The 115,343-nt window shown below is 54.1% G+C and carries 111 protein-coding genes, 2 tRNA genes, 2 rRNA genes and 2 pseudogenes (2 of these 117 running past the window's edge); 48 read left to right on the plus strand and 69 right to left on the minus strand.

Translation table 11 applies throughout. The features are described 5' to 3' along the window. From JMG82_RS03290 to JMG82_RS03355, 14 genes are all read right to left on the minus strand, one after another. Positions 1–450: ribosomal RNA gene (locus JMG82_RS03290) — 23S ribosomal RNA — on the minus strand (it extends 2,714 nt beyond the left edge of the window). A gap of 350 nt (positions 451–800) precedes the next feature. After that, positions 801–876: transfer RNA gene (locus JMG82_RS03295), tRNA-Ala, on the minus strand. A 102-nt stretch (positions 877–978) separates the two neighbouring features. Then, positions 979–1,055: transfer RNA gene (locus JMG82_RS03300), tRNA-Ile, on the minus strand. Between the two features lie 194 nt (positions 1,056–1,249). Continuing rightward, positions 1,250–2,777, minus strand: a 16S ribosomal RNA gene (locus JMG82_RS03305). Together the 16S and 23S rRNA genes with 2 tRNA genes alongside form the textbook arrangement of a ribosomal RNA operon. A gap of 251 nt (positions 2,778–3,028) precedes the next feature. Further along, the gene (locus JMG82_RS03310) at positions 3,029–3,694 is read right to left on the minus strand and encodes a pilus assembly FimT family protein (protein ID WP_201353514.1); all 666 of its coding nucleotides are present in this window, start codon (positions 3,692–3,694) and stop codon (positions 3,029–3,031) included. A 65-nt stretch (positions 3,695–3,759) separates the two neighbouring features. Then, the gene (locus tag JMG82_RS03315; RefSeq protein WP_201353515.1) at positions 3,760–5,580 is read right to left on the minus strand and encodes a citrate/2-methylcitrate synthase; all 1,821 of its coding nucleotides are present in this window, start codon (positions 5,578–5,580) and stop codon (positions 3,760–3,762) included. Positions 5,581–5,592: 12 nt separating this feature from the next. Then, the gene (locus tag JMG82_RS03320) at positions 5,593–6,900 is read right to left on the minus strand and encodes an ATP citrate lyase citrate-binding domain-containing protein (RefSeq protein ID WP_201353516.1); all 1,308 of its coding nucleotides are present in this window, start codon (positions 6,898–6,900) and stop codon (positions 5,593–5,595) included. 88 nt (positions 6,901–6,988) lie between these two features. Then, complete coding sequence (locus tag JMG82_RS03325) at positions 6,989–8,182, minus strand: hypothetical protein (RefSeq protein ID WP_201353517.1); 1,194 nt, start codon at positions 8,180–8,182, stop codon at positions 6,989–6,991. Beyond that, the gene (locus JMG82_RS03330) at positions 8,182–8,751 is read right to left on the minus strand and encodes an anthranilate synthase component II (protein ID WP_201353518.1); all 570 of its coding nucleotides are present in this window, start codon (positions 8,749–8,751) and stop codon (positions 8,182–8,184) included. Before JMG82_RS03330 ends, JMG82_RS03325 begins: the two co-directional genes overlap by 1 nt. A gap of 55 nt (positions 8,752–8,806) precedes the next feature. Continuing rightward, on the minus strand, positions 8,807–10,054 hold the full coding sequence (locus JMG82_RS03335) for an amidohydrolase family protein (RefSeq protein WP_201353519.1): 1,248 nt from the start codon (positions 10,052–10,054) through the stop codon (positions 8,807–8,809). A 264-nt stretch (positions 10,055–10,318) separates the two neighbouring features. Next, entirely contained in the window at positions 10,319–12,085 is a 1,767-nt protein-coding gene (dsbD, locus tag JMG82_RS03340; protein ID WP_201353520.1) for a protein-disulfide reductase DsbD, read from the minus strand. Between the two features lie 62 nt (positions 12,086–12,147). After that, positions 12,148–12,486, minus strand: a complete 339-nt coding sequence (locus tag JMG82_RS03345; protein WP_201353521.1) for a hypothetical protein — start codon at positions 12,484–12,486, stop codon at positions 12,148–12,150. 3 nt (positions 12,487–12,489) lie between these two features. Next, positions 12,490–13,026, minus strand: a complete 537-nt coding sequence (locus JMG82_RS03350; RefSeq protein WP_201353522.1) for a carboxymuconolactone decarboxylase family protein — start codon at positions 13,024–13,026, stop codon at positions 12,490–12,492. A 57-nt stretch (positions 13,027–13,083) separates the two neighbouring features. Continuing rightward, positions 13,084–13,680 carry a TetR/AcrR family transcriptional regulator gene (locus JMG82_RS03355; protein ID WP_236579208.1) on the minus strand — a complete coding sequence of 199 codons (597 nt, stop codon included), beginning with the start codon at positions 13,678–13,680 and terminating at the stop codon, positions 13,084–13,086. A gap of 412 nt (positions 13,681–14,092) precedes the next feature. On the opposite strand from JMG82_RS03355, the gene JMG82_RS03360 reads away from it, so the two are divergent. The 8 genes from JMG82_RS03360 (at position 14,093) to JMG82_RS03395 (ending at position 22,727) form a co-directional block, all read left to right on the plus strand. Then, positions 14,093–16,021 carry a thioredoxin domain-containing protein gene (locus tag JMG82_RS03360; RefSeq protein WP_201353524.1) on the plus strand — a complete coding sequence of 643 codons (1,929 nt, stop codon included), beginning with the start codon at positions 14,093–14,095 and terminating at the stop codon, positions 16,019–16,021. 241 nt (positions 16,022–16,262) lie between these two features. Then, a complete protein-coding gene (locus JMG82_RS03365) occupies positions 16,263–17,054 on the plus strand; it encodes a TOBE domain-containing protein (RefSeq protein ID WP_201353525.1) in 792 nt (263 codons plus the stop codon). A gap of 23 nt (positions 17,055–17,077) precedes the next feature. Further along, positions 17,078–18,640 carry an OprD family outer membrane porin gene (locus tag JMG82_RS03370; RefSeq protein WP_201353526.1) on the plus strand — a complete coding sequence of 521 codons (1,563 nt, stop codon included), beginning with the start codon at positions 17,078–17,080 and terminating at the stop codon, positions 18,638–18,640. A gap of 23 nt (positions 18,641–18,663) precedes the next feature. Further along, a complete protein-coding gene (gene modA, locus JMG82_RS03375) occupies positions 18,664–19,407 on the plus strand; it encodes a molybdate ABC transporter substrate-binding protein (protein ID WP_201353527.1) in 744 nt (247 codons plus the stop codon). Next, a complete protein-coding gene (locus tag JMG82_RS03380) occupies positions 19,404–19,799 on the plus strand; it encodes a TOBE domain-containing protein (protein ID WP_201353528.1) in 396 nt (131 codons plus the stop codon). Before modA ends, JMG82_RS03380 begins: the two co-directional genes overlap by 4 nt. After that, positions 19,799–20,482, plus strand: coding sequence for a molybdate ABC transporter permease subunit (gene modB, locus JMG82_RS03385; protein ID WP_201353530.1), 684 nt, complete (start codon positions 19,799–19,801; stop codon positions 20,480–20,482). Before JMG82_RS03380 ends, modB begins: the two co-directional genes overlap by 1 nt. Continuing rightward, entirely contained in the window at positions 20,482–21,333 is an 852-nt protein-coding gene (locus JMG82_RS03390; protein WP_201353531.1) for an ABC transporter ATP-binding protein, read from the plus strand. Before modB ends, JMG82_RS03390 begins: the two co-directional genes overlap by 1 nt. A gap of 143 nt (positions 21,334–21,476) precedes the next feature. Then, positions 21,477–22,727 (plus strand): OprD family outer membrane porin, encoded by a 1,251-nt coding sequence (locus JMG82_RS03395; RefSeq protein WP_201353532.1) that lies wholly within the window; start codon positions 21,477–21,479, stop codon positions 22,725–22,727. Between the two features lie 98 nt (positions 22,728–22,825). Here the strand turns inward: JMG82_RS03395 and JMG82_RS03400 are convergent, their stop codons facing one another. From JMG82_RS03400 to rpsO, 5 genes are all read right to left on the minus strand, one after another. After that, positions 22,826–23,359: a DNA-deoxyinosine glycosylase gene (locus JMG82_RS03400; protein ID WP_201353533.1), complete on the minus strand. Its 534-nt coding sequence runs from the start codon at positions 23,357–23,359 to the stop codon at positions 22,826–22,828. Beyond that, the gene (dnaK, locus tag JMG82_RS03405) at positions 23,343–25,241 is read right to left on the minus strand and encodes a molecular chaperone DnaK (RefSeq protein WP_201353534.1); all 1,899 of its coding nucleotides are present in this window, start codon (positions 25,239–25,241) and stop codon (positions 23,343–23,345) included. The genes JMG82_RS03400 and dnaK overlap by 17 nt, the downstream gene beginning before the upstream one ends. Positions 25,242–25,329: 88 nt before the next feature. Further along, a complete protein-coding gene (gene grpE / locus JMG82_RS03410) occupies positions 25,330–25,908 on the minus strand; it encodes a nucleotide exchange factor GrpE (RefSeq protein WP_201353535.1) in 579 nt (192 codons plus the stop codon). Next, complete coding sequence (locus JMG82_RS03415; protein WP_201353536.1) at positions 25,909–26,694, minus strand: hypothetical protein; 786 nt, start codon at positions 26,692–26,694, stop codon at positions 25,909–25,911. Positions 26,695–26,986: 292 nt separating this feature from the next. Then, positions 26,987–27,259 (minus strand): 30S ribosomal protein S15, encoded by a 273-nt coding sequence (gene rpsO, locus JMG82_RS03420; RefSeq protein ID WP_201353537.1) that lies wholly within the window; start codon positions 27,257–27,259, stop codon positions 26,987–26,989. Positions 27,260–27,407: 148 nt separating this feature from the next. Between rpsO and JMG82_RS03425 the strand changes: the two genes are divergently transcribed. The 6 genes and pseudogenes from JMG82_RS03425 (at position 27,408) to JMG82_RS11850 (ending at position 33,154) form a co-directional block, all read left to right on the plus strand. Continuing rightward, complete coding sequence (locus JMG82_RS03425) at positions 27,408–27,812, plus strand: RrF2 family transcriptional regulator (protein ID WP_201353538.1); 405 nt, start codon at positions 27,408–27,410, stop codon at positions 27,810–27,812. Positions 27,813–27,821: 9 nt separating this feature from the next. Further along, positions 27,822–29,978: a flagellar biosynthesis protein FlhA gene (gene flhA, locus JMG82_RS03430; protein ID WP_201353539.1), complete on the plus strand. Its 2,157-nt coding sequence runs from the start codon at positions 27,822–27,824 to the stop codon at positions 29,976–29,978. A 143-nt stretch (positions 29,979–30,121) separates the two neighbouring features. Continuing rightward, entirely contained in the window at positions 30,122–31,186 is a 1,065-nt protein-coding gene (locus JMG82_RS03435; RefSeq protein WP_201353540.1) for a DHH family phosphoesterase, read from the plus strand. Beyond that, positions 31,186–31,695, plus strand: a complete 510-nt coding sequence (locus JMG82_RS03440) for a PAS domain-containing protein (protein ID WP_201353541.1) — start codon at positions 31,186–31,188, stop codon at positions 31,693–31,695. Before JMG82_RS03435 ends, JMG82_RS03440 begins: the two co-directional genes overlap by 1 nt. Before the next feature lie 706 nt (positions 31,696–32,401). Beyond that, a pseudogene (locus tag JMG82_RS11845) lies at positions 32,402–32,686 on the plus strand (methyl-accepting chemotaxis protein); the annotation flags it as partial. Between the two features lie 96 nt (positions 32,687–32,782). Beyond that, the gene (locus JMG82_RS11850) at positions 32,783–33,154 is read left to right on the plus strand and encodes a CZB domain-containing protein (protein WP_269089368.1); all 372 of its coding nucleotides are present in this window, start codon (positions 32,783–32,785) and stop codon (positions 33,152–33,154) included. Positions 33,155–33,159: 5 nt separating this feature from the next. Here the strand turns inward: JMG82_RS11850 and cmoA are convergent, their stop codons facing one another. From cmoA to JMG82_RS03495, 10 genes are all read right to left on the minus strand, one after another. After that, positions 33,160–33,876, minus strand: a complete 717-nt coding sequence (gene cmoA, locus JMG82_RS03450; RefSeq protein ID WP_201353543.1) for a carboxy-S-adenosyl-L-methionine synthase CmoA — start codon at positions 33,874–33,876, stop codon at positions 33,160–33,162. Next, the gene (locus JMG82_RS03455; protein ID WP_236579177.1) at positions 33,866–34,690 is read right to left on the minus strand and encodes a bifunctional riboflavin kinase/FAD synthetase; all 825 of its coding nucleotides are present in this window, start codon (positions 34,688–34,690) and stop codon (positions 33,866–33,868) included. Before JMG82_RS03455 ends, cmoA begins: the two co-directional genes overlap by 11 nt. Further along, a complete protein-coding gene (gene tlyA, locus JMG82_RS03460; RefSeq protein WP_236579178.1) occupies positions 34,659–35,414 on the minus strand; it encodes a 23S rRNA (cytidine-2'-O)-methyltransferase TlyA in 756 nt (251 codons plus the stop codon). The genes JMG82_RS03455 and tlyA overlap by 32 nt, the downstream gene beginning before the upstream one ends. Before the next feature lie 62 nt (positions 35,415–35,476). After that, positions 35,477–37,459 carry an NAD-dependent DNA ligase LigA gene (ligA, locus tag JMG82_RS03465; RefSeq protein WP_201353544.1) on the minus strand — a complete coding sequence of 661 codons (1,983 nt, stop codon included), beginning with the start codon at positions 37,457–37,459 and terminating at the stop codon, positions 35,477–35,479. Beyond that, a complete protein-coding gene (locus tag JMG82_RS03470; protein ID WP_201353545.1) occupies positions 37,456–38,094 on the minus strand; it encodes a hypothetical protein in 639 nt (212 codons plus the stop codon). The genes ligA and JMG82_RS03470 overlap by 4 nt, the downstream gene beginning before the upstream one ends. Beyond that, the gene (folP, locus tag JMG82_RS03475; RefSeq protein WP_201353546.1) at positions 38,091–39,245 is read right to left on the minus strand and encodes a dihydropteroate synthase; all 1,155 of its coding nucleotides are present in this window, start codon (positions 39,243–39,245) and stop codon (positions 38,091–38,093) included. The genes JMG82_RS03470 and folP overlap by 4 nt, the downstream gene beginning before the upstream one ends. Then, positions 39,242–39,853, minus strand: coding sequence for a DNA polymerase III subunit delta' (locus JMG82_RS03480; protein WP_201353547.1), 612 nt, complete (start codon positions 39,851–39,853; stop codon positions 39,242–39,244). Before JMG82_RS03480 ends, folP begins: the two co-directional genes overlap by 4 nt. A gap of 1 nt (position 39,854) precedes the next feature. Continuing rightward, positions 39,855–40,403, minus strand: coding sequence for a HobA family DNA replication regulator (locus tag JMG82_RS03485; RefSeq protein ID WP_236579179.1), 549 nt, complete (start codon positions 40,401–40,403; stop codon positions 39,855–39,857). Positions 40,404–40,517: 114 nt separating this feature from the next. Continuing rightward, positions 40,518–41,723 carry an aspartate kinase gene (locus JMG82_RS03490; protein ID WP_201353549.1) on the minus strand — a complete coding sequence of 402 codons (1,206 nt, stop codon included), beginning with the start codon at positions 41,721–41,723 and terminating at the stop codon, positions 40,518–40,520. 19 nt (positions 41,724–41,742) lie between these two features. Beyond that, positions 41,743–42,228 carry an RNA pyrophosphohydrolase gene (locus tag JMG82_RS03495; RefSeq protein ID WP_201353550.1) on the minus strand — a complete coding sequence of 162 codons (486 nt, stop codon included), beginning with the start codon at positions 42,226–42,228 and terminating at the stop codon, positions 41,743–41,745. Positions 42,229–42,423: 195 nt separating this feature from the next. On the opposite strand from JMG82_RS03495, the gene hemW reads away from it, so the two are divergent. Genes hemW through JMG82_RS03530 form a run of 7 tightly spaced genes read left to right on the plus strand, consistent with a single transcriptional unit; the run spans position 42,424 to position 48,613 of the window. Continuing rightward, a complete protein-coding gene (gene hemW / locus JMG82_RS03500; protein ID WP_201353551.1) occupies positions 42,424–43,491 on the plus strand; it encodes a radical SAM family heme chaperone HemW in 1,068 nt (355 codons plus the stop codon). A 60-nt stretch (positions 43,492–43,551) separates the two neighbouring features. Then, positions 43,552–44,001, plus strand: coding sequence for a Sec-independent protein translocase protein TatB (tatB, locus tag JMG82_RS03505; RefSeq protein WP_201353552.1), 450 nt, complete (start codon positions 43,552–43,554; stop codon positions 43,999–44,001). Then, positions 43,994–44,740: a twin-arginine translocase subunit TatC gene (gene tatC / locus JMG82_RS03510; protein WP_201353553.1), complete on the plus strand. Its 747-nt coding sequence runs from the start codon at positions 43,994–43,996 to the stop codon at positions 44,738–44,740. Before tatB ends, tatC begins: the two co-directional genes overlap by 8 nt. Next, entirely contained in the window at positions 44,733–45,782 is a 1,050-nt protein-coding gene (gene queA / locus JMG82_RS03515; protein WP_201353554.1) for a tRNA preQ1(34) S-adenosylmethionine ribosyltransferase-isomerase QueA, read from the plus strand. Before tatC ends, queA begins: the two co-directional genes overlap by 8 nt. 19 nt (positions 45,783–45,801) lie before the next feature. Beyond that, on the plus strand, positions 45,802–45,951 hold the full coding sequence (locus tag JMG82_RS03520; RefSeq protein WP_201353555.1) for a hypothetical protein: 150 nt from the start codon (positions 45,802–45,804) through the stop codon (positions 45,949–45,951). 1 nt (position 45,952) lies between these two features. Then, a complete protein-coding gene (locus tag JMG82_RS03525) occupies positions 45,953–46,741 on the plus strand; it encodes an exodeoxyribonuclease III (protein WP_201353556.1) in 789 nt (262 codons plus the stop codon). Between the two features lie 9 nt (positions 46,742–46,750). Beyond that, positions 46,751–48,613, plus strand: a complete 1,863-nt coding sequence (locus tag JMG82_RS03530) for a GGDEF domain-containing protein (RefSeq protein ID WP_201353557.1) — start codon at positions 46,751–46,753, stop codon at positions 48,611–48,613. Positions 48,614–48,686: 73 nt separating this feature from the next. Here the strand turns inward: JMG82_RS03530 and ruvX are convergent, their stop codons facing one another. Genes ruvX through JMG82_RS03545 form a run of 3 tightly spaced genes read right to left on the minus strand, consistent with a single transcriptional unit; the run spans position 48,687 to position 49,956 of the window. Further along, positions 48,687–49,088 carry a Holliday junction resolvase RuvX gene (ruvX, locus tag JMG82_RS03535; protein ID WP_201353558.1) on the minus strand — a complete coding sequence of 134 codons (402 nt, stop codon included), beginning with the start codon at positions 49,086–49,088 and terminating at the stop codon, positions 48,687–48,689. A gap of 1 nt (position 49,089) precedes the next feature. Beyond that, the gene (locus JMG82_RS03540) at positions 49,090–49,407 is read right to left on the minus strand and encodes a hypothetical protein (protein ID WP_201353559.1); all 318 of its coding nucleotides are present in this window, start codon (positions 49,405–49,407) and stop codon (positions 49,090–49,092) included. Positions 49,408–49,410: 3 nt separating this feature from the next. Continuing rightward, a complete protein-coding gene (locus JMG82_RS03545; RefSeq protein WP_236579180.1) occupies positions 49,411–49,956 on the minus strand; it encodes a YbhB/YbcL family Raf kinase inhibitor-like protein in 546 nt (181 codons plus the stop codon). Positions 49,957–50,007: 51 nt separating this feature from the next. Between JMG82_RS03545 and JMG82_RS03550 the strand changes: the two genes are divergently transcribed. Continuing rightward, positions 50,008–50,400, plus strand: a complete 393-nt coding sequence (locus JMG82_RS03550) for a hypothetical protein (RefSeq protein WP_201353560.1) — start codon at positions 50,008–50,010, stop codon at positions 50,398–50,400. Here JMG82_RS03550 and JMG82_RS03555 read toward each other — a convergent pair. The 4 genes from JMG82_RS03555 to ilvC all read right to left on the minus strand — a co-directional run bounded on the left by JMG82_RS03555 (position 50,387) and on the right by ilvC (position 54,710). Then, positions 50,387–51,160 carry a DNA-processing protein DprA gene (locus JMG82_RS03555; RefSeq protein WP_201353561.1) on the minus strand — a complete coding sequence of 258 codons (774 nt, stop codon included), beginning with the start codon at positions 51,158–51,160 and terminating at the stop codon, positions 50,387–50,389. The two genes, JMG82_RS03550 and JMG82_RS03555, sit on opposite strands and share 14 nt — an antisense overlap. Before the next feature lies 1 nt (position 51,161). Beyond that, entirely contained in the window at positions 51,162–52,496 is a 1,335-nt protein-coding gene (locus tag JMG82_RS03560; RefSeq protein WP_201353562.1) for an SLC13 family permease, read from the minus strand. Between the two features lie 89 nt (positions 52,497–52,585). After that, a complete protein-coding gene (locus JMG82_RS03565; RefSeq protein ID WP_201353563.1) occupies positions 52,586–53,650 on the minus strand; it encodes a divergent polysaccharide deacetylase family protein in 1,065 nt (354 codons plus the stop codon). A 37-nt stretch (positions 53,651–53,687) separates the two neighbouring features. After that, positions 53,688–54,710 carry a ketol-acid reductoisomerase gene (gene ilvC, locus JMG82_RS03570; RefSeq protein WP_201353564.1) on the minus strand — a complete coding sequence of 341 codons (1,023 nt, stop codon included), beginning with the start codon at positions 54,708–54,710 and terminating at the stop codon, positions 53,688–53,690. A gap of 250 nt (positions 54,711–54,960) precedes the next feature. Between ilvC and JMG82_RS03575 the strand changes: the two genes are divergently transcribed. The 7 genes and pseudogenes from JMG82_RS03575 to JMG82_RS11855 all read left to right on the plus strand — a co-directional run. Then, positions 54,961–55,773 (plus strand): HDOD domain-containing protein, encoded by an 813-nt coding sequence (locus JMG82_RS03575; protein WP_201353565.1) that lies wholly within the window; start codon positions 54,961–54,963, stop codon positions 55,771–55,773. Further along, the gene (locus JMG82_RS03580; RefSeq protein ID WP_201353566.1) at positions 55,770–57,728 is read left to right on the plus strand and encodes a ribonuclease R family protein; all 1,959 of its coding nucleotides are present in this window, start codon (positions 55,770–55,772) and stop codon (positions 57,726–57,728) included. The genes JMG82_RS03575 and JMG82_RS03580 overlap by 4 nt, the downstream gene beginning before the upstream one ends. Before the next feature lie 8 nt (positions 57,729–57,736). Beyond that, complete coding sequence (gene holA / locus JMG82_RS03585) at positions 57,737–58,717, plus strand: DNA polymerase III subunit delta (protein ID WP_201353567.1); 981 nt, start codon at positions 57,737–57,739, stop codon at positions 58,715–58,717. 79 nt (positions 58,718–58,796) lie between these two features. After that, positions 58,797–59,192: a 30S ribosomal protein S6 gene (gene rpsF / locus JMG82_RS03590; protein ID WP_201353568.1), complete on the plus strand. Its 396-nt coding sequence runs from the start codon at positions 58,797–58,799 to the stop codon at positions 59,190–59,192. Positions 59,193–59,212: 20 nt separating this feature from the next. Then, entirely contained in the window at positions 59,213–59,713 is a 501-nt protein-coding gene (locus JMG82_RS03595; RefSeq protein WP_201353569.1) for a single-stranded DNA-binding protein, read from the plus strand. Between the two features lie 26 nt (positions 59,714–59,739). Then, a complete protein-coding gene (gene rpsR / locus JMG82_RS03600) occupies positions 59,740–60,003 on the plus strand; it encodes a 30S ribosomal protein S18 (protein ID WP_201353570.1) in 264 nt (87 codons plus the stop codon). Between the two features lie 1,618 nt (positions 60,004–61,621). Beyond that, positions 61,622–62,368, plus strand: a pseudogene (locus JMG82_RS11855) (methyl-accepting chemotaxis protein); the annotation flags it as partial. Here JMG82_RS11855 and JMG82_RS03610 read toward each other — a convergent pair. Genes JMG82_RS03610 through JMG82_RS03640 form a run of 7 tightly spaced genes read right to left on the minus strand, consistent with a single transcriptional unit; the run spans position 62,363 to position 66,957 of the window. Continuing rightward, on the minus strand, positions 62,363–62,872 hold the full coding sequence (locus tag JMG82_RS03610) for an endonuclease V (protein WP_201353572.1): 510 nt from the start codon (positions 62,870–62,872) through the stop codon (positions 62,363–62,365). The pseudogene JMG82_RS11855 and the gene JMG82_RS03610 sit on opposite strands and share 6 nt — an antisense overlap. Beyond that, the gene (locus JMG82_RS03615) at positions 62,869–63,561 is read right to left on the minus strand and encodes a class I SAM-dependent methyltransferase (protein ID WP_201353573.1); all 693 of its coding nucleotides are present in this window, start codon (positions 63,559–63,561) and stop codon (positions 62,869–62,871) included. The genes JMG82_RS03610 and JMG82_RS03615 overlap by 4 nt, the downstream gene beginning before the upstream one ends. Beyond that, positions 63,551–64,168: an ATP phosphoribosyltransferase gene (hisG, locus tag JMG82_RS03620; protein WP_201353574.1), complete on the minus strand. Its 618-nt coding sequence runs from the start codon at positions 64,166–64,168 to the stop codon at positions 63,551–63,553. The genes JMG82_RS03615 and hisG overlap by 11 nt, the downstream gene beginning before the upstream one ends. Next, positions 64,162–64,803: a type III pantothenate kinase gene (locus tag JMG82_RS03625; RefSeq protein ID WP_201353575.1), complete on the minus strand. Its 642-nt coding sequence runs from the start codon at positions 64,801–64,803 to the stop codon at positions 64,162–64,164. The genes hisG and JMG82_RS03625 overlap by 7 nt, the downstream gene beginning before the upstream one ends. Then, the gene (locus JMG82_RS03630; protein ID WP_201353576.1) at positions 64,782–65,096 is read right to left on the minus strand and encodes a hypothetical protein; all 315 of its coding nucleotides are present in this window, start codon (positions 65,094–65,096) and stop codon (positions 64,782–64,784) included. The genes JMG82_RS03625 and JMG82_RS03630 overlap by 22 nt, the downstream gene beginning before the upstream one ends. A gap of 11 nt (positions 65,097–65,107) precedes the next feature. Further along, the gene (locus JMG82_RS03635) at positions 65,108–66,346 is read right to left on the minus strand and encodes a hypothetical protein (RefSeq protein ID WP_201353577.1); all 1,239 of its coding nucleotides are present in this window, start codon (positions 66,344–66,346) and stop codon (positions 65,108–65,110) included. Beyond that, on the minus strand, positions 66,343–66,957 hold the full coding sequence (locus JMG82_RS03640) for a hypothetical protein (protein WP_201353578.1): 615 nt from the start codon (positions 66,955–66,957) through the stop codon (positions 66,343–66,345). The genes JMG82_RS03635 and JMG82_RS03640 overlap by 4 nt, the downstream gene beginning before the upstream one ends. An 80-nt stretch (positions 66,958–67,037) precedes the next feature. Between JMG82_RS03640 and gatC the strand changes: the two genes are divergently transcribed. The 13 genes from gatC to JMG82_RS03705 all read left to right on the plus strand — a co-directional run bounded on the left by gatC (position 67,038) and on the right by JMG82_RS03705 (position 78,723). Continuing rightward, entirely contained in the window at positions 67,038–67,328 is a 291-nt protein-coding gene (gatC, locus tag JMG82_RS03645) for an Asp-tRNA(Asn)/Glu-tRNA(Gln) amidotransferase subunit GatC (RefSeq protein WP_201353579.1), read from the plus strand. 3 nt (positions 67,329–67,331) lie between these two features. Beyond that, entirely contained in the window at positions 67,332–67,676 is a 345-nt protein-coding gene (locus JMG82_RS03650) for an arsenate reductase family protein (RefSeq protein WP_201353580.1), read from the plus strand. Then, a complete protein-coding gene (locus tag JMG82_RS03655) occupies positions 67,673–68,746 on the plus strand; it encodes a type IV pilus twitching motility protein PilT (RefSeq protein WP_201353581.1) in 1,074 nt (357 codons plus the stop codon). Before JMG82_RS03650 ends, JMG82_RS03655 begins: the two co-directional genes overlap by 4 nt. A 142-nt stretch (positions 68,747–68,888) precedes the next feature. Continuing rightward, positions 68,889–70,241 carry a class II 3-deoxy-7-phosphoheptulonate synthase gene (locus JMG82_RS03660; RefSeq protein ID WP_201353582.1) on the plus strand — a complete coding sequence of 451 codons (1,353 nt, stop codon included), beginning with the start codon at positions 68,889–68,891 and terminating at the stop codon, positions 70,239–70,241. Positions 70,242–70,369: 128 nt separating this feature from the next. Further along, positions 70,370–71,305, plus strand: coding sequence for a GGDEF domain-containing protein (locus JMG82_RS03665; protein WP_201353583.1), 936 nt, complete (start codon positions 70,370–70,372; stop codon positions 71,303–71,305). 7 nt (positions 71,306–71,312) lie between these two features. Continuing rightward, positions 71,313–71,903, plus strand: a complete 591-nt coding sequence (locus JMG82_RS03670; RefSeq protein WP_201353584.1) for a CvpA family protein — start codon at positions 71,313–71,315, stop codon at positions 71,901–71,903. After that, on the plus strand, positions 71,900–72,385 hold the full coding sequence (locus JMG82_RS03675; RefSeq protein ID WP_201353585.1) for a Fur family transcriptional regulator: 486 nt from the start codon (positions 71,900–71,902) through the stop codon (positions 72,383–72,385). The genes JMG82_RS03670 and JMG82_RS03675 overlap by 4 nt, the downstream gene beginning before the upstream one ends. 23 nt (positions 72,386–72,408) lie before the next feature. Continuing rightward, positions 72,409–73,938, plus strand: a complete 1,530-nt coding sequence (gene lysS / locus JMG82_RS03680) for a lysine--tRNA ligase (protein WP_201353586.1) — start codon at positions 72,409–72,411, stop codon at positions 73,936–73,938. Next, positions 73,935–75,182: a serine hydroxymethyltransferase gene (locus JMG82_RS03685; RefSeq protein ID WP_201353587.1), complete on the plus strand. Its 1,248-nt coding sequence runs from the start codon at positions 73,935–73,937 to the stop codon at positions 75,180–75,182. Before lysS ends, JMG82_RS03685 begins: the two co-directional genes overlap by 4 nt. Before the next feature lie 8 nt (positions 75,183–75,190). Next, positions 75,191–75,733: a DUF1882 domain-containing protein gene (locus tag JMG82_RS03690; RefSeq protein WP_201353588.1), complete on the plus strand. Its 543-nt coding sequence runs from the start codon at positions 75,191–75,193 to the stop codon at positions 75,731–75,733. Positions 75,734–75,755: 22 nt separating this feature from the next. Then, a complete protein-coding gene (locus tag JMG82_RS03695) occupies positions 75,756–76,448 on the plus strand; it encodes an SPOR domain-containing protein (RefSeq protein WP_201353589.1) in 693 nt (230 codons plus the stop codon). A gap of 4 nt (positions 76,449–76,452) precedes the next feature. Further along, a complete protein-coding gene (locus JMG82_RS03700; RefSeq protein WP_201353590.1) occupies positions 76,453–77,874 on the plus strand; it encodes an anthranilate synthase component I family protein in 1,422 nt (473 codons plus the stop codon). Between the two features lie 54 nt (positions 77,875–77,928). Then, complete coding sequence (locus JMG82_RS03705) at positions 77,929–78,723, plus strand: shikimate dehydrogenase (RefSeq protein WP_201353591.1); 795 nt, start codon at positions 77,929–77,931, stop codon at positions 78,721–78,723. A gap of 9 nt (positions 78,724–78,732) precedes the next feature. On the opposite strand, the gene recR is transcribed toward JMG82_RS03705, so the two are convergent. Continuing rightward, the gene (recR, locus tag JMG82_RS03710; RefSeq protein ID WP_201353592.1) at positions 78,733–79,302 is read right to left on the minus strand and encodes a recombination mediator RecR; all 570 of its coding nucleotides are present in this window, start codon (positions 79,300–79,302) and stop codon (positions 78,733–78,735) included. Continuing rightward, complete coding sequence (locus JMG82_RS03715; RefSeq protein WP_201353593.1) at positions 79,299–81,011, minus strand: nitrite/sulfite reductase; 1,713 nt, start codon at positions 81,009–81,011, stop codon at positions 79,299–79,301. The genes recR and JMG82_RS03715 overlap by 4 nt, the downstream gene beginning before the upstream one ends. Before the next feature lie 130 nt (positions 81,012–81,141). Between JMG82_RS03715 and dnaJ the strand changes: the two genes are divergently transcribed. Then, complete coding sequence (gene dnaJ, locus JMG82_RS03720; RefSeq protein WP_201353594.1) at positions 81,142–82,272, plus strand: molecular chaperone DnaJ; 1,131 nt, start codon at positions 81,142–81,144, stop codon at positions 82,270–82,272. Positions 82,273–82,325: 53 nt separating this feature from the next. On the opposite strand, the gene JMG82_RS03725 is transcribed toward dnaJ, so the two are convergent. The 8 genes from JMG82_RS03725 to JMG82_RS03760 all read right to left on the minus strand — a co-directional run bounded on the left by JMG82_RS03725 (position 82,326) and on the right by JMG82_RS03760 (position 95,270). Further along, positions 82,326–83,036 (minus strand): SIMPL domain-containing protein, encoded by a 711-nt coding sequence (locus JMG82_RS03725; RefSeq protein ID WP_201353595.1) that lies wholly within the window; start codon positions 83,034–83,036, stop codon positions 82,326–82,328. A 9-nt stretch (positions 83,037–83,045) separates the two neighbouring features. Then, entirely contained in the window at positions 83,046–84,125 is a 1,080-nt protein-coding gene (locus JMG82_RS03730) for a hypothetical protein (protein ID WP_201353596.1), read from the minus strand. Between the two features lie 145 nt (positions 84,126–84,270). Further along, positions 84,271–87,414 carry a cytochrome c biogenesis protein gene (locus JMG82_RS03735; RefSeq protein ID WP_201353597.1) on the minus strand — a complete coding sequence of 1,048 codons (3,144 nt, stop codon included), beginning with the start codon at positions 87,412–87,414 and terminating at the stop codon, positions 84,271–84,273. A gap of 136 nt (positions 87,415–87,550) precedes the next feature. Then, positions 87,551–90,244 carry a DNA polymerase I gene (gene polA / locus JMG82_RS03740; protein ID WP_201353598.1) on the minus strand — a complete coding sequence of 898 codons (2,694 nt, stop codon included), beginning with the start codon at positions 90,242–90,244 and terminating at the stop codon, positions 87,551–87,553. A gap of 34 nt (positions 90,245–90,278) precedes the next feature. After that, positions 90,279–91,097 (minus strand): HDOD domain-containing protein, encoded by an 819-nt coding sequence (locus tag JMG82_RS03745; RefSeq protein WP_201353599.1) that lies wholly within the window; start codon positions 91,095–91,097, stop codon positions 90,279–90,281. 23 nt (positions 91,098–91,120) lie between these two features. Then, entirely contained in the window at positions 91,121–91,531 is a 411-nt protein-coding gene (locus tag JMG82_RS03750; RefSeq protein WP_201353600.1) for a hypothetical protein, read from the minus strand. Between the two features lie 98 nt (positions 91,532–91,629). Further along, positions 91,630–94,467: an excinuclease ABC subunit UvrA gene (gene uvrA, locus JMG82_RS03755; RefSeq protein WP_430408181.1), complete on the minus strand. Its 2,838-nt coding sequence runs from the start codon at positions 94,465–94,467 to the stop codon at positions 91,630–91,632. Positions 94,468–94,526: 59 nt separating this feature from the next. Continuing rightward, a complete protein-coding gene (locus JMG82_RS03760; protein ID WP_201353601.1) occupies positions 94,527–95,270 on the minus strand; it encodes a sulfite exporter TauE/SafE family protein in 744 nt (247 codons plus the stop codon). 121 nt (positions 95,271–95,391) lie between these two features. Between JMG82_RS03760 and JMG82_RS03765 the strand changes: the two genes are divergently transcribed. From JMG82_RS03765 to JMG82_RS03780, 4 genes are read left to right on the plus strand one after another with little or no spacing between them, the layout of a single operon-like run. After that, positions 95,392–95,811, plus strand: coding sequence for a hypothetical protein (locus JMG82_RS03765; RefSeq protein ID WP_201353602.1), 420 nt, complete (start codon positions 95,392–95,394; stop codon positions 95,809–95,811). Further along, positions 95,804–96,115: a flagellar motor switch protein FliN gene (fliN, locus tag JMG82_RS03770; protein WP_201353603.1), complete on the plus strand. Its 312-nt coding sequence runs from the start codon at positions 95,804–95,806 to the stop codon at positions 96,113–96,115. Before JMG82_RS03765 ends, fliN begins: the two co-directional genes overlap by 8 nt. A gap of 2 nt (positions 96,116–96,117) precedes the next feature. Beyond that, positions 96,118–97,017, plus strand: a complete 900-nt coding sequence (locus JMG82_RS03775) for a hypothetical protein (protein WP_201353604.1) — start codon at positions 96,118–96,120, stop codon at positions 97,015–97,017. A 36-nt stretch (positions 97,018–97,053) separates the two neighbouring features. Further along, positions 97,054–98,268, plus strand: coding sequence for a cation:proton antiporter (locus tag JMG82_RS03780; RefSeq protein ID WP_201353605.1), 1,215 nt, complete (start codon positions 97,054–97,056; stop codon positions 98,266–98,268). Positions 98,269–98,296: 28 nt separating this feature from the next. Here the strand turns inward: JMG82_RS03780 and dusB are convergent, their stop codons facing one another. From dusB to gltB, 9 genes are all read right to left on the minus strand, one after another. Beyond that, complete coding sequence (dusB, locus tag JMG82_RS03785) at positions 98,297–99,256, minus strand: tRNA dihydrouridine synthase DusB (RefSeq protein ID WP_201353606.1); 960 nt, start codon at positions 99,254–99,256, stop codon at positions 98,297–98,299. A gap of 7 nt (positions 99,257–99,263) precedes the next feature. Further along, positions 99,264–100,280 (minus strand): hypothetical protein, encoded by a 1,017-nt coding sequence (locus JMG82_RS03790; RefSeq protein WP_201353607.1) that lies wholly within the window; start codon positions 100,278–100,280, stop codon positions 99,264–99,266. A 68-nt stretch (positions 100,281–100,348) separates the two neighbouring features. After that, positions 100,349–100,705 carry an RNA polymerase-binding protein DksA gene (gene dksA / locus JMG82_RS03795; RefSeq protein WP_201353608.1) on the minus strand — a complete coding sequence of 119 codons (357 nt, stop codon included), beginning with the start codon at positions 100,703–100,705 and terminating at the stop codon, positions 100,349–100,351. A 195-nt stretch (positions 100,706–100,900) separates the two neighbouring features. Beyond that, complete coding sequence (locus JMG82_RS03800) at positions 100,901–101,359, minus strand: 23S rRNA (pseudouridine(1915)-N(3))-methyltransferase RlmH (protein ID WP_201353609.1); 459 nt, start codon at positions 101,357–101,359, stop codon at positions 100,901–100,903. Then, on the minus strand, positions 101,349–101,915 hold the full coding sequence (locus JMG82_RS03805; RefSeq protein ID WP_201353610.1) for a thiamine phosphate synthase: 567 nt from the start codon (positions 101,913–101,915) through the stop codon (positions 101,349–101,351). The genes JMG82_RS03800 and JMG82_RS03805 overlap by 11 nt, the downstream gene beginning before the upstream one ends. Then, positions 101,912–102,760 carry an acetyl-CoA carboxylase, carboxyltransferase subunit beta gene (gene accD, locus JMG82_RS03810; protein ID WP_201353611.1) on the minus strand — a complete coding sequence of 283 codons (849 nt, stop codon included), beginning with the start codon at positions 102,758–102,760 and terminating at the stop codon, positions 101,912–101,914. Before accD ends, JMG82_RS03805 begins: the two co-directional genes overlap by 4 nt. Before the next feature lie 3 nt (positions 102,761–102,763). Next, a complete protein-coding gene (locus JMG82_RS03815; RefSeq protein ID WP_201353612.1) occupies positions 102,764–103,489 on the minus strand; it encodes an inositol monophosphatase family protein in 726 nt (241 codons plus the stop codon). A gap of 2 nt (positions 103,490–103,491) precedes the next feature. Then, positions 103,492–104,874 carry a glutamate synthase subunit beta gene (locus JMG82_RS03820; RefSeq protein WP_201353613.1) on the minus strand — a complete coding sequence of 461 codons (1,383 nt, stop codon included), beginning with the start codon at positions 104,872–104,874 and terminating at the stop codon, positions 103,492–103,494. A 1-nt stretch (position 104,875) separates the two neighbouring features. Further along, entirely contained in the window at positions 104,876–109,300 is a 4,425-nt protein-coding gene (gene gltB, locus JMG82_RS03825; protein ID WP_201353614.1) for a glutamate synthase large subunit, read from the minus strand. Between the two features lie 147 nt (positions 109,301–109,447). Between gltB and recO the strand changes: the two genes are divergently transcribed. Next, complete coding sequence (recO, locus tag JMG82_RS03830; RefSeq protein ID WP_201353615.1) at positions 109,448–110,065, plus strand: recombination protein RecO; 618 nt, start codon at positions 109,448–109,450, stop codon at positions 110,063–110,065. Between the two features lie 95 nt (positions 110,066–110,160). Here recO and JMG82_RS03835 read toward each other — a convergent pair whose 3' ends face one another. From JMG82_RS03835 to JMG82_RS03865, 7 genes are all read right to left on the minus strand, one after another. Continuing rightward, complete coding sequence (locus JMG82_RS03835; protein ID WP_201353616.1) at positions 110,161–110,898, minus strand: NYN domain-containing protein; 738 nt, start codon at positions 110,896–110,898, stop codon at positions 110,161–110,163. Between the two features lie 25 nt (positions 110,899–110,923). Next, positions 110,924–111,688 (minus strand): PP-loop family protein, encoded by a 765-nt coding sequence (locus JMG82_RS03840; protein WP_201353617.1) that lies wholly within the window; start codon positions 111,686–111,688, stop codon positions 110,924–110,926. After that, entirely contained in the window at positions 111,666–112,364 is a 699-nt protein-coding gene (locus JMG82_RS03845) for a 5'-methylthioadenosine/adenosylhomocysteine nucleosidase (RefSeq protein WP_283242321.1), read from the minus strand. The genes JMG82_RS03840 and JMG82_RS03845 overlap by 23 nt, the downstream gene beginning before the upstream one ends. Continuing rightward, positions 112,364–113,302 carry an ACP S-malonyltransferase gene (gene fabD, locus JMG82_RS03850; RefSeq protein WP_201353618.1) on the minus strand — a complete coding sequence of 313 codons (939 nt, stop codon included), beginning with the start codon at positions 113,300–113,302 and terminating at the stop codon, positions 112,364–112,366. Before fabD ends, JMG82_RS03845 begins: the two co-directional genes overlap by 1 nt. A gap of 120 nt (positions 113,303–113,422) precedes the next feature. Continuing rightward, on the minus strand, positions 113,423–114,133 hold the full coding sequence (locus JMG82_RS03855; protein ID WP_201353619.1) for a transcriptional regulator: 711 nt from the start codon (positions 114,131–114,133) through the stop codon (positions 113,423–113,425). 34 nt (positions 114,134–114,167) lie between these two features. Further along, positions 114,168–114,677, minus strand: coding sequence for an FKBP-type peptidyl-prolyl cis-trans isomerase (locus JMG82_RS03860; RefSeq protein ID WP_201353620.1), 510 nt, complete (start codon positions 114,675–114,677; stop codon positions 114,168–114,170). 137 nt (positions 114,678–114,814) lie between these two features. Continuing rightward, on the minus strand, positions 114,815–115,343 hold the 3' portion of the coding sequence (locus tag JMG82_RS03865; RefSeq protein ID WP_201353621.1) for a tetratricopeptide repeat protein. 338 nt of this gene lie beyond the right edge of the window; 529 of the gene's 867 nt are visible here — the last part of the coding sequence; its start codon lies off the right edge, out of view; it ends in the stop codon at positions 114,815–114,817.

A 115,343-nucleotide genomic window follows, 5' to 3' on the forward strand; every position in this document is an offset into this window, starting at 1 on the left:
ACTTGTGCACTATCGGTCTGATGGTAGTATTTAGCCTTGGAAGGTGGTCCTCCCATCTTCAGTCAAGGTTCCACGTGTCCCGACCTACTTGTTCGCGAGCCTAGTACCACTGCAAGGATTTCGGTTACGGGGCTATCACCCTCTCTGGCCGACTTTTCCAAGTCGTTCTCCTATCCAAACAGCTATCACTCGCCAGGCTGATCCGATTTCGCTCGCCGCTACTTTCGGAATCTCGGTTGATTTCTTTTCCTCCGGGTACTGAGATGTTTCACTTCCCCGGGTTCGCCCCTCACAAGGAGGTGACACAGATCACTCTGTGCCGGGTTGCCCCATTCGGAAATCCACGGATCAACGCCTCTTGGCGGCTCCCCGTGGCTTATCGCAGCCTAGTACGTCCTTCATCGCCTCCATCAGCCTAGGCATCCACCGTCTGCTCTGAGTAACTTACCTTTTTCTTTATGGCGCGCTACCGCCTTGTTGAACATTGCCAACAAGACTGTCGCAAAATTGTTACGCAGACTACTGAACAATATCATGTTAAACAACGCTTAGGCAAAGCCTAATTGAAACTCTCTCACTCAAGAGCTTCAATTAAACTTCCCACTCACTCATGGTGGAGAATAGCGGGATCGAACCGCTGACCTCCTTCCGGACGTCTTGCGGTACTCACTCCGTTCGCACAACGCAACCGTCGTGCGAGCCTACAAACGACAAGCAGTTGTCGTTTGCCTTACGGCTCTCCCGTGCAAAGCACGCAGGGATAAACCAATCCATCATTGGCTTAACCCTGCGTACTCGGTTGGTGGAGAATAGCGGGATCGAACCGCTGACCTCCTGCGTGCAAAGCAGGCGCTCTCCCAGCTGAGCTAATTCCCCAGACAAGTCTCTTCATAACGCTTTTGGTCAGATTGTGCAAAGGTTACAGCGTAGCGTACTTGATGTACGTGAGCTTTTAGCTTTGTGCAATCTGGCCAAAAGTGGTGGGCGTACCAGGACTTGAACCTGGGACCTCACCCTTATCAGGGGTGCACTCTAACCGGCTGAGCTATACGCCCCTTGATTCAGTGAAAAACCAACAACTAAAAACTAAATGGTTGTCTGCAAAGCAGCTCACCTGAACTTTTAGTTTTTAACTTTTCACTTTTAGTTTTCAAAGAACTCCGAGATCTCTGACAACCGAGCAAAAGACGCGTCACAACCTTCGAGCTTTTTCAGTCAAAGAAACGAATCTCTGACCTTTTTTCTCTAGAAAGGAGGTGATCCAACCGCAGGTTCTCCTACGGTTACCTTGTTACGACTTCACCCCAGTCGCTGATCCCACCGTGGCAGGTAGCCAGTTTAGCTTCCCCGCTTCGGGTGAAATCAACTCCCATGGTGTGACGGGCGGTGAGTACAAGACCCGGGAACGTATTCACCGTGACATGGCTGATTCACGATTACTAGCGATTCCAACTTCATGCAGTCGAGTTGCAGACTGCAATCCGAACTGGGACGTGTTTTATAGATTTGCTCCACCTCGCGGTATCGCCTCTCATTGTACACGCCATTGTAGCACGTGTGTCGCCCTGGACATAAGGGCCATGATGACTTGACGTCGTCCTCACCTTCCTCCTGGTTACCCAGGCAGTCTCCTTAGAGTGCCCACCCGAAGTGCTGGCAACTAAGGACGAGGGTTGCGCTCGTTGCGGGACTTAACCCAACATCTCACGACACGAGCTGACGACAGCCGTGCAGCACCTGTCACCACGCTCTACCGAAGTAGCACCCAGCCATCTCTGGCCGGTTCGTGGGATGTCAAGCCCAGGTAAGGTTCTTCGCGTATCTTCGAATTAAACCACATGCTCCACCGCTTGTGCGGGTCCCCGTCTATTCCTTTGAGTTTTAATCTTGCGACCGTACTCCCCAGGCGGGATGCTTATTGCGTTAGCTGCATCACTGCAATGACAAGCATCACAACGACTAGCATCCATCGTTTAGGGCGTGGACTACCAGGGTATCTAATCCTGTTTGCTCCCCACGCTTTCACGCCTCAGCGTCAGTACTGTTCCAGCCGATCGCCTTCGCCATCGGTATTCCTGGTGATCTCTACGGATTTTACCCCTACACCACCAATTCCATCGGCCTCTCCCAGACTCTAGCCAAACAGTTTCAAATGCAGTTCCACGGTTGAGCCGTGGGCTTTCACATCTGACTTATCCGGCCGCCTACGCGTCCTTTACGCCCAGTGATTCCGAGTAACGCTTGCACCCTCCGTATTACCGCGGCTGCTGGCACGGAGTTAGCCGGTGCTTATTCCTGTCATACCGTCATCATCTTCCGACAGAAAAGGAGTTTACACTCCGAAGAGCGTCATCCTCCACGCGGCGTTGCTGCATCAGGGTTTCCCCCATTGTGCAATATTCCCCACTGCTGCCTCCCGTAGGAGTCTGGACCGTGTCTCAGTTCCAGTGTGGCTGATCATCCTCTCAGACCAGCTACGCGTCATCGCCTTGGTAGGCCGTTACCCTACCAACTAGCTGATACGATACAGGCCAATCCCTTAGCGGAATACACCGTTTCCCTATACAACTTGTGTCATACAGGAATATGAGGTATTAGCGGCCGTTTCCAGCCGTTATCCCTCTCTAAGGGGCATGTTACCTATACATTACTCACCCGTGCGCCACTTAGCTGACATCCGAATCCCCCGAAGGTTCATCGGACCGTTCTCGTTCGACTTGCATGTGTTAAGCACGCCGCCAGCGTTCACTCTGAGCCAGGATCAAACTCTCCATAATATATGAAGTGTCAGTCCCTGTCGACTAACTGACCGTTTTTACTAAAAAACGGCCAAAAATAATCACTCAAAGGTTGTTACTTATCTCTTACTCGGTTGTCAAAGATCTCGTCGTCTTTCCGACTCCTGCAAACTCGCCTCTGAGATCACTCGACCCGTCGGCTTCCTCTGTTTGCGGACGGGAATTATAGCAGGTAGCCAACCCCTTGTCAAGTAATCCGGGGAAAAAATTCCCAATTTCCATAAAATTAATCAAAGCATATGCACATAGCCGGTTTCCGGCTCTATTGCGATAATCACTTTTTCATCATTTGCGGCGCTGCCGCATGTCGTTTCGCATAAAACAATTCGGCATTGATTCTTTATTAAGCGGGAATATGGATCTGTACTGGTACTCAAATCACCATAATATGGCCGTCCAAGATTGTCAAAAGATATTCTTTTGGCACTGTTTCCGCAATTTTGAAACACTACATCCTTGATGCCGTATGTTCTTTCTATATTCATGGATGGTGTGGATCTTGAATCGCTGTACTCTATGCCGGAACCCCCGCTTGTGTAACCACCCGTCAGTTTTTTTCCACTGTTTTCGGGATCGGAGGCGACTTCAGTCGGATCCGGCTTGCCGGTGTGGGTAAATGCGTCTGAAAAGATAGTATATGCCCAGGCATTTCCAAGCGAAGAGTCACTGCTTTTGGAAAAAAATATCTGCCAACGTTCTTTGTACCAATCCGATTTTTGAGCGTCATACTTGTTGTCTATCATCGCAAGATGTTGGGTATATCGAATGTGTGAAATGACCTGGTCGGCCACTTCTCTTAATTTATCATCACTGAATCTTGGTATCATGACAACAGAAAGGATCGCTACGATTACTATGACAGCAATCAGCTCCAACATTGTAAAAGCATGTTTCATGGGTAGAACCTCGGGTACAACTGGTTTTTCACCAATTATACCACAAGGCTTTTTAGAAGAATGGTTTAGATTTTTTCGGCAGGTTTCACATCGTATAGGATATCATCCATCGGATGGCGATACATCGGCATAGCAAGACGTTTTTCATCAAGTACATGGCCGATGAAGCCAATCGTGCGTCCGAGGATGAAGAACGAGTTGAGTGTACCACTTTCGATAAACTCGTCGATCTCTTTTTCGGTATATCCCAACGCCCGCCACATATCGACCATTAGGATGCCGATGGTTCCGTCGACATTGAGGATAAGGTTGTCTTTTTTGGAAGTTGTAAGCTGTTCCACCTCGAGTGCATACTCAAGCAGCGATGTGCTCGGGAAGAACTCATTCGCATACTTTTTCAACCCTTCGACACGTTTGTCAGGATTGCGCAGCGATTTGATTCGATGGCCGATACCCGGAATCGGAATACCCTGTTTTTTCATATAGGCCAGGAACTCCTGCGGTGTCATATTGTTGTCGTTGGCGTATTTGAAATATTTGGCTGCACCGTCGATGGCACCGCCGAAACGGGGACCGATAGTCAAAAGGCCGGTCACGAGCGATTCTACGACGGATTTGCCGGCACGTGCCGTAACTTTCGCATTGTGTGCACCGGAAACTGCCGGGCCATGGTCGGCAACCGTCTTGATGACCGTTTCGATGAAATCTGTCGCCCATTTCGGATAGACCTTTTTGAACCAAAGAAGGCTGACAACATCTCCAATGCTTTTGCCCGTATCCGGCGTTGCAACGGAGCTGATCGGATAACCCGCATAAGTGGCCTCTTCGCCCCGATCGTCACTGATTGTACAGATGAAGTTTTTCGGCTTGCGCATTGCAGGAATCGTTCTGATTTCAGGCTCTTCGATCTCCTGAATCACTCCCTCTTTCTTGAGATCCGTATAGACCTGATGAATCATCTGCGGAATATCGTTGAAGCTGTTGGGTACATGAATGCCCGCTTCACGCATCGCAGCGTTTTTGGCTTCGGCGGTTTCACGCTCGGCATTGGCGCTCGCGCCTGCGTGGCCAAACTGGACGCCGCTGCTGAAGTATTTGGCGATCGTCCCGATACACCAGGCAATGATCGGCTTTTTGATCTTGCCCGATTTCACCGCTTCGATCACTTTGTACTCTTCGGTGCCACCCACTTCACCCAGAAGTATCATATATTTGACATCCGGGTTCTCTTCCATACGCAAAAGGTGATCGATAAACACCGATCCGACAAAACGGTCGCCACCGATTGCAACACCTTCGGCAATCCCGTCGGCATTGAGAGAAATAATGTTGCAAAGTTCATTGAAAAGACCGCCCGAACGCGTTACCAAGCCGGCGCTTCCTGCACGATGCAGTTTCGAGTTGATGATATTTTCTATCGTTCCTCCGATATTCGCGATTTTGAATGCGCCCGGAGTGATCGCACCGACAGTCGCAGGCCCGATGATGAGCGTACCGTTGTCACGGGCCGCCTGATTCATCTTGCGGGCCAATCTTTCGGGAATTCCTTCCGCCGTAACCATGATGACACGGAACTGATCGCCAAGATTGATTGCCTCCATGGAGACATCGTAGGCTGTCCGGAAAGAAGCGAAGTTCAAAAGAACGTCGGCATTCTTGTGCTCCGCAACCGCTTCCGGTGTGGATTTGTACATCGGGACCATGATTTCATCCGGTCCGTAAAAGAATTTTTCAAACTTGCTGGAGCTCGTGGGTGCAACGATGGCCGCGACAGAAGGTTTTTCCCTTCCTATCACGTAATCGTAATCCAGCATACGCTGGATTGCACTTTTGTTGTTGTTCCAGAAAATCGCTTGTGTCTCTTTTGTAAAAAGTCTGTTGCTCATCTTCTCTCTCCCTTACTTCTCAAGTGCCATACGTACAATGTCGGTAACATGCGTTTCCGGACCGTAGACTTCCATGTAGAGGCCCAGTTTTTCTGCCGCTTCCTTGATGTCTTTGAGACCTTTCTTATAGTTTGGTCCACCGCGACGTACATAGATTTTGGTTTTGTGCGCTTTCAGCTTCTCGGCATACTTCTCGAGCGCCTTGATGATTCCTGTGAATGTTTTCGCGACATCGGTGAAGTTCGCGATAGCACCGCCGATGATCAAAATTTTTCCCCGAGGATCTTCATACCGTGTCATCAGGTCGAAAACGGTTTCGGCATAGAACTGCGTTTCACTCTCGGTCGGACCACCGGAATATTCTCCGTAGTTTGCCAGGTCTTTGACACCTGCGAGATCGGCAATCGTATCGGCATAAACGACCGAAGCACCGCCACCCGCGACCATCGTCCAAATACGGCCTTCGGGATTGAGGATTGTCAATTTCAGCGATGCGCCCGATTTGGCATCTGCTTCTGCGATCGCCTTCTCTTCCGGCGACAAATCTTCCATGCCAAACGGTGTCGGGAATTCGATATTCCCCCATTTGTCCTTCATCAGGAATCCGGCAGTATCGTCCAGACGGGCGACAAGGTCCAGGATATGGGCATCGTTGCCGATCATGACGATCGGGTTGATTTCGAGATAGGCAAAATTCAGGTCGCGGTAGAACTTGAAAAACTGAATCGCGAAGTTGGCGAAACGCTCTTTCGCTTCGTCGGGAATGCCTTGGGGTACATTGGCGTGTACAGCACGTTCCATCTCGTTGTCGCTCATATTGATCGGAATACGGACTTCGTTGACTTTCTCTTCCCAGCCCTCTTCGACTTCCATACCGCCTTCGGCAGACATGTAAAGAACATCGTCGTTATCGACAACCGTCGCGGAGATGTAGTACTCCTGTTCCTGTGTATGCGGAGTGAAAGGCTCAACGATAAAGTGTGTCAGCATCCCTTTTTGTCCGGAGAGCAGCGTAACCTCGTGGCTCTGTTTTTCTTCGATCCATTTCGCGGCATCCTCGAGTGTCACATCACCCGGTTTTTCCACTTTGAACAGGACCAGTCCGTTTTTACCGCGCTTGCCAAAAAGCATGTCGGGTTTGACAACCAGAGGTTCCTGTGTCAGCCACTCGAATCCATGTTCTTTTGCTTTTTCACGCAGCTCGTCTGCACTTGTAACCAGTACTGATTTGAAATCGTAGTGAAAGCCATCGAAATATTCGTTCCAATGTTTGGCGAAAATGGCTTTGCCGTCATACTCTCGTATCGCTTTTTGAGCCATCACAACTCCTTATGATTTTTATTCTATAAGTTTAGCACCATTTCTTAAAATGAAAGCTTTTTGAAGACAATCTTTCCAGCAAAAAGTTCTAATTGTTTATTTTCGAAACATAGCATTTTCCAACAACTCTGTTTTTGTATCGAATCGTTACGATTTTGCAGTTGCGGCAGGGTTTGTTTGAAAATTTGTACGGTCCCTTCTCTCCCAAACCGTAATAGCGGAATTGATACTTCAAAGCGCGTTTTTTCACCTGTATGGTATCGATTCCTTCGCGCGTAAGTGCTGTAGCGCACCAGTAAGGCATGTAAAAGGGGGCAGCGAAATGCCTATCGGGATTTTCCAGGACGAGAAAAAGAGGCTTGTGAAAAAGAAGCAGCAATGTATTCAGAAAAAGTACGGTAAGAACCGTCCCGGCTAGATAGAGATATTTTTTTCTAAATTGCGGCAAACGTACCCGAAAAGATTGAAAAAACAGCTTCACCATCAGCGGGATGGCGACAATAACATAGGGCGCGAAATCTTCGATGGGTATACGCTGTCTCAAAGAGATTGTCAAAGAGAGTATAAGCACCGTAAAACTGATGTGCCAGATGATGTTTTTGTCACCTTTGAGCAGTATCCGGTATATCGCATAGAAAAAATAGAGAAAGACAAGGGGAGAAAAGATGGCGGCGTAAAGAGCAATAGTATCGGCAAAATAGTTGACCGGCTTTCCGTGCATATCGATTCCGTATATGCTTATCGAAGCACCGAAAAGCAGAATCGTAAACACCAGCAGCCATCTCTCTTTTCTCCAGAGTGCGTAGGTAAAAAGGGCGAAATAGAAAACGACGCAGCTTTTGTCGATAAAAAGAAAGAGCGGAAGCAGCACCAACGCTTCGATTCTTCTTTTTTTGATATACAGGATAAGAAAAGCCTGATAGACCGCCAGAATAAGCCCTGTCGACGTTGCAAGAACCGCCGAACTGACGATGCCCGGCAGGAAGAGAAACACAATGAAGGATATAAGAACGGAAAGATCGTCTTTGAGCAATAGTCTCGAGAGGCTATAAAAAAGCAAAAGATTAAGAAGATGGAGCAGCAAAAAAGGAATCCTGATATTCAGAAAACCGAAATCCGGAAGCGTTTCCCGCCCCCAATGCATCAATAGGGATACAATATTTTCCTGTGTGAAGTAAAGTTTGGCTTCGTGCGGCCCGATAGGCAGTCCCCACGCCACCCACACGAGAACGGCCAGATGCAAAAGAAGCAGCAGGGAAACAAAAAACCTGAGTCGAGCCATCAGAGTTTGAGAAAATTGTCGAGCATCAGATGCCCGTGTTCACTCATGATCGATTCCGGATGGAACTGCACCCCGTACACCGGATATCCTTCGATTTCGAGCGCCATGATTTCATGGTCGTCATGGCTGTAAGCTGTCGTAATTATCTGTTCCGGAAGGCTCTCTTTTTCGACAACGAGCGAATGGTAACGTGTAGCGATAAAAGTATCGGGCATAAATTTGAAAATGGGTGACTCGATATGAATTTCCATCTGTGAAGTCTTTCCGTGCATCAGGTTTTTCGCACGGACCACTTTGCCTCCAAACGCCTGTGCAATCGTCTGATGCCCCAGGCATATCCCGAAAATCGGTGTATCCTTGTGAAACGTTTCAACCACTTCCAGGCTTACACCGGCCTCGTTGGGTGTGGCAGGACCGGGCGAAATGATGATCTTTTCGGGATTGAGCGCACGAATCTCTTCGATACTCAGTTCGTCGTTCCGTATGATTTTCAAGTCGGCACCGAGTTCCAGGCAGTACTGCACGATATTGTATGTAAAACTGTCGTAATTGTCGATCATCAATACCATCGGTTTTTTCCTCTTCTTTTCTGTGGAATATTCTATCTTCTTGAAGGATGAAAAATCATAAAAAAACGATTTTTTCAACATGTCCGAAGAGAGCCGTTCCGGCATAGGGTGACCTGCTGCCGGGGTACCGTATCTTCGTTTCGGGATCAAACCGGACAAGGTCCGCATCGTAGCCTACTTCGATTTTGCCCTTTCTGTGACCGAGCCCGGCAGATTCGGCGGGCAGGCTCGCCGTCAGTCGCACAAGATAGGGTAGATCGATTGTTCCGCTTCGAATCAGATGTGTATAAAGTAGGGGAAGAAAACAGGAGATGCCCTCTATTCCGTAGGCAGCTTCCGCGAAGACAGCATCTTTGGCCGTTTTCGAAACGGGCGAATGAAGGGATGTCAACATGGCAATTTCACCGTTTTTTAGAGCATCCAGCAGTTTTAGGCGTTCCGATTCGTCCCTGAGCGGTGGACAGACTTTGCCGGCGGTGTCGTAGTTGTCGCATGCCTCGTCGTTCAAAAGCAGATGATGAATCGAAACCTGTGCTTTCAAAAAAGGGTTTTCCCTGCAAATCTTCAGCGTTTCCGATGTGGACGCACCCATAATGATTGTTTCGACTCCATAGGCCTTCGCGAACTCCCCAATCCGGGCCACCTGGGAGGATTCACTCAGCGGAGGAATGCCCGAAAGTCCCAGATGGCTTGAAATCTCTCCCTCGTGCATCACACCGTCCCCCTGCAGCGAAGGATCGTTGGCATGGCAGAAAAGTTTTACGCCGTGCATTCTGGAATACTCCATAAGCCGGCGAATCAGGTTGCCGTCGATATGACTTTCAAATTCGATGCCCACGGCACCCTCTTTCAGAAGAATCGAACAGTCAGCCAACTTCCCCTCCAGTGTTACGCCCGAAAGAAGCGGCAGAATCTGTGCATCGGCACAGAGTTCTGCCTGGGACTTGGCAAATTCAAGGGTAATTTCATTGTCGATTCGAGGCATGCACAAGGAGGAGAGGACCACCGTGCCAAAACCGTTGACGTAAGCACTTTTTGCCAGCTTTTCCAAAGTGCCCCCGCGCAGTTTTCCATCGAAGACACGAACTCCGATATCCACCAGCGCCGGCATGATGTAACTGCCTTGGGCATCGTAGATTTTCCCGTTTTTGAGATTCTTGCCGATTTCGGTGATTTTCCCGTCTTCGATACGGATGTCGACCTCTTCCACACCGCTTTCTCTGACGACTTTCGCACCTTTGATTAGCATTGGCACCCTTTGGACGAATCGTTTCTTTTTTGCATCGACGCTGTTTTGAAGCATTTTTCGGATGATACAAATGCCCTCGATCGATTCTTTTTGCGAAGATTATAGTAAAAAGAGGGTAAAGAACGGTTGAGTCGTCTTAACGCCTCTCTTTTCACCACTTGCATCTTGGCATCTGCTAGAGCGTCAAGAGGGAGACGATGACACCTTTCGCCAAAGGAGAGTGCGAAGAAAAGACCAACGGGATGAGCCGATATCCCGGTGCCGTTGACCGGCTACACAAAAAGAGACTCTTTGCGGGAATATTTCGATGGATACGGATCAAGAAACCGATTTCAGAAACTCTTCGGGCGACTTGTAGCCGGAAATCCTTTTGGAACGCAATTCGACACCGTCTTTGAAAAAAAGGATCGCCGGAGGACCGAAAACACCGAAATGTTTCATCATTTTCTTCTCTTCCGGCGAGTTTTTCGTCACGTCGACCTGAAGAAGTTTGTAATGTTTGAGCGCTTCGACTACGGCATCGTCTTTGAATGTGCTCTCTTCAAGTTCTCTGCAGCTGACACACCAGTCGGCTCTGAAATCGACCATGACAGGTTCTCTTGCCGTTTGGATTTTTCTCAACAGTGTTTCAAGGGAATCGACCTTTTCGAAATCCAAAGAACCATGGGCCGCGTTGAGTGCTGCAGGCCTCTGTTTGAAAGCCTCAAGCGGATTGAGAGGATTCTTCGCACCGGTGAAGGCACCAAACAGTAGGAAAAGGCCATACATCAGAAAAACAAGTCCGAACCCTTTCCACAGAGCCTTCCATCCACGTTCTGCGTCCAACGGTTCCAGTGCCCCCATATAGACGGCACTGACGATAAAAAGCGATGCCCACAGTCCCATCGCAACACTTTCGGGAATGATTCGAGAGAGCATCCATATGGCCACGCCCAGCATGACGACGCCGAAGACTTTGTTGACCAATGTCATCCACCCACCGGGCTTGGGCATCAGCTTTCCGGCACCCGTGCCTATGAGAAGAAGGGGAAGACCCATCCCCATACTCATGACAAAAAGCGCCGCACCGCCAAGCAGCGCATCCCCCGTCTGGCCGATGTAGATGAGCGCACCCGCCAATGGCGGCGCCACACAGGGGCCCACGATGAGAGCCGAAAGAAATCCCATCACGGCCACCCCGGCCAAGCCGCCTTTCTTTCCCGCCTCGTCGCTGGTGCGGCTCAGTTTCGTCTGCCACGATGCCGGAAGCTGGAGTTCGTAAAATCCGAACATCGAGAGTGAAAGCGCCACAAAAAGCAGTGCGAAAGCGGAAATGATCCACGGGTTTTGCAGAGCCGCTTGAAGGTTCGCCCCGAAAAGTCCCGCCAGAATGCCTGCGGCCGTATAGGTCAACGCCATGGAAAGCACATACACAAGTGAGAGGCCAAACCCCCGTTTTGCCGTCATGCCCTCACCTTGTGCCACGATGATGGAGGAGAGTATCGGAATCATCGGAAAAACACACGGTGTCAGCGCCAGGAGCAGACCGAAACCGAAAAAGGTGAGAAGAACGAAACCGAGGCTGCCGCTTTTGAGCGTCGAGGCGATCGACTCCTCTTCCGAAAGGGTGTGGGAAACGCTTGCCTTTCCAGCCGCCTCATTTTTCTCCGAAACGACCCCTTTTTCTCCCTTTTCGGCAGCTTTGACAGAGCCCCGAAGATCGAACGGAAAACGTTCCACAACGGGCGGATAGCAGACACCTCTGTCCGAACAGCCCTGGAACTTCATGACGAACGTCACTTTCTTCGTCGCCGGGTCTTTGAGAATCAGGGGTATGTCGAGCTCAAGGAGGCCGGTATAGACCTCATCGCCGAATTCGTCTTTCTCGGCCCGAGGCAAAGCAAATTTTCCCAATCCGGCTTTGTCTGATGGTTCCACCGAAAAACTGAGCGTATTTTTCGTCAGATGGATGTGGTCGGCAATCTCTATCTTGACATGAAATCCCTCTTTCGTTTTCGAGACCGAAGGCTTGAACGCCTCATCGACACCAAGAAAACCGGCAAAAAGCCATACGGGCATTACCCATGCCAGAATCCATCGTTTCATCGTCTCATCCTGTTTCAAATTGGTGGAGCGATTATACCAGCGAAGTGTAAATTCAGGGTAAATCAACCGCAGTTCATCCCGTCGCAACTTCTGACGACACCCATATCCCTTCCGTTGTTTTGCAGGAATTTGCCCAGCGATTCGAAATGACGCTTGAAATAACCGGAGTCAAAAACTTTTTTCGCTTTCGCGTCTTTGGCGTGGACCTTCTTGAGCTGTTTCGCCGCATCAAAGAAATAGGCCTCCCACTCTTCGCTCTCGCACATGGCAGCCCCTTTGAAACCGGACCCGTGGCACTGTTTGCAGAGTTTTTTGTAGGCCACCATGCCCTTGGCCGAGTAGGCATGAAGGCCCAATGTCGCTATCATGCAGCAGAGTGTCATTTTAAACCAGTGTTTCATCGTTTATCCTTCCTGGCCCAGACCGAAAACATTGCTGAGCGTATTGATGTAGTTGAAATATCCTGTAATCGCCACTGCTTCGATTATCTGTGAATCGGTATAGCCCATCTCCTTGAGGGCATCGATATCTTCTTTCCTCATTTTGTAATTGTCCTTTTGCGCGGCACGTATGCAAAAACGCAGCAGCGTTTTCTCTTTTTCGGGTACATCCATGGCATCTACGCCCTGAAGTATCTGTTCGACAAGAGTTTCCGACAATCCCAGCATCTTCGCGATGTTTTTGTGGACATCGACACACATTTTGCAGCCATTCTCCTTGGAAATGAGCAGGGCGATCGCCTCTTTGATGCGGTAGGGAAGTTCCGTCTCTTTCAAAAGATAATTCTGCACCATCCCGTCTGTCGCGAAATAGATGTCCTTGCGCACCGCCAAAAGTTTGAATATCTCTCCCAGCGTCCCGGTTTTCTCAAGAATCGGACGGGCCCTCTCCTGAATCTCCGGATCCATCTCTTTAAATTCGGGCAGTTCGATATATGCCATGTCAGTTTCTCCTTTGCTCTATTTATTTTATGAACATTCCGTGCAACGATTGTGCAATCAACAACGGGCAACCTCTTCCTCGGCTTTTTTCGTCATATAGGGTTCGAAAAGAGAGAAAATGCGGTCGGTCACCATCCGCACTTCCTCTTCACCGATGGGATTGCCGAGACTCATGAGATAGGGTATCCAGAATTGGCTGTAGAGCATGATCGTATCGGCCAACTCTTCGATGACATCATCATGGGGCAGCAAAAGATACCCTTTCTTTTCCAGATGGGCCACCAGGGAAAGGAGCTTGCCATGCTGAAGACGATTGTCCCGTGTCACCATTTCCGCCAATTTCGCATCCCGTTGCATTAAAAAAAGCATCTCTCTTCGAAAAAAGCGATACTGCCACCAGACATCGGCTACGAATGTGCAGTAACTGCGCAATTCGCACATCGATTCCGGAAGCGCTTTCTCTTCGAAACCGATGGTTTGTGTCATCTTCTCGTAAAGCGTGCGGATGATCACCTCTTTGTTCGCAAAATGGTAATAGAGATTTCCCGGACTGATGTCTGCGGCTTCGGCGATATGGTTGGTCGTCGCCCGCTTCGTATCTCCTTCGTTGAAGAGTTTCAGGGCCGTTTCGAGGATGATTTCACGTCTGTCCACTTTTTTCAAGATGCACCTTTAGGGCACCTCTAGAAACCCTGCGCGGTATCAGCGTTACGGCAAGCGTCACAATCAAGGCGCCGCGACGCAGGACTGGCCAAAGCCAATTCAAGGAGCGGCAACGCCGAGTATGGCGCTTGCTGTAACGCCCTAAAGGAGGGCTTTGGAGGCACAATCTTTCCCCCATTTTCATCTTGACTTAGCTTTGGCTAGGCCTGCACTGAAAACAGAGAAAATCTCATGCCTCCAAAGCCCTCTGAGATCCACGCAGGGTTTTTAGAGGTGCCCTTTAGAGTAATTACTCCAGCATCATAACATCAAATTTTTTTATCTGTCAAGAGTAATTACTCTAAAATTTTCCAAAGTCTTTTTCTGTACAATACTCCAAATATATGCATTCAAAAGGCTTATCATGCCCAACCGACTCATTCACGAAGACTCCCCCTACCTCCAGCAGCACGCCGACAATCCCGTCGACTGGTGGCCGTGGTGCGACGAAGCCTTCGCAAAAGCGTTGAAAGAGAACAGGCCAATCTTTCTTTCGATCGGCTACTCCAGCTGCCACTGGTGCCACGTGATGGAGCACGAGGTCTTCGAAGATACAACCATCGCCTCCTACCTTAACGACCATTTCGTCTCCATCAAAGTGGACAGGGAGGAGCGGCCGGACATCGACAAGCATTACCAAAGCGTCCATCAGCTGCTCAACCAGCGTCCCGGGGGCTGGCCGCTGTCGATCTTCATGACACCCGATCGAAAACCCTTCTTCGCCGGCACCTACATCCCTCCATCGCGCCGATACAATATGATGGGATTTTTGGAACTGATCGAAGTGATCCACAAAAAATGGACCGAAGCGCCGCAGGACATCGTCAAAAACGCCGACGAAATCCAGCGTTTTCTAAAACCGGTCGAGGGGCCCGTCAAAGCCACGAAACTGGAGCTTTCGCTTGTCGACAAGACAATCAGGCAGGCGCAGGAGAGTTACGATGCCCAGTGGGGTGGCTTCTCCAAAGCGCCCAAATTTCCCCATGCTTCCACTCTCAATCTGCTGATCGACCTGCACCGGCTCACCGGTGACCCGGAGGCTTTGAAGATATCGACTCATACGTTGAAAATGATGGCCCGGGGCGGCATCTATGATCTTATCGACGGCGGATTCTGCCGATACAGCACCGACGACATGTGGCTGGTGCCCCATTTTGAAAAGATGACCTACGACAACGGCCTGCTGATCGAAAGCTATCTAAAAGCCTATCGACTCACAAGGGAGAGTCTCTTTCTCGACATCGCGGAAGAGACCATTACTTTCATGCAGGAAAAAATGGCCGAAAATAGCCTCTTCTACTCTGCCAGCGATGCCGATACGGAGGGAGTGGAGGGAAAATATTTCATCTACAACTACGTCGAGGTAACCCATGCGCTGCAGCGAAATGGATTTGAAGCGAACGAGGCTGCCCGCATCTGTGAAGCGCTATCCATCACACCCTCCGGCAATTTCGAGGGCAGTAACATCGTGCGTTTGCAACGTAACGATAGGCCGTCATGGTGGCCGAAAGTGCGGCAGATTCTCCGGTCTTTGCGCCAACCCCGCACCTACCCTTTCATCGACAGAAAAATCATTACCGCATGGAATGCCATGATGGTCAAATCGCTCTTCCTGGCCGCCGATATCAACGAGAGATACCTAAAAAGCGCCATAACGAGTCTGGAATCGCTTTTGGAGCTGATGCTAAAAAAAGGCAATCTCTACCACAGCGCACTCGCCGGGAAAGAGCCGGTCATCGAAGGCTTTCTGGAAGATTACGCCTATCTCTGCGACGCGCTGCTTCAGGCCTACCGCACCACCTTGGACGAGATTTGGCTCCTCAAGGCGCAGCAACTCGCCAACCGGGCCATCGAACGATTCTATGAGCGGGGAAAATGGTATTTCAGCCGCGGGGAATTCGTAACCGTCGCCGACATAGCCGATACAAGCTATCCATCGAGCGCTGCCGTCATGAATCAGGTGCTGCTGACACTCGGAGCGCTGCTAGATGACGCCTACCGGGATATCGTCTACAAGACGCTGGAGTTACATTCGTACAAAATCGCCCGCTATCCGATTTACCATCCCGCTTTCACCACGGTGGCGATCCGTTTTATCAAAGAGGACATTGTCGTCAAATCGCTTCCCAATCGGCTGAAAGAGGCCAAAAGTGTCTTGGAAGAGGCTTCCTATCCATGGACAGTAATGAAGAGTGAAGTCGATTCCGATTATATGGTGTGCAACCAGCACTCCTGTTTTGCCATAGCCAAAAATCTGGAGAGCCTTCGTGAAATTTTGAAAAATCTGCCTTGAAAAAGCGTTATATATTTGGATATACTACGCTAAGTTTGCAGCGGCCCTGCCGAACCATTACGGCAGGCGGAAAGAGGGTCGGAGTGGAAAACCGGTTTGTTCGAAATTTCCTCCGGATTGCAGAAGATGGCGTGCGGCTTTTTCAGCTCGAAAAATTTTACCCTGGCAGCCTTGAAAAAGCCGTCCGTTGCCTCCAGAAGCGGTTTAATGGCATCCGGGTCGAGATGAAAAAGGGGTGAAAGTGCGCAATGCCGTCGAAGGTCGTCTCTGGCTCGGGAAAGAAAGACGCGCTTTTCTGGGCCACGGCCGCATGGAACTATTGAAAAAAATCGACGAAACCGGTTCCATCTCCAAAGCGGCCAAAGCGATGAAGATGAGTTACAAAGCGGCATGGGATGCAGTGGATACCATGAATAACCTGGCCGAAAAACCCCTGGTAGAGCGGGTCACCGGAGGAAAAGGAGGCGGCGGCACACGCCTTACCGCCTACGGCCGGGAAGTGGTAGAGACATTCCGTGTTCTCGAAGAGGAACATGAACGGTTTCTCCGCAACCTTTCACAGCGTATCAATGCAAAGGATGGCCATTTGCGACTGCTCAAATCGATGTCGATGCGCATCAGCGCGCGCAATCAGCTCGCCGGGGAGGTGATCCGGATTAAACGGGGTGCCGTCAATGCGGAGGTAACCCTTCGGCTCAAAGGAGGCCACCCTCTAACAGCAACGATCACCAACGAATCGCTGGATGAACTCGACATCTCCACCGGTTCGAGAGTCTACGCCCTTTTCAAAGCCAACGCCCTGATTCTCTCCACGGAAACAAATGTGAAACTCGGTGTCGAAAACCGTTTCGAAGGCGTTGTCGAGCGCATCGAAAAAGGAAGCGTCAACCACGAAGTCGTTCTGGAGCTCGAGGGCGGCACCCGCCTCTGCGCGCAGCTTGGGACATCGGCACTCCGCATGCTGGGGCTGAAGGCAGGAATGAAAGTGAACGCTTTTTGCAAAGCGAATCACATCATGATTGGAATCTACTGATTTTCGTCAATAGGGATGTTCGAATGAAAAGAATCGAAGCGATGAAAAAACCTTTTCTCTTTTCCCTGGGAATGACCCTCCTGAGCGGAGCCGGTTTGGCGGCCAACACCATATCTGTGCCAAAACGGACACTCAATGCCAACCGCACGCTCGACTACAACACCGTTCCTGCGTGCGTGGAGAAACCCGAAGAGATCTTCACCCGTGGTGAGTGGTACGGGCGCCTGCGCCTGAACAGCTTCCGATGGGACTGGAAGAAGGGCGACGATGTGCGCCAAGACAACTGGGCCATCGGAATGGGTGCGAGCCTGATGCTCAAATCGGCCTGTTTTCACGGCTTTAGCGCAACCATCGATGCCTACAGCAGCCAGAATCCGTGGCATATGGATGCCGAAAAAATCCCCTATCTCAAAGCGGGAAAAGATGTTCTAAGCCGCCACGACGTACTCGAAAAAGACCGATACCATATGAATGTGATCGCCCAGCTCTATGGCGAATACAGAATCTCTGAAAGCAGCGTGCGATACGGCCGTCAAAAATTCGAGAGTTTCCTGACCAGAAGCAACGATACGAAAATGATACCCAATACATTCGAGGGACTGACACTCGTCTCGAAAGACCTTCCGGGGCATCTTTTCAAAATTGGATGGTTCACAAAGCAGAAATTGCGTGACCATACGCAATTCCACGATGTCCTCACGTATGGAAAGAACTCTTTCGAAAATCTTTCGGGAGAAGACAATCTGATCAACGCATTCGGAAACAACGACGACTCGGCGATGCATCGCGGACTCTCCTACGACAATTACAAAAAAGCGGGAAAATCGACGAAACACGATCTTCTCGTGGCGGAGGTGTGGAGTATGGCCGTTCCCCGTCTCAAAGCGATGCTCAACTTCACTGCCGTGCCCGATGTCCTCTCCTCTTTCACCGCACAAGGAGACTACACGGTGAATATGGGCAGTTTCAAACTTGTTGCGGGTATCCGATACATGCGTCAATTCGACAACGGTGGCGGCAGCATCGGTGGGGCGAATCTGATGGGACTGATCGGTCCCTACGGCAAAGCGAACGGAGAGAATGGCGGTTACGACGATCCCTACTCACTGGATGGATGGCTCATCGCCGGGCGTCTCGATATAAAGAGCGAGGCACCGTGGAAATTCCGGGTGGGTTATTCGCACATCGGAGACGAAGCCGACATCGTGGCGCCGTGGCGTGGGTTTCCCACCGGAGGATTCACCCGCGCCATGGGTCAGTACAACTGGCAGGCCAATACCGACACATGGATGATCCGGGGCGATTACGATTTCGAAAAAGCGGATCTTGTTCGAGGGCTGAGTCTCATGCTCCGGTATGCGTGGCAGGATTACGACGAGGGCAAATTTGTCGTGATCGAGGGGAACAGGGTCCCTCTGACACCGACCGATAGGCAGGTTATGCATTTGGATGCCATTTACAAAATTCCGTATCTGCCCGGCCTGGAAGCCCGGGTACGGATGGGGTTTGTGGATGCCGACAAATCGATCGCCGGTGCGGATCCGTCCTACAGCGAATACAGATTCGAGATGAACTATCTTTTTTAAAACTGATATTTAAAGGCAAAATTATGAAAATTCTCCTCGCTCTGCTCTTTGCGCTCTTCACCCTTCACGCCTCGCAGATTACCGTCGCTGTCGCAGCCAACGTCAGCTACGCGCTGGACGATCTGAAAGCGGCTTTTTCCAGAAAACATCCCGATATACGGCTTCGCACCATTCTAGGAAGCAGCGGCAAACTGACCGCCCAGATACGAAACGGCGCGCCCTTTCAGATCTTCATGTCGGCGGATATGGGTTTTCCCGAATCGCTCTATGAGCAAAAAATCGCCATCACCAAGCCGAAAGTCTACGCCCGCGGGATCCTGGCACTCTTCTCTCCCAGGCCCCACGACTTTTCGGAAGGCCTCTCGCTGCTGGAATCGCCTGCCATCAGGCGTATCGCTGTCGCCAATCCAAATACTGCCCCTTACGGCAAAGCCGCAGTCGAAGCCCTGAAAAAAAGCGCTCTTTACGAGCGCGTCAAACCCAAAATCATCTTCGCCGAAAGCATTTCGCAAACCGTCGCCTACACGATGACGGCCGCCGACATCGGCATGATCGCCAAATCCTCTCTCTTCAGCCCGAAGATGCGTCGTTTCAAAGAGGGACGTCACTGGATGACGGTCGACCCCTCCCTCTACACCCCGATCGACCAGGGTATCGTGCTGCTCAAAAATGCCAAAAAGAACAAAGCGTGCCGAATCTTCTACGATTTCATCCTCAGTCCGGAAGCCCGAGCCATTTTTAAAAAATACGGATACATACTCCCATGAACCGCATACATGCACGAGTCTTGCAGGCCCACCTGCACGAAGGGGTCTCGTGCGTCACGTTCGACGCTTCCGGTGAACGACTTACGATGATCGCTCTGGAACTTCCCGAAGGCATCGAGCCCGGCCGTGAAGTTGAGCTCGGCGTAAAAGCGACCCATGTCGCCCTCGCGAAAGAGTTGCACCCCGATGTCGCGATATCCAACCAGATTCCCGTCACGGTCGAAAAGGTGACCGAAGGGACGCTTCTCGTTTCGCTGAGAGTGCGTTTCGCGGATACGACGATCGAAAGCATCGTGCCCAAAAGCGCCCTGACCGATCCCGCTTACGCAACTGGCGACACCGCCTTCGCCCTCTTTCAGGCGAGCGAACTCTCCATTTTGAAGGTGTTGTGATGAATATGATCGACTGGAACCCTTTCATTCTCTCGTTCAAACTCGCAAGCGTGACGACGTTGATCCTCTTTTTCATCGCCCTGCCCACCGCCTGGTGGCTGAGCCGCACGCGCACCCGCTTCAAACCCGCCATCGAAGCGATTGCGTCGTTGCCGATCGTGCTGCCCCCTTCGGTGCTTGGCTTCTATATCCTCTGGGGGCTTTCGGCCAACTCCCCAATCGGCGCCTTTTTCAACAATCTTTTCGGCATCCAGCTCGTCTTCAACTTTACCGGGCTCGTCATCGCCAGCTGCCTCTACTCCTTTCCCTTCATGGTCCAGCCGCTGCAGAGCGGTTTTGAAAGCCTCAACAAAAACATGATCGAAGCGGCCTACATCGCCGGCAAGAGCCCCACCCAGACACTGTTCAAAGTGGCGCTGCCCAACATCAAACCCTCCCTGATGACGGCACTCATCGTCACATTCGCCCACACGGTCGGTGAATTCGGCGTCGTACTGATGGTGGGCGGCTCGATTCCGGGAGAGACGAAAGTCGCCTCGGTCGCCATCTACGAACTGGTCGAGACGATGGACTACACGACCGCCCACATCTACAGCGCCGTCATGGTCGTCATCAGCTTCGTCGTGCTCCTTGGCGTCTATATCTTCAACCGCTACCAGAAACGAAGGCTGGGGGTCTATTGATGATTCTCATCGACATTCTCAAACCTCTTGCGGGAAGTACGGGCAAGATGCGGCTGCGTGTGAAACTCGAAATCGCAGAGAAGAGTTTCGTCGCCCTCGCCGGAGAGAGCGGTAGCGGCAAGACGACCCTTCTTCGCACGATCGCGGGCCTGGAGGAAGCACAGGGAACAATTGTCGTCGGCGATGAAGTGTGGCTCGATGACAAAACCTCCCTTCCGCCGCAGAACCGTGAAATCGGTTTCGTTTTCCAAGATTACGCACTTTTTGAAAACATGACGATTCTGCAGAATCTCCTCTTCGTCGAAAACGACAAAACGCTCGCCACCCATCTGCTTCGTCTCACGGCACTCGAAGAGCTCTCCCACCGCCACCCCGCCACGCTCAGCGGCGGTCAGCAGCAGCGCGTGGCCCTCTGCCGCGCCATGATGAAACGCCCGAAACTTTTGCTGATGGACGAACCCCTTTCGGCCCTCGACCCCGCCATGCGCAACCGCCTGCAGTTTTACATATTACGACTTCACAAGGAGTTCGGCACAACAAGCCTGATGGTCAGCCACGACCCCAGCGAAATCTACCGCCTCGCCGATCGCGTCGTCATGCTGGATCACGGCCAAATTGTCCGCGATGGTACGCCAGCGGAGGTGCTTCTAAAAACCGCCGGCAGCCAGAAGTTCTCTTTCGAGGGCGAACTGCTCGACATTGTCAAACGCGATGTCATCCATGTCGCCGTCATCGCCATCGGCCAACAGATCGTCGAAGTGGTCCTGGACGAAGCGGAAGCCGAAACTCTAACCGTCGGCGATACCGTCACTGTCAGCGCCAAAGCCTTCGCGCCTGTCGTGTCCAAATAAAACGCTGCACCTGTCTATCCAAGGTTTCCTCTTTCCGGTGAAAATTATTTTGATATTTATTATCATTTTATTGTTAATTAAGCTCGATTGCGCGATGATTCTACCGTTGTTTTGATATCAGTTATCATTTTAAAGGGCGTGTTATGAAAAAAATTCTTCTTTCGACAGCGACCATCGCGATGCTGAGCGGTGAAATCGTTGCGGCAGAGACGGAAAACACCCCACGTACCGTGCGTCAGATACTCGGTGAGGTAAAACCACTCGAACACACCGATGCGCAGATTCGTGTCGGGTATATCGACTGGAACGCCGAAGGCGACACGGCAGACCCCGACAACAGTGCCTTCGCCGTCGGCGGCCATATCCACCTCGATAGCAAGCGATGGCATGGCCTGATGGTCGGTGCGGAAGCCTACGTCGTCGCCGACCCGGGATTGGGCGACGACAACCCCGACGGGGTCAATCCCGACTTCTTCGACGCGGACAAAAAAGGCTTCGCCACCCTCTCCCAGGCCTTCATCGATGGCAAATGGGGAGAAACAGAGATCAAAATAGGCCGTCAGATGATCGACACCCCCCACGCCGACAGCGACGACATCCGCATGATGCCCAACTACTTCCTGGCCTACCTGCTGACCAACAGCGACATCAAAGGGCTCACCCTGACACTGGGACAGGTCGATCAGATGGGCGGATGGGAGAACGGCATCGACGCCAAAAAGTTCGTCCCGGTCGAAAAGGTCCTGGGTGCGGAGGCGTCGTGTGATGGCATCTATCTCGCTTCCGCCGTCTACGAAGGGTTCGAAAACCTCTCGTTGCAGGCGTGGTATTACGCCATGATTGACATCGCCGACGTTGTCTACCTCGAAGCAGGGTATACGCTGCCGACCTCCGTGGCGGAGTTCGTTTTTGGGCTTCAGTACGATACGGCGAAAGAGAGAGGAGACGAACTTCTTGGCAAAATAGACAGCTCCACCGTAGGCGTGAGTATAGAAGCGGGATTTGAAAACGGCGTGACGCTGATGGCTGCCTACAACAGCGACAATGGCGATACGGGCGCTTTCGGAAGTCTGGGCGGCGGACCTTTTTTCACCTCGATGGAAGACCAGACCCTCGATGCCATCGGGCAGAGGGGGGATGCCTGGATGGGGGCGATCGGTTACGACTTTGGCGGCATCGGCCTGGAAGGGCTCAACGCCGGACTCGCGTATGCACACTTCGAAGCAGACAAGCGTGACGCGTACGAAACCGACGAAATCGACATCGCCGCCGAATACGCCGTCGCGGAGACGTTGCAACTGACAGTTGCCTACGCCATCGTCGACGACAGAACCGACGCCAACGAAGATTTCAGCCAACTTAGACTCATCGCCAACTACAACTTCAATACATGAGCCAAATTCCATTAGCATGGAACAAACGACGTCTTACGGACACTGGGGCATGAAACGCAAGAACGTCGTGTTTGTGAAATCCATAATTGAATACGAAATCAACTCTCGACTCGCAATACTTCCTTCCACCTCTTTAGTTTCTCTTCAAATCTCATAGCGGCATAGGCAGGCGATGGGGAGGGGAGCAGTTCCTGTCGTATCTGCAGGCCGGGAAAGCAGTGCTTGAAGAGTTGCTGCGCTTTTTTGCCGGTGAAAAAAACCGCTTCGATCTTCGGGTGCGTTTTCAGCAGTTTTTCGATGTCGTTGCATCGGCAGTTTTGAAGGTTGGTATCGGCCGAATTCGTGCGCTCGCAGCTTTGTACCACATCCCACAGAGCGATTTTGTGACGCTCAAGCAGTGCCCTCTTCTCTTCGCGCGTTGCAACAGGCATATCGAAAATCGCCGAGAGCAGAGGCCAGAACTGGTTTCTCGGGTGGGCATAGTAGAAAGAGTTTTCAAACGATTTCAGGCTTGGGAAGCTGCCAAGAATCAATATTTTCGAATCGGGGAAGATAATCGGGGGAAAGGGGTGCGAGACGGGCGAAACGCCCGCCTTTTTGGAGTGCGTCGAATCGTTATTCGACTTCGGCATCGATAACGTCTTCGTCTTCGCCGCCTTTTTTGGCGCCGCCTTGTTGCGCACCGCCGGCAGCCTGCTCGCCGCCCTGCTCTTTTTTATACATCGCTTCGGCGAGCTTGTGGCTCACTTCGGTCAGCGCCTTGACCTTCTCTTCGATCTGCTCTTTGGTCGCGTTTTCATCTTTGAGCGTGGTTTTCAGCGCATCGAGTGCGGCCTGCACCTTCTCTTTTTCGCCCGCTTCGAGGCTGTCGCCCACTTCGCCGAGGCTCTTTTCGGTCTGATAGACAAGCGCATCGGCCTGGTTTTTCGTTTCGATCAGCTCTTTGCGCTTGCGGTCTTCCTCTTTGTGCGCTTCGGCATCGCGAACCATCTTTTCGATCTCCTCTTCGCTGAGTCCGGAAGATCCGGTAATCTTGATCTCCTGGGACTTGCCGGTCGCCTTGTCTTTCGCGCTGACGGTCAGAATACCGTTGGCGTCGATGTCGAAGGTGACTTCGATTTGAGGCACGCCGCGGGGCGCCGGCGGAATGCCCGTGAGCTCGAACTGGCCGAGAGATTTGTTGTCTTTGGCCATTTCACGCTCACCTTGGACGACATGGATCGTCACGGCGGGCTGATTGTCTTCGGCAGTCGAGAAGATCTGGCTCTTCTTGACCGGAATGGTCGTACCCTTCTCGATGATCTTGGTAGCGACGCCGCCAAGGGTTTCAATACCCAGACTCAGCGGTGTGACGTCCAGCAGCAGGACGTCTTTGACATCCCCTTTGAGGATACCGCCCTGAATCGCTGCACCGATCGCGACCACTTCGTCGGGGTTGACCGATTTGTTGAGCTCTTTGCCGAAGAAGTTCTTGACCTTCTCCTGTACCAGCGGAATACGTGTCGAACCGCCGACCATGACGATCTCTTTGATCTCGTTTTTGGTCAGGCCCGCATCTTTGAGAACCTCTTCAATTTTGGTGATCGTGCTGTCGATCAGATCGACGATCAGACTCTCGAATTTGGCGCGTGTGATCTTCATGACAAGGTGTTTGGGACCGCTGGCATCAGCCGTGATAAACGGCAGGTTGATCTCGGTCTCCTGTGCAGCGGAGAGCTCTTTTTTGGCGTTTTCTGCCGCCTCTTTCAGACGCTGAAGCGCCATGACGTCGGCTTTGAGATCGATGCCGTTTTCCTTTTTGAACTCTTCGGCCACATAATCGATGAGACGGTTGTCGAAATCGTCACCACCCAGGAACGCGTCACCGCCGGTGGCCAGAACTTCGACGACATTGTCGCCAGTTTCCAGGACCGTCACGTCGAACGTACCGCCGCCGAGGTCGTAGACGCAGATCTTTTCGGCCTCTTTTTTATCCAGTCCGTAGGCCAGCGCCGCCGCTGTGGGTTCGTTGATGATACGAAGCACATTCAGCCCGGCGATGGTACCCGCCTCTTTGGTTGCCTTGCGCTGCGAATCATTGAAGTAGGCCGGTACGGTAATGACCGCCTCGGTCACCTCTTCGCCAAGGTAGGCTTCGGCATCCTCTTTCAGTTTGATAAGGATTTTCGCCGAAATCTCCTGCGGCGTGTAGGTTTTGCCGTCGACTTCGATGGCACAGGCACCGTTTTTGTCGATGACATGGTAGGGCAGACGCTTCTTCGCTTCCGCCGCTTTCTCTTCGTTGCACATCAAACCCATGATACGCTTGACGCTGTAGATGGTTCTTTCGGGGTTGGTGACCATCTGCCGTTTCGCAGGGTCGCCCACCAGTATCTCTCCCTTATCGGTGAATGCGACGACGGAAGGCGTTGTGTTTTTGCCCTCTTTGTTGGCGATGATCTTTCCTTCACCCCCTTCAAATACCGCCATCGCGGAGTTGGTGGTTCCCAGGTCGATTCCTATCACTTTTGCCATTCTTTTCTCCTTCTAGAATAAATTGGTTTTGACTTTGAGTGTATTGTACTCAACTTTGAATTCCCGTTCTGCTACCTGAGTTGCAAAACTATTTCGCGACACTGACCATCGCCGGCCGCAGAAGTCTCTCTTTATAGGTATACCCTTTCTGCAGCACCTGAACGATCTGTCCGCTTTCGTGCTCCTCGCTCTCCACCTGCATGACGGCATCGTGGAAATTGGGGTTGAACCCTTCGTCAATGTCCACCACTTTGATATGGTGCTTTTCGAAGGTTTTGACGAACTGGTCCAGTGTCAGCTGCACACCCTCGCGAAGCTTCTGCAGATGTTCGTCCGGCACCTCTTCCGGCGTCGGGATCGACGCGAGGGCGAGCTCGAGCGAATCCATGACAGGCAGAAGGTCGCGGGCGAACTCCTCCTGTGCGTAGGCGACGCTCTTTTCTTTTTCTCTCTCCATCCGTTTTTTTATATTCTCGAACTCGGCATGCATACGCAGATATTTGTCTTCGCAGGCGGCGAGCTCCTCTCTGCACTTTTTGAGTGCGCTGCCGCCACTCTCTTGCGTACGCTCCTGCTCTTTCTCTTCGGATCGTTCTGTACTCTCTTCTTTGTTCATACTCTCTTCCATCTCTTCCTTTTTTCTCTCGTCCTCTCTCTGCTTAGCCATTTACACCTCCTTGAAAATCTTGGTGAAGTCGTGGTCGATCGCACCCATGCAGAGTATCTTCGTCGGTCGGTTGTCGACAATGGCTTCCGTCCGGAGGGCCATGAAGCCTTTCGGGATGACCGGCTCGAAATGCAGGCCCGTCGACAGTTCCTCGATGACGTCGCCTTCGAGGAAGAGTCGTACATGACGTTTGCCCCACCCGCTCCGTTCGCCGGCGATGCGGATGATCGCTTCCGGATTGATCGCCGTGATCTCTTCGTCGTTCTTCGCACGCATCTTGTGATAAAGAGACATCATGCCGACATCTTTTGCGATCTGTTTCACCTCATCGAGCTCGTAACCGATCAGATCTTTCAGAAACGATTCGAGCTGACTCTGGTAGCGGATCACGTATTCGTCCGATCCAAATACCAGAATCAGATACCTGTCGCCTACCCGCTCGACAGCCTGAAGACGATTCTCTTTCAGCGGCTTCAAAAGCATGAACATCTCCTCCTTTTCGCTGATGCGCGCAAGTTCGTCCATTGCGTCGCAGATCAGCTCCAGGTCCCCAAGATGCTTGCGCCAGTAGAACTTCATCGTGCTCTCGGTCGGAATCCGGCCGCTGCTTTTATGAAGCTGCTCCAGTTCGCCCCGTTCCACCATCTTGTTGAAGTAGTAGCGTATGGTCGCCGGCGCGATTTCAAACGGCAGTTTCTCTTTCAGCGTCGCAGAACCGATCGGCTCGTGCGTTTGGAGAAAGGTTTTGACAACCGTTTCAAGAATCTCTTCATATTTGCGTTTCATACCCTTATTTTAGCACCTATTTTTTAAAATGCCAAGTGAATTATATATTATTGAGTGAAGCTATGTCAAGTTTATTTACTTAAATTGTTTACATGAATTTTGTAGCAGGGTGGTATCGCCGCTGTGCGGCCGGTGGAAAAGTGAATGGTCGTTGGGCGTTCGTCGCTGGCATTTGCGAAATTTCGAAGAAAAGAGAAATTCCTATAGCGCCAATGAGCCCCACAATATGATGAGTGATTTCGGAGGTGAAGAGTGGAAGGAAGGGGGTTGCCGGCGGGAGTGCCGGCGGGTGTTACTTGTCGCGGATGCCCAGGGCGGAGATGAGCTGGGTATAACGATCGTAATCTTTTCTTTTGAGATAGCGGAGCAGACGTTTGCGCTGTCCGACCAGTTTCAGAAGACCGAGTCTGGAAGAGTGGTCTTTTTTGTTCTCTTTGAGGTGTTCTGTCAGGTATTTGATGCGCTCTGTCAAAAGGGCAACCTGTACTTCCGGAGAACCCGTATCGTTCTCACCGCGTCCGAACTGTTTAATGATTTCAAGCTTTCTAGCCGAATCCAAAGCCATTTCTGACCTCCTGATTGGTTGTTTTTCTCCCATATGGTACTCGATGAGCGCATATAAAGAGTGCGCAATTATACACAAGGATTCTTAAAAAAGCAAAGATTTACATTAATTAGAATAGAATTAACCCCAATAAAGCATAGGGGGAACGATGTTACTGACCCGAGCGAGCGAATATGCATTGCTTTCTCTGGCGCTCATCGGCGAAAGCGGCGAGCCCAAAGATGTCGACACACTCTCGAAGCAGCTCGACATTTCGAAGAGTTTTCTCGCGAAGATACTCCAAAATCTCGCCAAACAGGGAATTTTGGTCTCCTTCAAAGGGGCAAAAGGCGGATTCGCGCTCAAAAAGAGATTCGACGAAATTTCGATCCTGGAAGTGATCGAGGCGGCCGAGGGGAAACCGCCCTCCGTTTTCGAATGTTCTCCTGCCCAAGAGTGCTGCCCGAGCGAGCGTGCCGGTTCCTGCATCATCTGGCCATTCCTGAACCGGCTGCAGAACAAGATCGACAGTTTCCTGGAGAATCTCACGCTCAAAGATATCCTGGAAAAATAAGGTTTCCGATTGGCAAAAGCGACACGCACCCGGCTTCTGAAACGTGCCATCCCATTTCTTGAGACCATCGCGAGTGCCAAAGATCTGACGATCGTCGCGATGATCGTCGCCATCATGGCGATCATCATCGTCCCGCTGCCGAGTCCCGTACTCGATTTTTTCCTCACCGTCTCCATCGCCATATCGGTGCTGATGATCCTCATATCGGTCTTCATCGAAAAGCCGACCGATTTCACCACCTTTCCGACGATGATTCTGCTCATCACCCTCTACCGCCTTTCGCTCAACATCGCGACGACGCGGATGATCCTTTCCAAAGGACACGAGGGCCCCGAAGCGGTGAGCGACATCATCACCAGTTTCGGCGACTTCGTGGTGGGCGGCAACTACGTCATCGGCATCATCGTCTTTTCGATCATCGTCATCATCAATTTCATCGTCGTCACCAAGGGCGCCACCCGCGTCGCCGAGGTGGCCGCCCGCTTCACCCTCGACGCGATGCCGGGCAAGCAGATGGCGATCGACGCCGACCTCAACGCCGGTCTCATCGACGAGACCGAAGCCAAAAAGCGCCGTCAGGAGATTCTGCAGGAAGCGAGCTTCTACGGGGCAATGGACGGTTCGAGCAAATTCGTCAAGGGTGACGCCATCGCCGGCATCATCATCACGATCATCAACATCATCGGCGGTTTCCTGATCGGGATGTTCCAGCACGGCATGTCCCTTGCCGACGCGGCGCAGACCTTTACACTGCTGACCATCGGCGACGGCCTCGTCTCCCAGATTCCCGCTCTCATCGTATCGACCGCTACGGGTATCATCATCACCCGGGCCACCAAGGATGAGGAGAAAAACTTCGCCGAAGGGGCGATCAACCAGCTCATCAAAGAGTACAAAACGCTCTTCATCGTCGGCTTCATCCTGCTGCTTTTCGCCCTCGTACCGGGTCTTCCGACCGTGCCTCTCACTTTCGTCGGGCTCCTCTTTCTCGGGCTCGGTTACCTTATCCGCAAACAGGAACTGGAGTCGTCGCTCTACAGACCGGAAATCGAAGCGGCCGCCGCGCCGGAGGAGGAAGCGGCCAAACCGGCACGCACCACACCGACCAAGGAAGAGGAGGAAGCGGCGCTGGAGGACATACTCAAAGTGGAGATGCTCGAGCTCGACCTTGGGTACCAACTTATCAAACTGGCCGATACGAGCCGCGGCGGCGATCTTTTGGAGCGCATCCGCTCCATGCGCCGCAAAATTGCGGCAGACTACGGTTTCCTGATGCCCCAGGTAAGGATCCGCGACAATCTGCAGCTGCCTCCGAACACCTACCAGATTCTTCTAAAAGGGGTGGAGATTGGAAGTGGCGAAGTCTATGCCGACAAATTCCTGGCGATGAACAGCGGCATGGCGACCGAAGAGATCGAAGGCATCCATACCAAGGAGCCCGCCTTCGGACTGGAAGCCATCTGGATCGACGCCGACAAGAAAGAGGAGGCGATCATCAAAGGTTACACCGTCATCGATCCGGCCACCGTCATCTCGACCCATATGAGCGAACTGGTCAAGAAACACGCAGAAGACCTACTGACCCGACAGGAGGTCCAGGCACTTCTGGAAAAGGTGAAAAAAGATTACCCCGTCGTCGTCGAGGATGCTCTCAAAGTCGCCTCATTGGGATTGATCCAGCGCGTTCTCAAACAGCTGCTGCACGAGCGTGTCCCCATCAAAGATATGGTGACGATCCTCGAAACGATCGCCGACGTGGCCGAATATACGAAAAATGTCGACCTGATCGTCGAACAGGTCCGTGCCCACCTCGCACGCGTCATCACAAGCACCTACAAAGACCCCGATGGCGTCATCAAGCTGCTGACCCTCAACGCCCCCACCGAACAACGCCTGCTCGATCACCTGCAAGAGAGCGATTCGGGGCGGCAGCTGCTGCTTAATGTGGGGCAGATCAACAAAGTGGTCGAAACAGTCAGCGACGAAGCCCAAAAAGTGCTACAGAAGGGAATCGCCCCGGTCATTCTGATCGTCGATCCGATGCTCAGAAAACCGCTGGCCGAAATCTTCGAACGGTTCGGCCTGGATATTGTCGTGCTCAGTCACGCCGAGATCGATCCCAACGCGAAATTCGAAGTGCTCGGAAGCGTGGAAATCGATTTGTAAACTATTTGTAAACTATAAACTAAAAGTTAACAACTAAAAATTTTGGTTGGCTGCTTCGCAGCTTTATTTTCAATGAAAAGAGCGTAGCGACTTCCCAAATTTTTAGTTTTTAGTTTTTAACTTTTAGTTATATAAGGAAAACGATGAAAAAACCCGACTCCGTCTACCACCTCTCCCATACCGACCTCGACGGCTACGCGTGCCAGTTTCTCACTTCCCACTGTTTTAAAAAGATCCGGTTTCAAAACAGCAATTACGGAGACGAGATCACCGGCCGTCTGAAGATTTTCTTCGACGCGATGCTGCTCGATCCCGGCAAAACGATTCTCCTTCTCATCACCGACCTCAACCTTTCGATGCAGCAGTGCGAATTCATCGAAAAGCAGATCGAGAGGCTGCACAACCTAAAAAGCGGAGTCACCCTGCAGGTGCAGCTGCTGGACCATCACGGCAGCGGAAAGGAGCCGGCGGAGAAATATCCGTGGTACTTTCTCGACACGACACGCAGTGCGACGAAAATCACCTACGACTGGCTCGTCGAAACCGTAGGCTGCCAAGCCGTAACGCGGTACAAAAACCTGGTCGATGCGATCAACGCCATCGATATCTGGCTGACTGAAGAGAAGGGGTTCGAGTTCGGAAAAGTCCTGATGGGGGCCATCGCCTCCTCCCGGGAAGTCGGCCGCGCCCTGTTCGACGAGCAGGACAGGGAACACAAGTTCCACATGATCCGATCGGCGCACGACCTCATCGAAGAAGAGAACGCCCACATCCGACTCGACAACGAGATGCACGCCATCAAAAAAGCCTTTTTCGCGAAAAACCGCGACGACAACACCCTCGACAATCTCGTCGCCGACTATCTGACCGACCTGCTGACAGCCAGAAAAGAGGACTTGAAGATCCGCTACAAAGACAAAACGGGTGTGCTCACTTTCGGTATTCCGAATATCTCGGTCATCGGCAACGCTTTTCTCGTCGCCAATCCCGATATCGATTTCATTCTAAACATTTCACCGAATGGGTCGATTAGTTTACGAAGCAACAACAAAGCCGACGTGAGCGAAATCGCGGCAACCCTGGCCGGCGGCGGAGGCCATCCGAACGCCAGCGGGGGACGCATTCACAATTTCAAAGAGACCTACAGCTATGCGGATGCCAAAAAATTCATCGAAACGCTCATAGAGGAAAAAACCAAGGAGTCATAATGAAAAGGCCTGCCCCGACAGGAACAGAGCGGTTTTTGAAGGATGAGGATTTCATCGTCTCGAAGACCGACCTGAAAGGTCGCATCATCTACGGCAACAAAATGTTCATCAAAATTTCGGGCTATTCGGAGAGCGAACTGCTCGGTGCACCCCACTCCATCCTGCGCCATCCGGACATGCCCAAAATCGTATTCAAGCTTCTATGGGAGCGTATCCAGAATAAAGAGGAGATCTTCGCTTACGTCAAAAATCTCTGCAAGGACGGCGGCTACTACTGGGTGTTCGCCAACGTCACGGCCACCATTGCCCCCGACGGTTCGATACGGGATTACCATTCGGTCCGGCGGAAACCGAGCGGCAAGGCGATGGAGATCATTCCGCCGCTCTATTCGCAACTGCTTTCGGCCGAACGCAGCGGAGGCATGGAGGCGTCCGGACGACTGCTCGGCGATATTTTGAAAGAGAAAGGAGTCTCGTATGACGAGTTTGTCCTCGGTCTTCAACAATAAGCAGATTCTCGCCTATCTGTTCCTCACCCTCGGTGCGGCAATCTACCTGCTCATGACCGGCGCCTATATCGCGGGCGGCGTCATTCTTCTTCTTGGTATCGGCAGCCTTTTCATCCCCGCCGAAGGAGAGACCGCCTGTGAAAAGATCTTCAACGATCCCCTCATCCGCCAGGTGCGCGACGTGCTCATCAAGGCGGGTCGGGGCGAACTCTCCGACCGGATCACCCACATTCCCGACGACCACGTGCTGCAGGGGGTGGCCTGGGGCATCAACGACATGCTCGACCAGGTCGAGCAGATGATGCGGGACATCCGGGCCTCCATCGACGCGGCCGGCGAAGGAAAGCGCTACCGCATCATCCCCATAGAGGGGTACAAGGGAGACTTCAAAGCGGCCACGCCCAGCCTGAACCAGGCAATCCAGGCGATCGCGGAATCTTTCAAAACGAAGCTGCGCGGCGAACTGGCCAGAGAATTCGAGAAATCAACCGGAGGCATCGGCAAAGGTCTGGAGGTGATACAAGAGGATATATCCCGAAATTCCGATATACTGGAATCAATCACCGAAAGCACGCTCACAACGGCCCAGGAGGCTTCCAAAAGCCAAAAAACGGTGCAGAAAATCGTTGAGAACCTCGACGAGCTTATCCAGCTCATCTCCCACTCCAACGAAGCGATCACCTCTTTGAACGAACGCACCGGCGAAATCTCTGCCATCGTCAACCTGATCAAGGATATCGCCGACCAGACCAACCTGCTTGCCCTCAATGCCGCCATCGAGGCGGCCCGGGCCGGCGAACACGGCCGCGGTTTCGCCGTCGTCGCCGACGAGGTGCGCAAACTGGCCGAACGCACCCAGAAGGCGACCCAGGAGATCGCCATTACCATCCAGACCCTTCAGCAAGAATCCAACGACATCCAGGCCAACTCCGAACAGATCACGCAGATCGCCACCAATTCACAGGCCGATGTCCACGCCTTCGAAAACACCCTCCAAACCTTCGCCCACAACGCGGATGTTGCGGCCAAAATAGCGAAATATATCCACAACTCCCTATTCGGCACACTGGTCAAGATCGATCACATCATCTTCAAATCGAAAGCCTACACCACGGTACTCAACGAACGCCCGGAACTTGTGCAGGAGTTTACGGACCATCACCACTGCCGCATGGGCCGATGGTACTACGAAGGAAAAGGCAAGGAGCTTTTCAGCCATACCAAAGCCTACAGGGCGATGGAAGAGCCCCATGCCCTCGTGCACGACATGGTGCTTGGCACCATTCCCTGCGCCGTCGAAAAAAATTGTCTGACACAGGATCGACGCGAAACGATCGTCGGAAACTTCAAGAAAATGGAAGAGGCGAGCAACCAGCTCTTCCGACTCATCCGCGAAATGGTCCAGGAAGCCAATACCGATATCGTCAAAGAACTCGAGTTCAGTGGAAAAAGTGCGTAAAAGGGTTATTTTCCCCTTTTGCGCGCCACCATTGTCGCGAAATTTCCCCACTGAAAGAGCGTATCGACGGCAGAAAAACCCGCCTCCTTCATCATGCTACGGTTCTCTTCGATCGTGTAGGGAATCAGGACATTTTCCAGCGCCTCGCGTTTGCGCATAATCTCCGTTTCGCTGTATCCCTGCCCTTTCTTGTAGTCGTAGTAGATGTCGATGATCTGCTTGTTGAGCCATTTGTCTTCCATCAGCACCTTTTCACTGCAGACAAACAGGCCACCCTCTTTCAGCGCATCGTAGATTTTCTGAACCGTTTTGCCGCGCACCGCCGGACGGATGAACTGGAGCGTATAGTTGGCCACGACGACATCGGCCCCGCCGAAATCGTAGCGCATCAAATCCTCGCAGAGAAAGGTCACATCCGCTTCGAGCGCCCGGGATTTCTTTCTCGCAAGCTCGACCATCGCCGGTGCGTTGTCGATGCCGATGAACTCCACTTCCACGCCGCACCGTCTGGCCAGTTCGATCAGCAGCAGACCGGTCGAAGAACCAAGGTCGACAACCCGCATGCCCGGTTTTAGAAACCTCAAAAGCAGTGTGACGATCAGATCGAGGTTCTGCCGGTAGAAGGGAACGGAGCGTTCGATCATGTCATCGAAGACGGCCGCCACCTCTTCGTCGAACTCAAACTGCTTCTCGAGCGGTTTTTCGAAAAGTCTATCTTTCACGGGCCTCTCCGATATCTTTTTCTATCTGCGCCTTCAACGCCTCAAGCGAATCGAAACGCCGATTGGTACGAAGCCTTTTGTGCCACGCGATCGAAACCTCCCACGGCCTCGGCTTTCCATGCAGATTGCAGTCGATAAGATGGGTCTCCACGGCAAAACGGCCATCCGTCGTGAATCGGTGGCCGACAAAGGTGACCGAGGGGTAGGAGCTGTTTGCGATAAAGGTGTCGGTTTTGTAGACGCCTGCCGCGGGAAGAAGAAACCGGCCGCTTTTGACATTCAAAGTGGGCACCAGCGATTTGGCTCCGAGTCCCTGCCCCGTGACGACCTCTCCCCATATCCTGTAGGTATGGCCCAGCAGTGCGTTGGCATCTGCCATTCTCCCCTCGGCGATCATCTCGCGTATGAAGCGGGAGTGGACCGGTTGCTTCCCGACATGCACCTCCGCCACCACTTCGACCTCTCCGTCAAAAAGGGCGGCGAGCCGGTGCACGTCGGCACTGCGGCCGGCGCCGAAGAGGAAATCCTCCCCCACGACGATTTTGCGAAGGCAGGGGAAATCGGCTTTAAGCATTTCGATGAACGCTTCGGGGGAAAGAGCGCGTATCAGATCGAAATCGTAGAAAAAGAGGGGAGAGTCGGTAAACGCCGCCCGATAGACGCCGGGGGTCAGATTGGCCCTGTAGTGTTCGATGACCACGATGCCGCCCTTTTCACCAACTCTGGCAAAGAGCGCCTGGTGCCCCAGATGCATCCCGTCGAAATTGCCGATGGCCACGGCTTCAACGGTTGATGAAACAGTAAAACCACTCACGGTTCCCCTCTTTTCCCGGAATTTTCGATATCTCTTTGACCATCAGGCGCCATCCCAGTTTCGCCGCCGCATCCTCGAACTCTCTCTGGGCTTCGCGTATCGCCCCCTCGTCCGTCACGACGCCGTGTCGGTTGCGTTTTGCCACCCTTCCCACCTCAAACTGCGGTTTGAAAAGGAGTATCAGCACTCCTTCTGTCAGGCGGTCGAGGTCTTTTATAATACGGCGAAGGCTGATGAAGGAGACGTCGCATGTGGTCACATCAAAGGGCGTGTCGCTTTTGAATTCGCGGATATCGGTCTCTTCGACGCTGAGGACTCTCGCCTCCCTGGCAAAGGAGTCGTGCAGCTGCAAACGCCCCACATCAAGAGCCGTCACATGGGCCGCTCCCCTCTCCAGCAGTATCTGCGTGAAGCCCCCGGTGCTCGCCCCCACATCGAGGCAACGTTTTCCTTCGATGGCCACCGGATGGGTCTGCAAAAACCCTTTAAGCTTTCTCGCCGCCCGGCTCACATAGCGGGTCTCGCCGAAAATCTCGATTTGGGCACTCTCGGCGGGTTTGAAGGAGGGTTTGTCGACAACCCTTCCATCGACCGTCACGCCCCCCTCTTTGATGAGCTCCTGTGCCTTGGTGCGGCTGGCCACGACTCCCCGTTCGACCAGAAGTGCGTCAAGACGCATGGCTTCGCTCCATACACGGGCCGAGTGGAATCGGGAATCGAGCATGAAGAGCACCACAGGGTAAAAGCGAGAGTCCGCGCCTCGAGCCGACCATGCCCACCAGCGAATCACCGACCATCCACACTCTCCTGGTTCTCCACATCTTCTACCAGCTCCCACATCCTCTCTTCGGGCATCAGCTCCACACCCAGCTGCTTCGCTTTGTCGTATTTGCTTCCGGGGTCTTCGCCGTAGATGACGTAGTCGGTCTTTTTTGAGACGCTGCCGCTGACTTTGGCGCCGAGATGTTCGAGCATCGCCTTGATCTCGCCCCGCGATTTTTTCATCGTACCCGTCAGCACAACCGTCTTGCCCGTAAAGGGCGATTCGACGATCTCCTCTTTTTCGGGCGCTTTGGGACGGATGATGCGCAAAAGCCGCTCCACCTTACTGCGGTTGACCCGCATGAACTCCAGATAGCTTTCGGCCATCTCTTCGCCGAATCCCTCGATGGCCATCAGCTGCTCTTTTGTCAGATCGATAAAATCGAGGCCGTAGGTCTGGCAGATCTTCCTGCTCGCGACCTCTCCGATATGCTCGATCCCAAGGCCATTGAGAAAGCGCCAGCACGCCGCTCCTTTGCTCTTCTCGATGGCATCGAGGAGGTTTTTCGCCTTCTTCTCTTTGAACCCTTCGAGCTTCAGAAGCTCCTCCATCGTCAGATGGTAGACATCTTCGAGCTCCTTGACAAGCCCCGCTTCGTAGAGCTGTTCGACGATCTTCTCGCCCAGGCCGTCGATGTTCATGCACTGCTTGGAGGCGAAGTAGATGATCGAATTGATGACACGGGCCGGGCAGTTGATGTTCTGGCACTTGATCAGCTTTCCCTCGTCCAGCAGTTCGCTTCCGCAGACGGGACAGTGGGTGGGGCGCACAATCCTCTTCTCTTTGCCCGTGCGGTACTGTGTGAGGACTTTGATGATCTTGGGAATCACGTCGCCGCTTCTGATCAGCGTCACCATGTCGCCGATGCGCACATCCATCTTCTCGATGTAGTCGAAATTGTTGAGGGTCGCCCGTTCGACGATAACACCCTCCACCTCCACCGGCTCAAGCACCGCCACCGGAGTGATCACGCCGGTACGCCCCACCTGGAACACCACATCTTTGATGCGGGTCTGTTTCTCGACGGCGGGAAATTTGTACGCCACCATCCAGCGCGGCGCCTTGACGGTGTAGCCGAGCGCATTCTGGGCCGCGATGCGGTCGACCTTGACCACCATGCCATCGAGCATCACGTCCAGTGAATCGCGCATCGTTTTGAGCTCTTCGTAGATCGCTTCGATCTCTTCAACCGTTTTGCAGACCTTTCTGACGGGAGGTTTGCGAAAGCCAAGGTCGTAGACAAAAGCCATGATTTCACTCAGGTATTCGTAGGGAAGGGAGTGGACACCCACGCCCCAGGGCTGAAAAAGCAGGTTGCGTCTGGCCGTGATTTTCGGGTCGAGCTGCCGGAGGCTTCCCGCCGCCGCGTTGCGGGGATTGGCAAAGAGCGGTTCACCCTTCATGGCACGCTCTTTGTTGATGCGGTCGAACTCCTGTTTGGTCATCAGCACTTCGCCGCGAATTTCGATGAGATCGCTGTGGTCAATCTCCAGCCGTATCGACTGGATCGTTCTGGCGTTGTTGGTGACATCCTCGCCCTCGATCCCGTCGCCGCGGGTGATCGCCTGCTTCAAAAGACCGTTCTCGTAGATCAGGTTGAGGCTCGCGCCGTCGAATTTCGGCTCCACGTAGTAGCGCTCGTCGGGGAAGTTTTTCCGGATGCGCGCCATCCACTCTTCGAACTCTTTTTCGTTGAAGACATCCTCCATGCTCCACATTCGGCTCAGGTGCTTCGCTTTTGCGAATCCCTCTTTCAAAGGAGCCCCGACTCTCTGGGTCGGGGATGTGGGATCGATGTCTTCGGGGTGCTCCTTTTCGTAGGCTTCGACTTCCCTGTAAAGCTTGTCGTACACCTCGTCGGTCACGAGCGGATTGTCTTCGATATAGTAGGCGTACGCCCATTTTTTGAGGGTTTCGACCGCTTTTTTGTAATCTTTTTTCGTCATATCCGTTCCCCTTTTTTAGGCGATGGGAGGTGTTCGTCGCGCTTTTGGGGTCCCTTTTCGAGCTCCTGCTGCAATCCCTTGAGTGCCTCCAGCATCTCCTGCCGCCATATCTGCATCGTCTTTTTCCATCTCTCCTGCAGCTTGCGACTCTCGTTCCCCAGCTCTTTTTGAAACTTTTCGAAGGCTTCAACCCCTTCGCGTAACGTTTCGTCCAGCAGCTTCGTGCCGCAGGCAATGGCGCCTTTTTCGACACCCTCTTTGTAGTTTTCCATCGTCACGATATCGTCGACGAGCCACCGGTTCTGGACTTTCAGAAGTTCCGTATCGAACGTGGCATTGCATTCGGCAGAGGCCTTCTTTCCGATCGGAATCGTGAAGGTCACAGCAGTCGGGACGAAGGCCCTTCCGTCGATGACGCGGGTACCTTTTGCCCTCACGTTTTCAAGCTCTATGCGAAAAGGCGGTGCGTCGTCGATGCGCTGACGCACCGTCAGGGCTTTCGCCATCCTTCGGTCGCCGTTTTTCATCGCATGCCAGAAGGTTTGCGCCACCTGCTGCGGTGTCGATGCGGGGGGCTTCGTCTCGCAGCCGGCGAACAGAAGCCAGATGAGTATGGCAATCGTCAGATGTTTCACAACGTTTCTCCTTTTTCGATCGCTTCGAAAACGGCTATCGCCTGGCGATGTGCCGCGATATCGTGACACCGCACGATCGATGCACCCCGGCGCACCGCTTCAAGATGGATGGCGAGCGTGCCCGGCAGCCGCTCCTGCACAGGGGTCGGCACGATGCTGTCGATCATCGATTTTCTGCTGGCGCCGATCAGAACGGGGCAGCCGAAACGGGTGAAATGTTCGAGATTTTTCAGAAGCTTCAGGTTGTGGGCCAGCTTTTTGCCGAAGCCGATGCCCACATCGAGAATCAGCGCATCTTTTTTGAGGCCGATCTCTTCGGCCGCTTCGATGCGCTCTTCGAAAAAGCGATCAAGATCGAGCATCACATCTTCGTACACCGGATTTTTCTGCATCGTTTGCGGAGTTCCTTGCATGTGCATCAGCACCAGCTGCACGCCGTAGGTTTTGGCCAGTTCTCCGATCTTTCTGTTTCGCATGCCGGTGATGTCGTTGACGATGGCAAATCCGCACTCCAGCGCGTAGGAGACCGCCTCGGGCGTGTAGGAGTCGATGCTGAATGCCGCTCTTTGCGTCAGATGCTGCGTCCTGACGGCATCAAGCACCGGCTTGAGCCGCGCCAGCTCTTCCCGGGCTTCCACCGGTTTGCTTCCGGGCCTCGAAGAGACGGCGCCGATATCGATGATATCGGCACCCTCTTCGATCATCCGTTCGATCGCCGCGACGGCGGCCGATTCCCGAAAGCGGCTTGCAGGGTAGAAACTGTCGTCGTTTGCGTTGATCACCCCCATGATCTTCACAGGTGCGGCATGTTTTTTCAGAAACGTCTCGATCGCGGCGCCAAGTTTCTTCAGGCCGAAAGGCTGGATTTTTTCCCGCCTGGCGAGCTCCAGCAGTTGGCGCTTCGTTCCCATCAGTACACCGTCGAAGGTTTCGCCTCTGCAGACGACGACACCGGCCGGAACCGCCAGATCCGCACCCACCGCCAAAGCATCCTGTTTGAGAATGTTCGCGGCACCGGCAGGCATCCCTTTGATGAGAAAAAGATGGGTCCGCATCTTCCTCGACATGATGGTCACGCCCACGCTGTCGCACCCCAAACGCTCCAAAAGGGCTTTTTCATCGGACGGTCTGTCGATACGGTAGATTCTCACTTCTTTCTCTCCAGCAGTTTCAGGCCGAGCCTCGCGAGAACGAAATTGGGCGGTGAACCCATATCCAGCAGCCGGACACTTTGGGAAAATGTCTCAAGCAGTTCCTCATCGAGCCGGTAGTTTCCGCTTCGCATCGCCTCCTTGGAGATGTTTTCTACGAGTGCGGCCGCCCGTTTCGCGTCGATGCGCCGGTGTGTGCGGAGCAGATCGAAAAGCCGCGAGAGGTCGAACCGTTCCAGGTCGACGCCGCTTTTTTCCTCCTCCTTTGCGACGATTCTGTTTTCGATCGGAAGACGGGAGCGTATCGTGGCGAGCAATCCGGATTTGGAGGGTGTCATCAGAATGAAATGGGTTTTGGAGGGAGGTTCTTCGATGATTTTGAGCAGCTTGTTCTGGGCGATGGGGGTAAAACGGTTGGCCGCCAAAACGATGACCTTTTCCCTGTCGCTGGTCAGCGAAGCGCGGTCCACCGCCTCCCTGGCGTGCTCGATCAGAAAATCGTCCGTTTCGATCCGGTGGAAAACCGCATCGGCATAATGCTCTTTCAGTTCGAAAAAGATCGTCTCGAAACGGTCGGTCAGTACGATTTTCGAAACGGGTGCGGCCATCTCAGCCCCCTGTGTCCACTTCAGCAAAAAGCGCGGCACTCAATGTTTTGTCAAAAAGCCTGAAAAGCTGAAGAAGCTTGATGTCGATCATCTCGTCGTAGGAGCGCAGCGTGAAACTGTTGGTCATCTCCTCATCCATGACCCACAGCAGCGACTCGTCATTGCGGAAGGCGATACGGGCTCTGGGGTGGTCCGCTTTACCGATATACCAGAAGAAACAGCCCTGCGGATAGGAAAGAGAGAGCATATCGAAGAGTAGATCGATATCCTGGTCGGTCCGAATCGCATCGACATGGGGATAGACCGCTTCGAAGGAGAAGAAAGGAAGCAGCGGGCGGCTCATGCCCGGACGGTTGATGCGACGGACGATATACTCCTCGAACCAGCGGTTCTGTTCGTCTGCAAGAAGGAGGACACTCTGACCCTCCAGAATCTTGGAGAGGGCACTGCCGACGATCGGCGCCCACTCGTAACGCCGCTCCTCGAGCCAGCTCATCATCGTATCGTCGTTTCGGATCGTCTCAAGCGTCCAGGAGAGCAGATCTTTCACCAAAGCTCCCTAGGTGAAAGATTTGGGAAAATAGTGAACAGTGGATAATGAACAGTATCGGAAAGCCGCTGCGAAGCGAGCTTCCTCACCTTTTCACGATTCACTTTTAGCATTTCACTTATCGAGTTCATACGCCTCATGAAGCGCCCGTACCGCCAGTTCGGCGTATTTTTCGTCGATGATCATCGAAATCTTGATTTCGCTGGTGCTGATCATCTCGATATTGATATTCTCGTTCGCCATCGTCGTGAAGGCTTTGGCAGCCACTCCGCTGTGGCTTTTCATGCCGACACCGACGATGGATACTTTCGCCACATCCTCTTTGTATTCGATGGCCCCGATGCCCTCTTCGAATTTCTTGAGTGCCCGTTTGACATGTTCAATCTCGCTCTGGGGCACTGTGAAATCGATCTCCGTCTTACCGTCCGCTCCGATCGTCTGGACGATCATATCGACGTTGATCGCCTCTTCGGCGAGCGCATTGAATATCTCCGATGCGATGCCTGGCCGGTCTTCGACACCTTTGAGACTGACGCGGGACTGGTTCTTGTCGAGCGCGATACCGCTGACGAGGGGTTTTTCCATGATGTTTTCTTCCTTTGTGATCAAAGTTCCGGGATTGTCGTTGAAACTGCTGCGGGTGACGAGGTTGACCCCCATCTTCTTGGCCAGTTCGACGGAGCGGTTCTGCAGCACTTTCGCGCCCAGCGAAGCGAGTTCGAGCATCTCTTCGTAACTGACCTGATCCATCTTCTTCGCTTTGGGTTCGATACGCGGGTCGGTGGTATAGACGCCGTCGACGTCCGTGTAGATCTCACACAGGTCCGCCCCCAGCGCACCGGCGATCGCCACGGCCGTCAAATCGCTGCCGCCCCGTCCGAGGGTCGTGACCCGGCCGTTGGGATTGATGCCCTGAAAACCGGCTACGACGACGATTTTACCCTGCCTGACCTCTTCCGCCATCGGTTTGGGATCGATATGCTCGATCCGCGCGGAGGTATGGGTCCTGTCGGTCAGGATGCCCGCCTGCCGTCCTGTCATGGCCCGTGCAGGATAGCCCATCTCGTTGAGGGCGATACTCAAAAGCGCACTCGTGACACGCTCTCCGGAGCTCAGCAGTAAATCCATCGCCTCCCGCTCCGGTGTCTTGGAGAAAAAATGGGCGTATTCGATCAGTTTGTTGGTTTCACCGCTCATGGCGGAGACGACGACAATCACATCATGGCCCTCGTCCCGTGTGCGGGCGACCCGTTTCGCGACATTCGCGATACGGTCGAGATCGCCTACGCTGGTTCCGCCGTATTTCTGGACAATCAGCACGCTCTATCCTTTTGCATCATTACAGATAACCCTTTTTTCTGAAATATTCCAGCACCTTCTTGTAGATGGGGCGCTTGAAATAGGTGATGAAATCGAAAATCTTCCCGTAGGGTACGAAGGTGTACTGCACGAACTCCGGCACCTCGGTCTCAAGATTGATTTTCGCTCCCGGTTTGAGACGAACGAGAAAATATTTCTGGCGCTGCCCGTCGTAGGGATACATCTTTTTCGCGATCATCTCCGGGAAATCGTAGCTGACCCATTCGGGGAACTCCGCCACGATTTCGACCTCATCGGTACCGATCTCCTCCTTCAGTTCTCGAAAAAGTGCCTCTTTGGGGCTCTCACCTTCGTCGATGCCTCCCTGCGGAAACTGCCAGGCATCCCTGACATCACTTCGTGAAGCGATAAAAAATTCCACCTTTTCCGGATATTTGGATGAGAGAATGATCGCTGCGACATTGGGTCGGTATCTTTTGGTTTTCTTCTCTTTTCGATCATTCATAACTTTTGACTTTGTTGAACACTATTGCCTCTTCCCGTCTCTGCGCTTGCAAAACCGCACGGGCGAACGGACTCTTCTGCCTATTTTCCGCCAATATCGCGGCAGACGGGCGCATGATGGATGCTGCCGAATCGAACAGTGTGTTGAATTTTTGGTATGATTGTATAGAAATCACGATTAAGGCCCACTGAGAATTTGAAAGAGAGTCTACTTTTATATCTGCACATTCCTTTCTGCGACAGCAAGTGCCACTACTGCAGCTTCAACTCCTACGTCGACCGTTTCGAGTACAAAGAGCGCTACATGCAGGCCCTTCTCCGCCAGCTCGAATACGACCTGGAACGCTTCGGCATCCAGCCGGACGGCATCGGGACACTTTTCATCGGGGGAGGCACCCCTTCCACCGTTTCGCCGGCGCTCTACGAACCTTTGCTGAAACTGTTGGCTCCCTACCTGCAGGAGAATGCAGAGATGACAACAGAAGCCAATCCCAACAGCGCCACGGCGGAGTGGCTCGGGGGGATGCACGAACTTGGCATGAACCGGGTGAGTTTCGGCGTCCAGAGCTTTTTCGAGGAGAAACTGCGCCTGCTTGGACGGGCCCACCGGGCGCGGGATGCCTATGAGGCGGTGGAGAATGCCGGGAAGGTCGGATTTGCGCACGTCTCCATCGACCTCATCTACGCCACGATGCTCGATACACCCGAACGTGTCGGCGAAGAGATCGAAGAGGCCCTCTCGCTCCCCATCGACCATCTGAGCGCCTACGAACTCACAATCGAGGAGGGGACCCCTTTTCAGAAGAGGCCCGAGGTGAGACAGGAGTCGGTCGAACAGGCGGTTCTTCTAAGAGACCGGCTCCTTTCGGAGGGATGGGAGCACTACGAAATCTCCAATTTCGGTCTCTCGCCCTGCCGGCACAACCTGGGATACTGGGAGTACAGGCCCTACCTCGGCATAGGCAGCGGCGCCGTGGGAAGGATCGGGCACGAACGCCTCTATCCGCACCGCGAAATCGAAAGGTATATCGGCGACCCCCTCCACAAAACGGTCGAAAAGCTGACGCCCGAGGAGATTGTGGAAGAGAAGATCTTTCTTGGCCTTCGAAGCGTCGTCGGCATCGAAACCCACCTTCTGGATCCTTCGATGCGTTCGCGATGCGATCTGCTCGCAAGGGAGGGAAAGCTCCGCCATGAGGGGCGGCGCTACTACAACACCGACTATCTGCTGAGTGACGAAATCGCCCTTTTTATCCTGGGCTAATCACTTTTTTGTTAGACTTGTCCACTTTAAAAGCCAGTCTACTATCAAGAAGGACATGCAATGTTTGGCATGGGATTGAGTGAAATATTTTTCATCGTCGTGATCGCTGTTTTATTTCTGGGTCCCGACAAACTGCCCGATACGATGATTCAGATCGCGAAGTTTTTCCGGAGTATCAAGCGTACCGTCAACGACGCCAAGAGCTCTCTCGAAGAGGAGTTGAAGATCAGTGAGCTGAAAGAGGAGGCACTCAAATACAAAAAACAGCTCGACGATGCGACGCACCAGCTCGAACGTGCCACGACAGCCGACCTCACCACGCTGGAGGAGCTGACCGAAACGGTCGAAGATGTGAAAAAAGCGGAAACCCGTCTCGAAGAGGAGGCGGAGGAGATCAAGGAGAAGATCGAACCGAAACGCGAAACGGTGACCTTCCCCAAAAAACGCCGCCCGAACCGCTCTGTCTACGCTCCCGAAGACGACTCCAACGAAAAGGAAGCCAATGTTTGAGGATCTCAAACCCCACATCGCGGAGCTGCGAAAACGGCTCGCCTACTCCATCGGTGCACTGGTGGTCTGTTTCTTCATCGCTTTCTATTTCTACGAGCCGATTCTCGACTGGATGACACAACCGCTAAAAAAAGTGCTGCCCGACACCTCCATGATGATCGCCACGGGGGTTCCGGAAGTCTTCTTCACCGCCGTCAAGGTTTCGCTCTTTTCAGGCTTCTTGATGGCGCTTCCCTTCATCCTCTACCAGTTCTGGCTCTTCATCGCGCCGGGACTCTACGAGCATGAGAAAAAGTATATCTGGCCATTCGTTTTCTTCGCTTCGGGCATGTTTTTCCTCGGGGCGGCCTTCGCCTACTACGTGGTGGTCCCCTACGGGTTCGCCTTTCTCGTCAATTTCGCCGAACAGATCGTCACCGTCGCGCCGAAAATCAACGAATACGTCGGCTTTTTCACGAAAATCATGGTCGGTTTCGGCATCGCTTTCGAGCTTCCCGTTCTGACCTTTTTCCTGGCCCTTCTGGGACTCGTGGACGACCAGACGCTCAAGAGCTTTTTCAAATACGCCATCATCCTGATTTTCGTACTCGCGGCGCTTCTGACCCCGCCGGATGTCGTGACGCAGCTGCTGATGGCGATCCCGCTGATACTCCTGTACGGCGTCTCCATCCTGATCGCGAAGATAGTCAACCCCTACACCCCGCCCGAAGAGGAAGAGATCGAAGAAGAGGATGAATAGACTGTCTGAAAACCGGGTACCCGATCTTCTCGCGACCGAAAGCTACGACTACCGGCTCCCCCCGGAGCTCATAGCCACGGAACCCGCTAATCCCAAAGAGAGTGCCAGACTTCTTGTCGTGGAGCGCAAAAAGGGCACCATCACCCACACCACTTTCAGAAATCTTCTCTCTTTCATTCCCAAAGGGTGCAGCGTCGTCTACAACGACACGAAAGTGATCAAGGCACGCCTGTTCGGGAAAAAGCAGAGTGGCGGAAAGGTGGAACTCCTGATCAACAAACAGCTCGACGCGCAGCGCTACAGTGTCCTGATACGCGGCAAGGTCAGACCAGGCAGCGTCCTGCTTTTCGGAGAGAGCCTGCAGGCGGAGGTCCTGGAACTTTGTGCCGACGGCAGCCGGGTCGTCCGCTTCATGGACGGCAACGGTGAAATTCTCACCTTCGAAGCACTGCTGCACCGTCTCGACCGGTTCGGACACGTTCCGCTTCCACCCTACATACAGCGGGAAGAGAGGGAAGAGGATACGCTCCATTACCAGCCTGTCTTCGCCAGACAGGAGGGTGCCGTGGCCGCACCGACCGCTTCGCTCCACTTTACGGAGGAGCTATTTAACAAAATGCGGAAAAGTTTCGATATATACCCCATAACATTGCACGTGGGTGCCGGAACGTTCAAACCCGTCGAAACGGAAAGGATCACGGATCATCCCATGCACAGCGAATATTACGAAATACCCGAAAAAACCCGTGCCCTCATCGATTCCGGCCGCGAACTGCTCGCAATCGGAACGACGGTGGCCCGCACGATCGAATATTATGTCCGAACCAAAAAGAGTTTCGGGGAGTGCGATCTTTTTCTGCACCCGGGAAATCCGCCCAGACGCGTCGATCATCTGCTGACGAACTTCCATCTGCCGAAGTCGACGCTGATCATGCTGGTGGCCTCCTTTCTTGGGCTGGAAAAGACGATGGAGGTCTATCGTTGTGCCATACAGAACCGATACAGATTTTACAGCTATGGCGACGCCATGCTGATATTGTAGGGGATGAAAAGGAGTGAACATGCCGCAAGAGTTCTGGATTAAAATCGTCGCGATCATCGGTATTGCCGCCGGTCTTCTCTTTACGCTGGTATGGGAACTCCGCAAACCCAAACGCGACCCGAACGAAAATCCCGACACCAAACGCATGAACGATATTCTGAAAGATTGAAATGGCCGTAACCGTCTGCACGTTCAACGTCAATTCCATACGATCGCGCATCGACCTCATCGAACGCTGGCTCAATGAGAAAAGAGAGGTCGACATCCTCTGTTTCCAGGAGATCAAGTGCGAAGCGGAGCAGTTTCCAACCGGGCGTTTCGAAGCACTCGGCTACCATTGTGCCGTCAACGGGCAGAAACGTCTCAACGGCGTCGCCGTCTGTTCGAAACTTCCCATCGAAGATGTCAAAACCGCGTTTGGCATCGATGTGCTCGACCGGGAAAAGCGGCTGCTGGAGTGCCGCATCGCAGAGACCGTGCTGCTCAACTGCTACATTCCCCGTGGCGGTCTGGAGGGAGAGGAGCGGCATCGTTACAAAATGGAATTTTTCGACGCACTGACACGATATACCGCCGCACTTCTGAAAGAATACCAAAAGGTGATATTGCTGGGAGACTTCAACGTCGCACTGGAGGAGATCGATGTCTACGACCCGGAAGTCTTCGAAGGGGCCGTCGGATTCCTGCCCAGCGAAAAGGAGAAGATGCGCACCCTTCTTCAAACCGGTCTTGTCGATTGCTACAGGGCCCGCCATCCGAAAGAGAAGGGTTTTACCTGGTGGGATTACCGGGGAGGCGGCATCTGGCGGGACGAAGGCATGCGTATCGACTATCTCCTGGCGAGCGAAACCGGCTGTGACAATCTCGAGGCGATCGATATCGATCTTTGGACAAGACGGCGGCGTTCTCCGACGCCAAGCGACCATGCCCCCATCGTGGCGACTTTCGGGACCCTATAAGGACGGCGTGTGATCAAGCTTCCAGGCAAAGGCATATCGTTGCGCACAGACAGAAAACTCTCTTTTTTCACACTCGTCGTGCTTCTGCTCTCTGCGGCGGCCATCGTCGGTGTCAGCGCCACGGTGGTCCGCAATATGCAGCTTGACGCAACCGCCTCTTCCCTGATAGAGAGGGCCGAAACCGCCCGTGACTGCCTCAATCTCCACGGCTCGGGCGAGAACTGGGAGAGCCTGGAGAGCTGCCTGCGTTCCATCAAGGCCGACACCCGTCTCAAATCGCTCTGGATCACCCGTTCGGAAAACCTGATCGACGAATACGGTGAAGAGGGATACCTGACCAAAGCAGCGGACAGCGTCGACGAAAAGGTGTTCAAGGAGGCAGAGGCGCAGGTGGACCATCCCGACGGGTTCTTCGTCTCGAAAATGCGCGTTTCGGTCCCCTTTGTCGCCTCGTCCATCGAAGATCCCAAATGCATGCGGTGCCACAATGTGGTCGAAGGGGATGTGCTGGGTGTTTTGAATCTGGAGTACGACACAAGCGCCGAGACGGGTGCGGTGAAAGCGTTTTTGAGAAACCTCGTTCTCATCGTTCTTGCCGCGATCATCGCCATTCTACTGATACAGCGATATGCCGTCAAACCCTACAGAAAGTTCGTCGACGAGTTTTCCGAATCGATCAACAGGGCCAACGAAGGGGATTTCACCCGGACGGTTTCCACCGACTATCCCTCCGTCCAGATGCGGGAAGTGGCGGAAAACTACAATAAACTCATCGGGATTTTCAGGGATTCGATCGACTCGATCGTCAAGCGGTTCAACCTCCTCATCCGCGACCTCGACATTCAGGCGGGCCACCCCCTCGAAAAAGCGTCCCGGGCGCTTCATATGCTGGCGAACGTCTATCGGTTCCGATACGCCATCGAAAAAGACCCCTCCATCATCCAGGTCTACAACCATATCATCAACATCGTCCGTGACGTCACCCACGCGGAACATTTCAGTATCTACAGCGTCGACAGGAAAGAGCAGGTCAAGACGCTCGTCTACTCCACAGCGGCCACCCTTTCGAAACATCTGACGGAGAACGAGGAGCCGATGACGGAATACATCGAAAACATCGACGTGGACGAAATCACCTTCGAATTTCCGTCGATGACGCTCACCGGCGAGGACAAGATCTCCTTCTACTACTGCATTCCCGTGGATATCAACGAATATTCGACGATCATCATCGCGCTTTTCGCCAAAACGAGGGAGGAGATGGACCGCTACCGCGAATCGGTTCTCGAGTTGCGCTACTACCTCGAAAATGTCAAGCCGGTGATCGAAAGCAAGATACTGACCCAAAAACTCCGCGAACAGTCGCTGCTCGACGGTCTGACGGGGCTTTACAACCGCAAGTTCCTCGAAGAGTTCATCGACAAGATCGACAACCAGGCCAAACGCAGCCACACCAAATACGCCGTCTTGATGATCGACATCGATTTCTTCAAGCATGTCAACGACACCTACGGCCACGATATCGGGGACAAGTTCATCAAGCTCCTTGGGCTCATCATCCAGGATCATATCCGTGCCTCCGACATCGCTGTGCGCTACGGGGGCGAAGAGTTCCTGGTCCTGCTGCACGAAAGTACCAGAGAGGGGGCGGTCAAAGTGGCCGAAACGATCCGGAAGGACTTTTCGAAGCGGACCATCTACGCGAAGAAAGAGCGTATCAAAAAGACGATCTCCATCGGTATCAGCTTCTATCCGGAGAGTTCTGCCATCTCCCTGCGCGAGGCGATCAAGCATGCGGACATCGCTCTCTACCGGGCCAAAGAGAGCGGACGCAACCAGATCGTCCTCTTTCACGAAGATATGCTTGGCTGATCGTACGGTTGAGCCCGCGCTTTTGCCTCTCGCTTCGTTACGTTCTTGCCCGAGGGATGATCGGGATGTACCATCAGTGATTCAGAAGGTATCGCTCGAGTATGAGTTGCGCAGCGACGGAATCGAGCCTGCCGTCTCTGCGCTGGCGCGTGATACCCTTCATCATTTCCGCGGCTTCCACACTGCTTCCGGATTCGTCGACATAGACGATCTCTCCGTCGAAATCGAGGAGCTTGACGAAGTGGCGGATCCTGCGTTCCATCTCTTCCGAACTGCTACCGCCTTTGGGAATCCCCACGACCAGCCTTTCGATGCCCCACTCTTTCAAGAAGGCGTCCAGGTCGCGCGCGGCCTGTTCCCTGTTTTTCCGCAATATCGGATTCTGGGGTATCGCCACCTTCCCGTCCAGCGTAATCGCCGTACCTATGCGCTTGAGTCCTACATCGATGGCGGCGGTTTTCGCATCGGTGCCCACGTCACACCTCCCTGAAAAACCAGGCGGTCACGAAGAAGAGGAGGATACTCACAAGAGGTGCCGCGAGCAACACGATTCTCGTTTCCCGTGCGAGCAGATAACGTACAACCCCGTACCCGTAGAGAAAAACCGCCGCAATATGCAGGATCATCAGCGGCTTGTAGACGATCATCGAACGCACTATCGCGATGAAGAAAAAGCCGGCGCCGATCATCGCGGCCCCTTTGAGCGCCATCGACACATCCCTCTCTCTTGCGTAGGCCCGATAGAGCAGCAGGCCAAAAAGCAGAAACAGCAGCGCAGCGGCGACATAGAGCATCTCTCAACGTCCGTAGCGTGAGGTGATCGACGCTTTGGCGAGGGTGTGTTTTTCGATCATGGCAGCAACTTCGGCCGGAGGCGTGCCGGCATCCAGCGCGAGCTTCGCCACATCGAGTGCGTAGACGGTGACAATGTAGCGGTGGAGGCCATGCCCCCTGGGAGGACAGGCCCCGCCGTATCCCTTTTCTCCGAAATCGTTCATACTCTGCACCGCGCCGTCAGGCAGCATCCCTTTTTGAGGGTCTCCCGCACCGCGGGGCAGCCTGTGACAGCCGGAGGGGATGTTGAACACGAGCCAGTGCCACCACCCCCCTTTTCTCGGCGCGTCGGGATCGAACATCGTCACGGCGAAACTCTTCGTCCCTTTCGGCTCTCCATGCCACCGAAGTTCGGGCGAAATGTTCTTTCCGCGGCACCCGTATCCGTTATAGACCTGCGCCGGCGAAAGCCGTTGGGAAAGGTCGGGGCTTTCGAGCGTGAATCCCCCTGCGGCCAGAACGATCTGCAAAGCGAGCACCGCCGTCATCAGTCGAAAGAGTTTACCCATCTCATCGCTCCTCGTTTTTTGGTATTATATAGCAAATACAAAGGAGTATCTATGAAAGCGAAAATTTTCGGATACAAGGAGCTTCTGAAAACACTGGTCGAATACCATATCACTTTCATGGAGCGGCTCGCGAACGAAGGATACGAAAAGGTCTTCTCGATTCTGCTCATTCCCTATCCCCAGGGGGACGAAGAGAATATCCGTGAACTCGTTCAGCCCGTACTTCGGGAGAGCGACCGACTCTTCTATATCGAAGGCAAACTGATCGCGATGCTCCCGGGCACCGACTGGAACGGAGCCCTCAATGTCCATGACACCATCATCAACGCCCTGGCGATCGAACCGGTGGAGGAGTGCATCGTCGAGTATCCCACCGACGGCAGTAACGCTTTCGAGCTGATCAGCAACCTCTACGCCCGCTACGACGAGATCAAAGGAGAATGACCCTGCCGTTCTCGATGGCGATTCGCCCCTCCAGTTCCGCTTCGAAGAGGCGATCGCCGAATCTTTTCACCGCCTCTTCATAGGAAGGCGCCGATTTGCAGTAGAGGATGAAATCCTCCCCGCCGCTTGCTTCCTCCGATGCACCGAACAAAGAGGCAAAAGCGTCGATATCGTAAATCGCTTCCGCACGCCCCTCTTTGAGCAGGTCGTTCGTGCCTTCGCTTTCACCGAGGCGATGGGGAAGAACATAGATTTTCTTTCCCATCTTTTCGGCAAATGCGACACTGCGCATCGTTCCGCTGTCTCGGTCCGCCTGCGCCACGACGAGCACGCTGCCCAGGGCCACGACCGTTTCGTTGCGCACAACGAAACTCCACCCCCGCGCCCTGAAACCGGGTTCGAACTGGCTCATCACCAGCCCCTTCTCTTCGATCTCCCCGATCAAAGAGGCGTTGATGGCGGGATAGCGGTGATCAAGACCGCACCCCATCACGGCGATCGTATTCGAAACCCCGGCACCCCTGTGCGCCAGTGCATCGACACCCATCGCGGCCCCGCTGACGATGACGATGCCCCGTCTCGAGAGTGCGGCGGCAAGCTGCATCACGGCGCTTCGGGTGTAGCTCAGGGGTCTGCGGGAGCCGACGATAGAAATTTTCGGTCTGGCCAGAAGCGCCCGGTTCCCTTTGTACCAGAGGTGCGGGGGATAGTGCTCCATTTCCTCCAGTTCGGGAATCGGGAAATCGACTTTTCGAACCATTCTACAGCACCCACTGCCAGAGAGCATAGGCTGTCAGCGAAACGATCGCGACACCGATCAGATCGATCAGAAATCCCAATGTGGCCATCGTTTTGACCTGGATGATCCGCGAACTCATGATGATGGCGTTGGGCGGCGTGGCGATGGGCAGCATGAAAGCGTAACTGGCGGCCACTGTCGTGACCATCAGCACCAGGAGCGTTTCGGGATGGTCCACGCCGTAGAGCTGTGCCATGACCGGCAGAGCGATCGAAGTGAGTGCCGTGTTGCTGGTAATCTCCGTCGAAAAACTGATGGCCAGGGCGATCACGCCCAGCGTCAGCCATAACGGCAGCGTCTGGACGAAAGCGAGCTTGTGTGCGACGGCTTCGGCCAGGTGGGTCGAACCGAACGCCTGGGCAATGCTGAAACCGGCACCGAAAAGAAAGATGATCTCATAGGGTATCGCGCGGCTGTCCTCCCAGTTGAGCAGATCGATCCCGGGGAAAAAGAGCAACAGTCCCGATGCCAGCAGGAGAGCTTTTTCATTGAGTCCAAGCCCCGGATACCACGGTTTCACAGGTGTGTTCAGAAGCAGCAGCAGCGAGAGACCCCCCAGAATCCACAGCAGCTTCTTCTGATCTTTCGTCATCGCTTCGGTTCTCTCTTCCATCCTGCCGACCGATTCGTCTTTCATGCCATGCCCCAGTACGAAAGGCATCAGCAGAAGCATCGTCAAGACGACAGGAGAGGTCATTCCCATCCACTCCGTGAAGGTGGGAGCGTTCAACCCGATCTCTTCGAGATAACCCAGCAAAAGCAGGTTGGGCGGTGTGCCGATGGGAGTCAAAATTCCCCCGATGCTCGCACCGTAGGCGATCGCCAGAAGTATCCGGATTTTAAGGCGGGGATTTTCGGTGATGAAGAGTCCGATGGGCATCAGCATCAGCGTGATGGTCGTATTGGAGAGTATGGAGCTAAGAAGTGCCGACACGATCGCCATGGCGTAGATGATTCCGCGTGCCGTATTGGGAAAAACACGCAGCAGTCTGTTGGATATCTGCAGATGAAGATTGCTCTTTTGCATCGCGATGGCGAGCATGAATCCCCCGATGAAGAGAAAGATGATCGATTTCGCGTAGTTGGGTGTCACACTTTTGAGTTCGGTGATGCCGAAAGCGGGAAAGAGCAGAATGGGAAGAAGCGACACCACCCCCAACGGCAGCGCATTGTTGGTCCACATCACCACAAGCAGAATCACAATCCCGAGAAGCTGCGCCTGCACGGGGGTAAAAAACAAAGAGGCGAAGCCACCTCCCGCCAATGCGACAAGCAGGGCCAGACCGATCTTTTTCATTGCGACACCCTTTCTTTACGCCACCGGTCAGAACGGAAGGTAACGTCCGTCCGTCTCTTTGGGATGGGATCTCGTATCTTAGAGAGATTCTAACGAATTTTTCCGTAAAGTTCGTCGATATAGACCACATCGACGTCTTTGAGGATCTTTTTCGATCCGGCGAGAGCCTTGAATGTCGTCGTATGGGGATGCCCTATCGCGATGGCGTATCCGTGGGATTTCGCAATCTTCACCGCCTTTTTGAGCTGATTTTGGATATAGGCGATATCGGGTTCGTTATCAAGAAAGACATCGCGGGCCACGTAGGGATCGTGATAGGTTTTGCAGATCCGGGGCACGACGGTCCGGGGTGTCGTACGGCTGTCGATAAAGACAAAACCGTAGCGCTTCGCGATCGGATAGAAGCGTTTCATCGAGTCGTAGTCGGAGGTGAACCTGCTGCCTGTGTGGTTGTTGATGAAGTGGGTGCGGGGGAACCACTCCCTGAGCCTGCGCAGGCGCAGGTCGATTTCCGCCGACGAACTCTCCGTCGTCAGGGTCGCATCTTCGGGACTGTTGTAGTTGAGCGCCTCCATCGGCAGATGGATCATGAAATGTTCCAGACTGCCTGCGATCTTCGGTGTATTGGGGTGGGAAGCCGTCGGCGGGAAGATCGAGGGGGTAATGTGCCACGGAAGCGACCGGATCGCCCTGATCTGCGACGCATAGGCGACATCGTCGATGACGATGGCCAGTTTCGGCCGTTTGAGGCGGATCTCCTCCTTGACAGGCGGCTTCGCGCTCTCCTTTCCGCCCGCTGCGACGAAATCTCTGATTTCCGAAAGATTTTCGGTTTTTTTCTCCTCTTTTTTTGCGACGGGATGTCGGAAAGCGGGTGCGTGTCCGGCTATTCTCCTCTTCTGCTGCGATGCAAGTTTTTGGCGGAGTTTCTGCAGATCGTTTCTATAATCCGTCACCTTCTGCCGGCAGGCTTTGGCCGCCTCTTCCCGTCCCATTTCGTATCCGACCCATCCCGAAAGGGCCATCAGAACGAGCAGAATCAAAAATGCGACGGAACCGCCCAGCAGGTATATCTGCCAGCGGGCCGAGGCGCTTTTCTTGCGTTTGCGCGGGGTACGTTTCGGTTTTTTTGCGGAGGAGGAACGTTTTGTCATCTGTTATCCGAATCCGTGCCGGGAGGCACGGAAATTGCTAGTTGGTTTCCTGATCGACGATCTTGTTGGCTTTGATCCAAGGCATCATCGCACGCAGTCGTCGTCCCGTCACCTCGACCGGATGGTTTTTGAGATTGTTGCGCTCGGCGTTCATGCGGGGGTAGCCCGCTTGTCCCTCGAGGATGAAATCTTTGGCGAATTTGCCGTTTTGGATCTCTTTTAGAATCTCTTTCATCGCCTGGCGGCTCGCTTCGTTGATGACGCGCGGACCGCTCACCATGTCGCCGTACTCGGCGGTATTGGAGATGGAGTAGCGCATGTCGGCGATACCGCCTTCGAAGATCAGGTCGACGATGAGCTTCATTTCATGCAGACATTCGAAATAGGCCATCTCTTCCGGGTAGCCTGCGTCGACGAGTGTCTCGAAACCGGCCTGGATCAGGGCGCTGACGCCACCGCACAGGACCGCCTGCTCACCGAAGAGGTCGGTTTCCGTTTCGTCTTTGAAGGTCGTTTCGATAATGCCCGTACGGCCGCCGCCGATGGCGGAAGCGTAGGAGAGTGCCAGCTCTTTGGTGTTGCCGCTGGGATCCTGATGCACGGCGATCAGGTCGGGAATGCCGCCGCCTTTGACGAATTCGCTGCGGACCGTGTGGCCCGGCGCCTTGGGGGCGACCATCATGACGTTGATATCCTCGGCGGGTTGGATGCGTCCGTAGTGGATGTTGAAACCGTGACCGAAACTGATGGTCGCGCCGCTTTTGAGGTTGGGGGCGATTTCGTTGTCGTAGACCGCTTTTTGGGTTTCGTCGGGCAGCAGAATGACGACCACATCGGCCTCTTTGACCGCTTCGGCGACCGGCAGAACGGTAAAGCCCTTCGCCTGTGCCTTCTTCCAGCTGCTGCCGCCTTCGCGCAGACCGACAACCACTTCGACACCGCTGTCGCGGAGGTTTTCGGCATGGGCGTGTCCCTGGCTTCCGAAGCCGATCATCGCCACTTTCTTCGACTGAATGATGGAGATATCGCAATCTTTGTCGTAATAGACATTCAATGCCATATGGAATCCTTTGGTAAAAATTTGGGTGATTATATTGAAACGGTGCTTTGAATCATATAAATTTTCACATTCCCCCTCTTCGCTCCCTACGATGAGGCCTTCGCTTAACGAAATGGCGTCGATGCCGATTTTGACATGACACACCTTTTTTTACCGATGGTGACTGCTGCGAAGCATCGGTTTTTTAAGTTACTCTTTAGTACAATGGGTTCCAAAATCCAACATCCAAAACACACGCCCGGAGATTCTCATGGTCGAAAAAATCATCAAAAAAGTCAAATCGCTTCCTCCCCTTCCCGAAAGCGTCAACAAAGTCCGGATGATCTGCAACGATCCGGAAGGAACCATCAAGGAGCTGGTGCCGATCGTCAAGCAGGACCCGATGTTCACGGCGGACATTCTCAAAGCCGCCAACTCCCCGCTTTACGGATTCAGCCGGCAGATCACTTCGATCGACCAGGCCGTCGCGCTTTTTGGCATGGGCACGATTCAGGGATTCGCCATCTCCTACGCTGTGAGAAAAAGTTTTCCGATCGATCTCTCCCCCTACGGAAGCACCCATACCCATCTGACGGAAGTCTCCTCGCTGCAAAACGCACTGACGCTGCAGTGGGGCAAGAACCAGATTGCGACCCATCAGGCCGAAATGATGACACTTTCGCTTCTGATGGAGCTTGGCAAAGTGGTCGCATCGATCGTCCTGAAAGAGGAGAACAAAGACAGAGCATTCACTCAGGCCATCGCGGAAGCGGAAACTTCCGAAGAGATCGTAGCGGTCGAAAAGGAACATCTGGGCATCTCCAGCGAATGGATCGCCGCCTTGATGTTCAAACACTGGCAGTTCAGTGAGAAAATGATCGAAATGATGCGCTTTCTGACGACACCGGAAGAGGCTTCGGAAGAGATCCGCAAACATACACAGATACTCCATGTCGTCAAAGAAGCGGTTCCTTTTACCCGTCCTCTCTGCGAGGCGTGTGTCCAGAGTGCCTATGAAAAGGCGGACCGCTACGGACTCGACGCCGAAACACTCCACGCGACCATCGAAAAAATCCGTCCATGAGAGCATTTCTGACGCGAATCGCCAGAGGAGCTTTAAAAAGGGATATCGAAAAGGAGAACCTGCCCCTTCTTGAAGAGCTGATTCGCGAGCAGATCGTCAAAGAGAGCGACGACGGACGGGTCGTGCTCGACTCGAAATACCGCGCCGGCACACTCGATCTCCTCCCATCCGGCACCGCGTTTTTGGAACTGATCGGGGCCAGGGGAAAAGACCTTCTCATCCCGCCGGAACATCTCCATGGCGCGAAAAACGGCGACTACGTCATCGTTCGCCGGCTTTTCGGAAAGGCGGGACGCCCTTCGGCCAAAGTGATCAAAATCGTTCAGCCCGCTTTCATCTACGGTATCGGCTACATCAAACGGACCGAATCGGGCCTGGAGCCCATGCACATCAAAACCGATCTGCCGATGGAGTTGGCAAGCGACACATCTGGCCTGGTGGAACATACGGTCTTCCAGGTGGACAATCGGACATCGAAGATTCTGCAGATTCTTGGCAATCTTGACGATCCGACGATCGACGAAAAAATATCCCTGGCCATTTTCAACAAACAGGAACGTTTCAGCGACGAGGCGGAAAGAGAAGCCAAAGCCTGGGGCGACGAGGTCGATGCGGCGCTCTATCCCGACAGGGCCGATCTGCGTCATCTTCCATTCTGCACCATCGATCCCGTCGATGCCAAAGATTTCGACGACGCCATCTACTGGGATGTGAAAAACCACACCCTCTATGTGGCCATCGCCGACGTCAGCCACTACGTCACGCCCGACTGCGCCATCGACAAAGAGGCGAAGCGGCGCGGTTTTTCGATCTACTTTCCCCACAAATCGATTCCGATGCTGCCGCGGACGCTGAGCGAAAACATCTGCTCGCTCAAACCCCGTGTGGACCGCCTCGCCTATGTCTGCCGTCTCGAACTCGACCCGGAGAGTCTCGAAGTGAAGAGCCACCGGTTTTTCGAAGCGATCATCAATTCGAAACGGCGCTACAACTACGACGAGATCGACGACTACCTTCAAAACGGCTTCGCCGGTGCCCCCGAAGAAGACAGAGAGACCCTTGCGTTCATATTTCCCCTGAAATCCGTGACCGACCGGCTGAGGGAAAAACGCCTGAAAAAAGGATACGACTTCCGCTCCACCGAAGTGCGCATGACCCTGGACGACAACCAGAATCTCGTCACCACACGTCTTGAGGAGTCGACCCCCTCCCACGCGCTGATCGAAGATTGTATGCTGCTGGCCAACAAGGCGGCGGCGGAACATTTCGATATCGGCATTTTCCGCGTCCACGAACCCCCCACTCCCGAACGGATAGAGAAACTCGTGGACGAACTCGGCAAAATCGGCATCTACGCCGAAACGCCCGCAGAGGATTTCCACGCCCTCGTTCTCGAACTTCAGAAAGAGGCCAGAACCAAAGGGGTAGAACCCTACGTGGACCAGCTCCTCATACAGACGCAGAAACAGGCGGCCTACAGCCACGAAAACGTGGGCCATTTCGGCCTGGGATTCGAACGCTATACCCACTTCACATCCCCGATCCGACGCTACAGCGACCTGACACTGCACAGACTTCTCAAGGCGATATTCTCCCACGATGAGAAGAGACGGGAGTACATTCTGCGCAACATCGAACCGCTTTGCATCAAAATCAGCGAACTGGAGCGGGAAGCGACGCGGGTGGAGTGGGACTTCATGGCCCGCAAATATGCCCGGTGGGCCGACGCCCACCGCGATGAGACCCTCCACGCCGTCGTTGTCGAAACCGCCCAGATACCGGCGGCGACGACCGACCGCAAGATCCTTGGCATGCGCATCTTCTGCGACAAGAGCGATCTTCTTCTTTTTGACCGCATCGAAGCGAAAGTCAACATCGTCCACCTTGCCCAGGCGAAGATTTTCGTCCTGGTGGAAAAAGCGACCCATCTGTTGGAAGACCACGGCAGTGAGTGAAAAGCGGCATGTATAAACGCGAATTCGACCAGCTTCTGGCTTCGGGAACCATCCCAAAATCCCTGATGCTCTATGGGGAGAACGACTACTACATCGACGCTTATGCCCGGCGTTACATCGCTCTGACGGGAGCGGAGGACGGGATGATGAAGCTCTATTTCGACGAATACGACTTCCAGGCGGCGAAAAACTACCTGGGGCAGAGCTCCCTCTTCGGAGACCTCAATCTCCTTTTCGTCAAGAGCGACAGGAAAATACCGAAAAAGGAGCTGACCCACCTCATCGACCTAGCCCATCGCAATCCCAACAACTTTTTTCTTTTCGCCTATATGGGAAGCGATTTCAAAACGATGGCATCCGCTTTCAGCAAAAAAATGGAAGCGGAGCATGTCCGTTTCTTTCCGCCGAACCTGCGGGAGGCGGCCGAATTACTCCAGCAGCGTGCCCGTGAACTCGATATACGCATCGACCGCTACGCTCTCGAACATCTATTGATGACTCTCAATCTCAACCTCTCCATGGCGATGAACGAGCTGGAAAAACTGGCCATCCTGGAGGGTCCCGTCGGAGCCAAGGAGATCGACGAGCATGTCTTCTCTCTCGCGCCGATGGCGATGGACACCTTTCTCTTCTCACTCTTTTCCAGGAAGCCGTTGAGCGAAATTGTACCCCAGCTTCAACAGCTCGGAGAGGACGAATTCGCCATACTCCGGGCGATTCAGTATTTCACGACCCAGCTTTTCATGTTCCACACCTATATCAAACTCCATGGCGCCCCCGACTCGTCGGAAATTCTGGGATACAGGCTGCCAAAACAGCTCGAGACACAGCGCGCGCAGCTCGCTGTCAAAATCCCCCTCCCTCTTTTTGAAAAGATATTCGATGCGCTCGCGGCGGGCGAAATCGCCATCAAGACCGCCGGGGGCTCCAGCCAGAAAGAGACACTCTTGTTGTCAATCTTAATAAAAATTAAATCTTTCTTAGGGTAAAATCGCGATGCTCTTTGCTCTTTCCCGACACCAGGCGGGAGAAAACCAGAAGGGCGAAAACCACAAGGAGAAACAACCTATGACACGACATTACGAGACACTCTTCGTCGTCAAACCGACACTGACGGAAGAAGAGATCAAATCGCAGATCGACACCATCAAGTCGATTCTGGAAAAAAACGGTGCCCAGATCGCCGGCGAATTCGACTGGGGCATGCGAAAGCTCGCCTACGAGATCGAAAAGAACCAGCGCGGCTACTACTACGTTATTTACTACACGGCTCCAAGCAGCCTCATCAAAGAACTCGAGAGAAATTTTCGCTACAATGAAGAGATTATCCGCTTCATGAATGTGAAATACGAAAACAAAAAAGAGATCAACGCATGGCAGAATCTCGTCAACAAAGCAGGCGCTGTGAGCGCGAAAAAAGCGGAAGCCGCACAAGCGGCCGAAACTGCAGGCGAAACTGCATAACTGAATTTCAAGGCTAATCGATGTTCAACAAGGTCATCCTGATCGGCAACCTCACACGGGACGTGGAACTGCGTTATCTTCCCAGCGGACAGGCACTCGCGAAGTGCGGCATCGCCACCAACCGCCGCTACAAAGACGCAAGCGGCAACCTGAAAGACGAGACGATGTTCATCGATTTCACCGTCTGGGGCCGGTCGGCGGAGGTCGCCAACCAGTACCTTCACAAAGGCAGCCGCGTGCTGATCGAGGGGCGTCTGACCCTCGAACAGTGGACCGACCAGAGCGGCCAGAAACGCAGCCGCCACTCGGTCACGGTGGAAAACCTGAAGATGCTCGACAGAAAAGGCGAAAACGAAGGGTATGCACAGCAGCAGGGCGGCTACGGCGATGCGTCGCAAAACTACGGCACGCAGCCGCAGCAGGGGTATACGCCGCCGCCGGCCCAGCCCGCCCAACAGCCGCCCAAGCCGGTTCAGGAACTGCCCGAAATCGACATCGACGAAGACGATATCCCATTCTGATTAAAAGATACAACAAAGGAACAATTATGGCTGAAAGAAGAAAATACTCCAAACGATACTGCAAATACTGCGAAGCGAAAGTCGAGTTCATCGACTACAAAGACCTTCCAAGCATCAAAGCCTCTCTTTCGGAGCGCTACAAAATCATGCCGCGCCGCCTGACAGGCAACTGCAAACGCCATCAGGAAATGGTCGAAAAGGCGATCAAACGTGCCCGTGCCGCGGCACTCGTGCCCTATGTCGTCGACCATAAGCGCGTCATTCCCAATCCTTTCGAAGAGATCAAATAATCGGATGCCCGGCAAGGCCGGGCATCTTTGCCATCCGACATTTTACCCCCTATTATCGATTCCCCTTCCATCTGTTTATTTGACCAATGTTTCCTCCAAACTCAATGATTGACCTGTTGTCACACAGTAATCACTATTTAATTTTTTTATAGAAAAAACGATGATATAGAGAATAACCTTTGGCGACAAAAGGAAGCCTATGTCATTTTTCTCAAATTTTTCGATTCAGACGCGAACGTTTATTCTCGTCTCACTGAGCATAGTCACCGCACTGCTGCTGGGAGCCACAGCCTATCTGGGCTTTTACAAAATGCATACCGCACTCGGTGAGCTCGAACATGCCCACGCGATAGAGCGCAACGCGCTCGACATAAAAAACGGTGTGCAGAATTACCAGCTCAGCAGCAACGGGGTCTATATCGACAAGGCGCGTGCCGCCCAATCTATCCAAAACATTGGGAAAGATATCGCCCGGATGAAAGCGAACCTCGATTTTCTGAAAAAATCCAACACCGAAAACGCCATCCAGTCCTCCGTAACGAAAACGAAAAAACATCTCAAGGATTTTGAAAAGGATTTGAAAAAGATCACGAAAAAATACGGGGCGCTGATCAAATTTTCGAACGGCCTTGCCAAGAAGACGAAAATCGCCAACGAGCAGCTGCTGAAACTGGTCCGCTTCAACCAGATGCTGGTAGCCGAAGAGTTCAACAAAGTCAATTTCAACAAATTCGGTTCGGCCTACCATCTCTTCAAACTCTTCGCGCAGATGGATGCGCACGGGCGGCAGTATATGCTCGACAGGGACGAGCAACACCTGAAACAATTCGACAGACTCTTCAAAAAGCTCTTCAAAAACCTCAAACGCAAACGGGCCGGCGCCTCGCTGGAACAGGAGAGAAAGATTTACGACGAAGTCTACCGGGCCGTGGAGTACTACGAAATGGCCATCAAGCGCTGGATCACTCTTTACAAACTGATCAGCGAGAAATATATGCCAAAAACGGTGCAGGATCTCGCGGATATCGAAACGGAAGCGGCACATATCGCCCAATACGAAACCAGAAACATGAACGCGACCAAATCGAAAATCCAAACCCTTCTTGTCACCATCGGGCTGCTGGCCATCCTCATCGTCTCCGCCATAGGCTTCCTGATAGCCAAATCGATCACGAGCGTCGTAGAGAGCCTGCGCAACGACATCGGCAAAATCATCGAAACGAAAGATTTCGGGCGGGAGATCCGTGTACTTTCCGCTGACAGCATCGGCGAAGTCGCACGATACGCCAACGAACTCGTCAAAATGGTCAACGAACTGTTCGAATCGTCCGAAACGGCCCAACGGGAGGCGCAGATGCGCGCCAAAGAGGCCCAGGAGATGCTCAAAAAGAATCAGCTCAGCGTCCGCCTGACACGAATTTTGACAAAAGCGCAGAACGACAATACCCGCATCATCCAAAAAAGCATCGAAGGCAATGTGGAATCGATCAACGAAATCAATGCCATCAACGACGAAACGCAGAGTGTCATCGGCACGATTCAGGAAGGAACGGACAGGCTGATCTCAGGGCTGGAGACGATGTCCATGATGAGCGAAGAGTCGAGCAGTCGCATCAGCGAACTGGACACGCATATCGAAGATATCACCGGCGTCATCGAACTGATCAAGGAGATATCCGAGCAGACCAATCTGCTGGCGCTCAATGCCGCCATCGAAGCGGCCAGGGCGGGCGAACACGGGCGCGGATTCGCCGTCGTCGCCGACGAGGTACGCAAACTCGCCGAACGCACCCAGAAAGCGACGTCGGAAGTGGAAGCGAATATCAATGTGCTGCGCCAAAGCTCCGCCATCGTGCTCGACACGGGCCGCCGGATATCCGACCAGACACACGAAACCGCCCGGAAACTGGAGATTTTCAAAGAGGATCTCCACCGACTCATCAGCAATGTCGGCATCATCCGGGAGCAGAATCTCAAAATCGCCCACACTCTCTACGCCGATCTTCTCAAACTCGACCATATGGCTTTCAAAATCAACGGGTACGCATCGGTTCTCGAAGGGGTGCCGGGCGAGTTCGCCGACGAGCATCAGTGCCGCCTCGGGCAGTGGTACGACAAGGGAGATGGAAAACGTCTCTTCGGCTCCACTCCCTCCTTCGCCAGACTCGCAGAACCTCATGCCCGTGTTCACAAAGCGGTCAAACTCGCTGTGGAGTGTACGCGCGACAAAACGTGCGAATCGCGTGTGGAAGAGATCGTATCCGATTTCAAAGAGGCGGAAGATGCGAGCGTTCAGCTTTTCGAAATTCTCGACGAAATCATCGAGGAAGCCCAGAACGGCACGGTCATGGCCAAAGCCTCATAACCTTTCGCAAAGTTCCTTGGCCAGCCTGTCGGCCAGCTTCAGAAATTTCGGGATGCGGCCCTCTCCCTCCATCGAGGTGACCGCATCTTTCGCACGTTTCAGATCGATCCCGGCCGCCGTGATATAAAGAGGGCGCCTGCTGCCGCCCCGATAGAGCTCGTACCCGTCCGGCAGCGAGGCGAACCTGCTTTTCGCGACCCCGATCACAGCGGTCTCTTCGTGAAAATGTTCATAGAGATAGGCACCCAGTCCCCACCGGCTCTTTCCGTCCAGAAAGACGTATCCGTCGATGACAACGCAATCCGGATGCAATCGATGCCTTTCGATCAGGTGAAGAATGGGAGGAAGTTCACGGCGGTAGAAGGCGCCGGGCACATAGGGGCTTTGAATCGGGGAGACACTCCGATAGAAGGCGGCGGGCTCCTTCTCTTCGAAGGCCTCGAACGCCACACCTGCGGCGCAGGCTCGATTCTTCCGGTACGCGACATCGACGGCGAGGATCATACTCTTTTAAAGAGCAGAACCTCTTTGTCGGGCTCGTCCGCGTACATCGTCAATGGAAATGTCTGAATCAGTTCGAGCCCTTCGCACGCGGATGCGAGCGATTCGATATCGTGATAGTACTGCACCACCCTGTCGCGCTCTCTTTTGTAGCACTGTTCGCCGCTTCGTTCGAAATAGTCGATGACCGTCTCGAGGCGTTCCCCCTCAAAACGCGAATCGAGCGCCAGACATCTCCTCTCGTCCGATCGTACCAGCGATCCGGGCGCTATCTCTTCGAAACCGAAACGCGTATTGATATCGCCGACAAAAATGCCACCGGGCACGAGAACGCTGCGGACACAGCCCAGAAATTTCGCAAGCTCCTCTTTGTCAAGGTAGTTCAGAACATCGAATACGGCGGTGGCCGCATCAAAGCGCGACTCAACATCGCACACATCCATGGCATCGGCTTCAACCCCCGCGCTTCTGGCTTTTTCGACCATCGTTTCGCTCAGATCGATGCCGTAGGCCCGCTTCAGGGAGAGCGCATCCGCAGCCTTGAGAAGGAACGCTCCGCCGCCGCATCCGATATCGACGAGGGAGGCGGGCTGCCAGCTTCGGAGAATACCGATGTAAAATTCGTAGAGACTTTCGATCTCATCCTCGAAACCGAGCAGCTCCTCGATTTTCGCGTAGAGTTCAAGCCCCACGAACCACTCTCTCCATCTGGGTGTAGAGGTTCATGATTTCGCTCTTTTTCGCGAGGAAACTGTGTTTGTTGGCAATCAGATGGGCACTCGACTCCATGATCGTCTCCGCCACTTTCAAACCGTTTTCCCGCATCGTCGTGCCTGTCTCGACGATATCGACAATGGCATCGGCCAGTCCCACGAGCGGTGCAAGCTCGATGGAGCCATAGAGTTTGATCACTTCGACCCCCATCGCTTTTTTGCTGAAATAGTTGCGGGTGATGTTGACCATTTTGGAAGCCACTTTCATCTGCGGCTTGCTCCAGTCGAGTTCCTCTTCGTTGCGGATGCCGACGGCGACCTTGCATCTGCCGATGCCAAGATCGAGCAGCCTGACAATGTCGAGCCCCTGCTCTTCAATCACATCGAGCCCTACGACACCGATATCGGCCGCCTGATGGGCCACATAGGTCGGAACATCCTGGTTGCGTACGAGCAGAAAACGGAACGCTCCCATCTCCAGAATCAGTTTGCGGGATTCGAATTTGAACTCGTCGCCGAAGATCGTTCCGAATATCTCCAGTGTCTCTTCGGCGATGCGGCCTTTGGGCAATGCAACGGTCAGCACTCACTATCCTTTATCATTTTTTTCATTCCTTTGAACACAATCGTTTCATCGATGACGGCACCGGGTATGGTTCGTGCGATAACCGCCGCGTCGCCACCTGTCACCACGACTCTCTTTGCTTTCGCATGCTTGGCCACCAGCGCCGCGATCGAACCGAGCATGGCGAAACTGACAGCATCCCGCGTATCGAGTGGAAGACGCTCCAGGGAGACATCCGGATTCAGCGTGACATCGAGTTTGTCGGAAATGGATCGGTAGGCGCCCAGCATCCTCTCCAAACCGGGCCATATCCATCCGCCCAGATGCCTCCCCTCCTCCATCAGATCCACCGTCACGGCACTGCCCGCATCGATGACGACACCCTCCTCGATGCCAAGACACGCCGCCTCACGATCGATACCGAGTCCCTTGTACGCCGTTTTCAGCAGATGCTTTTCGGAGAGATCGATCCACGGAAGGCCGAGCCGCCCGATCTTCCGTCGCACGCTCTCGTTGACGCTGATGAAAAAGACCCTCTGTCGTGCGTATCGGGCCAGACCTTCCGCATGGGAGAGATGCTCGACACGGCAGCCGTCGTACAGATGCATCCGGCTGTTGCCGATATCGCAGAGAATCATACCGTCACGAGGCTCCATCCTTCAGATTCCAGAAGCGCTTTCGCCTTCGAGCAGATCGGCGCATGCAGAAGGACGATGTTCTGCAATATCCGGTATCCGTAATGGTGTTCGATCTTCGTTTTGATCTCGAACCACTCTCTCACCTCTTTGCGCAGGACCCTGCTTTTCTTGTCGACGACGAAAACGAGGGTGTAACGGTTTTGCAAATCGACGCCGTGATAGACTCCAATCCGCTTTCTGCTCCCGATCGTACGGAGAGAAAAGGGTTCGAATCTCTTAAAAAGATATCCGCCGGCCTGCAGGGGCTTCATGATCTCCTTTATCAACGGGCGCCCTCCACCGTATCGTCGCTTTCGTCCGGTTCCGTCATCTTTTTCAACGCATCCCACACTTCGGAGAACCACGACCGCTCCTCCTTCGCCTCCCCGGTTATCTCTTCTTTCTCAGAAACACTTTCCTCGGATGCAGCCTCCCGTGTCGCGTTTTCCTCTTCCCCGCCGGCAGATTCCGGCGAAGGTCTCTCTGCCGCCTCCTCGGAAGTCTCCTGCGCACCGGTATGAAGCTTGAAGTAGTACTGTTTGTAGTACAGAGCATCCTCGGTCGTAAAGAGCCAGTCGTCGATTCTGTCGGGTATCTCGAAGATATTGGATGTGGAAAGGAGCGGATCGGTCGCGATCACGTACCCTTCCCGCTCGATGACATAGATGAACTCCCCGTAGATCGCCCCGACGAAATGGGCGAAAGGGAACTTGAGGGTATTGAGAATCTTCAGATCGGTGTCGCAGTGGTAGATGGTGCCGTCCTTGGCGAGAATGTAGATGCCGTCGGAGACGAAAATCACATCGCTGATCTCAAGAGACTGGGCATCCATCAGTTTCGGACTGACAGAGATGATGCGGTGGGGCGTGGCGGCTACGAGGCGGTTTCCGATGACATCGAGAAAGATGACATTGTTGAACTCCTCCCCTTTTCCGACAATGATCTCCCTCACCTTCTCCCCGGTCGTCTTGTTCACAATGACCAGTTTGCCATCGAGAGTCGGAATCAGCACCAACTGCTCAAGCATCATCGGGTTGGCGATGCGGATATCGGCCGTTACAGCCGTATCGGAAGCGTATTTGGATACGATCTTTTTCTCTGCGTAGTCGTATATGCCGTAACTGTTTCCCTCGAGCAGGAAGGCGATGGTTTCGGTCCCGGGAATAAAAAGCGCGGCCAGGAGACGCCGAGGCAGTTGCAGAGGTATCGTCTCGTTGGTCTCGGTATTGTAGACGATGCTCGGTTTGCAGTCGCCGGCGGCGGCCACGAGGCTGCCATGCTGCGCTATGTAGCGGTACCCCTTCGGAAGACGGTAGGGCTGAACGCCCTCTTTCGTGACGACCTGGCCGTTCTCCAGCGTCGCGGCTTCATAGCCCACTTCGACGATTTTGGCGGGCAGTTCGCCGTCGTAGCTCACCGTTCCTTGAATATTTTCGGGTTCGAAATAGTTCTTTTGGCTGCAGCCGGCATTGAAAAGAGAGAACATGCCAAGCAGAAACGCAAAAAGCGCGGAACGGATCATTTCGTCCCTTTGTCCGTCGCGATTCCGTAGTGATCGAGCATTTTCGCCACGGGGGCCAGAGGCGAGTTCTCGGGAATCATCGCCAGGCGCTCCTTCGCCTCTTTCACTTCACCCTTCTTCATCAGCAGGTAGGCTTCGTCGAAAACGGCGTAATCCTTCAGCAGTGCTGCGCTTCTCATCCGGTAGTTCTTCAATGCATCGGCTTGCTTCTGCAGCACGCCCAGATGGTAGGCCGCCAGGTCGGCGACAACGGGATCCTTGCTCGCCTGCAGCCTCTTGAGCCCTTCGGCATCCGCCGAAGCCACCGCATTTTTGAGGGCGAAGAGTTCCGCAAGCCGCGGGTTCTCTTTTTTCAGGGTCTCCATGGCGCTTTTGTCGGAAGGATCGGCCTGAAGAGCCAGGAAGGCTTCGTTCGCTCGAAGAAGCTTCTGCTCTTTCAGGTAGCCCATGACGCCGTAACCGATGCCTCCGAAAACGATGATGGCCGCCAGCGCCAGAATCACGACCCTGTTGCGTTTGTAGAAACGCTCCGCTTTGATCAGACCCGCAAGAAGTTTTTCATCCTGCGTCAACTCCTCTTTTGCGTACTCCACCTGCTCTTTGATATTCACGGCAACTCCATTTAAACTGTTTCATAAAAATTAGTGTGTATCATATCAAAACTAATCCTAAAAAAAGGAAAAAGCGACTCATGAAATTTGACGATGCGATGCTGCAGCGCCTCGAAAAACTCTCGATGCTGAAAATCGAAGAGGCAAAACGCGCGGAGATGATTACAGAACTCGAAAAGATCGTCGGATTTGTCGAAATCCTGAGCGAACTCGACACCGAGGGGCTCGATCCCTCTTTCAGCACTCTCGAAGGCGGCACGCCGATGCGCGAAGACACGCCGGATGAGAATCCGCAAATCCGCGAAATCATTATCGAAAACGCGCCGAAAGCGAAAGACGACTACTTCGTCGTTCCCGCTATCATCGAATAGTCCATGGTCACTCTTTACGGAATCAAAAACTGCGATTCGGTTCGCAAAGCGGTGAAATTTCTCAAAAGCAATAACATCGATTACGAATTGGTCGATTTTAGGGAAAGACCCGTTGAATGCGACACGATCGACCGATGGCTTCGTCACGTTCCCATCGACACCCTTCTCAACCGGCGCGGCACGACCTACCGTACTCTCGGGCTCAGGGAGTTGGGGCCGGACGATGGGGAGAAAAAAGCGTGGCTCTGCAAAGAGAACATGCTGATAAAGCGTCCCGTCGCGGAGACCGACGACGGCAGGGTCGTCGTGGGCTTCAACGAATCCAACTACAAGGAGCTCTTTTTATGAGCAATGTCGCACTCGATATCCGAAAACTTCTGAAAAATGTCGTCGCCTACAAAGCGAGCGACCTGCACCTCGTCAGCCGCAGCGAACCGCAGATCCGTATCGACGGACGGCTCGTGCCCCTGAACCTTCCGAAACTCGAGGGGGAGGCGATCGAGCAGATGTGCTACTCGATCATCACCGAGAAGCAGAAAAAGTCGTTCGAAGAGCACAAAGAGCTCGACTTCGCGATCCAGATTCCCGAAGTGGGCCGGTTCCGTGCCAACTTCTACCGAACCATGGGTGACGTTGCGGCGGCGTTCCGTGTCATTCCGACCCATACCCCCAGCCTCGACGATCTCGAAGCGCCCCAGGTTTACAAAAAACTGATCCAGCGCGAAAAGGGACTGATCCTGGTAACCGGCCCGACAGGAAGCGGTAAGTCGACGACCCTCGCCGCCATGCTCAACGAAATCAACATGAGTGAACGCAAACATATCATCACGATCGAAGATCCCATCGAATTCGTTCACGAGAACCACCAGTCGCTCTTCTCCCACAGGAACATCGGAACCGACACCGACTCTTTCGCCACGGCGCTCAAATATGCCCTCCGTGAAGACCCCGACGTCATCCTGATCGGCGAGATGCGGGACAAAGAGACGATCGCGGCGGCTCTGACGGCGGCGGAAACGGGCCACCTCGTCTTCGGTACGGTCCATACCAATTCGGCGGCACAGACCGTCAACCGTATCATCGACGTTTTCAGCGGGGACGAACAGCCCCAGATCCGGGCCCAGCTCTCCACCTCTCTCGTGGCGGTCATTTCCCAGGCGCTCCTGCCCAAGATCGGGGGCGGACGTATCGCGGTTCCCGAAATTCTCATCAGCAACCCCGCCATCGCCAACCTGATCCGCGAAGATAAGGTGCACCAGATCTACAGCCAGATGCAGCTTGGCCAGGGCGAAAGCGGCATGCAGACCCAGACGCAGGTAATGGTCAAGCTTGTCAAAGGCCACATCATCGAAAAGAGCGAAGCGCTCCGCTTCTCGACCCGTCCCGACGAACTCCTCAAAGCGCTCCAGCACGGCTGAGACCCGCCCCCTCTTTGGGGTCGGGGCCGAGCCGGCAGCTTTCTGACAATCTTTTTCTCTTACATATACTCTCACGCAATTTATGGTATTATTGCGCCAAATTTTCACCGGTCGCGAACGCCGGTGCCCAAGGAATGATGCCATGAGTACGTGGAGCCCCTCAAGCTGGAGAGATTTTCCGATCAAACAGCAACCCGTCTACAAGGACCCCGAAGCGGTCAAAAAAGTAGAGGAAGAACTTGCTAAGTTTCCCCCGCTGATCTTTGCCGAAGAGGCGAGAAGTCTTCAGGACAAACTGGCCGATGTCAGCCGGGGCGAAGCGTTTCTTCTTCAAGGAGGCGACTGCGCGGAGAGTTTCAACGCTTTCAACGCCGACACGATCAAAAACCTGTTCAAAGTCCTGATGCAGATGGCGGTCGTCATGACCTATTCGAGCGGGAAGCCGGTTGTCAAAGTGGGACGCATCGCCGGGCAGTTCGCCAAACCGCGCAGTTCCGATTTCGAAGCCAAAGGGGATGTCAAGCTTCCGAGCTACCGTGGCGACATCGTCAACGATGCCGATTTCGAAGCCCAGGCGCGGGAACCCAAACCGGAAAAACTGATCAAAGCCTACTACCAGTCGGCGGCGACGTTGAACCTGCTGCGTGCTTTCGCCCGCGGCGGCATGGCCGACCTGACGAAGGTACACACCTGGAACCTCGATTTCGTCAAGGGCAAAGCCCTCGGCAAACGCTACGAAGAGCTCGCCGAAAAGATCACCCAGGCGATGGATTTCATCGCCGCCTGCGGCATCACGCCCGAAAACACGCCGCAGTTGCACGAAACGGTTCTTTATACCTCCCACGAAGCGCTGCTACTGGGCTACGAAGAGGCGATGACACGCATCGACTCGCTGACAGGCGACTGGTACGACTGTTCGGCGCACATGCTCTGGATCGGTGACAGAACCCGCAATCTGGACGGTGCGCATATCGAATTTTTCCGAGGCATCAAAAATCCTGTCGGGGTCAAAGTGGGACCGAGCATGCAAGCCGACGAGCTGATCGAACTGATCGACAGGCTGAATCCGAAAAACAGTCCGGGCCGCCTGACACTGATCGTGCGCATGGGCGCCGACAAGGTCGAAGAGCTCTTTCCCCCGCTCCTGCGGCGCATCACGGCCGAAGGCAAAAATGTCGTCTGGAGCTGCGACCCGATGCACGGCAACACGATCAAAACCGACACGGGCATCAAAACCCGCGAATTCCACAACATTCTGGCCGAAGTGAAGAAATTTTTCCAGATTCACAAAGCGGAAGGAACCATCGCCGGCGGGCTTCATCTGGAAATGACAGGTGAGGATGTGACCGAGTGTACAGGCAGCCAGAGCTGCAACATCACCGTCGACACCCTTGCAGACCGCTACCATACCCAGTGCGACCCGCGCCTGAATGCCAACCAGTCCCTCGAGATGGCATTCATGGTTTCCGAATTTTTCAAAGATCTCCACAAATAGAGCGATACCGCTTCTTCGCAGGGAGTGTTTTTCTACACTTCCGCTTTTTTTATCCGATTTTTAGATAGCAAACTATTGAATTTCAGCAGAATTTACCTATAATTGGGGAATTACAAAGGGAGAATTTTATGCCTTCGATAGAGAAAATCGCCGACGTTATCCGAAAAAGCTGCGAAGAGATCGACAAATCCTTTACGGAAGAGAAGGGACGCGAAGCCAAAGAGAGTGAAATAATCCAGAAGGTGATCAATACCTTCTTCGACGAACTGAAAAGATCGGGGTTTTCGATGGATCTGGAAGAATTCATCGAGAACAGAATGGAAAAGAAATCGAAGCAGTGCCTCGATATCGCCAAAGAAAGCATCGACACCTTCAAAAAGACCAACAACACTCTCAAAGAGATCACCGATACGCATACGATCCAGATCGAACAGATCGCAGAAGAGACCAAAGAGATCGATGTCAATACTTTCAAAAGACGGTTCCAAGCTTTCCAGCAGGATCTTCTCGAAGAGCTGGAACAGGCCAACGACATCATCAAACATCTCGAAAACGAGATCGTCGAACTGCAGAAACAGTCCAACATCGATCCCCTGACAAAACTCTTCAACCGCAAAGCGCTCGAAATCGACAGCAGGGAGCTTCTCAAACACACCAACGAACGCAATCTCAACATCGTCGCAATGATGATCGACGCGGACGACTTCAAAAAAGTCAACGACACTTTCGGCCATATCGCCGGCGACAAGGTTCTTATTCTTCTGGCGAAACTCTTCAAGTCGACGATCAGGGAGTACGACCGGGCCTACCGCTACGGCGGCGAAGAGTTCCTGATCCTCTTCAACCGTGCGACCATGGAGCAGGCGGTGAAAGTGGCGGAACGGATCATGAACGCGGTACGCAACAACAAGCTGATCTACAAAAACCAGGTCATCCGCATCACTCTTAGCGTGGGACTTACGGAACATCAGAAAGGCGATACACTCGAAAGCATGATCGAGCGGGCCGACGCCGCGGTCTACGAAGCGAAAAAGACAGGAAAAGACAGGCTGGTCATTCGCTGAAATGGAAATGAACTGGTTCGATATCGTCGCAGCCGCGCTGATCGTCCTTATCGGCGTCAAGGGCATCTTCAACGGGCTTGTCAGAGAGCTCTCCGGGCTGGCGGGACTGATCGCGGGCATCTGGCTGGCGTCGCTCTACGCCGACGGTGTCGGACGCTGGCTCGGCACCCATCTTCTGCCCATCGACTCCGTCTCGGCACTCGATTTCATCGGATTTCTGGCCATTCTTACAATCACGTGGCTCTTTTTCATCGTCATGGGAGTCGCCGTCACGAAATTTCTCTCCATCGGTGACTCGGGGGTCGTCGACAGGCTTTTTGGCTTTCTATTCGCTTCGGCAAAAGTTTTCATTATTCTGGGTGTGATCGTTTTCGCGCTTTCCAGGATCGATTTTGTTAGGAAAAACAGCGGCGATTTTCTAAAAAGAAGCCGGCTCTATCCCTATTTCGTCAAAACGGGCGAGGCCATCGTCCACATGGAGCCCGAAGGGAGGGTAAAAAATTCGGAAATTCTAAAAGACGAGGCGGAAAATTTCATCAAAAAAGATACAATACAGACAGAGAAAAAGGACAAGCAAAGCAAAAAAGGCTCCCAATGAAACAAGAGAACCGGGTCGCGACCATACCTCTTATCTCCTACGAGACCCTTTTGGCCCAATTCAAACAGCTTTTACGCTCCAGCCGTCTGAAATTCACCAAGCAGCGCGAAGTGATCCTCTATACTCTCTACACCCATTCCGGCCACTTCACCCCGGAAGAGCTCTATCACCTGATCAAAAAGGAGACTCCGGAGCTCAACACGGGCATCGCGACCGTGTACCGCACCCTCTCGCTCCTGGAGAGCGCGGGCATCGTCACCTCCATCTCCTTCGGCACGCAGGGAAAAAAATATGAACTTGGCGTCAAAGCCCACCATGACCATATCATCTGCACAAATTGTGGTAAAATTCTGGAATTTTTTGACGAGGCGATCGAAAGGAAACAGGAACGGATCGCCAAGGAGGCCGGCTTCATCATGAAAGACCACTCCCTGAAAATTTTCGGTATCTGCCCCGAATGTCAAAAAAGAACAGAGTCATAAATCCCAGCAAAGGAAACACGAGATTGATATTTGACAATCAGTATCAGAAACTGCGTATCGAGAAGGTCCAGAAACTGCGCGAAATGGGGATCAATCCCTATCAGAACCGTGTCGTCAAAGAGTGTACGAACAAAGAGTTCCTCGAAAAGTACGCCTGGCTCAAGGAGAGCGAAGAGAAAGAGGCCCTGAACGAAAGCTGCACCGTCACAGGGCGTATCAAATTCCTGCGCCTGATGGGCAAGGCGGCTTTCGCCAAGATCGAGGACGAAAGCGGCGTGCTGCAGATCTATTTCAGCCGCGACGACCTGGGAGACGAGTGGTTCAAAACCGTCAAAAAGATGGTGGAAGTGGGCGACATCGTCGCCGCCACGGGCTACCCCTTCATCACCCGCACCGGGGAGCTGACCCTGCATGCCAAACGGCTCGAGCTGGTCACCAAGGCGATCACACCACTTCCCGAGAAGTATCACGGTCTTCAGGATATCGAGCTGCGCTATCGCCAGCGCTATCTGGACCTCATCATGAATCCGGAAGTCAAAAAGACCTTCCTGATGCGTTCGAAAATCGTCAGCCTTATCCGCCGTTTCTTCGAAGAGCACGGATTTCTCGAAGTCGAAACACCGATGATGCACCCGATTCCCGGCGGCGCCAACGCCCGACCGTTCATCACCCACCACAACGCGCTCGGGGTCGATCGGTACCTGCGCATCGCGCCGGAACTCTACCTCAAGCGGCTGATCGTAGGCGGCTTCGAAGCGGTTTTCGAAATCAACCGCAATTTCCGGAACGAAGGGATGGATGCGACCCACAACCCCGAATTCACGATGATCGAATTCTACTGGGCCTACCACCGCTACGAGGACCTGATGGAGCTGACGGAAAAGCTTTTCGAGTATCTCTTCAAGGAGCTTGGGCTTCCGACGAAGCTTCCTTACGGCGATCTGGAGATCGACTTCTCCACCCCTTTCAGGCGCATCGCCTACAAGGAAGCACTCGTAAAGATCGGAGGCGTTCCAGAAGAGATTCTAGACGATGAGAATGCCATGCAAAGATATCTGAAAGAGCATGGCGTCGAGGTGGAAGATCATCTGAGCAAAGGGCAGCTCTGGGGCGAACTTTTCGACGCTTTCGTCGAAGAGAAACTGATCAATCCGACTTTCGTCACCCACTTCCCGATCGACATCAGTCCTCTCGCACGCCGAAGCGACGACAATCCGGAGATCGCCGACCGTTTCGAACTCTTTATCGCAGGCAAGGAGATCGCCAACGGTTTCAGCGAGCTCAACGACCCCCTCGACCAGTACGAGCGTTTCAAAGCCCAGGCGGCCCAGAAAGAGAGTGACGACGAAGCGATGCACATGGACGAGGACTACGTCAAGGCACTGGGCTACGGCATGCCTCCGACAGCGGGCGAAGGCATCGGCATCGACCGCCTGGTGATGCTGCTGACCAACCAGCACACGATACGCGACGTCATCCTGTTCCCGGCGATGCGTCCGCTCAAATCGCAGAGCGAAGAAGAGAACAAAGAGGAGAAAGAGGAAGAGAAATGACCATACTGCAACAAAACGATGCCATCGTCTACGACATCATCGAAAAGGAGCTTCGGCGCCAGACCGACCACCTGGAGATGATCGCAAGCGAAAACTTCACGTTTCCCGAAGTGATGGAGGCCCAGGGGAGCGTCTTTACCAACAAGTACGCCGAAGGCTACCCCTACAAACGCTATTATGGCGGATGCGAATATGCCGATGCGATCGAGCAGCTTGCCATCGACCGCGCCAAACTTCTTTTCGGGTGCGAATTCGCCAACGTCCAGCCCCACTCCGGCAGCCAGGCCAACGGCGGTGTCTATGCCGCGCTGCTCAAAGCGGGCGACAAAATCCTGGGGATGGACCTCAGCCACGGCGGCCATCTCACCCACGGTGCAAAAGTGAGCTTTTCTGGGAAAAACTACCAAAGTTTCACCTACGGCGTGGAGATGGACGGACGTATCGACTACGACCGTGTCGCCGACATCGCCCAGATCGTCAAACCCAAACTTATCATCTGCGGCGCCAGCGCCTACGCACGGGAGATCGATTTCGCCAGATTCCGTGAGATCGCCGACAGTGTCGGAGCCCTGCTGATGGCCGACATCGCTCACATTGCGGGACTCGTCGTCGCCGGCGAGCATCCCCACCCCTTCCCCCACTGCGATGTGGTGACATCGACAACCCACAAAACACTGCGCGGACCCCGCGGCGGTCTGATTCTGACCAACGACGAGGATCTGGCCAAAAAGATCAACAGTGCCATTTTCCCGGGAATCCAGGGAGGACCGCTGGTGCATGTGATCGCTGCCAAAGCGGTCGGTTTCGGCAAAAATCTGGCCGATGAGTGGAAAATCTACGCCCGCCAGGTCAAGGCCAATGCCAAAATTCTGGCCGATATCCTGATGGCCCGGGGCTACGATGTGGTCAGCGGGGGCACCGACAACCATCTGGTTCTCGTGAGCTTTCTCGACAAGGATTTCAGCGGCAAAGATGCCGATGCCGCACTCGGCAATGCCGGTATCACCGTCAACAAGAACACGGTTCCCGGCGAAACCCGCAGCCCGTTTGTCACCAGCGGCATCCGTATCGGATCGCCGGCCTTGACGGCACGGGGCATGAAAGAGGCCGAATTCGAAACCATCGCCCATGCCATCTGCGACGTGCTCGACGATATCGGCAACGAAGGGACACAGGCGAAAATCAGGGAAGAGATGACGGCACTCGCGCGACGCTTCGTCATTTACGACCGACCGACCTATTAAGGAGAAACATGTATAATGTCGATACGCAGCTCATCAAATTTGTGACGGATCACTACTATATCCAGCGGCCGAAGATCGTCGAAAAGATCAATTACAACGGACGCATCTTTTACAACAAATTCGAGCGTATCGACGAACCGTTGAACCGCATCGTCATGAACAGGCATGCCGACGGCGAAATCGTGGTGGCTCACGATTTGATCAACCGCTTCGACAAGGTGGAGAATATCGTCTTCGACTACAACGGCAGAAACCCCGAACGCTTCTGGCACAGAGCCCAGCTCATGCTGCGGGAAGAGGGTTTCATCAACTTCACGGCATACGAAACCAAAACGCCGGGTCACCTGCATCTGTATGTCCACAAGGGGCATACGACATTGACGGAAGCCTACCAGCTGGGCCGTCTGCTCTCGACGAAACTGGCCACACGACTTCCCAGGGAGTGGAGAATGTTCCCCACATCCGACCTGCCAAGAGAGTATAATATACTGATTCTCCCCTACCGGCTCTATGCCAAAGAGCGGGGAGCGTCCTGGTCGAAACATATGTAAAGCGCATTGCAAGGAGATAAGTATGGAAGAAAACAACGAGCTCGACAATCTGATCATTCAGACGGAGAAACCCTCCGGACTGAAAAAGCTGCTGCTGGCGGCCGCCCTGCTGCTGCTGGTGCTTATCATCATCATACTTGTCACCAAAAGCCTGATCCAGCCGGAGGAAAAACCGCACGCTTCGATCATCCTGCCGCCCGAGCCGGCGGTTGAGAGCAAACCCGCCGCAAAAGAACCGCTGTTTGAAGAGGTGCCCATCGAAGAGGAGAAACCGGGAAAGGAGCCGGTGGAGAAGGTGATCGAAAACGTCAAGAGCCAGCAGCCGGCGAAAGAGGAGCAGGCTGAAAAAACCGCTCCCGCCCCTGCCCCTGCCGAAGAAGAGGCGACAGTGGAGGAACAAAAGCCCAGAGAAGTCGCTCCGCCTCCCGCCAAACCCGTGGCGGAAAAACCCGAAAGCGCGCCGAAAACCGCGGCGCCGAAGGGAAAATACTTTATCCAGGTGGGTGCCTTTTTCCGCTATCCTCCCAACAAAAAGTTTCTCAAATCGATCGAAAACGAAGGGCTGCACTATCTCATCGTCGAAGGAAAACGGGCAAGCAGACCCTACAAAAAGGTCCTGGTGGGACCCTATCCGACCAAAGCGGCGGCCAGGGCGGACCTGGAGCGGGTGAAGAAGCGTATCAATCAAAACGCCTACATCACGACGAAAAAATAGCGCGATGGTTTTCGTAAAAAAAATACTCTTCGACCAGTTCGCTCCGCCGGCGCTCTATGCCAAGGTCCGCGACCACTTCAAAGAGGATGTCACGATGCTCTTCGAGAGTGTCGGCGGCAGCGAGGAGGGCAACTGGAGTTTCATCTTCGTCGGAGCCAGGGAGCGTCTGGTCTACAGAGAAAACAGGACCACCTATATCGACGAACTGGGCAACACCCACACACCCAAGAGCGATCCTTTCGCTTTTTTGAAATCCTACTACGCAAAGATCGACCAGGAAGCCTACAGGCAAAAGCGTCTTGAAACAGGTCTTGGTTTTCTGGACGGTTTTATCGGCTATATCGGCTACGATATGGTCAAAGTCTTCGAACCGGTTCTCAAACCCTACATGGATGCCCTCGAGGATCGCGACCACATTCCCGATCTTGATATGATCCGCCCCCGTCTCGTGATGGCTTTTTCCCACAAGACGAGCGAACTGAGCCTTATTACCTCCGACGAAGCGACTTATGAGACTTTCGACTCCCTGATCGACCTTATCGAATCGCCCTACGAATACCTGACGATGAAGCCGATCGAACGGAGCGAAGGGGGTGAATTCGCCTTCGACGAAGCGAAATTCCATACAATGGTCGATGACTCCAAAGAGATGATCAGAAGCGGCGATGTCTTTCAGATTCTAATGTCCAACCGCTATACGGAGAAAGCGAAAGTCGACCCTTTCAGTTTCTACCGGATTCTGCGGTCGAAAAACCCCTCTCCCTACCTTTTCCTGCTCGAATTCGAGGATTTCGCCATCGCGGGCAGTTCCCCGGAGGTGATGGTGCGCCTGACCGATGGCAACATTCTGCTGCGTCCCATTGCGGGTACCCGACGCCGCGGCCGCACTCTCGATGACGACAAACGGATGGAGGAGGAGATGCTGAGCGACCCCAAAGAGCGGGCCGAGCATATCATGCTGGTGGACCTGGGGCGAAATGATGTCGGCCGCGTCGCCAAGGCGGGCACCGTCAAAGTCACCGCCCTGATGCGGGTGGAGCGTTACAGCCACGTCATGCACATGGTCAGCGATGTGGAAGCCAAAATCGACGAGGGCAAAGACATGTTCGACCTCTTCGCCGCCACCTTCACCGCCGGCACGATGACGGGTGCGCCGAAAATCCGCGCCATGGAGCTCATCGCCGAATTTGAGGGGATCAAACGGGGCTTCTACAGCGGCAGTGTGGGCTATTTTGGATTCGACGGCAACATGGACAGCTCCATCACTATCCGTACCGCCCTCGTCAAACCGGATGAAATCGTCCTGCAGGCCGGCGCCGGCGTCGTCGCCGACAGCAGACCCGAGCTTGAGTATCTGGAAGTGAAAAACAAACTGGCGGCACTGCGGAGCACCCTCGACGACCTGCGTGTGCCGACAAAAAACTGATGGCCGCGAAAGCGGCTTACGTATGCTTTTGACTTTTCACTCAAAGGAGGTCTCATGCGCCATCTCTTCGCCGTTTTCGGCAACCCGGTCTATCACTCCAAGTCTCCTTTGATGCACAATCTGGCGTTTCGCAAACTGGAGTATCCTGGATGCTACACGCGATGGCTCATCGAAGAGGGGTCGAAACTGCGTGATATTTTTCTCTCCCTGGGATTCAAGGGGGTCAACATCACCGTTCCCCACAAGGAGTGGGCCTTTAAAGCGGCCGATGTGGTGGAGGATTTCGCGGCGGAGGTGCGCGCTGTTAACACACTGGTACTCAGCGACGGAAAACTCTACGGTTACAACACCGACGCGCCCGGCTTCTATCGCGCACTCCGGAAGCTTGGGCGGGTCAAAACGGCGCTGATTATGGGGGCGGGGGGGACGGCCCGGGCTCTGGCGCTTTACCTGCGAAGCCGGGGCATCGACGTGGAAGTGGTCAACCGCTCCCCGGGGCGTCTCGACTGGTTCGAAAAGGAGGGATTCGTCTGCCATACATGGGAGGGGTTCGAAGCCAAAGGACACGATGCCATCATCAATACCACCTCCGCCGGTCTCACCGACGATGCCCTGCCGATGCCCAAACCGCTTCTGGATGCGGCCCTCGCCCACGCAAGATACGCCGTCGATGTCATCTACGGCAGGCAGACCCCTTTTCTTAAAGAGGCGAAACGTCTGAAACTTCCCCATTTCGACGGTTCGGAAATGCTTCTGCAGCAGGGAATCATCGCCTTCGACCACTTCACCGAGCACCGTTACGCGCTGGAGGAGATCGAAACGGCGATGCGGCCGTTTCTGGAATTATAGCGCTCACTTTTAAACTTTCACCCTCTCCTGCAGCGCCCGTGACAGCGAAAGCATGTCGATGTTCTCCAGACTCACGCCGGTGGGTACCCCCTGGGCGATCTTCGTGAAGATCAGGTCGTAGCCGCTCAGCTTCTCTTCGATGAAGAGTATCAGCGCATCGGTGGCGATGCCGGGAGTGAAGGCGAAGATCACCTCCTCGACACCCTCTTCCACCCGGTCGATCAGCCTGCCGCTGTCGAGATGCTCCACCGATTCTATGACGAAGTAGGTCCCGTCGTACTCACCGCTGCTTTCGATCTGCAGAATGTCCTTGGCATGCTCGACGATACAGAGTTTCGTATGATCCCGCGTCATGTCGGCGCAGACAGGGCACAGTTCGTCTTCGCTCATGGCACCGCACCGTTCGCACCGGTGCACGCTCTGTACCGCCTTTTCGATGGCATGGGCGATCTTCATCGCTCCGAAATGGTCTTCCATCACCATATGGTAGGCCATGCGCTGGGCCGATTTCTTCCCGATGGAAGGCAGCGCTTCCAGGGCGTCGACCAGATTTTCGTACGCTTCGATTTTGGCTTTCATGGTTGTGATTTTACCCTAAAACACTCCCTTTCGAGATGGATGATCGCCTCACGAAAAGGAAAAGCCTCCTGGCATTGCAGATATTCGACGATCTGCCGGTCGCTTTCGGAACCGGAGCGCTGAAGTTTCTCGATAAAGCACCCTTTTTCATCCTCGTGTCCGCACTTGTCCAGGAGCAGGAGTTCCCCGCTTTTTGCGACATTGGCCCGATAGTAGTTCAACAGCAGCCAGAAGGCGAGTGCCGGTTCGCTGTAGGTGTCGAGAACCTCTTTGGAAAAATCTTCGAAATCGCTGTATCCGCTCTTTTCGAAAAGGCCGGCGATCAGATCGATCATCGCGTTCAAAGCACGCATCGGCACCGAGTAGAGGATCAGCCTGCCGGCCCGTTCGCCTCCGCTATAGAGGGCTCCGAGATAAAGGCGGACGCCCCGCTCGACCTCGTCGGCGAAGAGCTTGGTACGGATGCCAACCAGGCCGATGTCGCAGAAAGCGTGGCGGGCGCACCCTTTCAGGCAGCCGCTGAAACCGAGTGAGATGCCCAGCCGTCGGCATCTCTCCAGCGCCAAAGACGCGCTGCTCTCTTTCGTATCCATCAGCGAATAGACACAGTACCTCGAACCGGCGCAGGCGAGAATGCCTTCGTAGCGCGGGGCCGAATGATCGAATGGGACATCCGGCGGCAGATCGGGGATGTAGAAGTTCTGGTCGCAGCCGATGCGCACCGTATCCACTCCGTACCTGTCGCATATATGCAAAATCTCCTCGACCTGTGGCGCATCCGTTTCGCCGAATCGGGTCGTGTACCGGTGGGCGTAGAGACCGTTTTTAAGACGCACCCTCCGCTCCTGTCGCCCTTTTTTCATAAGGCTCTCCCCCGCTCCTTCGAGAAGACCACGGTACCGTTCGGCAATCTTTAGCCGCAGCGTTTCGATGCCGATCGATTCGATCATGTGAAAGAGACGGGCACGTGAACGGCTCTCCCGGGGGCCCTCCTCTTTGTATATCTTGGCGACCGTGCGAAAGAGCGCCACGGTTTCGGCAGGCGTGACGAAGATATCAAGGGGGCACGCCGTGTGCGAATTCTTTCCGCCGGCATAGAGATTGAAGCCGTAGACCCCATCTTTTTTCGCCAATGCGAAATAAAGATCGTTTCCGAAAAAAGAGAGGCTCTGGGAGAGTCTGCCGCTGATGGCGGTGTTGAATTTGCGGGGAATCATCCCCACATACTCCGGCTTTTTCAGAAAACTCTCCTGCATCGCCAGCACGAGCCCGTAGACCTCCATGACCGCATCTTCGGCAATGCCGTCAAGGGGGTCGGTGACGATGTTGCGGAAGTTGTCGGTGAAGGTCTGCCAGGCGGTCATGCCGAAATCCTCGATTTTCCGGGCGGCTTCGAGCGCCGAATGGTAGTCAAGACCGTGAAGTTCGAGCTGTGCCCGGGAGGTGACGATCATCTTCGCGTCGGCCGACCGGGCCATACGGTAGATTCTCTCGAAACTCTCCACGCCGATGCGGCCCGCGGGCACGCGTATGCGGAGAGTGAAAGTTTCCGGTGCCAGTTTATGGTTGAAGATACCGAAATTCTTCAGGTAGAAACGGTCCGATTCATCCAGATGCGTCGGATCGAGTTCCGTAAGTTTTTCGTAGAACTCGACCGGTTTGAGTTGTCGTTTCAGTTTTTCTATTTTGTTGAGTTTTTTCTGTTCCATTTCAATGGCGATTATACTCCACGTAAACTCCCCGGCGGCTGAAATTTTCGCTTTGGGCCAAATTATGGTAAAATCGCGCGCAGAAACGCCGCATTTTCAATCTTCACGACATAGTATCAGGAGCACTTTTTTGGCTGAATTGGATTATTACGAAATACTCGAAATCGAACGCACCGCATCCCAGGAGGCGATCAAGAAAGCCTACCGGAAAATGGCACTCAAATACCATCCTGACCGCAATCCGGACGACAGGGAGGCGGAAGAGAAATTCAAACTGGTCAACGAAGCCTACCAGGTCCTCAGCGACGAACAGAAGCGCGCCGTCTACGACCGCTACGGCAAAGCGGGACTCGAAGGACAGGGATTCCACGGATTCGAAGGGCAGAGCTACGAAGACATCATGGACGATCTTTCGGCCATCTTCGAATCGGTCTTCGGCGGCGGATTCACCGGCCGGAGGGCGAGCCGGGGGGCCGGGGAGAAATACAACCTCGACCTCTCCGCCCAGATGGAGATCAGTTTCAAAGAGGCTATCTTCGGTGCCAAGAAAGAGCTCAAGTACCGCTACAAGAAACCGTGCGAAGCCTGCAAAGGAACCGGAGCGAAAAACGGCGAGGTCAAAGAGTGCGAATACTGCAACGGTCAGGGACAGGTCTATATGCGCCAGGGATTCATGACATTCGCGCAGACCTGCCCCCAATGTCACGGCAGCGGCAAAACCATCAAAGAGAAGTGCGCGGCATGCGCCGGACGCGGCTACGAAGAGGTCGAGACGACGATCACCGTCGATATTCCCGAGGGAGTGGACGACGGCAATCGGCTCCGTATACCCAATGCCGGGAATGTGTCGATCGACGGACGGCGGGGTGACCTCTATATCACCTTTTATGTGGAGGAGGACGAGCACTTCATCCGCCACGGCGACGACATCTATCTGGAGGTGCCTGTCTTTTTCACCCAGGCGGTCCTGGGGGATACGATCGAAATTCCTACGCTCCGGGGCAAAAAAGAGCTGCGGCTGCCCCAGGGTGCCAAGGACAAGCAGCAGTTCGTTTTCCGCGGCGAGGGTGTCCGCAACGTCCACAGCGGGCAACTGGGCAACCTGATCGCCCAAATCCGAATCGTCTATCCGAAATCACTGAACGACCACCAGAAGGAGCTGCTTAGAGAGCTTCAGGAGAGTTTCGGCATCGAGAGCAAACCCCACGAAAGCATGTTCGAATCGGCTTTCGACAAAATCAAGGGATGGTTCAAGAAGTAACCGGGCGGCAGAACCCATCTTATGGATACCTGTGCCCGGCAGAAATGAGGCGCTTAGTCGGCCAGGTAGTACTCGATCGTCGAAACGACCCGCACCTTCTTGATATAGGGCGTGTTCTTGTCGCGGTTTGTGATGGAAAACTGCCCCTGCCGCGCTTTTTTGATTTTTCCAAGCCGGCTTTGGGAATCTTTCGCGAACTTCTGTGCCACTTTTCTCGCGTTGCGCGTCGCCTCTTCTATCATCTCCGGCTTGACACTGTTTAGCTTCGTGAAAAGATACTCCGTCCTGTTTCCGTACTCGTTGCGTTCGAAAACAATCCCCTTCTTTCCCAGCTGCGTCAGCGCCTGCATCGATTCCCGCACCTTTTTGACCCTGGGAGTATAGACCGTGATGCTCTGGCGCGCCACGTAACGGAATTTCACCCGCTGCTCTCCTCCGTACTCCTGCGCCAGTTTGTCGGTGATGGCGGGGCCGTTGATCGTTATTTCATTCCTTTCAAATCCCGCGTTTTCAAGGAAGGCGACGATCTCTTTTTTGTCTTTTTCCATGCTCTCGTAAAGTGCGGCGAGGTCATTGTCTGCCCGTGTGAATGTGATCGGCCAGAGGGCGATGTCGGCGGGATATTCTCTTTCCGAAAGCCCTTTGACCGTCACGCTCCGTTCGAAGGATTTGAACCTTACAATACTCTCACCCAGCAGATACCCCAGCGACGAGAGCCCTACGATGATTGAAAGACCAAGAACCAGCGACTCTTTCATTCGCATCTTTTTCTCCTACTCGTTTCTTCGTTTGCGGATTTTGGTCCGTTTGTAACCGGTTTGATGGAGAAACGTATTGGGGTCTTCGTCTTCTTGGTTTGTGTAGTAGACATCGCCCTGGGGCGTTTTCCAGCGGTGCCTGAAAGCGTCGGTGTCGAGTTCCACTTCGCCGGTATGGGGATTGACATACTCCTCCTGTCCTGTCAGAACGAGAAAATTGTCGTTCATGATCTCCTCTTTGTTGATGCGGGTTTTTCGGAGAATTTCCTGGTCTATCTGCCGAATACGGTCGTAAATCTTCATGACGATGCGGGCGCGCTCTTTCTGTCCATGCGCCTCCTTGAGAATCCAGTCGGGATTGAAGCGGATGGAAAAACGCATGATATCCATCACCGGCTTCCAGCGGTCGAAAGATTTGACGGGAGCACGGAACGAGAGCGTGCGTGTATTCTTCCAGGTCATGGCCCCCCGCATGTCGACGATGCCCGTCATCATGATTTCGCGGAAACGTGTCCCGCCTTCCGTGTACTCGAAAACGCCGCCTGCCGCGTCGCTGGTGAATGTCGCCTGGGGCATGCCCGCGGAGGCCAGCAGTCTGTTCATATAGGCCAGCCCACGGTCGATCGCGAGTTTCTCCCCCGGCAGAGGGCGGAGCTTGAGAATCCTGACGTTCGCGGCGCGGGGATGGTAATAGGCGAAAAGAGCCTTCAGGAAGGTTTTGGCATCCATGATCTGCTTCACTTCCGCTCCCTGGTAGTTGCTGCCGGGCGGGAAGAAACCGCCCCCGATACCGAGATGGGCATAGACGATATCGGGGTAGATATGAAACGCCACCGTTGCTTTTTTGTCACTCTTGTAAAGAAGGTCGCATTTGGCTTCCATCGCGTTCAGTGGACCGCCTGCCTGAAGGGCATTGACACGAAAAATACCCCCCTCATGCTGCCATCCTTTCGGAACCAGTATCGAAAAGGCCCTCTCGCGTGGCTCATACACCCTTTTGAACGCCACTCCTTCGTATCCGTAAAGAGCCGCGGGAATGCAAAAGAGGATCGCCAAAAGGAGCGTAAGCGCGAAGCGCCTCTCTTTTTCTTTCATCATCTTCTCCTTTCCGACACTCCCGGCGTGTCTGAAACCCCCTATGGGACTATTGTATCGAAAACGGTGTCAGAGGAGGGTTAGGTAAAGAGGGGTGCATGAAAGGCGACAGTGCGAAAGCCCCGCGCAGGGCTTTTGGGCAAAGTTACCTGTTCGCACGGTTTAGAGGCAGAAGTTCACGCTTTCGGTAAGCCAACAGGATTGTCGCGGCTACCACGGCGGCGACGTAGTAGACAAATGTCGGAATCGGCACCGGGTCGCCTTTGGCGTAGGAGTGCATACCGCTAAGATAGTAGTTGACGCCGAAGTAGGTCATGATGACGGAGCTGAAGGCGAGCAGGGAAGCGACATTGAAAGCGAAGACGCCCCGCATCGATTTGACAAATCGCAGATGCACGACGGCAGCGTAGACCAGAATCGTTACCAGCGCCCATGTCTCTTTCGGGTCCCATCCCCAGTAGCGGCCCCAGCTTTCGTTGGCCCAGACACCGCCCAGGAAGTTGCCCACCGTCAGAAGCGCCAGTCCGGCGATGAGAGCCATCTCGTTGATGTGGGTCAGTTCGCGAATCGAGTATTCGATGTCGGCACGGTTTTCGCCGTGCCTAATGATGTAGAGCCACAGCGTGATGAAACCAAGAAGCGCGCCAAGCCCCAGGAAACCGTAACTCGCCGTAATCACCGCCACGTGGATCATGAGCCAGTAGGATTTGAGAACCGGAACAAGGTTGGTGATCTCGGGATCGAGCCAGTTGAGGTGGGCGACGAAGAGTATGAGGCCCGCAAGAATCGCCGTAGCCGCCAGCGTGATCGGAGAGCGCTTCGAAAAGATGAATCCCGCCAGCAGTGTCGCCCATCCGATGTAGAGCATCGATTCGTACCCGTTGCTCCAGGGAGCGTGTCCGGCGATATACCAGCGCAGTCCGAGGGCAGCGGTCTGGATGAAAAAGCCGGCAATCAGAATGGCCATGCCGATGCGCACCGCCCATTTGAGGTTGAACTTCGGCTTGATGATATGCCCGATGGCAAGAAACAGAAGCGCCAGACCCACCAGAAGATAGACGGGAACCAGCCTCTGGAACGGTTTTGTCCGGTTCATGAGAAGTTCCGCATCGATCCGGCCCTGTTCGGGGATGATCGCCGCCCCGTAGAAATTCTGATACTGCCGTATCACCTCCAGCGCCTTGTCCGCCTTCGTCCAGTTCCCCTCCTTCAGTGCCGTATCGACGTTGCTGAAGTAGTTGGCGAGGATCGCCTGCACGAATTTCCCGCTCTTTTCGTCGAAATGTTTGATCGCGTCAATCGGCGCGTACCAGCGGCCCGTTTTGTCTTGCGGGTTGGGGAAGATCCGGAGCATGGAGCCTGTAAAAGTCATGTACATCACATTGACCCGTTCGTCGACTTTGAGAAGCTCCTTGTCCAATACGCTGCGCTCCGCGGGGCGTTTGCGCGTGATCTCTTCGACCCGCTGCGCCAGTTTGTAGCCCTCTTTCCTGTCGAAATCGAAGAAATCGTCGAAGGTGGCGTATTTCGCCTTGGGGTCGATACCGAGAATTTCGTTGATTCCCGGATGGGAGACTTTGATCATCGGAACTTTCTGCCACTGATCGGGACGGACGATCATTCCCAGGAAAACCTGGTCGGCATCGAGTCCGAAACGTACCTCTTTGCGACTCACCTTGCGAAGAACCTCTCTTGCCAGAGTATCGATCGGTTCGATACGCCCGCCGTTGTCCTGCACAAGAAGCCTGCCAAATTCATGGGCATGGGCTTTCTGGATGAGAGGGAGTCCCAGTTTTTTCGCTTCCGCAAACTCGTCCGCATGAAGCGGGAGCGCAAGAGAGCCCACGAGAGCGAAAACCGCCAGGGCAGGCGCGCACTTTTCGGCCATTTTCTGCAGGTCCCGCGCCCTGCGCATCAGATTCTGGAACCTGCTCGAATAGGTGAGCATCGAACCGAACATCCCGATCGCCAGCAGCAGATACCCCAGATAGGTGGGCCAGGTACCGGGGTCGTGGTTGACAGAGAGAATCGTCCCCTTCTCGTCCATGTCGTAGGAAGACTGGAAAAAGCGGTAGCCGCGATAGTCCAGAACATGGTTCATATAGATTCGAAAAGGCATCTCGACCTTCTTTTCCGGATCGATGACGACCACCTCACTGGCGTAGGAGGAGGGACTCATGGAGCCTGGGTAGCGTTCCAGCTGGAAATCGACCAGTTTCAGCGCAAATGGCAGCTTTATGACGCGGGAGCCGTAACTAAGAGCGACATCCCACCCTTTTAGCCGCACATGCGCCTCTTCGCCGGGTTCTCCTTTGGTTCCGTACAGCGTGACCTTTTTTGATGCATCTCCCATCGCCACATTGAGTTCCACGACATCGAGAGAGCGGCGCATTGCCGGGGATCTGCCTTCTGCTGCACTCTCGATGACCACTTTGGCATGGGGAAGCGCCTCCTTGATGACGAAATTGATGCCCGAGCCGCTGTAGAGATAGCGGGTCTGAAGCTCTCTGTCGCCCCGTTCGAGTATGCCCGAGCTTTTGTCATCCATTTTCAGATACTGCAGCGCGAAAGGGAGTTTGGCCACCAGCTTTCCGTCGGAGAAACCGATTCTGATGACGGGCTTGGCACTCTGGACATCGCTTTCGAAGGCGATGACGAATGCGGGTGTTTCGTAATTTTCCCCCGCTTTGAGCGTCACCTGCGTGGGGGTATCGCCCGATGCGACCATCATCGTGATGATGGCGCCACCCTTCGCATCCGCGACAATTTTTTCCACCGCGTCGGGGATATATCTTAAAACCTCGATCGTCAGGGTGTCGCCGTCGAGCCGTATCGACTGCTTCATGCGATTGCTGCCGATTTTGGAGAAGAGAACCGGTTTCGCGTAGGTCAGATGTTTTCCCTCTTTCGCGGCGTCGACCTGGATGAAGGTGCGGTCGGTGACCAGCTCGTTGCTTGTCGCCCCTTCCCGGATATGCATGATCCCCTCGTACCCCACATACCGGGTGATCGCCGCTCCGATTAGGATGATGATGAATGCGGCGTGAAAGATGAAAATAAGCGTTTTGCCGGGACGCCACATGCGGTACCGGACGATATTGGCCACGAGATTGATAGCGAGAAACAGAAGAAGGAGTTCGAACCATTTGGCGTTGTAGACGAGCGCTTTGGCGGTCTGCGTGCCGTAGTCGTTCTCTATGAAGGTCGCGGCCCCGATGGCGAAAGCGAAGATGAGCATCATGATGATGGCGCTGTGCATCGAGAGCAGATAGTCCGTTATTTTTTTCATAGGTGAAACTCCGGCAAGATCAGATACCGACGCGTGCGCTCCGCCCGGGTCGTCACGTCGGTTTACAAGTTGATTATCTTACCGAAAAGAAAGGCTTTAAGAGGTAAAACAGAGAGCTAAATTCAGTATATAAGTCTCACTTCAGTTCGCTCCAGCGCTTCCCGATGTTGATACTGGTTTTGAGCGGTATTTTCAGTGAAACGATGTTCTCCATGATCTCGGAGAAACGGCCCGAAAGCCTCTCGGCCTCTTCCGCCTTGATCTCGAAAATCAGTTCGTCGTGAATCTGCAGAAGTATCGCGGCATCGAGCGACTCCTCTTTGATGATTCGGTGGATTTTCAGCATCGCCATCTTGATCAGATCGGCGGTGCTTCCCTGGAATACCGTATTGCCCGCTTCCCGCAGATAGGCGGCCAGCTGCATCGGGTTGGCATGTTCGAAATCAAAATAGCGCCGCCGTCCCAGCAGTGTCTCCACATAGCCACGCTCTTTCGCTTTCGCCTCGATCGACTCCAGGTACGCCTTGACCGTCGGGAAGGAGGCGAAGTAGTTTTCGATGATCGCCTTCGCCTCTTTCGTCGAGATACCCAGTGTCTGGGAAAGTTTACGGCTTCCCATGCCGTACAGCAGACCGAAGTTGACCGTTTTGGCGATGTTCCGTTTCGAAGCCGCCTCCTGGGGACCGAAAAGTTTGATGGCCGTCTCCATGTGGATATCCTTCCCCTGCCTAAACGCTTCGCTCAACACGGGGTCGCCGGAGAAGTGCGCCAGTAAACGGAGCTCGATCTGGGAGTAGTCGATGCCTGCGAGCAAATAGCCTTCGGAGGCGACGAAGCCTTCGCGGATGCGGCGACCCTCTTCCGTCTTGACCGGGATATTCTGGAGATTGGGGTTTTTGCTGCTGAGCCGTCCTGTTGCCGTACCGGTCTGGATGAAAGAGGTGTAGATGCGGTGATGGGGATCTTTTCTGCCCAGTTTCAGCAGTGGCTCGATGTAGGTGGTCATCAGTTTGTGCAGTTCCCGGTAGGCCAGTATCTTTTCGATGATCGGGTGGGCGCCTTTGAGGGAGTCGAGCACCTTTTCGTTGGTGCTGTATCCGCCGGATTTGGTCTTTTTGCCTCCCGGAAGGCCCAAAACAGCGAAGAGAATCTCCCCAAGCTGTTTGGGGGAGTTGATGTTGAACTCCCTGCCCGCCGCTTCGTAGACCTCTTCCGTGAGCCTCTTCAGACGGAAGGTGATCTCGGTTTTGAGCGATTCGAACCGCTCGATGTCGATCGCGATGCCGTGGCGCTCCATGGCGATCAACACGTTGATGAAGGGGTACTCCACCTCTTTCGCCTCCTCGATCAGGTGCTCGGCCCCCTGCAGCTTCAGCATGCCTGTGAGCCTGTCGTAGAGTCGGTAGCACATCCAGGCATCTTCGGCGGCGTATCGGGTCGCCTCTTCGATCGGCACGCTGCTGAAATTCTCCCCTTTTTTTACCGTATCCTTGAAAGCGACCATTTCGTAACCGAAATAGCGCAGCGCCAGACGGTCGAGCCCCACCGCCCCTTCGGGGTCGACAAGCCAGGCCAGCAGCATCGTGTCGGCGAAGGGCTCCCTCTCGTCAAAACCGAACACCTGATAAAGAAGCGCCAGGTCGAATTTGAGATTGTGCCCGAAAAAGGCTTTTTTGAAAAGGATTTCGAAAGCCTTTCTGGCATCGTCGACAGAAACCTGTTTCCCGACGCCCAGATAGCTGTGGGCCACCGGGACATAGTAGGCACGCGACTCCTCGAAACAGAAGCTGAAACCAACAAGCGAAGCGTATTTGGTATCCAGCGCGTCGGTTTCGGTATCGATGGCGACGGGTGTCTCTTCTTCGATACTCTCCAAAATGTCAAAAAGGGCATCGGCATCGTCCACCAGTACCGCTTCAAACGGCGCAGACGCCGGGGTTGCGGGGGTCGTGTTCGCATTCGCATCGCTTGCGCGCTCTTTCTTCAGCCGTCGAAGAATGTTGCGCATTTCATAGCGCTCGAGTTCGTCGCGGATTTTCAGCAGCGGGTCGCTGGGCGGCATTCTGAAGGCGGTGAGGTCGCAACTGTCGAAAATATCGTCTCTGAGAGTGACCAGTTTCTTGCTGCGGTAGGCATCCTCTTTGTGTTTGAGAAGGAGGTTTCTGATGCGTTCGGGTTTGACGTCGTCGATATGCTCATAGATGCCGTCGAGCGTTCCAAACTGCGTCAGAAGTTTCACGGCGGTTTTGGGCCCGATACCCGGCACACCCGGCACATTGTCCGAACTGTCGCCGATGAGTGCCTGGTAGTCGGTGAACTGCCTCGGATGGATGCCGTACTTCTGAACACACGCCGCTTCGTCGATCTCCACCTTTTTGATCGGGTCGAAGAGCACCACATGCCTGTCGTCGATGAGCTGGTAGAGATCCTTGTCGTGACTGACGATGCGCACTTTTATCCCCTGCTCCCTGGCACACTTTACCATCGAAGCGATCACATCGTCCGCTTCGTAATGGTCGAGACTCAGTTTGGAAAGCCCCATCTTTTCGATCCATTCGATCGCCACGGGCAGCTGCTGTTTCAGTTCCTGCGGCGCTTCGGGACGCTGGGCCTTGTAGTTGGGATCGATCTTCTGCCGAAAACTGGGTCCCGGTGCATCGAGAGCGAAAAGAAGATAGTCGGTCGGGTACTCTTTTTCCAGATTATGGATGAGATTGGCGAAGCCGGTCAGAAGGCCCGTGGGAAAGCCTTTGGAGTTTTTGAGCGGTGGAAGGGCGTAGAAGCTTCGGAAGAAGAAGCCGAAGGTATCGATAACGGTCAATGTTTTCATAACCGCAATGATACCAAAAGAGCCTTAACGGCGACTATGCGTTCCAGCGTTCGGCAAGTTCCGTCATTGCCTGCTGCAGCGGCTCTTCCGGGAGTGATGCCTTGAGGGCCAGGTTGGTCGCTCTCTTTCTGCACTTTTCGCTGAGGGGGTTTCGGACGCTGACTGCCTCGGAAGCGATCCGCAGCACCCAGGCCTCCTCTCTGGCGTCTCCGTCCGCCTGGTTGGGCATGTCGGCCCACTGGATCAGATCAGCGATTTTGGCGTCGAATTCCCAGTGGCGGAGCATCGCCGCGCTCACTTCCGCCGTCGTGGCGTCGACATAGTTGCGTTCGGTCTCCCGGATATCCCATCCCGCTTCGAGCTCCGCCTTGAAAGTGGCATCTTCCCCTTCGCGCAGCAGTTCGTCGGCAATGACGATCTTGCCGATCTCCTGCAGCAGAGCCAGGAGTCGAATCCGCTCCACTTTCGCCGGGTTGACCGCTTTCATCCACTGCTGCGCCAGCATGCTCTGGAACTGTGAAACTTTGGCGAACGCCTCGCTGCTGATGCCGTAGGGGCTCAGATTGGTGCGAAGAATGTTGCGGACGGAGAGGTTGATGACCAGATCCTTGACACTCTTCATTCCCAGCAGCGAAACCGCCTGCTCCACATTCGTGATCTCTTTGCGAAGGCCGTAGAAAGCGGAGTTGAGAAGCTTCAGCAGATCCGCTACGACCATCGGATCCTGCTCCACGATCGACGCGATGGTCTTTACGTTGACATCCGGATCGCTGTAGGCTTTTTCAATTTCCGTGACGGTCCTGGGAAGTGGGGGAAGAGAACTGATACGTTGAACCAATTGGGAGTTTATCATCTTGTCATGCCTTGCCGTATGGATTATGAACCGAATTTGACACTGTCGGATCGGGCGCGCCGTTTCGCTTTCCGTTTCGCGACTTCCCGGTTGAAGGAGAATATGGAGTAGATCGCCCATAACAGGAACATGGAGGCCAGGATTTCGTACCCGATGGCCCACATCATGAAGAAGCTGATGAAATCGCCTTTGGCTAAAACGGTATAAAGATCGCTCAGGCTCCCTTTGGCCGAAAAGGCAAGCATCGCCAGTGTTCCCGTGATGTAGGGCCCGAATATGAAATAGAGGGCGGCTTTTATGTAGGCATATTTCGGATCGCCACCGACCAGATCGGCGACGGTGAGCTGCTGATGCAGGAAATCGCCATGATTTTCATACATCAGATCCTGGTATTTTGGCATCGATTTGTAGAATTTCGTACGTTTGGCAGCCATATTCTCCCACTTTCTTAAAAAATGATATATTGATCATTATTGTATCATAAAGCGATACAACTTCTTTGAGATGATTTACTTATGTTGACAATTTTTTATCAATGAGTGTTGTTTTCTGTTTCCGGGTCCCGTCCCAGCTCTCTTTTTAGAAATGCTCCGGTATAGCTTCCTGTTTCCCGGCACTTTTCGGCCAACTCTTCCGGTGTACCGGTAGCGACGATTTTGCCCCCTTTACTTCCGCCTTCGGGGCCCATATCGATGATATAATCGGCATTTTTGATCATATCGAGATTGTGTTCGATCACCAGCACCGTGTTGCCCAGATCGGTCAGATGGTGCAACACCCGCGTGAGCCGGTCCACGTCGGCAAAGTGCAGACCCGTCGTCGGTTCGTCGAGAATATACAGCGTATTGCCCGTATCCCGACGGCTCAGCTCTTTCGCGAGCTTGATACGCTGCGCTTCGCCGCCCGAGAGTGTCACGGCATTCTGACCCAGGGTGATATATCCCAGTCCCACATCCTGCAGCGTCTTCAGTTTCGCGAAGATTTTCGGAATGTGCTCGAAAAACCGGAGCGCTTCATCCACACTCATAGCCAATATATCGGCAATATTTTTACCTTTGTAATAGATCTCAAGTGTCTGGGGATTGTAGCGGCGCCCCTTGCAGGCATCGCATTTGACCATGATGTCGGGCAGAAAGTGCATCTCGATCTTGATCTCTCCTTCCCCCTGACACTTCTCGCAGCGCCCCCCTTTGACGTTGAAACTGAAACGCCCCGGCTTGTAGCCGCGTATCTGTGCCTCTTTCGTCTTGGCGAAAAGGTTGCGGATCTCATCCATGACACCGGTGTAGGTGGCCGGGTTGGAGCGTGGTGTGCGGCCGATGGGGCTCTGGTCGAGATAGATCACCTTGTCCAGATGATCGAGACCGGCGATCTCGACACCGTCGACCTTGTGCACCTTTCTGGCGCGGTTGAGAATCTCCTTGGCCGTCGGCAGGAGCGTCTGAAGAATCAGGGAGCTCTTTCCGCTTCCGCTAACACCCGTAATGCAGACGAAGTTGCGCAGCGGAATCTTCGTGGAGAGATTTTCGATATTGTTGATCGTCACGTTCTTTATCTCCAGCCACTCTTTCTGCGGGCGGCGGTGGAAATATTCGATCTTCTTTCGGCCCGTGAGGTATTCGGCCGTGAGGGTATCGGCCTTCTTGAGATCTTCCAGTGAACCGGCGAAGGTGATCTCGCCGCCGAACTTCCCCGCGCCCGGCCCGATGTCGACGATGAAATCGGCCGCTTCGATCGTCTCTTTGTCGTGTTCGACGACGATCACGCTGTTTCCTTTCTCCCGGAGGGATTTGAGCGTCCTGATCAGTTTCTGCGTATCCCGTTCGTGCAGCCCGATGCTCGGCTCGTCGAGGACGTACATGACACCCGTCAGCCCGCTTCCGATCTGGCTGGCGATGCGGATGCGCTGCGCCTCGCCGCCGCTGATGGTGCGGGCGTCGCGCCCGAGCGTCAGGTACCCAAGACCCACATCGTAGAGAAAAAAGAGCCGTTCCCGGATCTCCTTGAGAATCGGTGCGGCGATCATCGCCTGCTGGGGTGTGAGGTCGGCGAAACTCTTTTCGTCGTGGAAAAAGGCGTAGCACTCCTCGATCGGCATGTCGATGATTTCGGCAATCGTTCTGCCACCCGCTTTGACAGCCAGCGACTCGGGCTTGAGGCGGTGGCCGCCGCAGCTGTCGCACACCTTTTCTGTCATGTAGTCGCCGAACTCCCTGTCATCCTTGAGCATGTCGTAGGAGATTTTGACGATGCCGGGCCAGACCCTCTCTATGCGGTGGCGTTTCCATGTAAAGCTGACCACATCGGGCGTCCCGTAGAGAATCTGCTTTTTCTGAAACGCCTCCAGCTCTTCGTAGGGCACATTCGTGGGAATCCCCGCCGTCTCGCAAAAGGCGATCAGAAATTTGAAATAGTAGCTGCGGTTGAAACCGTACATCGTTTTCACCGCTCCCTCGGCGATGCCAAGATGCGGATCGATGACCCGGTTCAGATCGAGGGTGTAACGCATCCCCAGCCCGTCGCACGTGGGGCATGCCCCCTTGGGGGAGTTGAACGAAAAACTGAGAGGTTCGAGGGGATCGAAACTCACCTTGCAGTGGAAACAGGCCAGATGCTCGCTGTAGTGGATCAGCGGCGGCGTGTTCATCTCTTCGTGGTTGAGCACCTCGATCTCCACTTCCCCGTAGCTTTCGTTCAGCGCCTTCTCGATATCCTGGGCGATCCGTTCCTTCGATCCCTCCTTGACGACGACCCTGTCGATGACCGCCTTGATCGTATGTTTTTTGGTCTTGGAAAGCTCGACCTCTTCGTCCAGACGGACCATGACCCCGTCGATGTGGGCACGGACATACCCTTTGTGGCGGAGCGACTCGATCATGTCGGCGAAGGTGCCCTTCTTCTCGCGTACAAGCGGTGCCATAATGACCAGTTTTGCCCCCTCCGGAAGCCCCAGCACCTGCTCGATGATGTCGCTGGCGCTCATCTGCGAGACGGGCCGGCCGCAGAGATGGCAGTACTGCTTCCCGACCCGGGCGAAGAGCAGGCGCAGGTAGTCGTAGATTTCTGTAATGGTCCCCACCGTCGAACGGGGGTTTTTGGAGGTGGTCTTCTGATCGATGGCGATCGCCGGCGTCAGCCCCTCGATCTTGTCCACGTCGGGCTTGCCGACCCTGTCGAGAAACTGCCGGGCGTAGGATGAGAGCGATTCGATGTAGCGGCGCTGACCCTCGGCGTAGAGGGTGTCGAAAGCCAGCGTACTCTTACCGCTCCCGCTCAGCCCCGTAAAGACGACGAGCCGGTTTTTCGGTATCGCAAGATCGATCGATTTGAGATTGTTTTCCCGAGCACCGAAAATTTTGATTGTATCCAAGAAAATCCGCTCCTGCATTTTTTGCCTGATGTATACCATAAGTTTCGTTTAAGGTCAAGTCATCCGATGAATATTTTTTTCAGCATGAGCGAAAGAATGACGAGATAGAGCACGACCAGGGCGTTTTTGTGCCTTTTGTGGCCCGTTTTTCCCGCGAGCCAGATGCCGGCCTGTACGCCCAAAAGGGATGCGGCACCGACGATCAGACCGTACCGGTAGTCGATCTGCCCGGCAACGGAGAGGCTGATGAATCCCGAAACGGAAGAGAATACGACGAAAAAGAGACCCGCGGAGACCGCCTTTTTCAGCGGATAGTGGAGCAGGCCCACCAGAATCGGCGTCAGCAGAATGGAACCGCCAATGCCCATCGATATGGCAAAAAGCCCAATGCCGGCCCCCACACAGGCAAGAACCGCCGCAGGGAGGTCGTGCCCCTCGTTGACGTCGATATGGACGGGAGCTTTGAAAAAGCGGTAGAGTGCAAAACCGACCACGGCGACGAAAGCGGCTTCCAGCACGATTTCCGGCACCGCGCTGACGAGCCATCCGCTTCCCAGCGCGCCGACGAAACCGCCAAGACCGATGACCGCTCCCTCTTTGAGATTGAGATGCCCTTTTTTGTGGTTGAGCCACGAACCGTAGAGGGAGCTGAAGACCATCTGCATGACGGAAATGCCGATGGCGGTTTTGATACCAAACCCCAGCAGCATCAGTGCCGGCACCAGCATCGTTCCGCCGCCGATGCCGAAAAAACCCGACATGCCTCCGATAGCCACACCGATAAGCACCAGAATGATTTCCATATCGTCCGTTCCCTTTGAAAATTCGTCTATTATACTCAAAGGGTGTTGAAGCCATCGCCACCATTAAACCGTAATTCAAAATTTTTAGTCTATAATCGAATACAAACGACAAAGGCGTGATGTGATCGAACTTTTCCGCACTTCCATCCAAGAGGTTTTCAGTCAGAACTTCGGTCTTGAAACGAAACCGTGCACCGATTTTCCGAAAAAGGAAGGGTACATGGCGAACATCCCTTTTTCCGACGGAAAGAGAAATTTCGTCGCCGAAGTCTGGATCGAAAGACCGGCACTCGAAAAACTGGCCAACATTCTGCTTTTCGACGAAAACCCCGACAGCGAGACAATGGAGGATCTGACAGCCGAGATTGCGAATTTCATCGTCGGCCATGCCAAGATGGTCGCGAGCGACCGGAATCTTCCCTACCGGATGGAAACACCGGAGTTTGGCGGTGTTCGGAGGCTCGAATCCTCGGATGGGACACTCCTGTACAGTGTGGATGAGCGATGCGTCGCGATTCGACTGAAGGAGCGACATGGCTGAACCGACTCCAAATCCCCAGGAGGAAGAGGTCCGGCTCTTCGATTTCAAGCGGCTCCTGGACATCGAGGTGGAGATCACCTCCTACCTTGGGGAGACGAAGCTGACACTCGAAGAGATTCTGCACCTGGACGTAGGATCGGTCATCGACCTGCAGAAACCGGCGGGAGAGAGTGTGGAAACCTATGTCAACGGTCGAATCATCGGCAAGGGCGAGGTGATGGTCTACGAGAAAAACCTCGCGATAAGGATCAACGAAATTCTCGACGCCGACGCCGTCATCTACTACCTGTCGAAAGAGAAGTGACGATGCTGCGCATCCTTTTTCTGATCATTCTGCTGATTCATCCTCTCTTTTCGGCCGTCTTGCTCAACGAAAACCTCTATGAACGCGAAAACCGCATCGACCTGATGCTCTCCTTCGACACCCCCTTCGACGGTGAGATCAAAAAACGGACCGAAAAGGGCGGCATCATCAACATTCTCCTGACCCGGAGTGAAATCCAGAAACCTTTTTTTCAGACAATCCGCAAAAGTTTCGTCGAGAGTATCGCCGTAACGAAATCGGGTGAAAAACGGACCCTCGTCAAAATCGTTCCCTCCACAGGCGCGATCGGTGTGCAGGCTTCCAAAACCGTTGACGGCTTCGGCCTTCGGCTGCGTATCTACCCGCTGACACAACAGAAGCGAAAAAGCGCCCCGGCCACCGCCACTCTGCCAACAAAGAGCAAGGGGATATCGGAAAAGAGCCCAACCGCCGCCAAACCGCTCAACACTCTCAAGAGCGACGAAACAGTGCCGGGGTGGCGCTACTGGAGTGTCCTTGCCCTGCTCCTTCTGCTTCTTCTTATTCTGTGGTTCGTGAAGAAAAAGGGAGTGGGCGGTCTGGCCAAAGGCGGATGGCTCATGCCTGGCGGGGGGCCACTGGCACAGAAGCTTCCGGAAGAGGCGGTCATTCGCTTTCAAAAACCCCTGGATGCCAGCAACCGACTCCTGCTCATCGAGTTTGGCAAAAAGCAGTACCTGACCATCGTCGGAAACACCAATCTTCTTCTGGACCGATTTTCAGCGGGAAGTATCGAAGGGGAAGAGGATTTCGCCCGGATGTTCCAGGCCAACAAGAAGCAGCTCGACCACTTTCTCCAGGAGAACCACCCCGACGCCTACGAAGCCTTCAAAGCCAACGCCAGCAAAGAGGAGCATCTTTGAGGAACGGGGAGAGCAGAAAGAGCAGGAAAATGACGTATGCATGAAAATATGGTGATTCTGGGGATCATACTGGTCATCCTCGGATACGGTTACTATTCCAAACTTCTCAACCGGTTCTATATTACCGGCCCCATGGTGTTCGTAACGATCGGCATACTGCTCTCTCCTCTTTTTTTTGGTGCGAAGATTCTCCACTTCGAAGGGGAATTGGTCCAGACCATGGCGGAAATCGCTCTAATCGTCGTTCTCTTCGCCGATGCCTCGACACTGAATCTCAAACATTTCGGAAGCGATTGGCGCCTGCCTGCCAGAATGCTCGGTATCGCCCTGCCCCTGACCATCGTCGCGGCGGCCGCCGTCGCGATGTGGTTTTTTCCCGACCAGCCGCCGCTTTATCTTCTGCTTCTTTCCCTTTTTCTCGCACCGACCGACGCCGCACTGGGCAAAGCGGTGGTCACCGATCCTACGGTACCTGAAAGAATTCGCTCGACGATCAACGTCGAAAGCGGCCTCAACGACGGGTTCGTCTTTCCCGTCCTGATCACCGTCGTAGCAATGATCGGCAGCGGGCAGGAGCATGGAGAGAGCAACAGCTGGCTCGTCGACGTGCTCCAACAGATCGTTCTGGGTGGCCTCGCCGGTGCGATCGTCGGATTCGCCGGTGCGAAACAAGCCCGGATTTCCATTCGCAGAGATTGGCTCGAGGAGAGCTACAGGAACCTCATCCCCTTCGCGCTGGCGCTTTTCTCCTATTATGTTTCGGAATTTGTCGGAGGCAACGGCTACATCGGCGCATTCGTCTCGGGCATGGTGCTCGGCAATCTCAACCACGAACTGCACGAAAACATCGAAGCGTTTCTGGAGAGCGAAGGGGAACTGCTCATTCTGATCATCTTTACCCTTTTCGGCCTCGTTTTCGTTCCACTCGCGGTCGACTACTGGAACATGAAAGTCCTGCTGTTCGCCTTTTTGAGCCTGACCGTCCTGCGGATGGTCCCCATCGCCGTCAGCCTTGCCGGTCTGAAACTCGACCGACCGACGAAACTCTTTCTCGGATGGTTCGGCCCCCGCGGTATCGCTTCCATCCTCTACGTCATGATCGTCATTCATCAATTAGGGGGCATCGAGGGGCATGAAGTGATCTACGGTACCGTCACCCTGACCGTGCTTCTGAGTATCTTTCTTCATGGTATGAGTGCAAAACCGCTGGCGAATCTCTATGCCCGCTATCTGAAAAAAACCGGGACGTAAAAAGAGCGGCTTTTAACCTGTTTGAGCGTCACAGAACGTTGGAGGGGTCGAAAAAGGTTTCGATCAGCTCGCGCATCTCTTCCGGGCTGCCGATACGGTTGATTCGGTTCCGAAACTCGGAGGCTCCTTTGTATCCCGCCTTTGAGTAGGTATGAAGATGTTTGCGGAAAAGTACGGCGCCGTACTCGCCGTAGAAAGCGATCATCTGATCGAAATGTTCGAGAATGATCTTTTGCTTCAGTTTCGGATCGATCGCATCGTCGGGTACACCGTGCTTGAGCTGGTAGAAGATCCACGGCTTGCCGATGGCGCCCCTTCCGATCATCACGCCATCGGCTCCGGTGAACTCAAGCACCCACTGCGCCTTTTCGTAACTGGTGATATCGCCGTTGGCGATCACGGGAATCTTTACCGACTCCTTGATACGGCGGATCGCATCGTAATCGACTTCGCTCTTGAATTTTCCCGCCCGTGTACGGCCGTGGACGGCGATGAAATCGGCACCGGCGTCTTCGACCGTCCGGGCGATTTCGACCGGTCGTTTCTCCTGAAAACCGATGCGTACCTTCGCGCTGGTGAGAGGTTTGTTCGATGTCTCTTTGATCGTCCGGATAATCCTCCCCATCTTCTCAAGATCGAGCAGAAGGGAGCTTCCCGAACCGTGTGAGACGATTTTGGGAACGGGGCATCCGCAGTTGAGATCGATGATATCGATGCCGTCGATGCCGTTAAGTATCTCCACCGCTCTTTTGACAATCGCCTCCTCCGCCCCGGCGATCTGCACGGAATAGGGGACTTCGAGCGGTGACTTCTCGACCATTTTCAGACTTTTTTGGCTGTTGTGTACCAATGCGTTGGAACTGATCATTTCGCTGACGGTCAGATCGGCTCCGAACTTTTTGACGACACTGCGGAAAGGAAGATCGGTCAGCCCCGCAAGAGGAGCCAGAACATAAAGAGGTTTCGAAAAATCGAGAATCGCCTTCATTCAAGCCTTAGCACTGGTTCAAAAGAAGATCGATCGGATAGTGTTTGCCCGATTTTCGCAAGTCGAGATAGGCTTTGAAATCGAGATACTCGCCCCGCTGGGTATCCTGCAGCAGCTCGTTGGCTCTGTCGAGCATCTCGAATTCGATCAGTGTGAAGATGTAGGCTTTGAAAGCCTTTTCGTCCTGTCCCACCAGCTTTTCGAAGAACGCCAGCAGTTCGTTGGGCGTATAGTGTTTGACGAGTTTTCGCGAAAGTATCATATAGTCGCAGTCACTGGGAGCGATTTTCATCAGGACCTTTTCGATCAGGACGAGAGAGACCTTGTTCTTTTCGTCCCGTTCATCCATCGTATCGAGCATATGCATCAAAACCTCTTTGTCGATAAAATCGAGATACTTCTCCAACTGCTGTTCGTTCGCCTTCTCCACAAAGATCATGATCGCCTCTTTGACCACTTTGGGGTCGTACGACTCGGCTCTTCTGAGTATCTCCTCGGCTTTTTGGGGTTCGTGCTTAAGAATGTTGAGGCCGTTTTGGATGGCATAAGGGTTGGACTTGTCGAGTTTGAGCTTGGCGATATCGACCACTTCGCCATGTTTTATCGCCGTGATGATGTCGATGGCGTCCCGGACACGCTCGTGGCAGAGTTTCTTGTCGACCTTCGTGAAATCGTCGCAGCCGTTGTCAAGAACCACCCCGACCGGCTTGACACGTTTGTCCATGTAATGATGCTTTTTCGGCGATTTCAGAACATCCCAGTAGAGGGCATCCGCCAGTTTTTCGATATCTTTCGTGACACGTTTTCTGCGCATATAGGCCTTGAAGCCGTAATAGAGCATATGAAGGAACGAGGCGAGATAGAGAAGCACCATGGGGATAATGACCCACACCGCAATCGGAAGCGTTACATTGACACCCATGAGGTTGAGGGTGTAATCCCCTTTTGTGACCATGTGGTAGATATAGGTTCCTACCAGAGCGATGAGGACGATCGACGCCAGCGTGTAACGTTTCAGATGCATGGTGTTCTCCTTCGATGAGTACGGACTACAGGTTCGTATATCATAACGGAAGTGAAATTATCCCCTCCTTATGCAGGACTTTTTTCGGCGATCAATCGGCAGGTGATGCAGTATTTGGCATAGGGTTTGACTTTCAGACGCTGCATTCCGATCGGTTCTTCGCACATTTCGCATACGCCGTAGGTGCCGTTTTGGATTTTCATCAAAGCCTCATCGATCTCCTCCAGCTCTTTCTGCTGGTTCGAGAGAATCTCTTCGTTGATCATATTGTCGGTGGAGACCGATGCGAAATCCCCTTCGTCCATCACGTCGTGGTTGCGATGCAGCTCATCCAGCTCCTTCGAACTTCCGTGAATGTTTTTAAGAATCTGGTTTTTTCTGTCTTCAAGCATGTGTTTGAAATATCGGATATCGTTTTCTCTCAAATTCCTGCTCCTTCTTTTAATTCAAAATTTCCGAATTTTAGCGAATTTGCCTTAAAATTCACAGAGGCCACCGCCCCATGGCCCCAATGCTCTTTCGACGATTCAATTCACAGTTAAATCGTTACGAAATTACACTTTTTGCGTGGGTTCTAAATAATCGTCAATTTGAAAAAATTATGTAGCAAAAGGGGGAGACTATTTGTGATAGGGGTGGTTGTGGTTGATCGTCAATCCCCGGTAGATCTGTTCGAAGAGCATCACTTTGGCAACTTTGTGGCTCATGGTAAGACGGGAGAGGGAGATGACACGGTCACAGCGTGCCAGGAAAGTGTCGCCATGTCCGTAGGCTCCGCCGATTAGAAAAGTCACTTCCGTTCTGTTCGCGAGCAGTTTCGCGAACTGCTCGCTTTCCATCTCTGCGCCGGCGGGATCGAGCGCGACCGTGTAGCCGCGTTCCAGCCAGGGCTCCAACTGCTGCGCATAACTCTTCTGTGCTGCCGATACACCGCTCTCCTGCGCCCGGGTGATTTTCGTATTGAAAAGATCGAAGGCTTCCAGTTTCGCGTACCGTTTCGCCATTTTCGAAAAATGGTCGCACAGCTGCGCATAACAGTCATTTTCCGGTTTGGCGATGGCGACGACATTAATCTTCATAGAGCGCACTCCCTACAACAAGCCACGTGACATGATCGATCCTGTCATCGGGTTTCACTCCGCCGATTGCGGCCACGGGGTGGGCAGAAAGTGATGCAAGTTCCGCGACTTTTTCACAGCCGAGGACATTGGCATCTTCCTTTGTCGTGGTGGCACGGCAGGCACCGAGTCCGATATAATCGAGATCGAGAAGATTGGCCCGCACGATCTCCTCTTTGTTGTGTGTCGAAAGTCCAAGCCATCGCTCCTGGCCGATCGTTTCGCGGAGACGTTCGACAGCCGTTTCCATCGTCGTGCCGTAGCGCACGATATCCTCCTGGCCGAGGTGCACACCGCCGCATATCGGTGCAAGCTCCGGATGGTCGTTGACAATGACACGTCCCGGGAAAAGCGAGACGATATCTTCGAGCCTCGATCGTATCGTATCGACATCGCCGCTTTTATTGCGATACTGGAGAATTTCGGCCCCCCTTTCGCATGCACGGCCGACAAAGCGTTCAATACTCCATCCGCGCGCCTGCATCGAGGTTTCATCCAGCAGAGCGTAGAGTTTCACGCCCCCTCTTTGGCAAAGAGTTTCAGCAGTTCGCCGACGGTCTCCTTCAAAATACGTCGTGGAACCACTTTGTCGATAAGGCCATGTTCGAGAAGAAACTCCGAACGCTGGAACCCTTCGGGAAGATCGGCACCAATCGTCTGTTTGATGACACGCTGCCCCGCAAAGCCGATCAGTGCGTCGGGTTCGGCGAGGATGATGTCACCCAGCATGGCGAAGGAGGCACTGACACCGCCCATGGTCGGGTCGGTCAGAATGGAGATGAAAGGGAGTTTCGCATCGTCAAGCTTCGCCAACGCGGCACTGGTTTTGGCCATCTGCATCAAAGAGTAGGTGCTCTCCTGCATTCTGGCACCTCCGCTGGCACTGACGATGACCACGCCGCACCCCTTTTTCAGAGCCCTATCGACGGCACGGACGATCTTCTCCCCTTCCACCGAACCGAGACTGCCTCCCATGAACGCGAAATCGAAAACGACAAGCTCGGCCGCTTCGCCTTCGATCTCGCACGATCCGCTGATGACCGAAGAGGTTCTTCCGGTCTTCTTTTTCGCCTCTTCGAGCCGCTTTTTGTAACTCTTCTTGTCGACGAACTTCAACGGATCGACCGGCTCGAGTTCAGCGTCGTGTTCAACAAAGGTTCCTTCGTCCGCCAGCAGCTTGATGCGCTGGTCCGCCGTCAGGCGCATATGGAAGCCGCATTTGGGGCAGACGTAATGGTTCGCCTCGATCTCCTTGTAGTACATCAGCGCGTTGCACTTTTTACACTTGATCCAGTGGGCCGGCGCCTCCGCCGGTTTGGGGTGCTCTTTGCGAATGCTTTTGAAAATATTGCCGAAATTCATGGGTTAATCCTTCTCTCCTTGCGCCAAACGATGCAGATTCGATGCCGTATCACGATCCTTCGCAACGATCAGCAATTCATCTTCGACGATCATCTCCAGTCCTTCACACATCCAAAGAGCCGCCGCGAAATCGTAGCGGCGCCTTGGACCTGCGAAGATGACGAAACTGACATAATGGGCATAGGCCAGTGACAGAGCCACCGCCCCGGGTGAACGGAACTTCTGTTTTCTTTTCAGCAGCGCCATCGCGAATTCGGGATTGGCGTAGGCTTTTTCGAAAATACCGACGGTGGTGTGGCCGCGCCGCACTACCGGTTCGAAACGCTCCGACCCTATTTTACCATGCATCAGTTCGGCATCCGTTTTGTAGAAGCAGTCTCCGTTGGCAAGATTGACGACGACCGCCTCCTCTACCCTTCCTCTTCTCTCCAGCGCGATCGAAGAGCCGAAATAGGGAAGCCCCGAAATCGCATTGTCGCTTCCGTCGATCGGGTCGATGACGATCGTCGCTTCCCCCTCTCCGACGATGCCGGCCTCCTCGGAGTCGATCTTTCCGAATCCGGAGAGTTTTTCGATGTAGATTCTCTCGGCCAGTGTATCGATGCCGGCCGTTCTGTCCCCGCCGGCGCCCACGTCTCCGTGTTCGGCGAATTCACTGCGCCATCCGTACTGAAGAACGTCGGCGATCTCCCTGGCGGCGATGAGTGTGGTTTCGATAAAAGGTGTCACCGTTATCCGATCAACTTTCTGATCATCGCCTTGGCGGCTTCGCGACCGTCGTAGACGGCGGTTACCACCAGGTCGGCGCCTCTTCGGCAGTCGCCGCCGGCATAGACCCCTTTGGTCGTCGTTTCGTAATTCTCGTCGATCACGATGGCGCCCCAGTCGTTCGTTTCGATACCGTTGGCCGAAAGAAACTCGAAAGGCACGGGATTGAAACCGAGGGCGAAAATGACGACATCCGCATCGACGCGGAATTCGCTCCCCTCGATCTCTTTCAGGCGCTGACGTCCGCTCTCGTCCGGTTCGCCGAGTGCCGTCTTGAGCATCTCGATGCCCACCACTTCCCCTTCCTCGTTTACGAGAACCTGCTTGGGAGAGGCGTTGAAAACGAACTCCACGCCCTCTTCTTTGGCGTTGTTGTACTCTTTTCTGGAACCCGGCATGTTGCGGGCGTCGCGCCGGTAGAGACAGGAGACACTGCGCGCTCCCTCACGCAAAGAGGTGCGCACACAGTCCATCGCCGTGTCCCCTCCCCCGACAACGACGACCCGTTTGTCTTTTACGTCGACGCTCCTGTCGTAACTGTCACCGAAGAGTCTCTTTTGCACATTGATCAGCAGGTCCATCGCCATCAGACACCCTTTGGCATTTTCGTTCGGAATACCGGCTTTTCGCTGCTGGGAGGCACCGACCCCGATAAATACGGCATCAAAATCGCTGACCAGTTCGTCAAAGGGTTTGTCTTTTCCGATCTCGACGCCGTAATGGATCTTCAGGCCCGCCTCTTCCATCCATCTGACCCGGCGGAACAGGACGTTTTTGTCCAGTTTGAAACCGGGAATGCCATAGGTCAGCAGCCCACCCGGCCGGTCGGCCCGTTCGAATATCTCCACATCGATGCCCGCACGCAGCAGGTAGGTCGCTGCGGAGAGTCCAGCGGGGCCCGAACCGACAACGGCGACTCTTTTGCCTACCTTTGTCTCTGCGAATCTGGGTTTCAGGCCCGCCTTGAACCCCTCTTCGCTGATAAACGTCTCAATCGGCCCGATCGTGATGGCGCCGTACCCGTCATTGAGGGTGCAGTCCCCTTCGCAGAGTCGGTCGTGGGGGCAGATACGGCCCATGATCTCCGGAAACGGGGAGGGTTCGTTGGAGAGGTTGAAAGCCAGTTCCAGATCCTTGTCGGCTACCGCCTTGAGCCACTGGGGAATGAAATTGTGCAGGGGGCATTTGTTGTGGCAATACGGGTCGCCGCACTGGATACACCGTTCCGACTGGCTGGATGCTTCTGCCGGATTGTAGACTTCGTAAATCTCCCGAAAATCCCTGATACGCTCGACGACGTTTCGTTTTTTCGGGTCGATCCGTTCGACAAAAATGAAATTCTGCATCTTATTCTCCCTCATCCAGATTCAAAGGTACTTTGCGCAACTCTTTGGGACGCACCATCCAGAAGTTACGGATCTGCATACGGAAATTGTTCAGTATGCATTGGGCTTTCTTGCTGCCTGTTTCGTTGTAATACTCCTTGAGCAGCCGTTTCAGATAGTGGCGCGCCTCGTCGGTGTCGTCCGTATCGATGCGATGCGCCTCGACAAGCTCCTGGTTGATATTTTCGACGAAAGTGTGCTCCGCGTCGTAGACGAATGCCAGCCCCCCTGTCATACCGGCACCGAAATTGACACCGGTTTGGCCCAAAATCACGACGGCGCCGCCTGTCATATATTCGCAGGCATGGTCGCCCGTTCCCTCTACGACCGCCAGAGCGCCCGAGTTTCTGACGGCGAAACGTTCGCCCACGTTGCCTGCGACGAAGAGTTTGCCTCCCGTTGCGCCGTAGAGACAGGTATTGCCGGCCGCGGAGAACTTCTCTCCCTGGTTGAGGGGTGCGATGATGATTTTTCCGCCGTTCATCCCCTTGCCCACATAGTCGTTGGCCACACCGTCAATGCGCAGCGTAACACCGTTGATCAGGAAAGCGCCGAAGGATTGGCCGGCGATGCCGGAGAGCTGAATGCGGATCGTGTCGTCCGGAAGCCCCGCATCGCCGTAGTATTTGGCGATCTCCCCGCTGATGCGCGCACCGAAGCTGCGGTTCAGGTTGCAGATGTTTCGCTCGATGACCATCCGCTCCTGCGGATTCTGGATCGCGGGCTGCGCCTCTTTGAGGACATCCTTTTCGAACTCGTTCGTGTCGAAAGGCTCGTTCGAAGGCACCTGGCAGGTGTCGGGGCCCTCAAGCCGCATCAGAATCGAACTGAAATCGAACTTTTTCGCGAAGTCGTCGTCGATCACTTTCAGAAGGTCGCTGCGTCCGATCATCTCCTCGAGCGTTTCGTAACCGAGCGACGCCATGATCTGCCGCACATCTTCGGCAAGCAGCGTGAAGTAGTTGACAAGGCGCTCCACATTGCCTTCGAAATGCTCCCGCAGCACAGGCTCCTGCGTGGCGATTCCAACGGAACAGCGGTTCAGATGGCAGATTCTTAGCATCTTGCATCCGACCATCGCCAGAGCCGGCGTGCCGAAGGCGTAGCTTTCGGCACCCAGCAGCGCCGCTTTGACGATATCCATACCGGTCTTGAGACCGCCGTCGGTCTGCAGGTGGACATTCTGGCGCAGATGGTTCGCTTTGAGGGCGTTATGGGCTTCGGAGAGTCCGGTCTCCCACGGATTGCCCGCGAACTTGATGGATCCCAGGGCCGCCGCACCCGTACCGCCGTCGCCGCCGGAGATGATGATCTTGTCGGCGTAGGCTTTGGCCACGCCCGCGGCGATCGTGCCGACACCTGCCGTCGAAACGAGCTTGACGGTGATCGTCGCATCCGGATTGACCTGCTTTAGATCGAAGATGAGCTGTGCCAGATCCTCGATCGAATAGATATCGTGATGGGGCGGCGGAGAGATCAGCGTCACACCGGGCATCGTATGGCGGAGTCGGGCGATCAGCGCCGTCACCTTGTGACCGGGAAGCTGTCCCCCCTCGCCCGGCTTCGCCCCCTGGGCGATCTTGATCTGGATCTCTTCGGCACTGCGCAGATAGGCGGGTGTCACGCCGAAACGGCCCGAAGCTATCTGCTTGATCTTGGAATTTCTGATCGTGCCGAAACGGCTCTCGTCTTCGCCGCCCTCCCCGCTGTTGGACTGGGCCCCGATGCGGTTCATCGCCTCGGCGATGCTTTCGTGGGCCTCCGGAGAGATCGACCCCAGGCTCATGGCGGCACTCGCGAACCGCTTGAAGATCGCTTCTTTGGGTTCTACTTTTTCGACCGGTATAGGCTCGCGGTCGCTCCTGAATTCGAAGAAATCCCGGATCATCTTCTTGTCACGGGTTTCGAGAATGTTTTTAAGAACGGCGTAATCCTCCCATTTTCCGCTTATCGCCGCATCTCTGAGCTGGCGAATCGTCATCGGCGCAAAATCGTGGTACTCCTGACCGTCGATATATTTATAGAATCCTCCGACGTTGAGTGGGAAGAGTTTGCGCAGATGTTCATGCTCGAACGCCTCTTTGTGGTATTTTTCGATACGCTCCTCGATATCGCTGTACCCGAGTCCCGGCACCAGAAGATGGGAGTTGCGGAAACAGTCTTCGACGATATCCTCCGAAAGCCCCATGACGTCGAAAAGTGCCGAGTTGCGGTAGGAGGCGACGGTGGAGATACCCATCTTCGACATGATCTTCAAGATGCCGGCACCTAGTGCCGCATGCACCTTCTTGAACTCGTTGCGCATCTCGTAGTCGCTGAGCGACCTTTTCGAAAGAAGGCGATAGACCGTCGCATAGAGCATGTAGGGATAGACCGCCGACGCGCCGTACGCCAGCAGGCATGCCGTCGAGTGGGAATCGATCACTTCGCCTGTAACGGCGACGATACTGACAAGATGGCGGACGCCCGCATCCAGCAGGGCGTAGTTCAGACGCCCCACCGCCATCGCCATCGGAATCGTCTTGTTGTTCTCGTCAAGCCCCTTGTCGTCGAGAATGACGATGCGCACGCCGCTGTTTTTCACATCTTCGACGATATCGTAGACCAGATCCTCCAGGCTTCCTCTCAGATTCTCCTCGTAGGTCGTGGAGTAGGTCCGGTTTCTGTAGTAGGGTTTGAAACGGGGATGATCCTCGTTGCCGAAACTTTTGAGTACCTCGAGTCGTTCGAAGGTCAGAATCGGCGATGTCGTCTTGAGGCGCTGGGCATGATTGGGGTCTTCGTCGAGGATATTGTGGATCTCCCCAAAGCCTGTATTGAGACTCATCACCACCTTTTCGCGGATCGGATCGATGGGCGGATTGGTCACCTGGGCGAATTTCTGCTTGAAAAAATCGGTGAAATTGCGCTGGACCTTCGAAAAGGCTGCCAGCGGGGTGTCGTCTCCCATCGAGCCGGTCGGTTCCTTGCCATCCTTTACCATCGGTTCGATGATTTGGTCGATCACCTCCTGGGTGATATTGAAGTAGCGCTGTTTTTCGATCATCTGCTCGAGGTTGTAGCGCTCGAGGTTGTCGAAGGGCTTGTCTACGTACTCCTGCAGATAGACCATCTGCTCGTTGAGCCATTCGGCGTAGGGCTGTGATTTCTTCAGGTAGTCGTCGATTTCGCTGTTTTTCAGAATCGTTCCGTACTTGAGGTCAAGGCCGATCATTTCGCCCGACTGCAGACGGCCGCGCTCGTAGATATTGTCATCCTCGATATCAACGACACCGTATTCGCTGGAGATGACAAGACGCCAGTCTTTCGTGATGACGTACTTGGCGGGGCGCAGGCCGTTTCGGTCAAGAACGCAGCCGATATAGCGGCCGTCGGTGAAACTGACCGCCGCCGGCCCGTCCCACGCCTCGAAACAGGTACTCATATACTCGTAGAAGGCACGGAGATTTGCGTCCATATGGGGCGCATTCTGCCAGGGTGCCGGAATGACGGCACGCACCGCCTTGAAGATATCCATGCCGTTGACCCGGAGAAATTCGAAAAAGTTATCAAGACTCGCACTGTCGCTGGAGCCCTCCTGCATCAGGGGAAGAAGACGCTTGATCTCTTCGTCGCTGTAGACCTCCGACTTGATCGATTCGCACTTCGCCGCCACGTTGAAGCGGTTGGCCGCGACGGAGTTGATCTCCCCGTTGTGGGCGATCATGCGGAAAGGCTGGGCCAGTCTCCACTGCGGCAGGGTGTTGGTCGAAAAGCGCTGGTGGAAAAGCGCAAAACTGATTTCGAAGTCGGGATCGCCGAGATCGGGATAGAACTCTTTGATGTGGGTCGGCATGACCAGACCCTTGTAGCTGATCACCCTGTTCGAAAAGCTTGGAATGTAGAAATCTTCATCGTCTCGAAGCGCGTTTTCCGTCTCCCGACGACTCAGGTAGACGAGGGCTTCGAACCGTTTTGTGGCCATCAGGGAATTGGGCGCCACGAATACCTGGACGATGGAGGGAAGGGTTTCGAGTGCCTGTTTGCCGAGCGCATCGGTGTTGATGGGGACTTCCCGGAAAAAGAGAATGCGCAGGTCGTTCTTTTCACACATCTCCTCGAAAACCTTGAGGTTTTCCGTGCTTTTGTAAAAAATCTGCGCCACGGCGTACTGGTCCGGCAGCGTATGACCCTCCCGATGCGCCACCTTGGCCATAAATTTCTGCGGAATCGAAAGCAGCAGTCCGCTTCCGTCCCCGCTTTTCCCGTCCGCGGCGATCGCGCCCCGGTGCATCATCCGCTCGAGTGCGTGGATGGCATCCTCAAGAAGTTCGTGGCTCGGCCGATTCTCGATGTGGGCGATCAGCCCGAAGCCACAGTTATCTTTAAATCCTCGTAATAGATCCATTCCAAACCCTTTTCATGGTTGAGTTCTTTGGTACAATACTCCAAAATTAAGGGATTTTACAAAAAAGGTGGTTACAACTAACTGAAGTTGTCCGGGCTCTTGGGCCCAAAGAGCGCAAATGCGGTAATAGGTAGCGGTTTTTAAAAAATGCAGGGATTCATACTCAACGTACGGAAAGCGAAAAACGAAGATACGATCGTCGCCGTCCTGACGCCTTCCAGGCTGAAAACACTCTACCGTTTCTACGGTGCCAGACATCCCATCATCACCACCGGCTATAAAATCGACTTCGAAGCGGAACAGGATGCACTGCCTTTTATGCCCAGGCTTAGGCATGTGATCCACCTGGGCTACCCGTGGCTGAAAGAGAGCGGGCGGCTGCAGGTATGGCAGCAGTTCGTCTCCCTTCTGTTCGAACACCTCAGGGATGTGGAGCTGCCGGGCGGATTCTATTTCGATCTGCTGGAGCGGTACGCATCGCTTTGGCACCTGCAAAACCCGAAACGAAGCGCCGTGGAAGCCTATCTTGCCATACTGGCCCACGAGGGACGACTGCACACCCCCGACACCTGCTTCGCTTGCGGCGGCGAACTGCAAAAAGAGATCGCCCTTATCCGTGCCTATCTGCCGGCGCATCCTGGATGTGTCATTGCCCGTAGCTACCCGAAAGTGACGATACGCAGTGTCATGGAGACGAAAAGTACGATCGAGCTCGAAGACGCGGAAGTCGAAGGGTTGTGGCTCACTCTGATGGAGGGGATGTAGTGGGTGGCGAGTGTCGGCGGCGCCGACTTCATGAGGTTTTGTGAAATGAACCACTCAACGATTTCGAGGAATCGTTGTCACCCACCCCGCTTGCATTACCTGCGCCGCCTGTTTCTGACATAGATCGCTTTGGCACCGCGATGCGTCACCTGCTCCTCGATATCGAACAATCCCGTGGCCTTCACCAGCTCTCCGAGCTTTTTGTAGCCGTAGTTGCGGGGGTCGAATTCGGGGGACTGCTTGGCGATGATGTTGCCCATGGCGCCAAGATGCGCCCATCCGCTCTCGTCGCTGGCAGCGTCGACGGCGTCGCGCAGCAGGCGGATCAGTTTGCGGTCTCGTTTGAGCTCCGCGGTGGAGAGTTTCCGGATGGGGGCCTCCTCGCTCTCCTCCTCTTCGGCGCGCAACACTTCGGTATAGATGAATTTGTCGCAGGCAGAGACGAAGGGGACCGGCGTCTTCTTTTCGCCGAATCCGTAGACCACCAGCCCCGACTCCCGGATTCTCGCCGCCAGTTTCGTGAAATCGCTGTCGCTGCTGACGATGCAGAAGCCGTCGAAGTTGCCGGTATAGAGCAGGTCCATGGCGTCGATGATCATGGCGCTGTCGGTGGCGTTCTTGCCCGTGGTGTAGCCGAACTGCTGAATGGGCTGGATGGAGTGGGTCAGCAGCACCTCCTTCCACCCCTTGAGCTGCGGCAGCGTCCAGTCGCCGTAGATGCGTTTGACGCTGGCCGTCCCGTACTTGGCGATCTCCGCCAGCAGCGCATCGATGATGGAGGGTTGGGCATTGTCCGCGTCGATCAAAACCGCAAGTTTTTGGGTTTTTTCCATCTATTCCTTCCTTCTCATGTTTCGATTATCTCTCAAGATACCTCTCATCCATAAACGAATCGGGCTGGATATGGCAAAAGGCCGCTTTGAAGCGCTTGAAGAGGTCGGGAAAACTCCTCTCCCACTCCTCGAGCATCTTTTTGGTGCTCTCTCGGGCGTGGGGCATCTTGACCCGCATCCGCATCGCCGGACACGCTTCGTCGCCGATGGTGGCAATGCCGTTCTCTTCGGCGAAAGCAGCGGTCTGACGCTCCCTGATCCACAGGAGGGGCCGAATGACGTGAAATCCTTTCGAACTTCTGTAGATGGGCGCCATCGAGCGCAGCGTGCCGTTATAGAGCATGTTCATGAAAAAACTCTCCGCCGCGTCGTCGAGATGGTGGCCCAGCGCCACCTTGTTGTACCCGCCCTCCTGCGCTTTGGTATAGAGTGCGCCGCGCCGCATACGGGAAAAGTAGCTGCAAAAAGAGCTGTTTTCGCGTATCGTCTCCTGGGAGATTTCGTAAATGTTCGTTTCGTAGATTTCAAGGGGAATGCCGTAGATTTCGCAATGCTCTTTGAGCAGGTCGTACCGCTCCCCGGGCATGCCGTAATGGACCGTGACCGCTTTGAACTCGAAAGAGAAAGGGGCGTGGCGCTGCATGTGTTTGAGCAGATGGACCAGCGTGATGGAATCTTTGCCGCCGCTGAGGCCCACGAGCACCCTGTCTCCCTCCTCGATAAGCCGGTACTTCGCGTTCGCCCTGCCGGCGGCACGGAGTATCTTTTTACTGAGCTTGATCGATTTCATCGAGCATCGCGAAGATGAAGTCCGCGCTTTTGGCGGAGGAGCTGTGAAGGAAGGCATCGAAATCGAAACCGGCATCCATATCCGCCGCGTCGCTGATGGCCCGAAGGATGAAGAAGGGGATGCCGAGCGCGTCGCAGACGACAGCGACCGCGGCTCCCTCCATCTCCAAAGCGTCGGCCCCGAAAGTTTGGGCGATCCACTCTTTGCGCGCTTCGTCGGCCACGAACTGATCCCCGGTGGCGACGACGCCACGTTTTAGAACGATCCCTTGTTTGTAGGCCACCTGTGCGGCGATTTCGAGGAGTTTGGGATTGGCTTCGACAAACACCTTCCCCTCCGGAACGTACCCGTAAGGATGGCCGAAAGCCGTGATATCGAGATCGTGCTGGCAGAGTTTTGTCGCGGCGATCAGATCACCGATCTTCAATTCGGGATTGATGGCACCGGCCACACCCGAAAAGAGCATTTTCTGGACACCGAACTTTTCGATCATCGTCGATGCGGTCAGAGAAGAGAAGACCTTTCCGATCTTGCTGTATGCCACGACCAGATCGAGCGATCCGTAGAGCGCGGTGTAGTAGATGTTGTCGGCGATTTCGTGTTTGCGGACATCGGACAGACGCGCAAGGATCGGTTCGATCTCTTCGGGCATCGCCCCCATGACGCCGACAACCATCAGCTTTCACCTTCCAGCGTCTCGAGCGTGGCATTGAGGGAGTCGTAGTCGCTCACCACCAGGGTCAGTTTTTTCGTCGAGCGACGGTTGAGCCCCTTGAGGACGCCGCCGTGTCCGAACTCGATGTAGCGGTCCACCAGGTCGTCGTTGTCCCGTATCGACTGCTTGTAAAGAACCGGCGAAACGAGCTGTTTGCCCAGCAGGTCGAGGGCTTCGGATTTGGAGTTGTAGGCCTTGGCCGTCACATTGGAGATGACTGGAGCCGCAAAGCTGTCGTTAAGTACCCTTTCCAGTGCCTCGGTCAATGGCACGACAGCAGGTTCGAGAAGCGGGCAGTGGCTCGCGACCGACATGTTCAGCAGCATGACACGGCGGGCCTTGGCCTCCTTGAGTCTCTCTTCGATACTCTGCAGATCGCTTTTGATGCCCGCGATAACGATCTGGCCGTCGGCATTGTAGTTGGCTGGCCAAACCTTTTTCCCCTGTTCCCGGGCATCCTGGCAAATCGCTTCCACATCTTCGTCGGCGACGCCCAGAACCACCATCATCCCGGCATCCACACCCTCACACGCTTTTTGCATCAGATCGCCGCGGAGATGGACGAGTTTGACCGCTTCGAGCCAATCCATCGCACCGACACACGCCAGGGCGGAAAACTCTCCCAGCGAATGGCCGAGCGAGAAAGCGGGCGCCTGGGGCATCTGCTCTTTAAAGAGCCTGTAAGCCATCATCGACACGAGGAGTATGGCCGGCTGCGTGTATTTTGTCTGTTCGAGCAGATCGTTCGGCTCGAACAGAAGATGCGCCATATCGATTTTCAGTGCCTCGCTGGCCGCTTCGAGCATCTGGGCCGCCGTGGTCGAATGCTCGACGAAGGATTTGCCCATACCGGTGGCCTGGGATCCCTGTCCGGGAAACAGAAAAGCGCTTTTGTTCATTCTTTTTTCTCCTTCTTGATCTAGATAGTGTAATTATGGCACATTCCCGAATAGATTGCAGCGGCGTCTCCTTGTTTTCGGACGTTTCGACTCCGATTCACGGTTGCGGCGGAGAGACTTTCATTTCAAAAAAAATTGCCACTCGTTGATTTTTTTCCTGAGTGTATTGCGGTTCAGTCCAAAGACCTGCGACATTTTAAGCTGGCTTTTGTAGCGTTTGAAACCGGCACGGATTAGAGGAACTTCGTAAAGATAGAGCATCTTTCGGTAGATCTCCTCTTGCGATTCCATATGCTTCGAGAGGAACTTTTCGGTCATATCCATAAGCTCCTGCTCTTGGATACGGGAAGCGATATACTGCAGCATGATCGATTTTCTGAGTGAGAAAGCGTTCTGCGAGACATCGAGACGCTCCCTGTCGATCTCGAAGCTCTCCATCCCCTTTTCTCCGAAAAACTGTGCCATTTCCGAGCGGAACTTCTCCAGCAGGGGAGGAATGTCCTCCGGCCGCTCTTTCAGGGGAGGCAGCACGATGCGAACACTGAAAGATGCGCCGATGGAATCTTCCATTCCGCCGTCGGCGATGGCGACAATATGCCCGCCATGCTTTCTAAGCGACTGGAAGAGTTTCGGATAGTGTTCGACCGCTTCGAAACGGTCGATGATGAGCTGCGGGTTTTTTTCGATCCGTTGAAAAAGATCGGGATCGTCTCCGTGCAGAAGCACCGCATCCGGCATGATCAGTCTGGCGAGTGTGTGGCGCCCCGTGCCGGGTTCACCACTGATGAGGGTATTGAGTTTGAGAGATTTGAGAAGGTTGGCGGATTTCAAAGCCTCCTTGAGAGGCTTTGAAACGGCTATGAAATTAGTGGCAGCCACCCGCACCACAGCCGCAGCTATCGTGACCGGGTTGCTCGACCTGGCCGCTGAGAGATTCGTTGACCGTCGGTTCGCGTACTTCCGAAACCGTGACGGTAAAGAGAAGATCTTTGCCGGCAAGCGGATGATTGAAGTCGATGGTCACTTCGCTTTCGTCGAAGCTCTTGACCGTGACCTGGACCGTCTGGCCATCTTCGCTCTGTCCGTAGAGTGTCATTCCCTCCTGCAGTTCGATACCGGCGAACTGCTCGCGCGGCATGGTCTGCACAGCTTCGGGATTGTATTCGCCGTACGCTTCGGCGGCAGGGACGAGAATATCGGCGTTTTCGCCCGCTTCCATCCCTTTCATCTGACTTTCCAGACCCGGGATGATCTGCTGTTTGCCTGTAATGAACGAAAGCGGTGCCTGACCCATATTGGAATCGACCACTTCGCCTGTTTTTGCGTCTTTCACTTCGTAATTGAATGAAACGACATTGTTGTCTTCGATTTTCATCTAATAGTTCTCCTTCAAAAAGTTGGGTATATTAACACACCCTATGTTTAGATACTCTTAAGTTATAAGATTACGATACCAAGTATCCTCTATCCTTCCGAATCCTTCGAAATTTCGAAGCTGAAAACAATCGGGGACTATTTCAGTTTCGAAAGATTTTTTCCGGCGATTTTGGCCGATTTGCTGTCGGGATAGAGTTGAATGAGCGAATCATAGAACTGTTTAGCCTGCTTCTTCTCTCCGAGTCGTTCAAACGATACCGCCGTATGAAGCAGAAGTGTCGGCATGAAGCTGCTCTTGTCATAAAGCGAGGCACTCTTTTTATAGTAGGCGATCGCGTCTTTGTAGCGTCCTTCCCGGTAAGCGATCTCTCCCAGGTAGTAGTTGGATGTCGCCGGTTTGTAATGGTTTTTGATCAGATGGGAAAAATAGATCTTGGCATCGCTGTATCTCTTTTTGGAAAAGAGTTTTTTCGCTTCGACAAAGATATCGGCATTCGCCCTGCCACTTAGATCCCCTTTTTTCATGAAGGATTCGTAGGAGTTCTTGAATGCAAGAAAGGCCGACTCCAGTTTGTCGAAACGCTCCTTGTCCACATACTTCTCGTTGATCGAGTCGATCATCGCCCCCAGCTCCTGCAGCACTTTTCGGATCTGTTCGAAATTC

It is taken from the genome of Hydrogenimonas urashimensis (assembly GCF_016593255.1).
GTDB lineage: Bacteria > Campylobacterota > Campylobacteria > Campylobacterales > Hydrogenimonadaceae > Hydrogenimonas > Hydrogenimonas urashimensis.

Excerpts from the sequence above, each read along its gene's own strand:
- JMG82_RS03310 (WP_201353514.1), bottom strand. The coding sequence starts at position 3,694 with ATGAAACATGCTTTTACAATGTTGGAGCTGATTGCTGTCATAGTAATC.
- JMG82_RS03315 (WP_201353515.1), bottom strand. The coding sequence starts at position 5,580 with ATGAGCAACAGACTTTTTACAAAAGAGACACAAGCGATTTTCTGGAAC.
- JMG82_RS03320 (WP_201353516.1), bottom strand. The coding sequence starts at position 6,900 with ATGGCTCAAAAAGCGATACGAGAGTATGACGGCAAAGCCATTTTCGCC.
- JMG82_RS03325 (WP_201353517.1), bottom strand. The coding sequence starts at position 8,182 with ATGGCTCGACTCAGGTTTTTTGTTTCCCTGCTGCTTCTTTTGCATCTG.
- JMG82_RS03330 (WP_201353518.1), bottom strand. The coding sequence starts at position 8,751 with ATGGTATTGATGATCGACAATTACGACAGTTTTACATACAATATCGTG.
- JMG82_RS03335 (WP_201353519.1), bottom strand. The coding sequence starts at position 10,054 with ATGCTTCAAAACAGCGTCGATGCAAAAAAGAAACGATTCGTCCAAAGG.
- dsbD (WP_201353520.1), bottom strand. The coding sequence starts at position 12,085 with ATGAAACGATGGATTCTGGCATGGGTAATGCCCGTATGGCTTTTTGCC.
- JMG82_RS03345 (WP_201353521.1), bottom strand. The coding sequence starts at position 12,486 with ATGAAACACTGGTTTAAAATGACACTCTGCTGCATGATAGCGACATTG.
- JMG82_RS03350 (WP_201353522.1), bottom strand. The coding sequence starts at position 13,026 with ATGGCATATATCGAACTGCCCGAATTTAAAGAGATGGATCCGGAGATT.
- JMG82_RS03360 (WP_201353524.1), top strand. The coding sequence starts at position 14,093 with ATGCCCAACCGACTCATTCACGAAGACTCCCCCTACCTCCAGCAGCAC.
- JMG82_RS03370 (WP_201353526.1), top strand. The coding sequence starts at position 17,078 with ATGAAAAGAATCGAAGCGATGAAAAAACCTTTTCTCTTTTCCCTGGGA.
- modA (WP_201353527.1), top strand. The coding sequence starts at position 18,664 with ATGAAAATTCTCCTCGCTCTGCTCTTTGCGCTCTTCACCCTTCACGCC.
- JMG82_RS03380 (WP_201353528.1), top strand. The coding sequence starts at position 19,404 with ATGAACCGCATACATGCACGAGTCTTGCAGGCCCACCTGCACGAAGGG.
- modB (WP_201353530.1), top strand. The coding sequence starts at position 19,799 with ATGAATATGATCGACTGGAACCCTTTCATTCTCTCGTTCAAACTCGCA.
- JMG82_RS03390 (WP_201353531.1), top strand. The coding sequence starts at position 20,482 with ATGATTCTCATCGACATTCTCAAACCTCTTGCGGGAAGTACGGGCAAG.
- JMG82_RS03395 (WP_201353532.1), top strand. The coding sequence starts at position 21,477 with ATGAAAAAAATTCTTCTTTCGACAGCGACCATCGCGATGCTGAGCGGT.
- JMG82_RS03400 (WP_201353533.1), bottom strand. The coding sequence starts at position 23,359 with ATGCCGAAGTCGAATAACGATTCGACGCACTCCAAAAAGGCGGGCGTT.
- dnaK (WP_201353534.1), bottom strand. The coding sequence starts at position 25,241 with ATGGCAAAAGTGATAGGAATCGACCTGGGAACCACCAACTCCGCGATG.
- grpE (WP_201353535.1), bottom strand. The coding sequence starts at position 25,908 with ATGGCTAAGCAGAGAGAGGACGAGAGAAAAAAGGAAGAGATGGAAGAG.
- JMG82_RS03415 (WP_201353536.1), bottom strand. The coding sequence starts at position 26,694 with ATGAAACGCAAATATGAAGAGATTCTTGAAACGGTTGTCAAAACCTTT.
- rpsO (WP_201353537.1), bottom strand. The coding sequence starts at position 27,259 with ATGGCTTTGGATTCGGCTAGAAAGCTTGAAATCATTAAACAGTTCGGA.
- JMG82_RS03425 (WP_201353538.1), top strand. The coding sequence starts at position 27,408 with ATGTTACTGACCCGAGCGAGCGAATATGCATTGCTTTCTCTGGCGCTC.
- JMG82_RS03435 (WP_201353540.1), top strand. The coding sequence starts at position 30,122 with ATGAAAAAACCCGACTCCGTCTACCACCTCTCCCATACCGACCTCGAC.
- JMG82_RS03440 (WP_201353541.1), top strand. The coding sequence starts at position 31,186 with ATGAAAAGGCCTGCCCCGACAGGAACAGAGCGGTTTTTGAAGGATGAG.
- tlyA (WP_236579178.1), bottom strand. The coding sequence starts at position 35,414 with ATGCTCGATTCCCGATTCCACTCGGCCCGTGTATGGAGCGAAGCCATG.
- ligA (WP_201353544.1), bottom strand. The coding sequence starts at position 37,459 with ATGACGAAAAAAGATTACAAAAAAGCGGTCGAAACCCTCAAAAAATGG.
- JMG82_RS03480 (WP_201353547.1), bottom strand. The coding sequence starts at position 39,853 with ATGGCCGCACCCGTTTCGAAAATCGTACTGACCGACCGTTTCGAGACG.
- JMG82_RS03495 (WP_201353550.1), bottom strand. The coding sequence starts at position 42,228 with ATGAATGATCGAAAAGAGAAGAAAACCAAAAGATACCGACCCAATGTC.
- tatB (WP_201353552.1), top strand. The coding sequence starts at position 43,552 with ATGTTTGGCATGGGATTGAGTGAAATATTTTTCATCGTCGTGATCGCT.
- tatC (WP_201353553.1), top strand. The coding sequence starts at position 43,994 with ATGTTTGAGGATCTCAAACCCCACATCGCGGAGCTGCGAAAACGGCTC.
- queA (WP_201353554.1), top strand. The coding sequence starts at position 44,733 with ATGAATAGACTGTCTGAAAACCGGGTACCCGATCTTCTCGCGACCGAA.
- JMG82_RS03520 (WP_201353555.1), top strand. The coding sequence starts at position 45,802 with ATGCCGCAAGAGTTCTGGATTAAAATCGTCGCGATCATCGGTATTGCC.
- JMG82_RS03525 (WP_201353556.1), top strand. The coding sequence starts at position 45,953 with ATGGCCGTAACCGTCTGCACGTTCAACGTCAATTCCATACGATCGCGC.
- JMG82_RS03540 (WP_201353559.1), bottom strand. The coding sequence starts at position 49,407 with ATGCTCTATGTCGCCGCTGCGCTGCTGTTTCTGCTTTTTGGCCTGCTG.
- JMG82_RS03545 (WP_236579180.1), bottom strand. The coding sequence starts at position 49,956 with ATGGGTAAACTCTTTCGACTGATGACGGCGGTGCTCGCTTTGCAGATC.
- JMG82_RS03550 (WP_201353560.1), top strand. The coding sequence starts at position 50,008 with ATGAAAGCGAAAATTTTCGGATACAAGGAGCTTCTGAAAACACTGGTC.
- JMG82_RS03555 (WP_201353561.1), bottom strand. The coding sequence starts at position 51,160 with ATGGTTCGAAAAGTCGATTTCCCGATTCCCGAACTGGAGGAAATGGAG.
- JMG82_RS03560 (WP_201353562.1), bottom strand. The coding sequence starts at position 52,496 with ATGAAAAAGATCGGTCTGGCCCTGCTTGTCGCATTGGCGGGAGGTGGC.
- JMG82_RS03565 (WP_201353563.1), bottom strand. The coding sequence starts at position 53,650 with ATGACAAAACGTTCCTCCTCCGCAAAAAAACCGAAACGTACCCCGCGC.
- ilvC (WP_201353564.1), bottom strand. The coding sequence starts at position 54,710 with ATGGCATTGAATGTCTATTACGACAAAGATTGCGATATCTCCATCATT.
- JMG82_RS03575 (WP_201353565.1), top strand. The coding sequence starts at position 54,961 with ATGGTCGAAAAAATCATCAAAAAAGTCAAATCGCTTCCTCCCCTTCCC.
- JMG82_RS03580 (WP_201353566.1), top strand. The coding sequence starts at position 55,770 with ATGAGAGCATTTCTGACGCGAATCGCCAGAGGAGCTTTAAAAAGGGAT.
- holA (WP_201353567.1), top strand. The coding sequence starts at position 57,737 with ATGTATAAACGCGAATTCGACCAGCTTCTGGCTTCGGGAACCATCCCA.
- rpsF (WP_201353568.1), top strand. The coding sequence starts at position 58,797 with ATGACACGACATTACGAGACACTCTTCGTCGTCAAACCGACACTGACG.
- JMG82_RS03595 (WP_201353569.1), top strand. The coding sequence starts at position 59,213 with ATGTTCAACAAGGTCATCCTGATCGGCAACCTCACACGGGACGTGGAA.
- rpsR (WP_201353570.1), top strand. The coding sequence starts at position 59,740 with ATGGCTGAAAGAAGAAAATACTCCAAACGATACTGCAAATACTGCGAA.
- JMG82_RS03610 (WP_201353572.1), bottom strand. The coding sequence starts at position 62,872 with ATGATCCTCGCCGTCGATGTCGCGTACCGGAAGAATCGAGCCTGCGCC.
- JMG82_RS03625 (WP_201353575.1), bottom strand. The coding sequence starts at position 64,803 with ATGGAGCCTCGTGACGGTATGATTCTCTGCGATATCGGCAACAGCCGG.
- JMG82_RS03630 (WP_201353576.1), bottom strand. The coding sequence starts at position 65,096 with ATGAAGCCCCTGCAGGCCGGCGGATATCTTTTTAAGAGATTCGAACCC.
- JMG82_RS03635 (WP_201353577.1), bottom strand. The coding sequence starts at position 66,346 with ATGATCCGTTCCGCGCTTTTTGCGTTTCTGCTTGGCATGTTCTCTCTT.
- gatC (WP_201353579.1), top strand. The coding sequence starts at position 67,038 with ATGAAATTTGACGATGCGATGCTGCAGCGCCTCGAAAAACTCTCGATG.
- JMG82_RS03650 (WP_201353580.1), top strand. The coding sequence starts at position 67,332 with ATGGTCACTCTTTACGGAATCAAAAACTGCGATTCGGTTCGCAAAGCG.
- JMG82_RS03655 (WP_201353581.1), top strand. The coding sequence starts at position 67,673 with ATGAGCAATGTCGCACTCGATATCCGAAAACTTCTGAAAAATGTCGTC.
- JMG82_RS03660 (WP_201353582.1), top strand. The coding sequence starts at position 68,889 with ATGAGTACGTGGAGCCCCTCAAGCTGGAGAGATTTTCCGATCAAACAG.
- JMG82_RS03665 (WP_201353583.1), top strand. The coding sequence starts at position 70,370 with ATGCCTTCGATAGAGAAAATCGCCGACGTTATCCGAAAAAGCTGCGAA.
- JMG82_RS03670 (WP_201353584.1), top strand. The coding sequence starts at position 71,313 with ATGAACTGGTTCGATATCGTCGCAGCCGCGCTGATCGTCCTTATCGGC.
- JMG82_RS03675 (WP_201353585.1), top strand. The coding sequence starts at position 71,900 with ATGAAACAAGAGAACCGGGTCGCGACCATACCTCTTATCTCCTACGAG.
- JMG82_RS03685 (WP_201353587.1), top strand. The coding sequence starts at position 73,935 with ATGACCATACTGCAACAAAACGATGCCATCGTCTACGACATCATCGAA.
- JMG82_RS03690 (WP_201353588.1), top strand. The coding sequence starts at position 75,191 with ATGTATAATGTCGATACGCAGCTCATCAAATTTGTGACGGATCACTAC.
- JMG82_RS03695 (WP_201353589.1), top strand. The coding sequence starts at position 75,756 with ATGGAAGAAAACAACGAGCTCGACAATCTGATCATTCAGACGGAGAAA.
- JMG82_RS03700 (WP_201353590.1), top strand. The coding sequence starts at position 76,453 with ATGGTTTTCGTAAAAAAAATACTCTTCGACCAGTTCGCTCCGCCGGCG.
- JMG82_RS03705 (WP_201353591.1), top strand. The coding sequence starts at position 77,929 with ATGCGCCATCTCTTCGCCGTTTTCGGCAACCCGGTCTATCACTCCAAG.
- recR (WP_201353592.1), bottom strand. The coding sequence starts at position 79,302 with ATGAAAGCCAAAATCGAAGCGTACGAAAATCTGGTCGACGCCCTGGAA.
- JMG82_RS03715 (WP_201353593.1), bottom strand. The coding sequence starts at position 81,011 with ATGGAACAGAAAAAACTCAACAAAATAGAAAAACTGAAACGACAACTC.
- JMG82_RS03725 (WP_201353595.1), bottom strand. The coding sequence starts at position 83,036 with ATGCGAATGAAAGAGTCGCTGGTTCTTGGTCTTTCAATCATCGTAGGG.
- JMG82_RS03730 (WP_201353596.1), bottom strand. The coding sequence starts at position 84,125 with ATGAAAGAAAAAGAGAGGCGCTTCGCGCTTACGCTCCTTTTGGCGATC.
- JMG82_RS03735 (WP_201353597.1), bottom strand. The coding sequence starts at position 87,414 with ATGAAAAAAATAACGGACTATCTGCTCTCGATGCACAGCGCCATCATC.
- polA (WP_201353598.1), bottom strand. The coding sequence starts at position 90,244 with ATGAAAACATTGACCGTTATCGATACCTTCGGCTTCTTCTTCCGAAGC.
- JMG82_RS03745 (WP_201353599.1), bottom strand. The coding sequence starts at position 91,097 with ATGATAAACTCCCAATTGGTTCAACGTATCAGTTCTCTTCCCCCACTT.
- JMG82_RS03750 (WP_201353600.1), bottom strand. The coding sequence starts at position 91,531 with ATGGCTGCCAAACGTACGAAATTCTACAAATCGATGCCAAAATACCAG.
- JMG82_RS03760 (WP_201353601.1), bottom strand. The coding sequence starts at position 95,270 with ATGGAAATCATTCTGGTGCTTATCGGTGTGGCTATCGGAGGCATGTCG.
- fliN (WP_201353603.1), top strand. The coding sequence starts at position 95,804 with ATGGCTGAACCGACTCCAAATCCCCAGGAGGAAGAGGTCCGGCTCTTC.
- JMG82_RS03775 (WP_201353604.1), top strand. The coding sequence starts at position 96,118 with ATGCTGCGCATCCTTTTTCTGATCATTCTGCTGATTCATCCTCTCTTT.
- JMG82_RS03780 (WP_201353605.1), top strand. The coding sequence starts at position 97,054 with ATGCATGAAAATATGGTGATTCTGGGGATCATACTGGTCATCCTCGGA.
- dusB (WP_201353606.1), bottom strand. The coding sequence starts at position 99,256 with ATGAAGGCGATTCTCGATTTTTCGAAACCTCTTTATGTTCTGGCTCCT.
- JMG82_RS03790 (WP_201353607.1), bottom strand. The coding sequence starts at position 100,280 with ATGCATCTGAAACGTTACACGCTGGCGTCGATCGTCCTCATCGCTCTG.
- JMG82_RS03800 (WP_201353609.1), bottom strand. The coding sequence starts at position 101,359 with ATGAAGATTAATGTCGTCGCCATCGCCAAACCGGAAAATGACTGTTAT.
- accD (WP_201353611.1), bottom strand. The coding sequence starts at position 102,760 with ATGAATTTCGGCAATATTTTCAAAAGCATTCGCAAAGAGCACCCCAAA.
- JMG82_RS03820 (WP_201353613.1), bottom strand. The coding sequence starts at position 104,874 with ATGCAGAATTTCATTTTTGTCGAACGGATCGACCCGAAAAAACGAAAC.
- gltB (WP_201353614.1), bottom strand. The coding sequence starts at position 109,300 with ATGGATCTATTACGAGGATTTAAAGATAACTGTGGCTTCGGGCTGATC.
- recO (WP_201353615.1), top strand. The coding sequence starts at position 109,448 with ATGCAGGGATTCATACTCAACGTACGGAAAGCGAAAAACGAAGATACG.
- JMG82_RS03835 (WP_201353616.1), bottom strand. The coding sequence starts at position 110,898 with ATGGAAAAAACCCAAAAACTTGCGGTTTTGATCGACGCGGACAATGCC.
- JMG82_RS03840 (WP_201353617.1), bottom strand. The coding sequence starts at position 111,688 with ATGAAATCGATCAAGCTCAGTAAAAAGATACTCCGTGCCGCCGGCAGG.
- JMG82_RS03845 (WP_283242321.1), bottom strand. The coding sequence starts at position 112,364 with ATGGTTGTCGGCGTCATGGGGGCGATGCCCGAAGAGATCGAACCGATC.
- fabD (WP_201353618.1), bottom strand. The coding sequence starts at position 113,302 with ATGAACAAAAGCGCTTTTCTGTTTCCCGGACAGGGATCCCAGGCCACC.
- JMG82_RS03860 (WP_201353620.1), bottom strand. The coding sequence starts at position 114,677 with ATGAAAATCGAAGACAACAATGTCGTTTCATTCAATTACGAAGTGAAA.